This window comes from Pseudovibrio sp. W64 (genome assembly GCF_001623145.1).
Classification (GTDB): Bacteria; Pseudomonadota; Alphaproteobacteria; order Rhizobiales; family Stappiaceae; genus Pseudovibrio.
Genome location: NZ_LMCI01000031.1, coordinates 10,904 through 126,246, shown reverse-complemented (window position 1 = coordinate 126,246; position 115,343 = coordinate 10,904). Strand labels below are relative to the sequence as shown.

The window sequence follows — 115,343 nt, the reverse complement described above, 5'->3', positions numbered from 1 at the left end:
GAAACTGAAGAAAATTTCTCAGGCCTTCGTGATTGCAGTTGGCGCAATTGGGCTAACTGCGTGCATGAGTCAAATTAATAGAAAGCCAAGTACCTGGTATACTCAGATGGGTGGCATCGAAAACAAAGGTGACACACTGTACATCTGTCATGGTTTCGGCTGCGAATATCGCACGGCTGTGACGTTTAGCCAGAAAGACAAACAGCGATTACGCACGATTTTGAAGCGAGGGCATCGAAGCCCTGAGGCAGAACGCGCTGCAATTTCCAAAGCGGTGCAGTGGCAAGAAAATCGTGTTGGGCCTGTGGTTGGGTCATCCAATGATATTGGTGGGCTGGATATGGGTAATGGCAACGTTAAAGGGCAGATGGATTGCATTGACGAGGCGACCAACACGACAAGCCTGCTGGTTTATGCGGGTTCTCAGGGTTGGCTCAAATACCACCGTGCGGCGCGGCCTGCCTCTCGTGGTTTCTTCCTTGATGGTAAGTATCCGCATGCTTCAGCTGTTGTGGTGGATACAACGACTGAAATTCCATGGGTGGTAGACAGCTGGCGCCTGAGTAATGGCAAGCCGCCGGATATTCTGCATATGACTAAGTGGCTGAATATGACCAGCGCTGATTTGGAAAACCCATCAGGCAGGTGATCTGGTGATGAGAGTTGCGCAGTGATGTGCGTAAAGCAGTGATGATTTGGAGAGCGTATCAGCGAGGCTGGTGCGCTTTTCTTTTGTGTGATTGCTTTACTGAGGACGATAGGCAGTTTTGAGGAAAATAGGCCCTTAAAACAGCTAACGCCCGTCGATGGGAGGAACGACGGGCGAAGCTAGTAAACAGAGAACTGGGAGGAAATCTCTGTTTAGAACCATCAAGCAGCTTGGGAGGAGGTGCTGCCTGAGGATTGTATGTTAGGCTGCCGAGGTTTAATTGGGAGGAGTTCCTCAGCGGCCTTGAGTTGGTTTATACAAAAGACTTTCCAATTGTGCATCACATCATTTCGCATGTCCGATATGCTAAAAATGCATGGCATTATGGCAAATGATGGCGCTACCATTCTTCAAAACGACATAAATGCTAAAATTAACGATTGTGCAGTGCGGTAATTTTGTGATTTGCGGCACAAATCTGCATACCTGAAGGGCTGGGAGTGCTGTTTTTAGGCAGTTGGTGCTGAAAACTTAATCATATCTCAATGTGTCGCCGGCTTTGGGTGGGGTTTGCAGAGGCTCGGCGCCAGTTGGTATTTTGTGTTGTTTTCGCGGAAAGAGACTGTTGGGGTGGTGGTCTTTGCAAAAAAATGACCGGGACAGAGCCCGGTCATTTGGTTTTTATTCTGCGGCGTCCAGCTTGTTGGCGCTTCGCCTTTCAAACAATTCCTTGAGGAAGTGTCCCGTATAGCTCTCTGGTACCTCTGCCACATCCTCTGGGCGGCCGGTTGCGACGATGGTTCCGCCGCCGTCCCCGCCTTCAGGGCCAAGGTCAAGGATCCAGTCTGCGGTTCTGATCACTTCCAGATTGTGTTCGATCACGAGGACTGTGTTGCCCTGATCGACCAGCTCATGAAGGACATCGAGCAGCTTGGCGACATCGTGGAAATGGAGACCGGTTGTTGGTTCGTCCAGAATATAGAGCGTACGGCCAGTTGAGCGTTTGGAAAGTTCCTTTGCCAGTTTCACACGTTGTGCTTCACCGCCGGACAATGTGGTCGCCTGCTGGCCGACCTTGATGTAGCCGAGGCCCACACGGGCGAGGGTTTCCATTTTGTCGCGGATGGATGGCACGGCAGAGAAGAAGCTTGCTGCTTCTTCAACGGTCATGTCCAGTACATCTGCAATGGATTTGCCCTTGAACTGAACTTCCAGTGTCTCGCGATTGTAGCGCTTGCCCTTACAAACATCACAGGTGACATACACATCAGGTAGGAAGTGCATCTCGATCTTGATAACACCGTCACCCTGACAGGCTTCGCAGCGTCCGCCTTTTACGTTGAAGGAGAAGCGGCCTGGCGCGTAGCCGCGCGTTTTCGCTTCCGGCATGCCTGCAAACCACTCCCGGATTGGAGTGAAGGCGCCTGTGTAGGTTGCCGGGTTGGAACGCGGCGTTCTGCCAATAGGGGACTGATCAATGTCGATGACTTTGTCCAGACGCTCCAGGCCTTCAATCCGGTCATGCGGAGCAGGGTTGTCGCGTGCGCCATTGAGGCGACGAGCGGTTGCCTTGTAGACAGTATCGATCAGGAATGTGGATTTGCCGCCACCAGATACGCCGGTTACGCAGGTAAATGTGCCAAGCGGGATGGTTGCATTCACGTCTTTGAGGTTGTTGCCGCGTGCGCCGAACACCTTGATCTGACGGTTCTTGTCAATCTTGCGCGGCTCATCTGGTTGCGGAATGCTCATTTTGCCGGAAAGATACTTGCCGGTGAGGGAGGCCGGATTGGCCATCACTTCATCTGGAGTGCCTTTGGCAACAACCTGTCCGCCGTGGATGCCTGCGCCCGGACCCACATCTACCACGTAATCCGCGGTGAGGACGGCATCTTCGTCGTGTTCTACCACAATGACTGTGTTGCCCAGGTTGCGCAGGTGTTTCAGGGTTTCCAGAAGGCGGGCATTGTCGCGCTGATGCAGGCCGATTGATGGTTCATCCAGAACGTAAAGCACACCGGTCAGGCCGGAACCGATCTGGGAGGCCAGGCGAATACGTTGGCTCTCACCACCAGACAAGGTTCCGGAAGAGCGGTCCATGGAAAGGTATTCCAGACCAACATCGTTGAGGAACTTCAAGCGCTCACGGATTTCCTTGAGGATGCGATATGCGATTTCGTTTTGTTTATCGGAGAGCTTTTCATCAATGCTGGAGAACCAGTCATGTGCGGTTTTGATGGAAAGGGCTGTGATCTCGCCTATATGGCGATCTGCTATTTTGACGCAAAGAGCCTCAGGCTTGAGGCGGTAGCCTTTACAAGCATCGCAAGCATGGTCGGATTGGTAGCGTGAGAGCTCATCGCGCACCATCTGAGAATCTGTTTCACGCCAGCGCCGCTCGATGTTGCCGACAACGCCTTCGAATGGCTTTTCGGTTTTGTAAGAGCGGGTGCCGTCATCATAAACAAACTGCACTTTTGTGTTGCCGGTTCCGAATAGCACCGCATTGCGGAAGTCTTCCGGAAGGTCTTTCCAGGCTTTGGTCATTGGCTGCTTATGATGCTTGGCCAATGCTTCCAGTGTTTGCGTGTAATAAGGAGAGGTTGAGCCGGTTTTTGACCATGGCAGGATCGCGCCGCCTCGAAGGGACAGGGTTTGGTCCGGTACAACGAGTTCGGCTTCAAACGCCAGTTTTGTGCCGAGACCATCGCAAGTCGGGCATGCGCCAAACGGGTTGTTGAACGAGAACAGACGCGGTTCAATCTCCGGGATGGTGAAGCCGGAGACCGGGCAAGCGAACTTTTCAGAGAAAATGAGCTGCTTTGCTTTGCCTTTTTCATCCTGCTGATCTGCAAACTCAACAGTAGCGAGGCCTTCAGCCAGCTCTAGTGCGGTTTCCAGAGAATCTGCCAGGCGGCCAGCCATATCTTCGCGCACAACGATACGGTCAACAACGACATCAATATCGTGTTTGAACTTCTTATCCAGAGCGGGCGCATCGGCGATTTCATAATACTCGCCGTCAACTTTTACGCGCTGGAAGCCCTTTTTCATGAGCTCAGCGAGTTCTTTTCTATACTCACCTTTGCGGCCACGCACGATTGGTGCCAGCAGGTAAAGGCGGGTTCCTTCTTCTAATGTCAGAATACGGTCTACCATTTGGGAGACGGTCTGACTTTCAATTGGAAGGCCCGTTGCCGGAGAGTATGGAATGCCTACGCGCGCGAACAGAAGGCGCATGTAGTCATAGATTTCTGTGACTGTGCCGACTGTGGAACGTGGGTTTTTGGAGGTTGTTTTCTGTTCAATGGAGATTGCAGGTGACAGGCCGTCGATCTGATCTACGTCCGGTTTCTGCATCATTTCAAGGAACTGGCGGGCGTAAGCGCTCAGGCTTTCAACGTAGCGGCGCTGCCCTTCAGCGTAAATCGTATCGAAGGCAAGAGAGGATTTGCCTGAGCCGGACAGGCCTGTCATGACGATCAGGCTGTCTCGTGGAAGATCCAGGTCCACATTCTTCAAGTTATGTTCGCGAGCGCCACGTACAGTGATCTGCTTCATAAGGTCTGCGCGCGCGGGAGTATTTTGTGTGTCATGTGTTGGCGACTTCGCCATGGAACTGTCCTTTATCACGGATACCGAGTTCGCATATAAAAAGCAAAACAGGTCTGGGCGCGATCCTCAAAATGCAGGAGAATGAGCGCTGGAAATCAGGTGGAACATAAACGGAACAATTTTAAGGAGCAAGCCTTTTTGAGTTTGCTCTCGTAAATTTGTCTTTTAGAAAAATTGAGAGTTGAACTTGGCAGTTTTGCAAGGCATTGTATCGGAACAAAAATAGAACGAGCAGAGAGCCTTGCTTGCGGGCGCCTGATATTCCGACTGAAAGCCTAGGAAATGTGGACAACCACCGCGGGTTTGAGAAAGTCTGTTTGAATTGTAGAGCGCGGAGCATAGGTTACTTGCCAACTTAACTCGCTTAAACTTTGGGTGGGTTCAGACTTAGGAGTAATTCAATGGCCGGTAGCGTCAATAAAGTCATTTTGGTTGGAAATTTGGGCGCAGATCCGGAAATTCGCCGTACGCAGGACGGTCGTCCGATCGTCAACTTGCGTATCGCTACTTCGGAGAGCTGGCGTGACCGTAACAGCGGCGAGCGCCGTGAGCGGACCGAATGGCACCGTGTTGTTGTGTTTAATGAAGGTCTTGCAAAGGTTGCCGAGCAATTCCTGCGCAAAGGCTCCAAGGTTTACATCGAAGGTCAGTTGCAAACTCGCAAATGGCAGGACCAGAGCGGCCAGGATAAATACTCCACCGAGATTGTTCTGCAGGGCTTCAACTCTACGCTGACTATGCTTGATGGTCGCGGCGAAGGCGGTGGTGCAGGCGGCCAGGGTGGCCAGTCCGGAGGCTTCGGCGGCAGCGGCGGCGGTGGCGGCGGATACGACCAGGGCGGTGGCTTTGGTGGTGGTGGCTCCAGCAATCAGGGCGGCGGCTTCGGCGGTGGCGGCGGTGGTGGCCAAGCACCATCTGGCGGCTTCGGCGGTGGAATGGACGACGAAATTCCGTTCTAAGCCAAGCATGTAATTCAAGATGGCCCGGAGTGAGCGCAGGTTCACGACCGGGCTTTTTTGTGTTCCGGCGTGAGGTCCTGATCAGAGGGTGATGCGGGTAAGGGTCTTACCTTGCGACTTTACTCGGGCTTAAATGGATTGGTTGCAGCTATGGGGATTGGAGAGCTTGTTTGCAGAGATGTGTCGTCAGTGCTTGCTCTCAAAATAATAGAGAAACAGCGCATAAAGATGCGATGCTAGCAAAACAAATAAATTAAAGGAGAGAATTGGTACGCCCAAGGGGAATCGAACCCCTGTTTCCGCCGTGAAAGGGCGGCGTCCTAACCGCTAGACGATGGGCGCACACTACAGCATTTGCGCAATGTGGCGCGCTGTGAGGTGGCTTATAAGTTTTCAGTAGGATATTGTCTAGTGCTTAAAATTTTATAATTCAAACAATCCACAAATATGGATTTGGTCTATTCTTTTCTTAATTATTGTTAGATTTCAGCGCCTCAATTGAAATTGAGGCGCTGAAATACTTGTGCTGAAATTACCAGCTGCCGGTGTTGCCCATGGAGAGCCATGGCTCAGCTGGTTCAAGGCTTTCACCTTTTTGCAAAAGCTCAATGGAAATTCCATCTGGAGAAACAATGAATGCCATACGGCCGTCGCGTGGTGGTCGGTTGATTGTGATCCCAGAGGCTTGAAGCTTTTCGCAGGTCTCATAGATATTGTCGACTTCATAAGCGAGGTGGCCGAAGTTGCGACCTCCGGCGTACTCTTCCGGATCCCAGTTGTATGTTAGCTCGAGTGCTGGTGCGGAAGATGCGCTGAAGCTTTCTTTGTCTTCAGGCGCAGCCAGGAAGACAAGCGTGAAGCGGCCAGCTTCGCTTTCGTGACGGCGAACTTCTTCCAGCCCAAAGATACTGCAATAAAACTTCAGGGATTCATCAAGATCTTTAACGCGGACCATGGTGTGTAGATAACGCATGTCGAACTCTTTCTTTTATGGGATTGGCTCTATGAAGTGGGAACCAGCAGAGGTTGAAGTTGGCCGAAGCTAGCGCGAAAAAAGCTAGGAGGGAAGGGTGCCTAGTATTTCTGAATTCTGAATATGCAAGGTATGCTCCGCAATAGTGTGTATCTGATGACAAGCGGAGACTTTGAAAGTAACGCGGGGATTCATGGGATAAAATCTTCAGTAGTGTTAGCTATACCCCCTCCAAACTTCAGGTAAATGGTGTTGATAGGACAACACTAACCAAATCAATGGGGGATCATTTAGCTCTTTGTTAATTTTTTACCTTTTTGCCGTCGGGCGTAATGATATTCTTTTTGTGGAATCAAGTGGTGTTCGGTTTTGATCGAGCGTTACATTTCAGATGCGGCAAATTTCGGGGCATTCATCATGGTGGTAAAAACGGCGCCTCAGTTAGGCTCTGTCGAGGACCTGGTTGACGATACAGCCTTAGATGTTCTTCAAGTGGCAGGAACAATCAAGTGGTTTGATATTGGTAAAGGCTATGGTTTTGTAGAGCCGGAAGACGATCTGCCTGACGTCTTGTTGCATGTTACATGCTTGCGCAGGGACGGCTATCAGACGGCGTATGAAGGCGCGCGTGTTGTTTGCGAGGTGCTTAATCGTCCGCGCGGATTGCAGGCGATGCGCATTCTTTCCATGGATGAGAGTTATGCGGTTCATCCTTCTCAGCTGCCACCGTCTCGGACGCACGTGCAGGTGACGCCAGAGGGTAGCTTTATCGACGCGGAAGTAAAATGGTTTAACCGGGTCAAGGGCTTTGGTTTCCTGACGCGCGGCGAAGGCACGGAAGATATCTTCATTCATATGGAAACGCTACGTCGTTTCGGTATTACTGAGTTGCGGCCTGGGCAAAAGGTGCAGGTGCGCTTTGGTGATGGGCCGAAAGGCAAGATGGCTGCGGAAGTTCGGCCTGTCGGGAGTGGTACTCACATTCCGGCATCGCACTGACGAGAGTCTTACCATTTTCAGATCACATTCCTGAGATTTGCTAGTTTTAAGCCCTTGGTGACTTGCCAAGGGTTTTTCTTTGGCTCAAAGCTAAAGAAAACGAGGTTTAGGGCTATATGACGGTTCTTCGAATTGCTTTCATTTTTGTTTTGCTGGGTATGACATCGACGGTTGCTGCGGGTATGAGAACTGAAATTCTTGAAGTGCGTAGTGTCAATGGAACGCATGAGTTCCAAGTTCAGGTCGCTGAAACGCCTGATGACAGGGCTCAAGGCTTGATGGGCCGAACGGATCTGACAGCTGATCAGGGGATGCTGTTCATTTTCCCGCAGTCGGGTCTTCAGTACTTTTGGATGAAGAATACGCCGACTTCGCTCGATATCATTTTCATCGGGTCTGATTATAAAGTTAAAAGTATTGCTGCGAACACAGTGCCGTACTCGGAGGAGATTATCCCTTCCGGTTTGCCTGCTCAATATGTTTTAGAGGTGGTGGCTGGGCGCGCGGCTGAATTGGGTATTCAGCCCGGAGATCGTGTTATCCGTATCCCATAGATGAAGCGTTTAGTGCTTCGCAGAAAAGTGTGCCGACTGAGGAGTTCAGCCGGCGCAATAGCGTCTAAAGACTGTTTTTGAATTGGAGCTTTTTCTCCCAATCCAGCGCATGCTTTACGATTGTTGGCAGATCATCAAAGCGAGGCTTCCATTCCAGATTGCTCATGATTCTGAAGTTGTCTGCGACAACTTTTGGAGAGTCGCCAGCACGGCGCGGCTCTTTTTTCACCTCAAAATTAACGTCTGATACGGCTTTCACAGCGTCGATGACCTGAAGGACTGAGTAGCCGTCACCGTAGCCTGCGTTCATGATAATGCTATCTCCGCCATCGCGCAGGCGTTTTAGGGCGAGGTAATGTGCGCTTGCGAGGTCGGAAACGTGGATGTAATCGCGCACTCCAGTCCCATCTGGTGTGTCGAAATCATCGCCAAAAATGCCGAGATGGGTACGCTTACCGAGGGCAGCTTCGCAGGCCACTTTGATCAGATGTGTCGCATTCTTGGTGGACTGGCCAGTGCGACCTTCCGGATCAGCGCCTGCCACATTAAAATAGCGTAGAGCCGTGTATTTGAACTCGTGGGCGGCGGCCGTATCGCGCAGCATAAGTTCTGTCATCAACTTTGAGGTGCCGTAAGGGCTTAAGGGGGTTAGAGGGGTGTCTTCAGAAACTGGAATAACTTCTGGATCACCATAAACCGCTGCGGTTGATGAGAAGATGAAATGCTTGATGCCACTCTTCACACAGGCTTCAATTAATGCGCGTGAGGCTGCTGTGTTATTCTCATAATATTTCAATGGGTTAGAGACGGATTCTGGGACGATAATTGAGCCCGCGAAGTGAATGACCGCAGAGATGTCGTGGTTGCGGAAGATTGTCTGGAGCAGATTAAGGTCTGTGATTTCGCCTTCGTAAAGCTTGGTGCTTTGCGGGATGGCCCAATCGAAGCCCGTGGACAGGTTGTCTATGACGACAAAATCCTCTCCTGCGTCGTGAAGACACCACGTCATGTGGCTTCCAATATATCCGCAGCCGCCTGTTACAAGTATGGTCATTGTCTGCTCCAAAATTCTTAGTATGTAAGCTTCTTAAGGGGCTAATCTGTGTGTCACTAGGCGGATAAACTACTCGCCCTCAAGAATCTGATGATCGCGTGCAGCCTGAACTTCAAGGAATACGCGTCCGATCAGTGGCTGCGCCCGTTTGATTGTGTCTTCCAGCGAGAAGATGACTTCTTCAACTGCGCCTGCTGTCAGGGCGTCTTCGAAATCCAATGAGGCTGCGAGAAGGACATCATTTGGACCCAGGTGTAGCGTGCGAATCTCATTCACGCCTTTGACGGCTGCTGGTGCTTGTAGAATTTCTCGTACGGAGGCAACAAGTTCGTCAGAAGCGCTTTCGCCGATGAGGAGGCCTTTCGTCTCCAGCGCCAGTACAAATGCTGTGCCTGCGAGGATGAGGCCAATTACGACAGAGGCTGCTCCGTCCAGCCATGCAATGCCCAAAGCTTGAGCGCCGTAGATGCCGGCAAATGCTACGAGCAGGCCAAGCATTGCGGCTGTATCTTCGAAAAGTACAGTGAAAACTGTTGGGTCTTTGCTGTCGCGCACAGCGGCAAGGAAAGGGCGCTTGCCTTTGGTTTTTTTGAACTCTTTGTAGGCGACCATCCAGGCCCAGCCTTCAAAAATGATTGCGAGTCCAAGGACGATGTAAGCGATCAGGGCAGATTCAATCGGGTGAGGATTGAGAATTTTCTGAATGCCTTCGTAGAGCGAAATCCCTGCACCAACGGCGAAAATCATGATGGCGACGACAAATGCCCAGAAGTAAATTTCTGAGCCGTATCCGAACGGGTGTTTTTCATCTGCAGGTTTTTCAGCGCGCTTCATGCCAAGCAGCAGGAGGCCCTGGTTTCCTGTGTCAACGAGCGAGTGAATGCCTTCGGATAGCATTGCGGCAGACCCGGTATAGGCTGCGGCAGCAAATTTGGTGATTGAAATGAGTGTGTTGCCAGCAAGGGCGGCGAAAATCACTTTTTTTGAGCCGTGGGCAGCCATTCGAATCCTCCGTAAAATACAAGGTGACTTTACGAAGGGGATTTGGGACTGCAAGCTTTAACTCATTTGGAGAGAAGAGCGCCCACAAGAGGTATGGGCGCTCACCTGAATTATGAATGCATCTCGATTAACGAGAAGATGCCGTCTGCAACGAACTGAACGGACAGCGCTGCGAGGATCACACCAAAAAGACGGGTGATGATGAGCTGGACTGTTGAGCCGAGCAGTTTATCGATGCGTGCTGCCAGCAGAAACACGAAGAAGCTGAGTGCGAGCACAGACAGAAGGACTGCGATCAGGCTCATCTGGCCAGCAAAGCCTGGTGCCTGACCGGCGAGCAGGATGATTGCAGAGATAGTTGCCGGACCTGCAATGAGCGGAATTGCCAGCGGGAACACTGCTGTCTGGGACAGGTCTTCCTGTTCGACAACCTTTTCCGCACTTTCAGCTTTACGCTTTTGGCGATGTTCGAACACCATCTCAGTTGCAATGATGAAGAGCAGAAGGCCGCCTGCAACCTTAAATGCAGCTTGAGAGATGCCGAGAACTTCCAGAAGCTGGCGTCCGGCAAAGAAAAATGCCAGGAGCGTGATGCCAGAAATGACTATGGCTTTAATCGCGATCTGACGGCGCTCAACACTGCTTGCCCCGGCGGTTACGGCCAGAAAAATTGGTGCCAGACCAATCGGGTCGATGGTGACAAACAGCATGGCAAATGCATTGATGAGGAACTCAATGAGCATTGCGCTTTACCTTGTATGTGGTTTAGCCCATCGTTGGGCGCTTTTACCCGCATTTCTGCGGTTCTTGAGAGGGCGCTACCAGACAATGTTGTATTTGGCAAGAGTTTGATAGGATTTTGCACTGCCTGCGTATAGCTTAGTATTTTTATGAGGAAGAGCGATGCTTTTGAGCAACGAAACTGTGTAGAAAGGCCTAGTAACCAGTGGTCGATGAGGCCGTGGGGTAAGGTAGTTGTTATTAGGTGTCTTTTCAGGGCTTGTGGCGTTTGGTTCTGCGGTTTGAATCGGCTATAAAGGCTAAGAATTCTGACTTAAAATTGATGAGAATAATCCTTGGCAGATCAGGACTTAAGTACACCACCAGGTGGCCTACCCAGCGACATTCGGCCCGTCTCTATCACAGATGAAATGAAGCGCAGCTATCTCGATTACGCAATGAGCGTGATTGTGAGCCGTGCGCTTCCCGATGTTCGTGATGGTTTGAAGCCGGTTCACCGCCGTATTCTGTATTCTATGCATGAAAACGGATATGAGTGGAACAAGCCCTATCGTAAATCCGCCCGCGTCGTTGGTGACGTTATGGGTAAATATCACCCACATGGTGATAGTGCGATTTATGATGCTCTTGTTCGTATGGCGCAGAATTTTTCCATGCGCCTGCCACTCATTAATGGGCAGGGCAACTTTGGCTCGGTTGATGGTGACCGTGCTGCAGCGATGCGTTACACAGAGTGTCGCCTCGAAAAAGTTGCTCAGACACAGCTTTCCGATATCGACAAAGATACGGTGAACTTCAATGAGAACTACGATGGCTCCGAGACGGAACCTGAAGTTCTCCCAGCACGCTATCCGAACCTACTGGTAAACGGTGCTGGCGGTATTGCTGTTGGTATGGCGACCAATATTCCGCCGCATAACATGGGTGAAGTGATTGATGGCACGATCGCAATGATCGAGCGCCCTGAAATCACTCTGCCAGAGCTGATGGAGATTATCCCGGGTCCGGACTTCCCGACCGGTGGTATTATTCTTGGCCGTGCTGGCATCAAATCAGCCTATGAGACCGGACGTGGTTCCGTTCTTATGCGCAGCCGAGTTGAGACGGAAGAAATTCGCTCAGGCCGTATGGCATTGATTGTCACTGAAATCCCTTATCAGGTGAACAAATCCTCTATGATCGAAAAGATCGCAGAGCTTGTTCGTGAAAAGCGGATTGAGGGCATCTCTGACATTCGCGACGAATCAGATCGTCGTGGCATGCGCGTTGTTATTGAGCTGAAGCGTGATGCGGTTCCTGATGTTATCCTGAACCAGCTCTATCGTTACTCTCAGCTTCAACAGAGCTTTGGCTGTAACGTGGTGGCTCTTAATGGTGGCCGTCCTGAGCAGCTTGCACTGCAGGATATGCTGAAAGCGTTTATTGCTTTCCGTGAAGAGGTTATTGGTCGCCGGACCCGGTTCCTTCTGAACAAAGCGCGTGATCGTGCTCATGTTCTCGTCGGTTTGGCTGTTGCGACTGCCAACATTGATGATGTTATTCATCTTATTCGCACAGCACCTGATCCTGCGACTGCGCGCCGTCAGCTGATGGAGCGTAACTGGCCAGCGAAAGACATCGAGCCGCTGATCCAGCTGATTGATGATCCACGCTACGCTATTCAGGAAGATGGTACGTTCAAGCTTTCTGAAGATCAGGCTCGCGCCATTCTGGATCTGCGCTTGCAGCGTCTGACTGCTCTTGGCCGTGACGAGATTGGCGATGAACTCGACAAACTGGCGACGGAGATCAAGGATTATCTTGATATTCTGCGTAGCCGTGAGCGTATTCTTCACATCGTTCGTACCGAGCTTGAAGAAGTACGTGATGAGTTTGCGACACCGCGCCGGACAGAAATTACCGATGGTGGTGGAGATCTGGATGATGAAGATCTGATCCAGCGTGAAGATATGGTCGTGACCGTATCTCATACCGGCTACATCAAACGCGTTCCTCTGGACACCTACCGTGCGCAGCGTCGTGGCGGTAAGGGTAGGTCTGGCATGCGGACGAAAGACGAAGACTTTGTAACCCGTCTGTTCGTTGCCAATACTCATACGCCGGTTCTGTTCTTCTCTTCACGCGGTATCGCTTACAAGATGAAAGTCTGGCGCTTGCCTCTGGCCAGCCCTCAGGCACGTGGTAATGCTTTGGTCAATATGCTTCCTTTAGAGCAGGGTGAACGCATCACATCTATTTTGCCGCTTCCTGAGAACGAGGAAACGTGGGCAGAGCTGGACGTGATGTTTGCGACCAAGCGTGGAACCATCCGCCGGAACAAGCTTTCAGACTTCGCTCAGATCAACAAAAACGGCAAGATCGCCATGAAGTTGGAAGAGGGCGATGGCATCGTCAACGTTATGACTTCAACGGAAGATGATGATGTTCTGCTGACGACCTCGTCGGGTATGTGTATTCGCTTCCCGGCAACAGATGTTCGTGTGTTCTCTGGCCGTAACTCCGTTGGTGTTCGTGGGATCAACCTTGCTGAGAGTGATCACGTCATCTCTATGACGATCCTTGGTCACTTTGAGTGCGATTCCGAAGAGCGGACGGCTTATCTGAAGCTTTCCCGTGCTATGCGCGGTGAGGAAGCAGAAGATAATGTGTCCTTTGAGGACGCGGGCATCTCCGAAGAACGCTTTAAAGAGATGGACGAGAGTGAAGAAGTCATTCTTACTGTTTCTGAAAAGGGTTATGGCAAGCGCACCAGCTCGTACGAGTACCGTACCACCGGTCGTGGCGGTAAGGGGATCGCGGCGATGACGGTGAATGATCGTAATGGCCGCCTGGTTGCGTCTTTCCGTAGTGAGGACAGCGACGAGATTATGCTGGTGACCGATGGTGGACAGCTGATCCGTTGCCCGGTTAACGGCATCCGCATTGCAGGTCGTTCGACACAAGGTGTGACCGTGTTCAATACCTCTGCTGAAGAGCAAGTTGTTGCAGTGGAGCGCATTAGCGAAGCTGATGATGACGAGAATGCTGAAGCTGACGACGTCGTTGAGGCTGGTGCTGAGACTGGCGAAGCTTCGGCACCTGAGGGTGACGGCGGTGAAACGCCAAGCGCTGAGTAAGTGCTGTAGATTTTAGAAAAAGGCGGGGCATGTGCTCCGCCTTTTTCGTAAGTTAACTAGAGATTTTGTATTTAGAACGACAGACGAAGTCAGCTTGGCTGGCTTTGGGAAGGACTTCAATGGATCACTATGATGTATTATGTAAATGGTGGGCGGACCCAGAAGTTCTCATCATACCAGCTGATGAAACAGATCAGATTATTGAGTGGCTCGGGCATCAAACTCCTGACACTTGGCACCAGGTTGTAATGAACTGGAATTGGGATGCCGGTAATGAGGTCTTGTCATGGATTTTGGCTCAGGATAACTGTGACAAAGGTACAGCAGCTTATATTTTCTTGGTTGAAGGGGTAGGACATTGGCTCTGGGGTGCACTTGCTGATGCAGATAAGGCGCATGATACAAAACATATTTGCCGAATAGTTTTAGACAATTGGCACCGCTATATTACTGGTGAACTTAAGCATGAGTACGATGATGACATACCTGATCAGCTCATTGAGATGTTGAGGGAAAAGGGCGATGAACATCAGCTTGCGGATACTCCATTAAAAGAGATTATGCATTACGAGGGCACGCGTGGTGCTGTGTCGAAATACGCATCCGAAGATGGCAAAATCGTTATTGCTCTCGATTACTGGATGAAGACCAAAAGCCTCGAAATTACTTCATAATAAACTAGACAAAAATACTATAAGAAATCGGATTAAACTTGAAACTCAACATTTTTCCCGTTTCAATCGCGCTAGCGCCTGAAAGGTAAGTGTCATTTATGATGCTTATGGGGAGAGGTATTTGTGACGCGAGAGATTATATGAAGCGCATTGCACTTTATCCGGGGTCTTTTGATCCTATGACACATGGCCATCTGGACATTCTGGAACAATCATTGGTTTTAGCTGATGAGGTGATTGTAGCCATTGGTATTCAGGCTTCCAAGGCCCCGTTGTTTTCCTTTGAAGAACGCGTAGAGTTGATCCGCCTTGCGTGTGAAGAACAGTTTGGAGCAGAGAATGCTGCTCGTATTCGCACTGTCTCCTTTACGGGGCTTGTCGTGGACGCCGCGCGGGAGCATGGCTCCAACATTCTGGTGCGCGGACTTAGAGATTCAACCGATCTCAACTATGAAATGCAAATGGCTGGAATGAACGGGGCTATGGCTCCTGACATCAAGACCGTATTTTTTCCAAGCTCACCTGTGATGCGCCCCATTACGGCTACACTGGTGCGCCAGATTGCAAAGATGGGGGGAGATTACAGTTCGTTTGTCCCCAAGTGTGTTGAGGCTGCGCTCAAAAAGCGCTTTGAGATTGCTTAAAAACAACGCAACAGAAAAGACTGCCTATTTGATAGGGTTAGACTTTTTTAGCGCGTCGCGTTTATGTGCAATCACGTAACACCCGCTAAATTTTGTTTTGAATGCGTATCTCTTTTCGAAAGCCAATTGGGAGTTTGGGAGGTACGCCTTGACTAAGACAAGGACAGAAATCTTGCTACGTATCCTGACAGCATGTGCGATGGTTCTGGGCGCATTTATGATGCCTTTTACCGCCAGCGCCAAAGATCTTGAAAACACGATTTATCTGGACCTGAAAGACGGGCGCGTTGAAATTGCGCTGCGTCCTGATCTTGCTCCTGAGCATGTGAAGCGTATTAAACAGCTTACGCGTGAAGGTTTTTATGATGGCATCGTATTCCATCGTGTGATTGACGGCTTCATGGCGCAGACTGGTGACCCAACCGGCACTGGCATGGGTGGCTCTGAAATGCCTGACCTGAAAGCTGAGTTCTCCAAGGCTCCGTTCAAGCGCGGTACTCTTGGCATGGCGCGTTCCCGCAGCCCGAACAGTGCGAACTCTCAGTTCTTTATCATGTTCAATGATGGGTCCTGGCTTGATGGTCAGTATACCGTATTTGGTGACGTGGTTTCCGGAATGGACGCTGTAGACAAGATCAAACGCGGTGAACCTGTTCGTAACCCTGATAAGATCATTAAAATGCAGGTTGCGGCAGACGCCAAGTAGAGGCTATGTCTGCACTCAGACTTATTCTAAGATAAAGGACAGTCCCGTGGCTGATATCAAAGATCCAGAAAACACACTGCTGCTGGAAACCACTCAGGGTAACGTTGTTATTGAACTGCGTCCTGATCTGGCACCTAACCATGTTGCTCGTATTAAAGAGCTCGCACGTGAAGGCTTTTACGACGGCATCGTGTTCCACCGTGTGATTGACGGCTTCATGGCTCAGACCGGCTGCCCACAGGGCACAGGTACTGGTGGCTCCGGCAAGAAGCTGAAAGCTGAGTTCAACGATGCGAAACACGTTCGCGGCACTTGCTCCATGGCTCGCTCTATGGATCCAAACTCCGGTGACAGCCAGTTCTTCATCTGCTTCGGCGATGCATCCTGGCTCGACGGCCAGTACACCGCTTGGGGTCAGGTTGTCGAAGGTATGGACAACGTTGACAAGATCAAACGTGGTGAACCTGTTTCCAACCCAGATAAGATCGTATCTTTGAAGGTTGCTGCAGACGCTTAATAGCGAACGCACTGCGAATTATAAAAGGCTCGGCATTTTGCCGGGCCTTTTTGTTGGGGCCATGCAAATGGACGCAGCGCTCTTCTAAACAGGTTGACCTAAATCGCGTCAGGGGGTATCTCCCTCTGGCTTCAATCGTTTGACTGCGGGACAGGTGACAGCAAGGCCTGCAGAATACAAACGGATTTGGCAATAATTCCAATAAGACAGCACGGAGATGGCGACCACATACTGTGCGGCGCTGATTTGCTGTTTTGTAAAACTGGATACCCTATGCTGGTTGATGATTTTGATTTTGATCTGCCATCGGAAAACATTGCGCTCCGCCCGGCAGTTCCGCGTGATAGTTCACGGATGTTGGTGGTGCGCCCTGATGGTGAGCAACTGCTGACAGATGATCAGGTGCTGTCTCTGCCTGACCTTTTAGAGCCGGGTGATGCGCTCGTCTTTAATGATACAAAAGTTATTCCGGCACAGCTACTTGGCTTCCGCTCGCGTGATGGTGTTACGGCAAAAGTTGGTGTGACATTGCACCAGCGTGCCAGCGCGAAGGAATGGCGTGCCTTTGTTCGTCCAGCTAAGAAACTGAAAGTTGGCGATACTGTTCGTTTTGCTTTTGATGAGGAAAGTAAAGATACTGCAGAGCTTTCTGCTGTTGTGACTGAGAAGTCTGAGGCTGGTGACATTCTGTTTGAGTTTGACCGTTCTGCCGGTGAGTTGGATGCTGCGATTGCACAGGTGGGACACATTCCGCTGCCGCCATACATTGCAGCCAAACGTGCAGAAGACGATCAGGATCGCAAAGATTATCAAACCATCTACGCAAAATATGAAGGTGCTGTTGCTGCACCCACTGCTGGCTTGCATTTTACAGATCAATTGTTTGCTGCCCTTGAAGAGCGCGGTGTTGAGAAGCACTTTGTGACGCTTCATGTGGGCGCTGGCACGTTTTTGCCAGTCAAGGCCGACAAGACTGAAGACCATAAAATGCACTTCGAATATGGCGAGATAAGCGGTGAGACAGCTGCAGCGCTCAATGCTGTTCGTGCCCGTGGCAACAAGATTGTTTCTGTTGGTACAACTTCACTGCGCATTCTTGAGAGCTCAGTTTCTGAAGATGGCGTGATTAACCCGATTTCTCAGAGCACCGATATTTTTATTACGCCGGGCTATCAGTTCAAAGCTATTGATGCGCTGATGACCAACTTCCATTTACCGCGCTCAACGCTGTTTATGCTTGTGAGTGCGCTGAGTGGTATGGACGAAATGCGCGCTGCTTATGAGCATGCGATCAGCACTGGCTATCGTTTTTACAGTTATGGAGACAGCTCGCTGCTGTTCAAGAAGGCTTCCAAATGACCGAAACATCTCGTGAAACACAGCAGAGCACCAAGCCGTTTTCCTTCAAGCTGCTGAAAACAGATGGCATGGCGCGCCGCGGTGAAATCATAACGCCACACGGCAAGGTTCGTACACCTGCGTTTATGCCGGTTGGTACACAGGCGACTGTAAAGACTATGTATCCGCAGCAGGTGCGTGATCTGGGGGCGGATGTTGTTCTCGGTAACACATACCATTTGATGCTGCGCCCGACTGCTGAACGGATTGCCAAACTTGGTGGCCTGCACAAGTTTATGGGATGGGACCACACCATTTTGACCGATTCTGGTGGGTTTCAGGTGATGTCTCTGTCTGGTCTTCGCAAGATGACAGAAGAAGGCGTAACCTTCTCGTCTCATCATGATGGGTCAAAGCATTTCATGAGCCCAGAGCGTTCTGTTGAAATTCAGGGCCTGCTTGGTTCAGATATCCAGATGCAGCTTGATGAGTGTATTGCTCTTCCAGCTGAGCGGGATGAAGTTGAGCGCGCCATGCAATTGTCTTTGCGTTGGGCTGAACGCTCCCGTGCTCAGTTTGAGAAGATGGGCGGCCCAGAAAAAGGGCAGGGCCTTTACGGTATTGTTCAGGGCGGGGATGTGCCGGATCTGCGCGTTGAATCTGCTCAGCGGCTTGGTGAGCTTCCGATGGAAGGTTATTCCGTTGGTGGTCTGGCCGTTGGTGAGCCTCAGATTGTCATGCTGAAGATGCTGGAGATCACGACGCCAGCAATGCCAAAGGACAAGCCGCGTTATCTGATGGGTGTTGGCACACCAGAAGATATTCTGGAAAGTGTCGCGCGTGGTATTGATCAGTTTGACTGTGTGATGCCAACCCGTGCTGGCCGTCATGGATTGGCCTATACCCGATTTGGTAAGGTAAACCTGAAGAATGCGCGCCATTCTGAAGACCCGCGCCCGTTGGATGAGCAATCCAATTGTGAAGCAACTTCCAAATACTCCCGCGCTTACCTACACCATCTGGTGCGTGTGAATGAAGGTCTGGCTGCGATGCTGTTGACCTGGAACAACCTTGCTTACTACCAGTACCTGATGCAGGGCATCCGTGATGCGATTGATGAAGGTCGGTTTGAAGAATTCCGCCAGCAGACCAAAGACGACTGGGCGCGTGGCGACATGGAACCTTATGTTTGGTCATAAGGTTCAGCAAGTATAAAAACTACGAAGGCTTGGGTGTGAGAATGCCCAAGCCTTTTCTATAGGCGCCATAGAAGCACATGCTCTGGTGTCTTCTCCCTTTCCAAAAGACCATGAAGATCGGCTACAAAGACTTTTTCTGCACTTAAGTACCGCTCCATCACATGCCAAGGTTCTTCGTTTTCGAAGAATGCATGATGGGGAACTGCCAGAATAACTGCATCACAGTCACCCGGTGGAGTTTCCTGGTAGAGTTCGACGCCAAAGTGCTCTTTCGTGTGTTCCGGATCGGCTAAAGGGTCGACAGCGAAGATATGGGCACCGAAGCGTTCCAACTCTCTAATCAGGTCGATTACTTTGGAATTTCGCGTGTCAGGCACGTCTGCCTTGTATGTGATGCCTAAAATGGCAATGCGAGGTGGCATGGGGCGTGCAAGTTTTACGCAGCCTTGAATGACTTCTGTTGCAATGAACTTGCTCATACTTTCATTGGTTCCTCGTCCTGCAAGGATGACCTGAGGGGAGAAACCAAGCTGGTGTGCTTTATCTGTCAGGTAGTAAGGGTCAACGCCGATACAGTGTCCGCCGACCAAACCGGGATGAAATGGCAGGAAGTTCCATTTGGTTGAAGCTCCTTCCAGAACATCGCGTGTATCGATATCCATGGCATGGAATAGCATGGAGAGCTCATTCATGAGGGCTATGTTCAAGTCACGCTGTGTATTCTCAATGACCTTGGCCGCCTCTGCGACTTTGATGGATGAGGCTTTGTAAACACCTGCTTTGACGATCTTTCCATAAAGCTCCGCCAGTGTTTCAAGTGCATCTTCTGAACTGGCTGCAACGATTTTGAGCAGGTTGGAAAGTGTGTGTTTTTTGTCGCCGGGATTGATCCGCTCGGGTGAGTATCCAATCTGGAAATCCTTCTGAAATCGCAAGCCGGACTCTCGTTGCAAAAGGGGGATTGCGATCTCTTCGGTGGCGCCGGGATAAACTGTAGATTCGAACACTACGATGTCGTTGGGCTTCATGAAGGCCCCAACGATTTTTGAGGCTTTTTTGATTGGGCCGAGATCAGGGCGTTTGGAGATGTTTATTGGAGTGGGAACTGCAACGATGTGGATCCGCGCCTGTCTGATATCAGGCGCGGAATACGTGAGCGTTAGGTTTTTGGAAGAAAGAGCCGTCTTGCTGACAGATGCAGTTCTGTCATTTCCCTCGAGAAGCTCTTGGACCCGGTGACGATCTATGTCGTAACCAATGGTTTTGATACCTGCATGCGCCAACGCACAAGCAACAGGCAAGCCTACATAGCCAAGCCCGACAACTGAGACGATTTCTTCCATAAAATGGCACCTTGGGATGTCCTACACATTGTAGTAATCCCGATACCATTTGACGAAGTTTGCAACCCCTGCCTTTACGGAGGTTTGCGGTTTGAAGCCCGTTGTCTCAATCAGATCTGTAACATCAGCAAAGGTGGCTGCAACGTCTCCAGGCTGGAATGGTAAGAACTCTTTCTTTGCGGTCATGCCCAGCGCGTCTTCGATAGCGGCAAGATAGTCCATCAGCTGAACCGGATCGCTGTTGCCGATGTTGAAGACCTGATACGGTGCGCTGGAGGTCGCCGGATCAGCTGCTTTTCCATCCCAATTATCCGTACGTTTTGGGGGGAGGTTGGAAACCCGCACAATACCTTCCACAATATCATCCACGTATGTGAAATCACGGATCATATTGCCGTGGTTGAACAGCGGGACAGGTTTACCCTCTAATATGGCCTTGGTGAATTTGAACAAAGCCATATCCGGACGTCCCCAAGGACCGTAAACGGTGAAGAACCGTAGGCCTGTGCAAGGGATGTCAAAGAGGTGGGCGTAGGAATGGGCCATGGCCTCGTTGGCTTTTTTGGTTGCAGCATAAAATGAAACCGGATGATTGCCGCCGCGATGTGTCGACAACGGCATTGTTTCATCTAGCCCGTAGACTGAGCTGGTGGAAGCATAGACCAGATGCTTTACATCATGCGCGCGAGCGCCTTCCAGTATAGATAGAAAGCCAGTGACGTTTGCATCGACGTAAGACTGAGGACTTTCCAGCGAGTAGCGCACGCCTGCCTGAGCTGCGAGGTGAATGACCTTTGAGGGTGCATGTTGCTTGAAAATGCGCATAACAGCCTCTGCATCTTCAAGCCTGATCCGTTCCTCTGTGAAATGGTTAGAGGATGTGAGGCGTTTCAATCGCTCTTCCTTCAGCGTCACATCATAGTAGTCTGTGACACAATCCAGGCCGATGACATGATAGCCATCTTGTAACAGACGGAGGGCTACAGCGTTGCCGATAAAGCCGGCAGTGCCTGTTACAAGTACTTTTTCCATTTCACGTTTCCCGATACTCAGCTGGTTTTTACAAGAAGCTTATCCAACATTGGGCGTAGCTGAGCAGCCAGCTCCGAATCATCCAATGCATAAGCGACATTTGCCGACAAGAACCCTGAGCGAGAACCACAGTCGTATGTTTCTCCACGGAATTCGACGCCGTGGAAGTCCTGCCGGCCCATCAGTGTGAGCATGGCATCGGTGAGCTGGATTTCACCACCGGCACCGGTGCTCTGGTTTTCGAGAAGTCCGAAAATCTCTGGCTGCAGGATATAACGGCCATTGATGTAGAGATTAGATGGTGCAGTCCCTTCTGCTGGCTTTTCAACCATACCAGTGATGGAGAACGTGTCGTCAGCGCGTGGAGCATCCCGCTCGACAATGCCGTATTTGTGTGTTTGATCCCACGGCACTTCCTCAACTGAGATGATGTTGCCGCCATGGTTCTCATAGGCCTCTACCATTTGTGAGAGGCAGCCTTTCGGTGCTTTCATCAACATGTCTGGCAGCAGAATAGCGAAAGGTTCATTGCCGATGATGTCGCGTGCACACCAGATCGCATGCCCCAGGCCGAGAGGTTCCTGCTGACGGGTAAAACTGGTTGTACCTGCGGAAGGGCGGATCTTTTCAAGAAGTTCCAACGCATGGTCTTTGTTTCTGCGACGCAGAGTTTCTTCCAGCTCGTAAGCAATATCGAAGTGATCTTCGATCACCTGCTTGTTTCTGCCTGTTACAAATACGATGTGCTCAATCCCGGCAGCGCGAGCTTCATCAACCACGTATTGGATGATAGGCCGATCCAGAATGGTCAGCATTTCTTTTGGAACGGCTTTTGTTGCAGGAAGGAAGCGGGTGCCCAGACCTGCAACCGGGAGAACAGCTTTTCGTATCGCACGTGTCATATATTTGAATTCCTTAGGTCAAGGAGATCGAAACAGTCATTTTCTTAGCACTTATCTGCAGCGAATTAGGCTCGTCAATGGTACCAAATGAATTTGTCCTAGGACATAATGCTTCGATTGCCCGAAATTTGAATTACTCATTCTTTAGAGATGTTCATTCGCAGTCAATTATCGCGAAATTGTGAAGCTCTCTTGTTTCTCCAGAACATGCTGTTCTAAAAGTTACTTCCGAATGAACAAGATGCAATCAGAGGTATAATTGTGATTGAAGGTTTTAAACTTGCGGCATTGGAAGCCGGACAACGAATTCTGGGGATTTATGGAGAGGACGTTCAGTCTAAAAAAAAGGGAGACGGGTCACCGGTCACGGTTGCTGATCAGCTGGCGGAGGAGATAATTCTGAAACATCTAGCTGTTTTGTGTCCTCATGTACCAGTCATCGCTGAAGAATCTATGGAGGCCGGGGTCATGCCTGAAACTGGTTCTTTTTTCATTCTTGTTGACCCACTTGATGGCACGAAGGAATTCATCAACAGGAACGGAGAGTTCACTGTCAATATTGCTTTGATTGAGAACGGCAAACCGACAAAAGGAGTTATTTATGCCCCTGCAACTGGTGAGTTATTTTGGGGAGAAGATAACAAAGGTGCCTTTCGTGCTGATGCAAAAGGTCTTGAGTGGGGTGATGAATCTCAAATGAGTTGTAAGGCGGTTTCTGAGGAACTGTTAGTTCTGGCAAGTCGTTCGCATCGCTGTGAGAAAACCAATACCCTCATTTCAAAGCTAGAGAACTCTTCAATTATAGCCGCGGGTTCTTCTTTGAAATTTTGTCGTCTTGCGGAGGGAAAGGCAGATTTCTATCCACGCATGGGGCCAACGATGGAGTGGGACACAGCTGCTGGACAGGCAATTCTGTGTGCAGCTGGGGGAAGCGTTATAGTGGAAGGCGGAGAGCCACTTGAATATGGCAAGCTGGAAACGCCTCAAGGCAAGCCTTTCGCAAATCCTTGCTTCCTTGCGGTCGCAGACGAAAAAATTATTTCCCATTATGGCTTAAGGTCGGGTTGGTAAGCTTCGGCGCATCAATGCTCAACCGTTAAACTCTGGATCAAGACTTAACGACACGTCCTTTGGAGACCGTGATGGGCATTGATAGCCAGTCGCATTTGCGACGACTAGAAAACGAGAGCATTCATATTATTCGCGAGGTAGCGGCAGAGTTTGACAACCCTGTGATGCTTTATTCCATTGGTAAAGACAGCGCGGTGATGCTGCACCTTGCTCTTAAAGCCTTCTATCCTTCCAAGCCCCCATTTCCTCTACTGCACGTGGATACTACGTGGAAGTTTCAGGAGATGATTACTTTCCGTGATTACACGGTAGATAAGTATGGACTGGATCTGATCGTTCACACGAACGAAGAGGGCGTCAAAAACAACATCAATCCATTTGATCACGGCAGCTCCAATTATACGCACATCATGAAAACGCAAGCGCTGAAAGAAGCGCTTACGCAATACAAGTTTGATGCAGCTTTCGGTGGTGCGCGGCGTGATGAAGAAAAATCGCGCGCGAAAGAACGCGTTTTTTCGTTCCGTTCTGCGAGCCATGGTTGGGATCCTAAGAACCAGCGCCCGGAACTGTGGTCACTTTATAACGGTCGGATTGCCAAAGGTGAATCTATTCGCGCATTCCCGCTCTCCAATTGGACTGAGCTGGACATCTGGCAGTACATTCTGGCTGAAGGCATCGAAATTGTACCTCTCTACTTCTCTGCCAAGCGACCCGTGGTTGAGCGGGATGGCACTTTGTTGATGTTGGATGATGATCGCTTTCGTCTGGAACCAGGTGAGAAAGTTGAGCAACGGGATGTTCGTTTCAGAACTCTTGGATGTTATCCGCTGACAGGGGCTGTGGAATCCACAGCTGATACTCTTGAAGATATTGTGAGTGAGATGCTCATTGCCCGGACTTCTGAACGTAGTGGTCGCCTGATTGATCATGACAGCTCCGGCTCAATGGAAAAGAAGAAGCGTGAGGGGTATTTCTAAATGAACAAGATCGCGCCAGTGGCAGAAGCATTTGATCTGTCCACCTATATCAACTCACAAGAGTCCAAAAGTTTCCTGCGGTTTTTGACTTGCGGCAGTGTCGATGATGGAAAGTCCACGCTTATTGGTCGCTTGCTCTACGACACCAAGCTGATTTTTGAGGATCAGCTGGCAGCGCTTGAGAAAGATAGCCGCAAGCACGGAACTGTTGCAGACGAAATTGATCTTGCGTTGCTCGTGGATGGCCTTGAAGCTGAGCGAGAGCAGGGGATCACGATTGATGTTGCTTACCGCTTTTTCTCGACTGAAAAACGGAAGTTTATTGTTGCTGATACACCTGGGCATGAACAGTATACGCGGAACATGGCGACCGGGGCGTCAACGGCAGATCTTGCAATTTTGTTGGTTGATGCGCGCAATGGACTGCTAACGCAGACACGTCGCCATGCGTTTATTGCGTCTTTGTTGGGCGTGCGTCATGTGGTTCTGGCGGTCAACAAGATTGACCTCGTTGACTATGACCAAAAGCGGTTTGAAGAAATCAAGGCGGATTTTGAGAGCTTCTCATCTGGGTTTGATTTTGACAGTAGCGAAGTCATTCCGCTTTCAGCGCGTTTTGGTGACAATGTGACCACCAATAGCGAGAAACTCAGTTGGTTTACTGGTCCGACTTTGCTTGAACACCTTGAAAATGTTGAACTTGGTGAAGAGCACAGTGAAGCAGCGTTCCGTTTTCCAGTTCAGTGGGTGAACCGTCCAAATCTGGATTTTCGCGGATATAGCGGCACTGTTCGTGGCGGATCTGTTAATGTGGGTGATGAAGTTGTCGTTGCCCAGTCTGGCAAAACCAGTCGCGTTGAAAAGATTGTCACCATGGATGGTGATCAGCTGCGAGCTGATGACGGTCAATCGGTTACTCTGACATTGGCTGATGAGATCGATATTTCTCGTGGCGATGTTCTGGCGCCAGCGCACTCACGACCTGATGTAAGTGACCAGTTTGCCGCTCATCTGATCTGGATGTCTGAAAATGCAATGTTGCCGGGGCGTCCATACCTTTTGAAGTGTGGTACTAAAACCATCGGGGCAAGTGTTACTGAGATCAAACACAAGGTAGATGTGAACACGTTTGATCATCATGCGGCAAAGCAGCTGGCTCTTAATGAAATCGCGTTCTGTAATTTGGCGCTTTCTGAAGCAATTGCGTTCGACCCGTATGAAGCAAACCGGGATACTGGCAGCTTTATTCTCATCGACAGAATGACGAATGAGACTGTTGCTGCTGGTCTGATCTGGTTTGGATTGCGACGGGCAACTAATGTTCATCGTCAAGCCCTGGATGTGAACAAGAAAGCGCGTGGCGGCCTTAAAGGGCAGAAGCCTGCAGTTCTCTGGTTTACAGGGCTTTCAGGTTCCGGGAAGTCGACCATCGCGAATGCGGTGGAACAGAAGCTCCTGAGCCTAGGACGGCATACATATTTGCTTGATGGTGATAATGTTCGCCACGGTCTGAATAAAGATCTTGGATTTACCGATGCTGATCGCGTTGAAAACATCCGCCGAGTTGCTGATACATCGAGACTCTTTGTGGACGCAGGGTTGATCACACTGGTTTCCTTTATCTCGCCATTTAAGGCTGAACGTCAGCTTGCTCGTGATTTGCTGGATACGGACGAGTTCTTTGAAATCTTTGTCGATACAACTCTAGAAGAGTGTGAAACACGTGACCCTAAGGGACTTTATGCCAAGGCCCGGAAAGGTGAGATTTCCAACTTTACTGGGATAGATAGTGCTTATGAAGCCCCTGAGGCTCCGGAATTGCACCTGAAAACTGCAGGGCGCACTGTTGAGGCTCTGGCTGATGAGATCGTCGACCGCTTGCTTAAAGATGGCTATATTGGCTCGGACAATACCTGGGTCATCTAAAACACCAGTAAGTTTTTGGAATTTGAAGCCGGGGACGAGAGTTCCCGGTTTTTCAGTTTCAAGTGAGTGTTTTATCAGGCATGGTTTATGCCAATCTTTCCGAATTGCTCTAAGATTTTTTTACCAAGGTGAGACCTCGTAATTTTTCGCAGGGTCGATATCAGGTAGTTTCTCGCTGCGTTTGTGCTGTCATGGCAAAACAGTTGGAGGAATAAATGCCAAAGGCTCTCAAAAAATATAAGAATGTCAAAGAGTTCTTGAGTGGTGTGTCTGCTTTCCAGAAAGAAATGGAAAAGAAACATAAACTCCCGGCTAAAGATGTCGCTAAATACGGCAAGTTGACGAATGATAAAGCGGCTGTCGAAAAGGCCTATATGAAACTCGTCGAAGATGAACCGAAGCTAAAGAAAATTTCTGCTGATATTGAAACAGGTCAGAAAGCCCTCAAATCTCTTGCGAAAGCGCAGGACGACTATATCAAGGCACATAATTTGGTGGAGCAAATCACCAAGGGAATGAAAACTTTGGAAGCTGAAGCTGGGGGAGACAAGAAAAAGCTCATTGGCGTTGAAAAGTATCAAAAACTTCGCCAGCATTTAGATACTGCGAACAAAGGTTATGATGCCGCTGAGAAGAAGATTGCTCAGGTGACCGCGCTCCAAAAGCAAGTTGAGCGGTTTCAGGATACCTATGAAAAAGAGCGAGACAAAATAGCAAAGAGTTATGGAGTTACCTTAACAACAGATGCGAAGAGTTTGATTGTTCTTATGGGGAAGACTGCCGAGATGTCTATGGTTATTGGATGACGCTGTTTTAGCCTAGTGGATATTTCGCTTGGCTACACAGTTTCTGATGGTTCGCTTTTGTGTTGGCGCTGTTATGTTTCATTTAAGCTCAGTGTGGGTGGCAACGTATAAATTGGCCGGTTGCTTCAATATGCTCATCAAAGAATGTGTTTTGAACCACAGGCTTTGGCTAGTGAAAAGGTAGCCATCCAAGTTGAGGCGTTGCACTCATCTACTCACAGATGAGATGCATTCTATGCAGTGCGTGCTGTTGTTAGAAATGCATTGGACCAAGCAAGGTGATGACTGCAGTTATCCCATGAACCTCAAGCTTTTTAGCGTTCACAGATTTGGAGGACTGGCTGTAAGATCTGCGTATGTCAAAGGTCTCTGTGGAACGCATCGCATCGTTCCTGCTCTTGTAATTTGGAGCCAAAGCGCCTAATCAGCTTTTGGATTATTTTCACGCCTTTAAGGAGATCTCTTCGTGTCTCAACCAAATTCAGAAGTTTCAGTTGGAAACGCTGTCTTTTCAAATGATAAGCCGTTTTCTCTTATTGCTGGACCATGCCAGATGGAGAGCCGCGCACACGCCATGGAAATGGCTCAGGCTGTCAAAGAAATTGCAGAAGAACTGAATATAGGTTTGGTTTTTAAAGCGAGCTACGACAAGGCAAACCGGACTAGTCTGTCTGCCAGCCGCGGTATGGGCATGGCCAAAGGTCTGGAGGTTTTTGCCGAAATCAAAGAAACCTACGGCTTGCCGGTGATTACCGATGTGCATGAGCCAAACCATTGTGCGCCAGTTAGTGAAGTATGCGATATTTTGCAGATTCCAGCTTATCTGTGCCGCCAAACTGACCTTCTTGTTGCTGCTGCTAAAACCGGCAGAGCGCTGAATGTGAAGAAGGGGCAGTTTCTCGCGCCCTGGGACATGAAAAACGTCATGACCAAAGTGGTTGAGAGTGGCAACTCCAATGTGATGCTGTGCGAGCGTGGCGCAACATTTGGCTACAACACACTTGTTTCAGACATGCGCGCTCTGCCGATTATGGCGGACATGGGTGCTCCGGTGGTGTTTGATGCAACTCACTCTGTACAGCAGCCTGGCGGCCTTGGTGGCACATCTGGTGGACAGCGCGAGTTTGTTGCAACACTGGCACGTGCTGCTGTTGCCGTTGGCATCGCAGGTCTGTTTGTGGAGACGCACGACGATCCTGACAACACCACGTCATCTGATGGTCCGAATATGATTCCTCTAAACCGACTCAAAGACTTGCTGCTGTGGCTGCAAGAGTTTGACCGGATCGCGAAAAACGGAAGTTTTACGCTTTAGATATTTCACGGCACCTAAGGAAAGTGACAAAATACTGCGTTTTTACGTAGAGGTGCGACAAAATACATTCGTTTATTCCCAAGGATTTACAGAAGGGTACGGTCTCTTCTCTTCCTTGGGGGCAGTACCTCGGGTAAAAGCTCTTAGAGCCAAAATTCCACACTCTACAAGTACATTGGAGTACTCTTAGATGACTGCTATCATCGACATTATTGGTCGCGAAATCCTTGACAGCCGCGGCAACCCAACTGTTGAAGTTGATGTGCTTTTGGAAGACGGCTCCTTCGGTCGGGCTGCAGTTCCGTCCGGCGCCTCCACTGGCGCATTTGAAGCTGTTGAACGCCGCGATGGCGGTGAGCGTTACCTTGGCAAGGGTGTTGAGGACGCTGTAGAAGCTGTAAACGGTGAGATCTTTGATGCTGTCGGCGGTATGGACGCTGAAGACCAGATCAAAGTTGACCGTGCTATGATCGAACTTGATGGTACCGAAAACAAAGGCCGTCTTGGTGCAAACGCTATTTTGGGCGTTTCTCTTGCTGTTGCGAAAGCTGCTGCAGAAGCGGCTGCGATGCCACTTTATCGCTATGTGGGCGGTTTTGGTGCACGCACGCTGCCAGTTCCGATGATGAACATCATCAACGGTGGTGAGCATGCTGACAATCCAATCGATTTCCAGGAATTCATGATCATGCCAGTGGGCGCAAGCTCTCTGCGTGAATCTGTTCGCATGGGTTGTGAAATCTTCCATACGCTCAAAAAAGGTCTTTCCGCTGCTGGCCACAACACCAATGTGGGTGATGAAGGCGGTTTTGCTCCTGGTATCGGTTCTACTGATGAAGCGATCGGTTTCGTGCTGAACGCTATTGAGAAAGCTGGTTACACTCCTGGTGACGATGTGATGCTTGCATTTGATGCAGCTTCCACTGAGTTCTACAAGGATGGCAAGTATAACCTGAAGGGCGAAGGCAAGATCCTTGGTTCTGATGAAATGGTTCGCTACCTTGAAGATCTGGTGAGCAAGTACCCAGTATTCTCCATCGAAGACGGTATGGCTGAAGAAGATTGGGATGGCTGGAAGTCTTTGACCCAAGCGATCGGCAACAAGTGTCAGCTGGTAGGTGACGATCTGTTCGTGACCAACTCCGAGCGTCTTGCTCGCGGCATCAAAAACGACACTGCAAACTCCATCCTCGTGAAAGTGAACCAGATCGGTTCTCTGACTGAGACCATGGAAGCTGTCGATATGGCGCACCGTGCAAGCTACACTTCTGTCATGTCTCACCGTTCAGGTGAAACCGAAGACAACACCATTGCTGACCTGGCAGTTGCATTCAACTGTGGCCAGATCAAAACTGGTTCGTTGTCCCGTTCTGACCGTATGGCTAAGTACAATCAGCTTATCCGTATCGAAGAAGAACTGGGCCTCCAGGGCGTGTTTGCTGGTCGTTCTATCCTGCGCGGATAAGAAGATCTTCAGCATTTGCTTGAAATTAAGAAAGCCGGTCCATTTGGGCCGGCTTTTTTGCTTTCTACATCCTGATGAAAATGCCGTACAAAAAGGTTCCGACTTTGAATATGAACCACCCTGCAAATAGATAACCCCACATATACGGGACGGCTAGGAACCCCCATGCCGCCATCAGACCGAGATCATACAAAGAGTGCCCAATATCAATCCCATAAATGATGCAGGAGATTATACCTTTCGATGAAAATGAACAGTCAGTGCTCGAACTAATCACGAAGAGCGCTGCAATACTTGCAAGCCAAATGGCAATGGGAGTTAGTAGCAGCGCGATGAAAGTCCTAAGGCTCATGCATGCAAGGTTATACCTGCAAGCAAAACAGAGCCACTATTGAAATCCAGCAGTTGAATATGTGGCTTTGTTGTTGCGCTTGGAATTTATCTTCAGAAGTTCGTTGAGCGCATAAAGACGCGGCTACTTCTTTTAATCGCCAGTTTTTGTTTCCTCGGCGTGGCGGATTGCTGCTGCGAGTGTTTCGGGATTTTCTGCTCCTGCCACTGCAAAGCGGCCATCTATGATGAAGAAGGGAACGCCTGTTACGCCAATTTCATGAGCACGGACCACATCTGCTTCAACTTCTTTTACGTCCTGATCCGTGTTCAATAGATCAGAAACGAGCTTGCTGTTGAGGCCTGCGCGTTCGGCGGCGTTGGTCAGGACTTGTTTATCGGTCAGGTCAGCGCCTTCTGTGAAGTAAAGCTTGAACAGCTCTTCGACTATCGCGTCCTGCATGCCTTCAGAACGGGCCCAGCGGATCAACCGGTGGCTGTCGATTGTGTTGGGGGATTTCGTGATTGCCTCGAACTTGAAGTCAATTTCTTCTGCTGCACCGGCATTGCTTACCTGAGCGTAGATCTCTTTTGCCCGTTCAGCTCCGCCAAACTTGTCTTCCAGATAATTTTTGCGATCCTTGCCTTCTTTTGGGAGGGTCGCATCAAGTTGGTAGGGGTGCCATTGAACTTTTACGGTGCTGTCCGGCAGCATCATTAAGGCTTTCTCCAGTCGGCGTTTGCCGATGAAGCACCATGGGCACATGACATCGGAGATAACATCAATGACAATCGGGGCAGTAGTAGACATCAGTATTCTCAGTTATGGGTTTGTCGCGTTAGCTCTACAATCTATCAGGAATATCCGATAGTTTCCCATGAAAACTCTCACAGTTTCGTGAGGAGGTGGAAGAGCTTATCCGTTGCCCAAGCCTGTGGTGCGTACCATGACGAGCACGCGGTTGGAGAGCTGTTCCATGCCTTTTTTGCTGCGTAGAACGGCAACAGGTCCACGGCCTTCAATGTTAGCAACGAAGTCTTCATCACGGCAAACGGCCATTGCTATGGAAAGGACAGTTCCGCTCCAGTACATTTGATGCTGTGCAAATGCTTGAGGATTGCTGCCAGTGAAACGTTCTATGAGTTCAAGAAGATTGAGTTCGTAGATGGACTCACCACGCCGTTTTGTAGATTCTTCTAGAAGTTTCAGGTAGTTGAGATATTTTTGCTCGGAAAGGAAATCATCATTATCCTGACGTGCAAGCCATTGGCTGGAAACAGTCAGGATTGCATCGGTCAAACGCTGGCGTCTGCCCGCGCGCAAGGCGCTAATGATATGACCCGTGAGCGCTTTATCTGAGACCTCACCGAGCAGGACATCAGTTGCACCTGCTGAATAGAGGAGGTGTGCGGATTCTTCGTCAACGCTATGTGCAAGTATGGGCAGGTTGAAATAGCGCGGATCAGCTCGCAGGCGCTCAATCTCTTCGCAAGCTTGCCATGCGGGCATGTCGATCAAGACTGCTTCAAATCGGCGCGCTGTCAGATAATCCTCTGTCATATCGGAGGAAAAACCGCTGACGATTTCTACAGGCATATCCAACAGAGCTTGTGTGCGTCCAAAGTGCTTGCCAAACCCAGCAACGAGTAGTCCCGCAGATTTTAGCGGGCCGAATTCGATCTTATACTCTGGCAATGGGCCAAATAGGCCACGGCGCAGGCGCGCTTCCTCAGCTCTGTTGGCAAGACGTCTCAAACCGGCAATGCGTGGCAGCAGTACATCTGGTGGTATTGCATCACTCACACTTGCGCTTGGTTTTAAATCCAGCGGAACAGGCGCACTGCCACTTGTAATAATAAGAAGCGGAACTTCGACACCGGGGCCTTTTCGGAATTGCCTAATGGTTTGCGTGAGTTCATCAAGCTCAGGAGGATTATCTTCCTGCCAGGGCAAAAGAATGCATATGGGAAGAACGTTTGCACCCTGTAGCTCGTCGATGAGCTGCGCGCTGGTTCGAACTGCGACCAGACGATCGGATAGCACGGTCAAAGGCTCCAACATATCAAAGACATGATTTTGCACCGGTGCGATCAACAGGATTTTGCCCCAACTGGAATCGTGCGTTTCAGTCTCTAATGGTTGGCTATGATCGGCCATTCATCCTCTCAGGCAACCGCTTCCACCGATTTTGGCTGGGAGCGTCTGGTCAATTTCTGTCGGTCTACAGTGCCATCTTCTGTCATTGGTAATGCGCGGAGTGACAGAATTCTATGTGGCATCATTGTCAGGCTGACGCGTGATGCGTCGAGGTAGGCGTAAAAGGCTTCCACATCAACGAGAAGACCTTCTGACGGTACCACCGCGACCATAAGGCGTGCACCCATTAATTCATCTTCTACCAGAAAAGCAGCCGCTTCTTTTACCCCCGAGAATTCACTGTATATTTCGTCGAGGCGTTCCAGCTCCAGCAAACCGGGCGCTTTTTGACCGGGCGTTCCAAAGCCATGAATTGCTCCAGTAACGTCATGTACGCCAACAGGGATTTGAGTAATCAGCCCATGCTCATTTTGCTCGTTGCTGAAGAATGTCAGATGAGATTCGTTGGTCGGCCAATCTGCATCCGGGACCATCGCACCCTTGAGTTTGAGGTGGTATCCGGGCGCTGTTGTCGAAACTTCCTGTGAATATTCCTCATTTATTTCAACGGGATCAATATTAATAAGGCACGGGCCGTGGGTGGATGTGCTTGGGGCAAACTGGTTGCCCGGAATGAGCGGGACAGGCTCCTCAGAGGTTCCTCGCAAATGTGCCACCAGTGCATATTCATCCAACACATGGAGGTCTGTTACGATGCCTTTGGCTTTGTATTTGGCAGGCGTTGGAGAGGTGATTGCCCATGTGGCAACGGTGTTTGTTTTCCAGCCTTCCAAGGCCCCATCGATGTGAGAAGCAAGCGGTCCGGGGGTCAAAATATAATTTGCCTCAATGGAGCGTGCGTGATCCGTTAATGTGGATAAAGCATGTGGATGGTGGAGATGCAGCGTCCCTTCGCTCAGTAGCCACGGGACCAAACCGGCGCCAATTCCGGTAATTCCGCACAAAATATACGGCAGCAAAATCCGTGCACCAGGCTCTAGTCTTGTCTCAAGAAACGGCATGAGGCCTGTGGAGACCCAGTGGTTATGGCTGCGTGGGATTGGGCTGATTTCAGATCCAGAGTGAACCCAGGTGAGTGTGGCAACATGATTGGCAGGTGCGCCGTCCCGTTCTACCACCGGCTCCGGGAAGGAATCCCCACTTTCAGCCAGCATGGGTGCCATATCGATGAGGCCGTCGGGAATGTCGCTGCCGAGGCCAAAAACGAAACGCAGAGAGAAAAAGTCAGCGGCAGCGTCGCGCGCTTCTTCGCCGAGCATGCGGGTTTCAACGCGATCTGCTGTGATCAGTGCTTTGGCATCTACTGTGCTGAGTGCGCGTAAAATCTCAGAGTGGCGCCAGTGCAGCGGGAAGGGGGAAACAATCAGGCCAGCGCGCAGTGCTCCAAGAATGCAAAGAACATTATCGACTGTATTGGGAGATTGGAGGCCCAAAATGTGGTCGGGTTCCATCCCTACAGCTGCGAAGAAGCCAGCAATTCTGCTGATTTCCTGCTCTGCTTCGGCATAGGTCAGGTGGCGTGGCTTGCCGCCGGTCCATGTTTCTCTGTCGGGTGCATCGACCAATGCCAAGCGGTTTGGATGTTTTTGCGCAGCACGCCGGAACAGCATATCAAGAGTGATATTGCCCCAAACTCCAGTTGTGCTGTGGTTTGCAATGGCATCGGTATTTGACAGTATCATTTAAGGTAAGTCCGCTAAGCGACTGAGAAATTAGAGATTCGACAAATTGGTTAATAGACACTTTTGTTGAGTAGGCTGCCTTCATCAAGAACGCAGCCTAATTTTTATGTGTTTATCTACTCTTTAGGTGCATCCCACCAATTGTCGAACTGCATGCCGTAAAGCGGTGATTTGGCTGGATGCTCAACGGTTGTCCATCGTGCAACCCACTCAGCAGGGGCGTGATAGAGTGGAATTGCGTAAAAGCCCGAGATCAGAACACGGTCAAATGCGCGGACTGCGGCTACAAACTCCTCACGGGTACGGGCCGCGACCATGGCATCGATCAATGCATCGATTACAGGTTCTTTTGCGCCAACGATGTTTCTGGAGCTCTTGGTGTCTGCTGCCTGCGATGACCAGCGTGCATATTGCTCACCGCCGGGAGAAAGGGAAGCAAACCAAGTGTTGAAGAGGGCATCAAACCCAAAAGATGCGCGGCGTTCTTCGAACTGGGCGGCGTCGACGGTTCTTACTGAGATTTCGATACCCAGAAGTTTGGCTGTGCGCTGCAATGCAAGCGCGACTTTCTCTTCGTCCTGAACGCGAACAAGAATTTCAAAGCTGAGCTGCTCGCCGGATTTTGCGTTGATCAGTTTGCCTTGATCAAGTTTGTAGCCAGCCTGTTTGAAGAGGCTCAGTGCGTCGCGTAGTACCTTTCGGTCACGTCCTGACCCATCAGCCTCGGATGGACGCCATGTTCCTGCCAGAACCTCGTCTGTGACCACATTCGGGTATGGTTCAAGAAGATTCTTTTCCAACTCGTTCGCCGGGCGCCCAATGGAGGACAGTTCAGAGTTGTCCCAATATCCGTCTGTACGTTTGTACAGTCCGTTGAAGAGGGTTCTGTTGATCCATTGGAAGTCCAGCAGCATGCCAAGAGCTTGGCGGACGCGTTTGTCAGAGAACTGGGGGTGACGGGTGTTGAACGCAATGCCGGTCATGCTCGGTGGCGTGCCACGTTCAAATACGTCTTTGACAACCTTGCCTTCTTCAAATGCAGGAAAGTCACCCGCATTCTCCCAAAGGCTTGGATTGCCATAAATGAGCGCTTCTGTGTCACCTTTGCGGAATGCTTCCTGCAAGGCGTTATAATCGCGGAAATAATCAACGGTCACTTCATTGAAGTTATCGAAGCCGATTTTCTGTGGCAGATCTTTTGCCCAATAATCGTCGCGGCGTGTGTAGGTGGTGCGTCTACCGGGGTCGATTTCAGATAAAGTGTAAGGGCCGGTTCCGATTGGCGGTGTCAGCGTGGTGTTGCCGAACGTTTCGGGATCAGTTGTGCGGCTGTTGAAAATAGGGGCCAGAGCAATGAGCAGTGGAAGCTCGCGGTCGCTGCCATCTTTAAAATGCAGTTTTACGGAATGTGCCCCCGTCTTTTCGAACTTGACAACTTTACCATACCAACGCGCATAAGGCGGGCGGCCATGATCGCGGATGGTTTCAAGAGAAAAGATAATATCTTCAACGGTTAACGGGTCACCGTTTGAGAATTTTGCTGCAGGGTTCAGGCGAAATTCGATCCAGTTTCGCTCGTCCGGCATGCGCACAGCTTCAGCAAGGTGTGCATATAATGTGAATGCTTCGTCATTGGTGCGAAGAAGGAGGCTCTCCAGAATGAAGGAGCCCATCTGACGTTCCTTCATGCCGCGTGCGGATGTCCATGCCCCTTTGAGGGCAAAGGAATTGAGACTATCAAATGTACCTTGAACGCCGAGAGAAAGACGACCGCCTTTAGGAGCTTCCGGGTTTGCATAGGGCAGGTGAGTATAATCTGCTGGCAGCGCAGGTTTCCCATGCATTGCAATGCCATGGCTCCAAGGAACGGTATCCTGAGCCAGTGCAGTTGAACAAGCTAATGTTGCCATACCGGAAATGACAACAAGCCCTTTCGTAAAATTGTTTATTCCATTCACATAGGATCGGAATTTAGTCATTAGAATTTCTCCTAGGGCGTCCGCAGAAACTAGCAATAATACGATTCTGAGGAAATTTCAGCCTACGAGGCTTTGGAAAAGGACAGTAACCACCCCAATCTATAGGTGGAAAAATGGTTCCGAGGCGTTTAAAGAGTACATAAGTAGCATTTAACAGAAGCGTTGCCTTTTTTTCAGCTCTGTTCTGAGTATGCTTGGCGCCGAACAAGCAGTCAAAACACTGTTGAACTTAAAAAATGGTTGCTGCGTAATTGCCGGAGGCATCGTTTTGCACCGGATCAAACTTTGAGGAAATTTGGGATGGCCGTTAATTTTAAGGGCGTTCTGACTGGTGGGATTATTGCAGCAATGGCCGCTGTTGGCTTTGCAGGCACCAGTGTTGCACAGAATGCACAGGCAGACGATGCTTGGGTGAAAGTTTGTAACACTGATCCTAAATCCAAGAAAGAATTTTGCCTTATCACACAAGAACTGCGCACGGACACAGGCCAGTTTCTAGCTCAAGCTGTTGTGCGTGAAGTGACCGGCGAAAGCCGCAAGCTGCTGCATCTTGCTGTTCCTCCAGGAATGCTAATTCAGCCTGGTCTTCGTGTACAGGTTGATGGTGGCAAACAGTCTGAAGCTAAATATACAATTTGTTTTCCAAACGCTTGTATTGCCGAGATGGTTATTGATGACACCTTCATCGGTGGCCTGAAAAAAGGTGGCAAGCTGATCATTACTACGTTGAACCAGCAGGGTAAGGCACGTCCATTCGACCTTACTTTGAAAGGGTTCACCCGTATTTATGATGGTGAAGCTATTAAGCCTGAAGAACTCCAGGCAAAGCAGGAGCGCCTGCAGTCTGAACTTCAGAAACGTGCTGAAGCCGCTCGTCAGAAGCTGATTGAGCAGCAACGTCAAGCAAACCAGTAATTTGGTTTTCGCTTTAAGAATTAAAAAACCCGAAGGAATTTTCCTTCGGGTTTTTTATTGATCTGATGACTTTGAAAAGATGCGATTTCCATGAAGAGAATTCAGGAGCCGTCTTTAATGAATTTCCACATCCTTGACGATGTAGTCTCCATCGGTGGTCTCATCAAAAAACTCATCGACCTGCGGGTGTCTCACAGGTTCACCACTGTCGTCTTTTTCCAGATTCTGCTCCGAGACATAAGCAATGTATTCACTCTCAGCGTTTTCAGCGAGAAGGTGATAAAAAGGCTGGTCCTTGCTTGGGCGTGCATCTTCGGGAATTGACTCCCACCACTCTTCTGTATTGTCGAATGTGGGATCAACGTCGAAGACTATGCCACGGAACGGGTACAGGCGGTGACGTACGACCTGTCCAATTCTGAATTTCGCGGTTCTAATTGTCTCCATAATCCACCAAGCTTTCGAAGATACTGTATCTTGTCAGGGCGCCTTAAAGGTCATGCCATGCGCTTATTGTCAAGCTATATAGCGCAGCAAAGAGGCGAGAGGCAGCACAAACCGATCAAAATGTGACGTTTGGGGATGAATAGCTCCTCACATTTCATTGATATGCACATCCGCATGGTTGAAGAGTGGCGCCGACCACTCTTCAGGATTGATTATTGGAAAGATTCTGCCAAATCCGGGTCTTTTGAGATGACCAGATCAGCCAGATCACAGATCACCTTCGCCTGTTTCCAGGTCGCGTCATCCTGCATTTTCCCGTCCAACATGACTGCACCGGTTCCATCCGGCATTGCTTCCAGAATCCTGCGAGCAAATTTCACTTCATCTGGCTCTGGTGAGAAGACTGATTTTGCAATGCCAATCTGGCTTGGGTGCAATGTCCAGGTTCCAAGACAGCCCATGAGGAATGAGTTGCGGAACTGGGCTTCACATGCGGCTGGGTCGCTGAAATCTCCGAAAGGTCCGTAGAAGGGTTTAATGCCTGCAGCAAGGCATGCATCTACCATTTTGGCTACAGTGTAGTGCCATAAGTCTTGCTGGTAGCGTGTACGCGGTGCGTCGCCGTCGGCATCTGCGAGCACCTGATAGTCAGGATGGCCACCGCCAACGCGAGTTGTCTTCATACCGCGGGAGGCCGCGAGATCTGCTGGGCCGAGGCTTATGCCATGCATGCGCGGGCTGGCTGTGGCGATGGCTTCTACGTTGTTGACGCCTTCAGCCGTTTCCAAAATGGCGTGGATCTGGATCGGCTTTTTCACACCTGCCTTAGCTTCCAGTTGAGCGAGCAGCTGATCCAGATAGTGAATGTCCCATGGGCCGTTCACTTTTGGCAGCATAATCACATCAAGCTTGTCACCGCAGCGGGTCACGATTTCGGTAATATCATCTAGAATCCATGGGCTTTCCAACGAGTTGATACGCGTCCAGAGCTTTGTGGTGCCAAAGTCATTGTCATTGGCCATCTGGATGAAGCCTTCGCGGGCATTGAGCTTTTCGTCGGCTGGGATCGCATCTTCCAGATTGCCGAGAATTACGTCCACTTGAGAGATCATCTGCGGGATCTTTGCACGCATTTTTTCGATATGCGGGGGCACGAAGTGGATCATGCGCTCCAGTGCGACAGGCGGCTCAGCAAACGGTGTTGGGGCACCAATGGCCAGAGGCTTATAATAGGAACGATAGGTTTTCATCTGGCTAGCTCCCTCCCGAGCCGATATTGAAATTCAGAGGGGAGTATACAGAATATTGTGCGGTGCAAAATCAGCTCTTTGGGCTAAGTCCTGAAGCGGTCAGTCTTTAGTTAGAACTGACTGTAGGGCTTTAGCTTTTGCCTGAGTGTATCTTAAATCAAAACCAGCTCTGGCATTTGTGAGATACACCGTGGGGAGCTGGCTAAATCCACTTCTTCATGATCCACATCCACTGGGAGGGCTCTTCGCGGATCCATTCTTCGAACTGGTCGTGTACTGCCTGCGTTGTGGTGATCGCATCCTGTACACGGTCCTTGGTGCGAGCAACTGGGATTTCTTTGGCAATGATATCGAAGCGGGAGCCTTTTTTGCGGCGAGCTACTACAGCGATGAGGCGCTTGTTCATGGTGCGGGCAAGCGCGGCTGGAATGTGCGTTGCTGCTGACGGTTGCTTGAAGAACTCAACTTTGACACCGCGATGGTCGCGTACGTCTGCGACGAAGGCAACAGAACCCTTTTTACGCAGGATTGAAATGATCTTTGTGCCGGTGTCGTGGCCTTTGCAAAACAGGCCAAGCTTATAGAGGAAATTGCGTTTTTCGACCAAATACCCTTCAGAGTAAGGGTTTTTCAGTTTTTGATAGACACCAGCGAGCGGGAGACCAAGTTCCTCGGCTTTGTCGGAGACAACCTCCCAGTTGCCGGAGTGCATGGTTACAAGAACGGCGCCTTCACCAACCGAGGGTTCAAAGACCTCTGGATTTACGTAGGTGACGCGGCTCGGATCCTTGTGGATTTTGGAAAGTAAAACGGTTTCAGCAGAGACTCGACCAAGGTTTTCCCACATATCCCGGATAATTTTATCCGCTTCATTGAGCGTCATTTCCGGATAGGCGGCCATGATGTGCGCTTTGGCACGGGCATGCCTATGGGTCATGGGGGCGATCAGACGCCACATGTTTCCCATGAAAGCGGAGGACCAATCCAGCGGCATAGAGCGCAGAATTCCGCCGATAAATCTTAGAGCCAGGCATTCAGCTCGAAAGCTGAGCTTCTCGCGACGTGTCAGTGGGCGACGGGATTTTTTAGCTTTCATATTGGCCTTTGGGCGGATGGAGCTTTCCAGTTCCGTTTACTCGCATACTATAGTGTCGTAGTTGCCGGTATGCCAACCTCTGTAGAATGGCTATATACGCTCAACTCGGACATGGTGATTAGCCAATCAGCATTTCAAAAGCAACTCATTCTCCAGTTGGATGCGGAGAACACTAAAAAATTGCATGGGGAAATGGTTTAGATGCTCAATGTTGTTAATTTGGCAATGCCATTTTTCTTGCTCATCTTCCTGGGATTTGTTTCTGGTCGCGGTGCGAAACTCTCACGAGAGGGTTTGTCATGGATGAACTTTTTCGTGATCTATCTGGCTCTGCCTGCGCTGTTCTTTCAGTTGCTCTCTGAAACGCCGCTGGAAGAACTTGCCACTTTTGACTTTGTCGCAGCGACCACATTTTCCACCTTCGCCATGTTTGTGCTGGCTTATGCTTTTGCGCGCTTCATATTGCGCGGCAGTATCGGTGAGGCGACTGTGCAGGCACTGGTCGGTTCCTATTCCAACATTGGTTACATGGGACCGGGCGTTACGCTTGCTGTTCTTGGGGCAGGGGCGGCGGTGCCGACGGCTTTGATCCTGTGTTTTGATACAATCTTGTTGTTCATTCTCGTTCCCATGATGATGTCGATTGGCGGGGCGCGTAACATTAAGTTTGGGCCTTTGGCCTTTGAGATTTTCAAGAAGATCATCACTCACCCGTTTATTCTTGCGGTGTTTGCGGGAATTTTGGCTGCGGCGATTGAGTTCAAGCCACCTGTTGCACTCGACCAGACCATCTCGTTTTTGCGACAAGCTGCGGCACCTTGTGCATTGTTTGCTATGGGGGTGACGATTGCCTTGCAGCCAAGCCGGAGAACGGCGAAGGAACTGCCGATCCTCTTGCTTATCAAACTGGTGGTGCACCCAATCCTTGTATTTGTGCTGCTGGAGTGGATTGGAGGCTTTGACAGTCTGTGGGTCTCAACAGCTGTTTTGATGGCGGCATTGCCGCCGGCTGCGAATGTTTATGTGCTAGCTCAGCACTACTCGAGCTATGTCGAGCGTGCGTCTACAGCCGTGCTTTATGGAACGTTGGCCTCTGTTATTACGTTGCCAACGCTCATTTATCTCATTCAATCTGGAATACTGGTGCCTTAATCGTTTTGCGCGCGCATCAATGTTGGCAGGCTCCAGGATGGAGCGATGCCTTCACGCATCAGCAGACGACGTACGAGTGGGATTCTGGAGGCTGTGTAGAGCCCCAGAGAACGCAGCATCTGAACAGGTAAGGCATCCGTCAGTAAAGATCTGTTGAGCAGGTCTACGGCCGTTGTGCGGCTGATCACGTCTGCCTTGCGGCTGCGGTCATACTTCTGCAGCAACTCAGCAGACCCCATATCTGCCTTGGTGTGCTTTGCGTTGGCCAGCAGTTCTGTCGCAACGGCTACATCGCGCAGAGACAGATTGAGACCCTGGGCTCCGATTGGCGGAAAGGCGTGCGCTGCTTCGCCCATAAGCAGTGAGCGATTGCCACTCATGTGAACGGCTGTCAGGCCGGAGAGTGGGTAGACCTGCCTTGGGCTTGCCAGTTTGAGCGAGCCCAGAACGAACTTGCTGAGCTTTTCCAATTCGGCTTCGAGAGCTTCGTCCTTATAGTTGTTCAGCTCTTCGGCGCGTTCTGGTGTTTCTACATAAACAAGGGAAGAGGTTTTACCCGGCAGCGGGACCATGGTGAAGGGGCCGGTGTTGCGGTGGAACTCGGTAGAGATGTTGTAATGCGGCAGATCGTGTTTGAGATTGAGAACGAGTGCCGCTTGTGGGTACTTCCAGTTCTTTGTCTCAATGCCAGCGGAGCGGCGAACCACAGAATTTCGTCCATCTGCGCCGATGACGACATGGCAGCTGATGTCTGGCGTATTGCTTAGTTCAATGGTGGCTTTGTGGTCATTACTGGCGACATTTTTGATTGTGTCTTCGACAAGCTCAATGAGCTCATTGTTGTTCACAAGATCAAACAGCACCCGGTTCAAGTCCTTGTTGAGGATGTTGTAACCGAAGGCAGGCAGGTCCAGTTCTGAGGCGGAGAATGTGGTTTCAGGTGCGCGTAAAAGGCGATCAGTGCCGTCGATCAGGCGCATCTTTTCCAGCGGTGTAAACGCTGAACGTAAGTCTTTCCAGATGCCGATATTATCGAGAAACTGGCGGGAGGCATCCATCAGGGCGGTGGTGCGGGCGTCATTGAGGTTGACTGGTGGGCCGATCAGCACAGTTTCCAGTCCATTGCTGGCAAGGGCAAGGGCGGCGATCATGCCAACCGGGCCAGTGCCGATTACAGCGCAATCGTAGCTCTTTTCCTGCGACGGCGTGAGGTCGTTGTTTTTGCCTTTGGTGCTGTCTGCTGCAAGATTGGCTGCCATTTTTTCGTTCCGCATTTTGTTTGCGTTCTATTACCCAAGTATCTAGGGGATAAAACCTATCGGTTTCAAGGTGCCGCACGCGGATAGTCCCCTAGTGAAAGCGGAGAGGTCTCGTTGCGCCAGCTTCATCATGTCGCAGGTTCCAGTTTAGATTTGAACTAAATCAATGTCGCATTGGGACTATTACTGGTCTATTAGAGAAGCTGCATAAATTGCGCCGGTTCCGGAACCGCAGAGTTTCGGCCCGTCCTGATTGATTTTGAGGTTGGTTATGTCAGTTACCAGTCCGAAGACGGATTTACAGTTGTCCTATCGGCTCCCGTACATTGTGCTGGGTGGTGCCGTGGTGTTGGGCTGGGTTTATCTGGCGGCCATGGTTATTGACATGATCTCTCGCATGGATATGGGCGAGATGGGTCCAGGCATGGAGCTGTTCAATCAGTTCAACATGTTCCAGGGCCTGCCGGAACATGTGCGTGTTCAGCTTGCCTCGCTGTGTTTGCCATTAGCTCAGGAAGCGTTTGGGATGCCAGCGCTGGTGAATATGGGCCTTTACGACTATTTTCTGCTGTTTGTGATGTGGTTCATGATGGTGCTCGCCATGATGTTGCCGACGGCTATGCCGATGCTGCAGACCTATCATGAAGCGCGTGGTGGCAAGGCTATTTATGTGGTGGCTGGCGGGTATCTGGCTATCTGGGTTGCGTTTTCCGTTGTCGCGACCGTTGCTCAGGGCGTGCTGCATGAGCTGGGTGTGATGAGCCCGATGATGTTGCCGGTGTTTTCAACACTGACGATTACAACTGTCATTGCAGCCGCGATCTATCAATTTACGCCTGCCAAGCAGGCTTGTCTTGACCGGTGCCGGACGCCCAATGTTGCATTGGCCCTGCATTCCGGTGAGCAAAAGCAAAGTGCCTTCCAGTTTGGAATTGAGCAAGGTTTGTACTGTTTGGGGTGCTGTTGGGCACTCATGGTGCTTATGTTTGCAGTGGGAATCATGAATATTATTTGGATCGCGCTGCTTGGTCTCATAATGACACTTGAAAAAAAGAGCAAAACACCGTTTACAAGCTATGGAATAGGTATCGCACTTCTGCTATGGGGCGGTGCAAACATCTATTTCGCTCGGGCGGACTTACCTCTTATTGAAGTTTTGGGCGATAGATTGTTCTAAGTGGTACCTTCACTTAAAGAATAACAAAGGACCCAAAGTTGACCGGTCAGACCAACTCCCGGCTGTTCCTCATTCACATCCTCACCGCATTGGGGGCCCCCATTGCGTTGCTTGCGCTTGTCGCTGGAGCGAACGGCAATCTGCCTATGATGTTTTTCTGGCTCTGGGTGGCACTTGTTGTCGACGGGCTGGATGGTCCTTTAGCACGTAAATATGACATTCAGAATCGCTTGCCGCGCTGGAGCGGCGTTATTCTGGATTTAGTGATTGATTACGCGACCTACGTTTTCCTGCCTGCTTTCGCGCTATACCAAAGCGGCCTTCTCTCAGAGTTCTGGGGACTTTTGTCTGGTGCTGTCATTGTGTTTACCGGCGCGATCTACTTCGCTGACGGCAACATGAAGACTGAAAGCGGTGGCTTTCTTGGATTCCCTGGTGTCTGGAATATGGTGATTGTTGTGCTGGTTGCACTGCAGTCTCCACCATGGATCATCATTGGCATGGTGGTGCTGTGTTCTGTGCTGACGTTTGCTCCTGTCGAGTTCGTCCACCCGGTGCGCACCGTCAAGTGGCGGCCGCTGACCCTGGGCATTCTCATTGTGTGGAGTGCTGCACTTGCGGTTGCACTTTATCAGGATTTTATTATCGATAACTGGTTGTTTGCGCTGATCACGGCAACGAGCCTTTATCTGTTTTGCGTTGGGGCTGTTCATCAGCTGTTTCGTAAGATGTGATTCTCGATAAGTGAGTTTTTTAAAAGCCCGGCCAATTGGTCGGGCTTTTTGCTTTGATGCTTGCATTTCTCAGAGTGGAGCATGGTTTTCCCAAAGGTGCTTGCAAGTTAGCGGCATTCTGTCCAAACTCCGCCTCCAGCTTTTGTAAGGGAAAATCCATATGGTCTTTGCTGTTCGCGTTGAAAAAACTGGTGATCCGTCCGTTCTGACACACGTGGATGTGGACCTGCCTGATCCGGGGCATGGAGAAGTTCGGATCAGGCACACTGCGATCGGGCTCAACTTTATTGATACCTATTTTCGCTCTGGCCTTTATCCGGCACCAAATGGTGTCCCGTTTATTCCTGGCAATGAGGGGGCAGGGATTGTTGTTGCGCTTGGGCAAGGCGTGACCGGGCTCGCTCTTGGGGACCGTGTGGCATATGCAGGACCGCTGGGGGCTTACAGTGAAGAGCGTAATATTCCCGCCAGCGTGCTTGTGAAGATCCCCGAAGGTGTGAGTGATGAGCAAGCGGCGGCTTTAATGTTGAAAGGCATGACCGCACGCTACCTGCTGCGCGAGACCTACAACGTGGGAGCGGATACGACTTTGCTTTACCACGCAGCGGCAGGCGGTGTAGGGCTTATCGTTGGTCAATGGGCGTCGGCCCTTGGTGCAAGGGTGATCGGGACAGTCAGCTCGGAAGAAAAAGCGCGGCTGGCTCAGGCCAATGGTTATGAGTATGTGATCAATTACAAGAGTGAGGACTGGGTAGCGCGGGTGCGTCAGATCACTGATGGGCGTGGCTGTGATGTGGTTTATGACAGTGTGGGCAAGGATACTTATCCTGCATCGCTGGATTGCCTTCGTCCACGTGGGCTTTGGTGCTCTTTTGGACAATCGTCCGGGCCGCTCCCTGAGTTCAACATGGCCATCTTGTCTCAGAAAGGCTCATTGTTTGCGACGCGGCCGACGCTGTTCAATTACATTGCGGAGCGCTGGGAGCTGGAAGAGACGGCTGGGGACCTGTTTGCTGCTGTGGCTGACGGGACAATTAATATTCAGATCAACCAGCGTTACAGCCTGAAGGACATTGCGCAGGCGCACTGCGATCTGGAGGGGCGTAAAACCACCGGTGCAACAGTGATTATCCCCTAAATACGTTTGAGGGATTGGGAGGATTGATGGATCGGTCGCGGTATCTTTACGGCCCAGCGCTTCGCTATTTCGCAGCGGCTGCGGAAGAGAACTCCATTCGGGCGGCGGCGCGCAAACTCAATGTGGCGTCCTCTGCGGTGAACCGGCAAATTCTTACGCTGGAAAAGCAGCTTGGAATGGAGCTGTTTGAGCGCGTGGGGCGCACGATCCGTCTGTCTTCAGCAGGTGAAATTCTACTGGCACATATTCGGCGGACTCTGTCTGATCTGGAAGCGACCGGTGCGGAACTGGATGCGCTTAAGGGTCTTCGTCGTGGTGTGGTTTCCATTGCAACAGTTGAAAGTGTGACCGAGGCGCTGTTGCCTGAGGTGATTGCGCAGTTCCACAAGGATTACAGCGGCATTCATGTGGATGTGCAGGTGATGGGGGCTGAGCGGGTTGCGCAGGCCGTTGAGAAGGCTGAAGTGGATGTAGGGTTCACATTTGAACCACCGGATACCGATGCGCTTAACATCACCTACAAGAAGGCATTGGAGATTGGGGCGATCATGGCTCCGACGCATCCGCTTGCTGACGAAGAAAAGTTGAGCCTTGCACAGTGCTTTGAGTATCCGGTTGCCATGCCAGCGCGCGGGATCTCTATTCGTGCCCGGCTGGACGTGGCGCTCTCTCACAGTTCCATTGGTGGGCAAAGTAGTGTGGAAGCGAACTCTCTGCGGTTTATGAAGCACTTGGTGCGCTCAGGTGAAATGGTGGCGTTTCAGACGGTCATTGGGTTGGAGGAGGAGCTGGCGAGCAAGCGGCTGCTTTTCAAGCCCCTTATTGATGAGCAGCTGACACGCGGCCATTTTTGCGTCATCACCTCGTCTTTGCGTGGGCTTGCACTGGCGCCAGCAATATTTCTTGAGCAAGCGGAGGCAAGATTGGAGAAGATTCTGCCTAAAGTTGATGCCTAAATGGCATCATGTATGACACTTTTTTGTTCTTTTGTTATCATAAATAGTCGTGCACTCTGTAGTTTCACTTAGATTCTGGCATCTATTGCAGTTGCCATTTGAAAGACGAGGCAACTATGGGGCGATTGACCACCCACGTTTTGGACAGTGCTCAAGGAAAACCTGCAGCAGGGCTACGGGTTGAGCTGGTTCGTGTCGATGGGGACAGCTTCTCCAAAATCGGTGTATTCTCGACCAACAATGACGGGCGTGTGGATGGGCCGTTGCTGGAAGGTGAGAGCCTGACCGCAGGCACCTACGAACTGCAGTTCCATGCTGGTGACTATTTGCGAGCTGAGGGTATTTCTCTTCCAGAACCTGCGTTTCTTGATGTGGTGCCGATCCGCTTTGGTATTGCGGATGTGAGCAGCCACTATCATGTGCCGCTGCTGCTTTCTCCCTTTGGTTACACCACCTACAGGGGGAGCTGATTTGATGCGCACGGCAATCCGCTTCCTTCGTAAAGGCCAGATCGTCGAATTGGATCGTTTTGAGCCGACAACCACTTTGCTGGACTATCTGCGTCTGAGTGAACGCTCAACGGGCACCAAAGAAGGTTGTGGTGAAGGGGATTGCGGTGCCTGCACCATTGCGCTTGGGCGTTTGCGTGACGGTAAACTCATTTATGAGCCCGTGAACAGCTGTATTCTATTGCTCGGCCAGATTGATGGCTGTGAGCTTGTGACGGTTGAAGATCTGGAAGGGCCTGACGGATTACACCCTGTCCAAAAAGCGCTTGTAGAGCTTCATGGATCGCAATGCGGTTTCTGTACGCCCGGTTTCGTGATGAACCTGTTTACACTTTATCATGCGAATACGCCGGGTCTGACACGGCAGGATGTGAACACCTGGATAGCGGGCAATCTGTGCCGCTGTACCGGATACCGACCAATTGTTGACGCAGCTCTGGAAGCGTGTCGCGATGGCATGAATGACGTTTTTGCTGCGCGTGCAATGGAGACAGAGAGTAAACTCGCTGCTCTTCAGGATGCGCAGGATATTCATGTGGGCGATGACGAACGGTTCTTCTTTGCACCGAGCAGCTTTCAGCGCTTGCTGGAGACCTATGGTGAGCACCCGGACGCCACGCTTATTTCTGGCTCTACAGATGTTGGGCTTTGGGTCACTAAGCATCTGCGCGACCTGCCGAAGGTTATTTTTCTTGGGCGTGTGAATGGATTGAGCACTTGCTATGAGGATGAACAGGGTATCCGACTTGGGGCGGGTGCGTCTTATGCGGTTGCTGAGCAGTTCCTGAAGTCTATTGATCCTGATCTAGAGGTGGTGATCAGCCGGATTGGCTCAAAGCAGGTTCGGGCATCGGGGACCGTTGGCGGAAACATCGCAAACGGATCGCCTATCGGGGATATGCCGCCGATGCTGATTGCTCTTGGGGCGGAAATTGAGCTGCAGAGCAATCGTGGGCGGCGTACCTTGCCGCTTGAGAGTTTCTTCATTGACTATGGCAAGCAGGATATTGCTGAGAACGAAGTGCTGACGTCGATCAGTGTGCCGCGTTTGAGCGCAAATGAGCAATTCCGGGCCTACAAGATCACCAAGCGCTTTGATCAGGATATCTCTGCAGTGATGGCTGCGTTCTGTCTGAAGGTGAAAGACGGTGTTGTAGAGCGTGCATGCATGGCATTTGGTGGTGTTGCGGGCATTCCAAAACGTGCAAGTGGCGCTGAAGATGCCCTGGTTGGTGCGTCCTTGGAAGATCCAGGCAGTTGGCAGGATGCGTTGAATGCTATTGAGAGTGAATTCGTTCCACTGACTGACATGAGGGCCTCCAGCACCTATCGGCGTGATATTGTGCGAGGGCTTTTAGAAAAAGCCTTGCTGGAGATATCTGCTTCATCCTCGCAAAAAATGCGTGTCCACGGGCAACGTGAACTGGTTGAGGGAGGCGCTCATGTCAGCTGATCTTCTTGAAAAGACAGAGGCAAGCACCTCGACCTCTCAGGTCGTGGGAAAATCCTACAAACATGACAGTGCAGAAAAGCATGTGTCTGGAACTGCTACATATATCGATGACATGATTGAGCCGTACGGCACGCTTCATGTGGCGCCGGGGTATGCGCTTCATGAAGCGTGTGGCCGTCTGACGATAATCGATCTGAGTGCTGTCAGAGCAGCCCCCGGTGTTGTTGCGGTACTGGAAGCTGCGGATATTCCCGGTGTGAATGATTGCTCTCCTGCGATGGGAGATGATCCGGTCTTTGTATCAGATCGCATCGCATTTCATGGGCAGCTGGTGTTTCTTGTGGTGGCTGAGAGCCGTTTACAGGCGCGCAAGGCTGTTCAACTGGCACGAATTGAGGTTGAGGCTGAAACGCCGTTGGTGAGCGTCGCTGATGCTCTGAAGGCCGAGCAGAAGGTTTTGCCGGACTATGAGTTTCGCCGTGGGGCACCGGAAGCCACTATGGAACGGTCTGCGCACACGGTGAAGAGCAGTTTTGCGCTGGGTGGGCAGGAGCACTTCTATCTTGAAGGGCAGATGGCCTTTGCTGTTCCCGGTGAAGATGGCGATATGCTTGTGCATTCCTCCACGCAGCATCCAACTGAGGTTCAGCATACCGTTGCTAAAGTGCTGGGTGTTGATGAGGCGGCGGTGACCGTTGAAGTGCGTCGGATGGGTGGTGCATTTGGTGGTAAGGAATCTCAGGCCAACCAATGGGCCGCACTGGCGGCTTTGGCTGCAAACGCTACTGGTCGTCCATGCAAATGTCGGCTGGACCGTGATGACGATATGATCCTGACCGGGAAACGTCATGATTTTCTGGTTGATGTGGAAGCGGGATGTGATGCATCCGGCAAGATTGAAGCAGTTCAAATCAATCTGAATTCGCGCTGCGGACACTCTGCGGATCTGTCGCTTGGTATCAATGATCGCGCGATGTTCCATGCGGATAACAGTTATTTCTATCCAGATGTTCTCATAGCTTCCAAGAGGCTGAAAACAAATACGGTTTCTAATACAGCCTTCCGTGGTTTCGGTGGCCCGCAAGGGATGTTTGCGGCGGAGCGGTTGATGGATGCGATTGCGATCAAGATGGGGCAAGACCCACTTGATGTACGCAAGGCGAACTTCTATCGCGAGGGTGAGAATACCACGCCTTATGGGCAGTCGGTTGATGAACACGACGTGCTGGCCGCGCTGGTGGATGAGCTGGAGGAAAGCTCCGAGTATCGTGTGCGCCGTAAAGCTGTAGACGCGTTTAATGCTGAGAACACGATCCTGAAGAAAGGGATCGCGTTGACGCCGGTGAAGTTTGGTATTTCGTTCACGCTGACCCATCTCAACCAAGCGGGTGCACTGGTGCATCTTTATCGGGATGGTTCTGTGCACCTGAACCATGGCGGTACAGAAATGGGGCAGGGCCTCTATCAGAAGGTTGCGCAGATTGCAGCGACTGAGATGGGGGTTCGCCTTGAGAAGGTAAAGATTACCGCGACCAACACTTCCAAGGTGGCAAACACGTCGCCAACAGCCGCCTCGTCCGGTACGGATTTAAACGGTATGGCAGCGGCGATTGCTTGTCGTGAGATTGTTGGACGTCTGAAAACCTTTGTAGCGCAGCATTTCGAGGTGTCTGAGGAAGACATCGAGCTGGTTGATGACCAGATGTTGATCAGCGGGAAGCCGAAGCTTTCCATCAAGCAGTTGGCTCAACTTGCTTACGAACACCGCATTCATTTGTCTTCTTCAGGGTTTTACAAAACGCCGAAGATCATCTGGGATCGCGAGCAGGTAAAGGGACGTCCATTCCTTTATTTCTCCTATGGGGCCTCCTGTTCTGAAGTGGTGATTGATACATTGACCGGAGAGATGAAAGTTGAACGGGTTGATGTGCTTCATGATGTAGGCAAGTCGCTCAATCCAGCGTTGGATATCGGTCAGATCGAAGGTGGCTTTGTGCAGGGTATGGGTTGGTTGACCACGGAAGAGCTGTGGTTTGATGATGCGGGCCGACTGCGGACACATGCTCCGTCTACCTACAAGATTCCGACGGCCACGGATGTGCCTGAGATTTTTAATGTGGCGCTTTATGAGAGTGACGGGAACCCTGAGCCAACGATCTATCGTTCCAAGGCAGTTGGGGAACCGCCTTTGATGCTGCCGATCTCGGTTTTCTGCGCGATCAATGATGCGGTTGCGAGCCTGAACAAGGGTGTTTTGCCGACACTGGATGCACCTGCAACGCCTGAAGCGATTTTGAAAGCTGTTAAAGCGATCAAGGTCGGAGAGGAGGGCTGATGCGGGTTTGGGGTGAAGTTTTGTCTGCTCTTGATGCTGCTGGCCAATGCGTGCTGGTGAGCATTTTGGATGTTGCTGGATCATCCCCCCGCGAGGTCGGCGCACGCATGGTGGTGCGACCGGATATGTCGTTTAAGGGAACCATCGGTGGTGGCCGTCTTGAGTACGATGTTTTGCATGAAGCTGTTTCATTGATGGGAAATGGTGGGTCGGCCTTCCAGACGCGCTCATACGCGCTTGGTCCAGACCTTGGGCAGTGCTGCGGCGGGCGGGTTGAAATCGCATTTGAGCAATTTCACCTCAATTATCGCGGTCGTGCACAAGATTTTTCCACACAAGAAGGGGTGGGAATTTTTTCAACGACTGCAAATACTTGCAGCTCCGGCCCCCTTGAAAGGCACGTACTACCCCCTGCAATGTGCAGTGCAGATTCCGCAGAAATTGTTTTAAATCAAGGCAAACTGACCGAGAGGTTCGGGGAGGATAGGCCTCACCTGTATCTGTTTGGTGCAGGGCATGTTGGTAAGGCTTTGATGCTTGCGATGGCCCCTTTGGGCTTTCAGATCAATTGGATTGATGAACGGCGTGAAATTTTTCCTAAATATGTACCTTCCAATATCCGCTGCATTCATCTAAATGAGCCTCAAGTCGTCGTAAAGAACCTTGAGCCGGGAAACTATGTCATCGTAATGACCCATGATCACAAGCGTGATCATGCTATAGTAGATGCTGCTGTTCGTAGAACCGATCTGGCATTTATTGGATTGATAGGCAGTGCAACAAAACGCGCGCGAACACTTAAACGGTTCAAAGACTCCGGAATATCGGAGGCGCAAAGCAAACAGCTTGTTTGTCCGGTCGGAATTACTGAGATTAAAAGCAAAAAACCGTCTGATATTGCAATTTCCATTGCTGCTCAACTTCTAGTGGTGAAAGAGCAGCAAATGAGCAATGCTCAGGGAGGTTTTCGTTTTGCTTCTTAGGTTCAGGGAGAACATCTTGATCTAATTTTGCTTGGGGGAACGGGTAACACGATGGAAAACGAGCAGAGGTCTGACCCGGTGACAGGGGGCGAGGATCTCATAGAAGCCAAGGGTATTACCAAGCGATTTGGTGACATTCTAGCGAACGACAATGTCGATCTCGTCATTAAGCAGGGTGAAATTCATGCTTTGCTGGGCGAAAACGGAGCGGGTAAGTCCACGCTCGTAAAAATTCTCTACGGCGCTCTTGAACCGGGTGCGGGAGAGATCCTCTGGAAGGGAAAACGGGTTTCAATCTCGAACCCTGCGGCTGCCCGCAAACTGGGCGTTGGCATGGTGTTCCAGCACTTCTCCTTGTTTGAAGCGCTAAGTGTGGTTGAAAACATCGCGCTGGCCTTGCCTAAAGGCGAAAAAATAGAGGCACTTTCCAGACGTATTACTGAGGTTTCCCAAAAGTATGGCCTGCCTCTGGATCCTGCAGCACTGGTTGCGGATCTGCCGGTTGGCATCCGTCAGCGTATCGAAATCGTGCGTTGCCTTTTGCAGAACCCCAGTCTCATCATCATGGATGAGCCTACGTCTGTATTGACCCCGCAAGAAGCGGATCAGCTTTTCATCACCTTACAGCGCCTCGCCTCCGAAGGTTGTGCGATCCTTTACATCTCTCATCGTCTGGAAGAAGTGAAGAAGATCTGCCACAACGCCACGATCATGCGTCATGGCCGTGTGGTGGGTGGGTGTGACCCTGCTGAGGAAACACCGGCCAGCCTTGCCCGTATGATGGTCGGCGGCGATGTACATGATATCTCTGCTGGTGCGATTGAGGCTCAGCCGGGTGATGTGATGCTCAAGCTGCGCAATCTGTCTATTCCATCGGATGGTGCGTTTGGCATTGAGCTGAAGGACGTCAATCTGGACTTGCGCGGCGGCGAGATTGTTGCTGTTGCCGGGATTGCAGCGAACGGCCAGAGCGAGTTGTTTGATGCGATCTCTGGCGAGACGCAGGTCAAAGATGCTTATGCGGTTGAAATTTGCGGTGTGCCGGTTGGCAAGCGCAAGATCAATGACCGGCGTTTGCTGGGCTCTGCCTTTGTGCCTGAAGAGCGCTTGGGTCATGGTGCGGTGCCGGGCTTTGTGCTTTCTGACAATATTTTACTGACGCGCTATAAAACTGAGCCGTCATTGATCAAGCACGGCACGCTTAACCAGAAGCTTGCAACTGAAATGGAAAAGCGCATCACCGTTTCCTACGATGTGCGCATGTCTCATGATAATCCTGAGGCTCGTTCTCTTTCTGGCGGTAACCTGCAGAAGTTTGTGGTTGGCCGTGAGCTGGACCGTGTTCCGAAAGTGCTGGTGATTAATCAACCGACATGGGGTGTTGATGCAGGTGCTGCGGCTTTGATCCGTCAGGCGATCATTGATCTGGCCCGAGGTGGTTCTGCTGTTTTGGTGATTTCCCAGGATCTTGATGAGATCTACGAGCTTTCTGACCGGATTGCGGTGATCTCTCGTGGTGAGCTTTCTGTCGCCGAACCAGCTTCTGAAATGACGCGTGAGAAGATCGGTCTTTTGATGGCGGGTATGGGTGAGGGCAAGTCTGCTTCCCCTGCAGCAAAAGCGGGAGAGACCCATGCGCATTGAACTTGAAAAACGGGCTGAGCATTCTCAGCTGATGACTGTTGTTTCGCCGCTGATTGCGATTGGGCTTACGCTTGTGTGTGGCTCTATTTTGTTTGTCAGCATGGGTTACAACCCGATTGATGCGCTTTATGCCTATTTCATCGAGCCTCTGACAACCAGCTGGTCTATTGAAGAGCTGCTGGTGAAAGCAGGTCCGCTGGTGCTGATCGCGGTTGGGCTATCTGTCTGCTTCCTGTCCAACTCGTGGAACATTGGTGCCGAAGGTCAGTTCACCATGGGCGCGCTGGCTGGGTCTATCATTCCGGTACTGTTTTACGACTTTACCAGCCCGCTGGCCCTGCCATTGATGGTGCTGATGGGCATTTTGGGCGGTATGGCGTGGGCGTCTATTCCGGCGTTCCTGAAGGTGCGGTTTGGGACCAATGAGATTCTGACCAGCCTGATGCTGGTTTACATCGCGCAGTACATTCTTGATTTTCTTGTCCGTGGTCCATGGCGTGATCCGGAAGGTTTCAACTTCCCGGAAAGCCGGATTTTTGATGCGGCACACGTGCTGCCGAAAATCGGTGAAGGACGTCTGCATATTGGCATGATATTCGCCATTCTGGCCGTTCTGGTGGTTTGGTGGATGCTGTCTCGCACGCTCAAAGGTTTTGAGATCAAAGTGATGGGTGAGACACCGCGTGCTGGCCGTTTTGCTGGGTTTTCCAGCAATGGGGTTGTCTGGTTTGGTTTCCTCGTTTCCGGTGGTTTGGCTGGTCTGGCTGGTATGGCGGAAGTCTCCGGTTCTATTGAACAGCTGACGCCTGTTATTTCTCCTGGCTATGGGTTTACCGCGATTATCGTAGCGTTCCTTGGTCGTTTGAATCCTGTTGGAATTCTGTTTGCCGGGTTGTTGCTTGGGCTTTCCTACATCGGCGGCGAGTCTGCTCAGGTCAGCCTTGGTTTGACTGATAAGGTGACGCGTGTGTTTCAGGGCATGCTGCTGTTCTTTGTGCTCGCCTGTGACACGCTCATTCTTTACAGATTCAAGATTGCTTCCAGTGTGAAAAACATGAAGGAGGCAGGCAATGTCTGATCTTTCCATGATTGAGGCTGTACTTCTGACCATCATCACCGCGTCTACGCCGCTGTTGCTTGCTGCTATTGGTGAGCTTGTGGTGGAGCGTTCAGGTGTGCTCAACCTTGGTGTTGAGGGGATGATGATTGTCGGCGCTGTGATGGGTTTTGCAGCGACACAGGCGACTGGCTCTCCTTACATCGGCATTGTGGCGGCCATGTTCTCCGGCGTTGCCATGAGCCTGTTGTTTGGCTTCCTGACGCTTAATTTGATGGCTAATCAGGTGGCGACAGGCCTTGCACTGACTATACTGGGGCTTGGCCTTTCCGGTATGGTTGGAGAAGCTTTCATCGGTCAACCGGGTATCAGCCTGAAACCGATTGCTATTCCAGTGTTGTCGGGCATTCCATTTATTGGGCCGCTGCTCTTTAATCAGGACGTTCTGGTTTACGCTTCTTATGGTCTTGTGATTGCGGTTTACTTTGTGTTGTTCAGGTCCCGTACGGGGCTGATCATCCGTGCGGTTGGTGACAATCACGGCTCAGCGCATTCGCTTGGATACTCCGTCATTCAGGTGCGTTATCTGGCTGTGATGTTTGGCGGGGCGTGTTCTGGCCTTGCTGGCGCTTACCTGTCACTCATTTACACCCCGCAGTGGGTTGAGGGCATGACAGCGGGCCGCGGCTGGATCGCGCTGGCTCTGGTGGTGTTTGCAAGCTGGCGTCCAGCACGTGTGCTGATTGGGGCTTATCTGTTTGGCGCTGTTTCTATTTTGCAGTTCCATGCGCAGGCCGCAGGCATTGGCTTGCCGACGCAGTTGATGTCTGCGCTGCCGTATCTGGCAACCATCATTGTGCTGATTATGATCTCGCGTAATAAGACACTTGCCAAGGTGAATACACCTGCATGTCTTGGTAAGCCCTTTGTGCCTGATCGCTAATAAGAACCTGATTTGACCGACGCGCTCATAGTAGACGTTGGTCAAATTGTAAATATTTCGACCTTCGTATACATGGTGGGTCGGAGATATAGATAACAGAGATTTAAATCTCTGAGTGAATATGAACCTATTCACGGCTGCATGACTTGCGGATTTCTGCACGCGCACGAATAAACGATCGCAAATATTTGCGAGCGAAAACAAAGCAGAAAAACAACTTGTGGGCGCACAAATGCGCAGAACGGCCTTCGGGTTTGTTCCTATCGTGTTTGCTTGGCGCCGTCGTTCATCTGGTTCTCAATGGTGTGTTCCGCCGCGCTTATTAGGGTGTTGCGTGGCAGGAATGCAGGTTAACCTATAAAGGGGAGCGCACAATGCGCACTATCTTCAAGCTGGCAGCAACTGCTGCAGTTGCACTTGGTCTTTCCGCAGGGGCTTCAAATGCTGCTGATCCACTGAAAGTGGGTTTCATCTATGTTGGTCCAGTTTCTGACCATGGCTGGTCTTACCAGCACGATCAGGGCCGTCAGGCGATTGAAAAGCACTTTGGCGACAAAGTTGAAACCACTTACATTGAAAGCGTGCCAGAAGGTGCGGATGCTGAGCGCGCGATTGAGCGTCTGGCTCGCTCCGGTCACGAGCTGATCTTTACAACGTCCTTTGGTTACATGAACCCAACCTTGAAGGTTGCGCGTAAGTTTCCGAAAGTGAAGTTTGAGCATGCAACTGGCTACAAGCAGGCGAAGAACGTTTCTTCTTACGGCGCTCGCTTCTATGAAGGTCGTTATGTGCTTGGTCAGATCGCTGCAAAGGTCTCCAAATCCGGCACTGCTGGCTACATCGGTTCTTTCCCGATCCCAGAAGTTGTGCGTGGCATCAACTCCTTCATGCTGGGTGCACAGTCTGTGAACCCGGACTTCAAGATCAAGACCATCTGGGTGAACTCCTGGTACGATCCGGGCCGTGAAGCTGATGCTGCAAAAGCGCTGATCGATCAGGGCGTTGACATTATGGTTCAGCACACTGACTCCCCAGCGCCTCTGCAGGTTGCTGAAGAGCGTGGTATCATGGGCTTTGGTCAGGCATCTGACATGATTAAGTTTGCGCCTAAGGCACAAGCAACTGCGATCATCGACGACTGGTCCGCTTACTACATTGCCCGTGTACAGGCAGTGATGGACGGCAACTGGAAGGGCCAGGACACCTGGGGCGGTCTGGATGTCGACATGGTTCACATGGCGCCGTTCACCAACATCCCGCAGGATGTTGCAGAAGAAGCTGCCAAAACTCTTGCTGCGATCAAGTCTGGTGAACTGAAGCCATTTACCGGCCCAATCACCAAACAGGACGGCTCTGAGTTCCTGAAAGCTGGTGTAAGCGCTGAAGATGGCGCACTGCTTTCCATGAACTTCTACGTTAAAGGCATCGACGACCAGCTGCCTGAATAAGCTCCAAGCTTGTTTTCGGAGAGCGCCACATTTTTTCACGGTGCTCTCCGCTGATTTCAGCAGTGGGGGATTTCTCCCGCTGCCCACTCATTTCAATTGAACTTAAAAGAACAAGACAATGACAGCCACTTTCCTTAGTGAATGGCTCAATCTGCTTTTCCGCTGGTTTCACTTGATTGTGGGCGTGGGCTGGATTGGGACCTCTTTTTATTTCATCGCTCTCGACCTTTCCTTGCGCAAACGGGAAGGGCAGGCAGAGGGCATTTTTGGCAGCGCCTGGGAAGTCCACGGCGGCGGTTTCTACCATGTTGAGAAATTCATGGTGGCACCGAAAGAGTTGCCGAAAGACCTGATGTGGTACAAGTGGGATGCTTATCTCACCTGGGTATCCGGCTTTGCTCTTTTGAGCGTTCAGTACTACTTCAATGCAACAGTTTATCTCATTGACCCAGAGGTCATGAAGCTTTTGCCTGTTGAGGCTGTTGCGATTTCCATCGCGTCCCTTGGGCTGGGCTGGATCATCTATGATCGCCTGTGCCGCTCCGCCATTGGCAAGAACACACCTTTACTGGCTGCGTGCCTTCTGGTGATCATTCTGGGTGCGACCTATGGGTATTCGCAGGTCTTTTCAGGCCGTGGGGTTCTCATTCACGTTGGCGCGCTGATTGGCACGTTCATGGCCTTCAACGTGTTTATGGTGATTATCCCGAACCAGAAAAAGATTACCGCAGACCTGCTGGCGGGACGTAAACCTGATGCCGCGCTTGGCCTGATTGGCAAGCAGCGCTCGGTTCACAACAACTATCTGACATTGCCGGTTCTTTTGATGATGGTGTCCAACCACTATCCATTGCTGACGGGGCATAGCCAACCTGTGCTGGTTGTTGCGCTTATCCTGGTGATGGGTGGTATGGTGCGCCACTTCATCAATCGTCATGATGCGCATGACAACTTTGCCAATTTCTGGTGGGCCTTGCCTACGGCAGCCGTCAGTCTGTTTGTAGCTCTCATTGTGACACAGCCTGCCAAGATTGGTGGTGGACATGGTCCGATCCCAGACAGTGATGTGCTGGTGATTGCGCAGACCCATTGTGCGGCCTGCCATAGTGCGACGCCAACCAATGAGGCTTTTAGCGAAGCGCCTAAAAACATTGAGCTGGACAGCATTGCTGATCTGCAACGCTATGACAGCCTGATCATGGCGCAGGCGGTGCGGTCCTCTGCCATGCCACTTGGCAATGAGACAGGCATGACCAAAGAAGAGCGTGAAATTCTTGGCGCCTGGTTGCAGGGGCATTGAGGCCATGGTGACTTATTCTCTGGATGAGGTGAACCGGTTTTCGCTGGACACCTTTGTCGAGGTGTTTGGCGGGGTTGCGGAGCACACTTCCTGGGTTGCGGCTGTTGCCCAGCGAGATGCACCTTTTGCCTCTCGTGATGCGCTGATTGAGGCGTTTGCTAACGCTCTGCAACATGCGGATGAAGACGCGCAGCTGGCGTTAATCCGTGCACACCCTGACCTTGCAGGCAAAGCGGCGCGTGCCGGTGAAATGGCTGATGCCTCTGTGAATGAACAGTCCGGCGCTGGACTGGATCAGCTGAGTGATGCGGAATATGAGCAGTTCACCCAGCTTAACGGTGCTTACAAATCCAACTATGGCTTCCCCTTCATCTTTGCGGTGAAAGGGGCAACCAAGCATCAGATTCTGGAGGCTTTCCAGCTTCGTTTGCAGAATTCTGCAAAGGATGAGTTTGCGGAGGCATTGCGTCAAATCTGCCGGATCTTCAGCTTTCGGCTGGAGGATCTGGTGGCAGACGAACAGAGTGCTTGCAGTCCCTGACCCCTGCCGGAAAGTGCTTGCTACAGTTACGTAATGGGCAATAATCCACTGGAACATGGGGGGCTGCGTTATAAGATGCTTGCAACCATCACCGTTATCTATTGGATTACTGCTACTGTAAAATTCAAGGGGAGCATTCATGAAGGCCGCGATTGAAAACCGGTTTGCGGAGCAGGTCGACTTCCTGCGCGAATTGGTCAAGGTGCCAAGCGACAACCCGCCAGGGGATACAGAGCACCACGCGTTGCGGACTGCTGAGCTGCTTGAAGGCCTTGGCTTTACCGTTGAAAAGCACCCTGTTCCAGAACCATTTGTGCGCCAGAACGGCATGGTCTCTGTGACCAATTTGATCATTCGTGAAACGTTTGGCGACGGGTTTGGTCCAGTGATTGCTCTAAATGCACACGGTGATGTGGTGCCTCCGGGGGAAGGCTGGACTAAAGACCCTTATGGCGCCGAGATTGACGATGGTGCTTTGTATGGGCGCGGGGCTGCGGTTTCCAAAGGAGATTTTGCCACCTACGCTTTTGCGTTGCTGGCGCTGCGTGAGCACGCGGATGAGCTGGAAGGTTCCGTTGAGCTGCATCTGACCTATGATGAAGAAGCTGGTGGGTTTGTTGGGCCGAAGTGGTTGTTGGAACAAGAACTGACCAAGCCAGATTATGCGATCTCAGCAGGGTTTTCCTATGCTGCGACAACGTCTCACAACGGCTGTTTGCATATGGAAGTGATCTTCCGTGGCCGTCAGGCACATGCTGCGATGCCAGAAAGTGGTGCCGACGCCCTGCAAGCTGCAACGCCGGTTCTCACAGCGCTTTATGTGGAACGCGAAAGGCTTAAGTCTATTCAGAGTGAACAGGAAGGCATTGGATCACCTCAGATCACTGTGGGCCTGATCTCAGGTGGCATCAACACCAATGTGGTGCCAGAGCGTGTCTCACTGCGCGTTGACCGGCGTTTGATTCCCGAAGAAAACGGGGAACAGGTGGAAGAGCAGCTGATTGAGCTGATTGAAGCTTTGGTACCAGAAGATTGCGGTGTTGAGGTGGAGTGTCGGCGCATTATGATTGCTGAGCCGCTGCGCGAGTTGCCGGGTGCAAAAAAGCTGGTGGAAGCGTTGAAATGGCCTGCCAAAGAGGTTTTGGGCATTGAGCTAAAAAGCACGGGCGCTCCGCTTTACACCGATGCCCGCCATTATGCTGAGGCCGGTATTCCAACAGTGCTTTATGGTGCAGGACCGCGGTCCATTCTGGAAGCCAATGCCCATGGGGCGGATGAGCATCTGCAACTGTCGGACCTCAAGGCAGCTACGATTATCGTGGCGGATGCCTTGAAAACACTTCTTCGATAGATTGTGAAAAGCCCGGATCTTCCGGGCTTTTTTGTTAACTCACGCGGCCAGACAAGGCGGTGAAAATACCGGCGCCCAGAAGGCCAGTGCCGCCGACCTTATTGAGGCGCTTGAGTGTGCTTGGTCCGTTGACGACTTTGCGCAGTCCGCCCGCCATGGATACCCAGAACACTGTGTTTATGCCACCAAGCGTAACAAAAGTGAGGCCCAGAATGAAGAATTGGGTCAGCACGGGCTGGGTGTGGTCAACGAACTGAGGCAGGAATGCCACGAAAAATAGCATGCCCTTTGGGTTGAAGGTGGTGACCAGCAGGGTGTCTCTGAAGATCTGCAGTGCCGGAACCTGTGGCATCTCAACTTGTGTGGATGGGCCGGAATTGCTGCGCCACATCTTAATGCCAATGTAAATCAGATAGGCTGCGCCGATGTATTTCATGATCTGGAAAAGCATGGCGGAGGTTGCCAGCAGGGCTCCAAGGCCAGCAAGAGCTGCTGTAATTGCAAACAGGTCCCCCAACATCACCCCGGTGACAGAGGCAACTGCAGCGCGTTTGCCCTGACTAAGGCTGTAACTGACGACCATCAGGACGGTTGGGCCAGGTATGATCAACAGTAGGATACTTGCCGCGGCAAGCGCGATCCATGTTTAAAATGCCATGGTGTTCTCCGAAAAGGCCTGATCGATCATGAACAGGTGATGAGTTGAAAGGCTTTGAGCTGATATCTCAAAGTGTGCAGCAGATGAGAAGCTTACCCATGTAGATGCTGTTTGGGTAGAGGTCAGCCTTTGAGAAATACTGGTGAGACTTTGAGTTCTTGCCCCTGTCTATGAGTTTTATGGAAACTTTCCTGACAGCGCGATGAATAGCCCGGCACTCAGCAGACCGGTGCCTCCGATCCTGTTGAGACGTTTTGCGCATTTGCCTCCGGTGAGCATGGCACTGCAACTGCCTGCCATGGAGGTCCAGAACATGGTGTTGATGCCACCGAGGACCACGAAGGTTGTTCCCAGCAATATAAACTGCGGAATGACTGGAATCGTGTCCTCTACAAATTGCGGGAGAAAGGCGACGAAGAACAGCATGTCTTTGGGGTTGAAGGCTGAGACCAGAAACGTATCTCTGAATATTTGCAGGCGGGTCGTTGCCACAATCTCCATTTGGTCTTTGAGGACAGATTTCCTGCGCCACATGCTGACGCCCAGATAAATGAGGTAGGTCGCGCCCGCATACTGCAGGATGTCATAGAGCAGCGCGGAGGTTGAGATGACGGCGCCAAGTCCGGCCAATGCGACCGAGATCAGTAAGATACTCCCCAAACTAACGCCAAGGGCTGAGGCGACAACCGCCCGCAGGCCCTGGCTGATGCCATAACTGGAGACCATAAGGACCGTTGGTCCGGGGATGATGAGTAAGATGGTGCAGGCAAGGACGTAAGTCAGCCAAACCTCGATGGCCATGGCTTTTCTCCTGAAACGATGTGTTGCACAGGAGAGGTAGGGGCGAATTGTGACCAAAATTCTGCGGGTGTGATGACGAAATACAACAATGGAAACAATTATTTACGCCTCACATTTTGTTGCAGGAGGCAATGGTGTTTGATGAAAGTTTGAGCGATTGCATGCTGTTGCTCGCATGAGAGCTCAGCTTGGTGAGAATTGTTTGACCCAGACCGTCAGGTTTCCGGAAGTTTCAAAGCCCGTTTGTATGGCGCTGTGCAGAGTTTCACCTCGTGCATAGCCGACTATAGGTGCTGATGGTTGCCATGCCTGCAACAGGCACGCCATTTGCTGGAGGTCTTGTGGGGACAGTGTGCCTGCAAAGATGTTGGAAAGGCCGATTGAGCTGCCAGACCAGTTGCTGATGAAGCCCTTGGTGTACTTTCCCGCTTCAGCATAGCCCCAAAAGGCAATGTTGGGGATCGTGAGAAGTGCAGGTGGAAACATGTTGCGGTCTGTCTGATTGCCGCTTGTCTTCCATGCTGCCTGCCAGTGCTCCAGTTGCCGGGCCGTCTTTATCTGCTCCCAGACTGCCGTGTCTGCTTTGACGATTTCAGTCAGATAAAACCAGCTGGCATCGAACAGTTTTTTGAAACCAGATTGCTCCAGTGGAAGGTCGGCAAGACTGTCTTTGACATAAAAATCAAATGTTGCTGTGCGCGTGAGGTCATTGATGAGTTCAGGTTTTATTGCCGGGAGGCTGGTCACGATGCTGGAGTAAAACGGAAGGGGCGGCACAGTGATGTGAAACAGCTCCTTAGAGCGCTCATAGGGAATGCCATGGGCTTCAAACATATGCCCATATAGATCCGCATTGTTTTCAGCGGCTTCTAACTGCCATGCAGCTTTGCTCATGATCGCTGATTTCACGTGTCACCCATCTTCTACACAAGAGAGCATCATAGGAGAATGGGGTGTGGGATCAATAGCCAGCGGCTACATATGGACCGCCACCCTGACGATAGACGAGCAGGGTGCGGGTGTAGGAGAGGGCCTCGGTGCCGGTTTGATCATGGGCGACGGTTTTTACGGTCAAAATGCCTTGGTCTGGTCTGGAACGGCTTTCCCGCTTTGACAAGACTTCGCTTGCCACTTTAAAACGGTCATCTGCATAGAAATGACGAGACAATTTTGTATCGGTCCACCCCAGATTGGCAACCACACGCCCAAAGGTGGTTGTGGTGGCGGCGGTGACCAGCGAGAGGACGTGCAGTTCTGTTGCTGGCAGGCGGTCTCTGCCGTAGACCTCCCGCGCGAACTCATGATCACGGTAAAGTGGGTGCCATTGCATGGTCTGGACGGCGTGGCGGAGCATGGAGGAGGAGTGGAGTGTGATGTCCGGGCTGTGCTCGAAGACCTGACCTGCTGCGAACCCCTCAAAGTAGATGCCTGTTGTTTCCTGTAGGGACCCATCCTCACGTTGATAATAGGCCAAAAACCAAGGATTACTGCTGGAGTTGGGAAGGTTGCCCCAAACCGGATGCTTGCCTTTTTTGAAGATGCTAACGGTGTATATGAGGTTGGCGACCTCAACGCCTTCCTGGTTGGTGCAGGAGGCTTTTACGGTGACGTTGCCGGTTTTATCTTCGCTCTCATCCACTGCGATGATTTGGCTACAGCAGTAGAGCGTGTCGCCGCCGAAGATGGGCGCAGTCATGGAGATGTTCTTAAACGCTGTGATGCGGTCTTTTCTGGCAAAGGTCTTCCAGCTCATGCCGAAGATCTTTTGCAGTGTCAGCGTGGAGACGACGAGAGGTTTCCTGAACTCTGTCTGCGCTGCGTAATGGGCATCATAATGCAGCATTGCGGCATTGAAGGTGTCCAACGCTTCCTCTGCATTTTCCTGCTGAGAAACCGTCATGCCGGGACGATGGTGAAAGATCTGGCCCATGGAGAACTCTTCGAAGTTGAGGCCGTAAATCTCCAGAAAGCGATTTTCTGAAATTTGAGCATAGGCTGAATACATGATGGGCTCCTTTCAGCCTAGTAGATGGTCAGGTTTTTGGCTTCTTCGCGCAGCTCATCGCGAAATTGCGGGGCGGCGAGCTCAATGAGGGCGTGGGCGCGCTCTGAGGTGGACATGCCAAACAGGTTGGTGCAGCCGTACTCTGTAGCCACATAACTGACGTCATTGCGCGGGGTAGTGACGATGTTCTGCAGGCGCGGGACAATCTTGGAGATACTGCCGTTTTTAGCGGTGGAATGGGCAGCGAGCACGGCAATGCCTTCTTTGGAGCGGAATGCACCGCGGACGAAGTCCAGCTGCCCACCGCTGCCGGAAATCTGACGCCAGTTGATGGATTCTGAGGCGACTTGGCCGAACAGATCAATCTCCACGAAGGAGTTTACGGAGACCATCCGGTCATTTTGAGCAATGATGTGTGGATTGTTGACGTAGTGCGCTGGATGACAGGCCATGGTGGGGTTGTTGTCGAGATAGGCGTAGTAGTCGGGATTGGAGAACAGCGCGATGTTAAAAACGGTGTGCCCGACATTGAGCTGTTTATACCGGTTGGATACGTTACCGGCTTGTATCAACTCGAACAGCGTATCACCCAGCATTTCTGTGTGAATGCCAAGATCAGATTTTGTCTTCAGGCGTTTGCCAACTTCATTCGGGACGCCGCCAATACCGAGCTGAATGCAAGCGTGATCTGGTACAAGTTCAGCAACAAACTCACCAATCTTATGGTCCTCAAGACTTGTCGGTTTCTTCGGCAGGACCATGAGGTCGCTGTTGTGCTCAATAAGGGCTGAGACCTGAGAGATATGTACGAGCCCAGACCCAAAGGTGCGCGGCATATTTTGATTGACTTCAACGATAATCTGGCCAGCTTCAAACGCCAGGGGGATGGACATGCTACCATCTACACCAAAGCTGAAATAGCCGTGCTCGTCCATGGGAGAGACCTGAAACAAGTGCACATTGGGCTTGCCATGACGAGAGAAAACACCTTGGGCATACAGGCTAAAATGCTCTGGGAGATAATGCGGAATGATCAGATCCGGATGGGTCTGTCTTAACTCCTTGGCGTGATCAGCAAGTTGACGAAAACTTCCTCCTAAAAAGGGGCAGAGCAGCTTGATTTGTTTGAGTACTTCGACATTTGAAAACTGATCGACAATCTCTTTGCGCGAGCGGAGCAGGTAAACATCTGGTGTGCTGCTGAAGTATCCGGCAGCAGCAGCCTCGCAAAAGGCACGGGTAAGGCGAGGAGGGGTTCCGCAATAACACCCGAAGGTGATCAGCTTTGTATCTCTTGCAAGCGTTTTTATCGCCTCATCTGCGCTTATCAGTTTTTGTTGATACAGCTGATCAAAGTGGTCTGCAGGCATGCGGTTATGTCCGGGGTCCATCGTCAAAGAGATCAGCTTGATCCTATCCATTTTCAGGAAATTAATTGTTACTGATCTACATTCTGCCTCAACGGCATCAATGGATTAAGTTGGAGTTCCGGTGTGAAGAGCCTGTTATTCTTACCTGCAGATAAAGCCCATCTTTTCCTGAAGGCGACAGCATCGGGAGCAGGGTGTGTGGTGCTTGACCTTGAAGACGGTGTTTCTGAAAAGCAAAAGCCAGCCGCTAGAGATCTGCTGCGCGGCCTTCAAGATGAAATCCGCGAGCATGAGGCCTGTGAAATCGGTATTCGCATCTCATCGATGAGCACGCCGGATGGACTGGAAGATGTGCTGTGCCTGCTGGACCTGGCGCACCTGCCAGACTGGATATTTCTGCCCAAATGTGAAAGCCCGCGCGATCTGGAGCAACTGGACCATCTGCTGCAGGGACATCCTGGCAAGGAGATGGTGCGGGTGTGCGCGTTGTTGGAAACGCCAGCGGGACTGTCTAACGCAGAAGCGATTGCCTCAACTCATGCACCGCTTCATGCACTGGCCTTTGGGTATGCAGACTATACGGCAGAGACAGGCGGCACTATGGGCTGGAACAGTCTTGTGTGGCCACGCGGACAGCTGCTGAATGCAGCCGTTCAGAACCATCTTTGGGCGATTGATGGCGTGTATTTAGACTTCAATGACCCTGAAGGACTTGAAGATGAAGCCCGCAATGTGCGAGATATGGGATATAACGGCAAGTTCGCCATTCATCCTTCTCAAGTCAGCGTTGTCAATTCGTGCTTTGAACCAAGTGATGAGGAAGTTCAGTGGGCCTTGAATGTGCTTGAAAAGCAAAAGGATACAGCAGGACAAGGCGCGTTTGTTGTTGATGGCAAGATGGTCGATGTACCTGTGATCTTACGTGCAAGACGTTTGCTTGGCCTGAGTGATGGTGATGATCATCCATAGTATGAACTAGTTGTTAGATGCTTAAGTATTTAAATGATACAATACTTATAATTGCTATATTTAGATCGAATAATAGTAAGTAATTCCATAATCTACCTTATGCATACATTTGATTTATACTTGGTATTGTTAGGTGGAGGCAAGTGTTTTGTGGTGTTGCATGGAGTAGGGGGAGAGTGGCTAGTCTCCGCTCGACTCATGACGATGAAATGATCTCAGGTGAAATCGCCTAAAAGCTACGTAGTTAGCCTAAGTTGATGAATTTGTTTCACTTTACGGAAATGTATGTCCTTGAATACACCTGATTGTCGTCCGCGGGTTTTGTATTAAAGAACAAGCCTTTTTAACTTTGAGTGACTGGCGAGAAACGTTGTTAACCGCGCTTGCATCCTTGAAATATCATCTCTTTTATACTTGGCTGGAGGTTTGTTAGGCTCGGGTTGAATGCTGGTGCTGCATACCTGTATTTGCAAAATTTAGCTTTCCCTGTATGCATCTGGGCCGCTGCGGCCCGAACAGGTCAAGGAGCCCGTCATGTCTATGATGAGAGCGGCCGTTGTGCGCGAGTTTGGTGCACCGTTGGACGTGTGTGAAGTTGAAAAGCCTACAGTAAATGATGACAGTGTTCTGGTGAAAATTGAGGCCACTGGCGTGTGCCACACCGACCTTCACGCTGTTGAAGGTGACTGGCCAGTCAAGCCGACACCAGCCTTTATTCCGGGCCATGAAGGTGTGGGCATTGTGGTTGAGAAAGGCCGGAATGTCACTTCGGTGAAAGAGGGGGATCGCGTTGGAATTCCCTGGCTTCACACCGCTTGCCGCTGCTGTCGTCACTGTGTTGATGGCTGGGAAACTTTATGCGAAAGCCAGCAAAACACGGGTTACAGCGTCAATGGCAGCTTTGCAGAATATGCTTTGGCAGACCCGAATTTCGTCGCTCATTTGCCGAAGGAACTTGAATTTGCACCAGCAGCACCAATCCTGTGCGCAGGTGTAACCGTTTACAAGGGGCTGAAGGAAACGGAGACAAAACCGGGACAAACGGTTGTGATTTCCGGTATTGGCGGTTTGGGGCATCTGGCTGTTCAGTACGCCAAGGCTATGGGCTTGCATGTGATTGCGGTTGATATTGCAGAGGACAAACTGGAGCTTGCAAGATCACTTGGCGCGGATATGACGCTCAATGCCTTCAAGTGCGATCCGGTGGCTGAAGTGCAAGCTGGCGGCGGTGCTGAGGGCGTGTTGGTGACGGCAGTGGCTGGCAAGAGCTTCCAGCAAGGTGTTGGCATGCTGGCACGTGGCGGCACTATGAGCCTTGTTGGTTTGCCTCCTGAGGACTTTCCACTCAACATCTTTGATATGGTGCTCAACCGCAAAACATTACGTGGTTCCATTGTGGGTACGCGAAATGATCTGCGGGAGTCATTAGAGTTTGCTGGTGAAGGCCAGGTGGCTGCGCATTACACCACAGAGCCGCTCGACAACGTCAATGACATCTTCGATCGTATGCGTAACGGCAAGATTGATGGTCGTATTGTGATGGACTTTTAAGGTCTGAGAAGACGAATGAATGCCGCAGATGCCAAATCTGGTTCTGCGGCATTTGCTTGTCTAAGCGCATCTGATAAGAACGCTAGCTCCTCGCTCATAACAGGTCGGGATGCGCACCAAGCATCTCCAGCAGGCGGGTCATCTGGGCGCATTCTTCTTCAGAATACACTTTGCTCAAAAGCGGATAGGCGACGTTCGCCATGGCACTGAGAGCGGTTGCGAGTTTGCTTTCGCCTTCCTCTGTGATGTTGATCAGGATAACCCGTTTATCCTCTTGCGAGCGATGCCGCGTGACGAGGCCTTGCTTCTCCAGCCGGCCGATGATCTTTGTTGCGCCACCTTCGGTGAACATCAGAGCACTGGAAATATCACTCATCCGCACTTCACCTCCTGATTGCTGGACGCGTCCAAGAAGCTCTTTTTCTGACAAGGTCAGATCACACGCCTCAGTCACTGCCGTTTGTAGCTTCTGTCGAAGGCGAGCGGCTTGCTGCAACAGCAGATGCGCTGTCTGAATGGTTGCCTTTTGGGATTCTGGGGCGAAATCAAACTGAGTCATCACGTATCCGAGGTGTTACAGATAATACTTGACTAGATTATTAATCTAGTCAAGTATTATGGTCAATCAATCTTGACCGACTGTAAACAAGGATAAAAAAGTGTCCATAGACCTCACCCCATATAGGCCCTCCAAAACCTCTGTTTTGCGCCTTTTACGGTGTATGTTTCGTCAGGGGACGAGAACGCGTATGTGTCCTCCTGGACCACGACTTGACGGGAAAACTGCTCTGATAACAGGTGGATCAGCGGGTGTCGGCGAGTATGTTTCCCGCGGATTGATTGCACGAGGCGCCAAGGTTGTGTCTTTGTCCCGCGGCATCTCTCAGGGGAAGAGAGGGGGCTGTGACCTCCAGCAAGTTAAGTGTGATCTGTCATGCTTGCAGTCTGTGGCGGATGCAGTTGGTAAAGTGGGGGACCAGAAAATTGATATATTGATCTGCAACTCGGGTGTTATATTGAGTGATCACAAAATGGCTTCGGACGATATTGAAATGACCTTTGCAGTCAATGTCTTAGGTCATCATTTGTTGTATCGACTCCTGATGGAGCAAGGCAAGTTTGCGGAGGATGCACGTATTGTGATGACATCGGGAGACGCCTATATCATGGCCCAAACTTGTGATGTGAACCCGCTAAACTACTCAAGCAACAGGGTTTATGGTGGCAGCAAACTAGGTAATTTATGGCAGATGCGGGAGCTCGCGAAACGCTATCCGGCTCTCAAGAGCTATGCTGTTCATCCCGGGGTTATTTTGAGTGGTTTTGGTGGGTTTGCTGAGCAAGGCGGGCTTAGAAGCTGGTTGGCCAAAAGACTGCTGATATCGGAAGAACTCGGGGCGCAGGCTGCTCTTATTGCAGCTACGCAAGATGTTCCCAGCGGAACTTATTGGCACAACGTCTGGGGCCTTATGGATTTGCCTGATGGAGATGCCAGTATGGATTATCAAAAATCAGCGGCTCTTTGGGATCAACTCGAACAGCTCACTGAAGCTTACTTTTGATTGCCTAATGGTCATATGCCATGCCTGAGAACTGCATCATGACAATATCGCAGACATGGTGGGCTGACATTTTAGAGGTGCGAAGGATAAAGATACCTTCGCACGGGCCGTATATATAAAATACGCATAAGGTAGATTATGGAACTTAAACAGTAAAGGCTAGAGTGAAGCTAGTCTGCTGAGTTTATGTGGCTTTCTACGGCCGTCGCTATGCGCTGTGATGCATGGCCATCGCCGAACGGGTTTTGGCGGTCGATCTTTGTGTGTTTGCATTTCAAGATGTGCGCGGCTTCATCCGTGATGGTTTGCTCACATGTGCCGACAAGTTTTGCAAGACCGCTGGTCAATGCTTCTGGTCGCTCTGTGGTCTTGCGCAGGATCAGCAGCGGTGTTCCGAACTCCGGTGCTTCTTCCTGTATGCCACCGCTGTCGGTCAGGATCAGGTCGGCGTCACGTTCCAGTGCGATGAGTGCTTCATAAGACAATGGCGTGACCAGATGGATGCGCGGTATATTTTTGAGCTCGGACTCGATCATGTCTTTGACGACCGGATTTGGGTGGACAGGCAAAATGACTTGCAGGTCCTCATGGGCTTTTGTGATGCGTTTTATGGCCTGGCAGATGCGGCGCATGGGATCGCCCCAATTTTCGCGTCTATGTGTGGTCACCAGCACCAATCGCTTTTGCGGCCCCAGAACATCTTTCAGTTCGTCGAGCTCGCGTGCCGGTTTGATTTTCTGTGCCAGATGTCGAACGGCGTCGACCACCGTGTTTCCTGTGGTGAGGATTTTCTCGTTGCTCAGGCCTTCACGCAACAAGTTGTCTTTGGCGATGGATGTTGGAGCGAACAGCCTATGACACAGTTGGTCCGCCAATCGTCGGTTGGCTTCTTCGGGAAATGGATCCTGCAGCTCACCACTGCGCAGTCCGGCTTCCACGTGGCCGACTGGAATGGCGCTGTAAAAACTGGCCAGTGCGCCGACAAAGCCTGTTGTGGTGTCGCCGTGGACCAATGCGTATTTGGGATGATGCACAGCAATGTATGCGTTTATGCCTTTGAGCAGTTCGCCGGCCTGATCGGCCAGCCTGTGGCTGGTGCTGGATACGTCGAGCCAGTTGATCTGGTGAATGTCGAAGGATACAAGTGCATTGGATGCAATGTCGCGGTGCTGGCCTGTCATTAGAACATGGGCGTGTAGGTTTGGGCAGTTTGCGATTGCAGAGATGACCGGCGCCATTTTTATAGCTTCTGGACGGGTGCCTATGATGCACAGCACTTTGTTAGGGCCCGCTCCGATGATCTCTGGTTCTTTCATCTTTTGCGCTACGGTCCTTGTGATTATTCGGCAGCTTCTACATCAGCCAATGCGTTTGCAATGCAGACATGAGCGTTCTCAGTAAGAAACTCTTTGATCTCGCGACTGTGTTTGTTGTTGAACTTCAGGATATGACTGGACAACGAGAACAAGGCCAAAGGCTGCGTGGCCGAAAATCTTGCGTTCTTCAAACGGCTTTTCATGGTGCCGAGCGAGGTTGGGATTGTGCTGAAATCTGCTGTTCTTGGATCAATCTCGAAGATTTCCACCACTGGAATAACCGTATGATCTTGTGTGCTGAAGGCGGCGCTGATGGCGCGTTGCAGGTTGCGGCTGGAATAAGGTTCCATAAGCTTGGCCCCTAGCCCATCCTGCAGCAACAGAATGTCCATGGATGATTTTGCCATGAGCTTGTTCCATTGTGTGGCCAGTTTTCGCGGAATGGTCTTCAAATCGGTGTATCCAGAGATGGCAACAGGCCCCGGGAGGATGCGGTTCAAGATTGCGCGGGTTTGTGTGGTGTATCCGGTGACGAGCTTTCTGAGCTTGCTATCCAACAGCAGATTGCCATCAATTTCATCTGGTATATACCAGCCCGCAAAAACCTCAGTGGGATGAGCGGTGTAGCTGATCTGCGCCCTTATCGCGGTGGCGAGTTTTTCGGTTTCCGCTAAGCGATTGTCCAGATAGGCTTGGCCATCTTTTTGCAGCTTCTCCATGAATGTTGGATCATACCGCAGGCCGAACCAGAGTTTGGCTCCGGCCTCATCTGCGCCCATGATTGCAGCTTCGAGCCAGAGTGGTAGCTTGATTTCATCCTGAAGATCGCTGCCCCACATGGTCCACTGCAGGATGACCTCTTCAATGCCAAGTCTTTGATGTGAAAGGAGTTCGCTGCGCCATAATCTAGGGTTAGGAAAATATTCATCGCCCCAGGGTTGTATGAAGCTCATGCGTATAGGAATACATTCCTTAGCACCGGAATCTTGCCGCGCATAGGCTTTAAAGATCATCATGAATGCGATGAGAGCGAGGCAGAACACTCCAAGAACGAAGAGTTTAGAAGTTTGCTTGAAGTCCAAGAAGCACTCGGCTGGTCTCACTGTCATCTGTGTTTAATACTTCGTGTCCTACACGCCCGAACACTTCCAGCTGAAGCAGGTCACCATAGGCTTCGGTGTACCACCCTCTCCACTTCAAAGATGCTCCCAGCCCTGCTTCAATTGCCACAGCGCTGGTTTGGGAGTTCCAGTTTCCGCTCCCTATGGAATACGCAAAGGGCGACAAAATCAGGTTAGGATCGAGCCTAAAAGTGTAACCAAGTCGGCCATCTCCATAGAACAAAATGGTTTTTTCCTTTTCAAAGAAACGACCACCTTCCAGATAGAGGCTGATGTAGGGTTCTTTGTCGATAGGCTCACCGGAGTAAAAATCGTAGAGCGGGAGGAAGTCGTTTCCGCGGGTGAAGGACCAAAGCACCCTCCCCAGCCAGTTGTCTTCCGTGACGCTGCCACCTTTGAAGAACCGCTCCAGACCGATTTTCAGGTTTTGCGTCATAAACGGCTTGAAGCGCAGGCCGACGATGGTCTGGTATGTGTCAGGATCCGGGCGGAAGCTGTAGCGTTGGTTGAGCCACTGGGCACGGGCGATGATCTCGAAGACGCGGCCATTCTGGTAACCGATGACGGGCGGACGCCATGCCACTTCGAATGTACCGAACGGACTGCTGGACGGGATACCCAGGATCGCGCCTGTTATCTCTTCTTCATTCTGCCGTGAGGGGCTGATGCCGTCAAAGAACAGGAAGCTGATCGGGATTTCCAGAATGCGGAGCTGCCGTTGGAAGCGCTCCAGCTTGTCCTGTTCATAGATGTCGCGCTGATGCTGGTGCAGCACATCAATCCGCTTGCGAAACAGTTCAGCGGCCTTCTTGTTTTCAAAGGCTGCCAGATAGGTATAGGCCAGATCTTCCTGCAGGTTCGCCTGATCTGGTTTTTCCTCCAGCGAGGTTTCAAAGCGGGTGACTGCCAGATCATTGTCACCCTGAGCACGGGCAAGGTATCCTCCCAAAGCGAGTGTTGCCGGGTTTTTAAGGTCGGCTGGCGGCAGTTTTTCATATTCAGCCTCTGCTTCCTCTAGTTGATCCAACTGGAACAGAACCTGAACTACGGAAAAGCGAATGTCCGGTGTCGAGGCGATGGACCGTGCCTTGCGCAGGTCCACCAGAGCGCTTGCCAGCGCTTCGGGTGATTGATTGCCCTGATGGAGCGTGAGCTGGGCCCGGGCGGCGTAATAGCCGGCCATTTGCTCTTGAGAGAGCTTGGAGACATCCAGTTTGGCAAGGAGGTGTGCTGCCTCATCATAGTCCATCTGGCGCAGGTTGAGGTAGAGCAGTGCCATACCAGCGCTCTGATCGTCATGCTCTTCAAAAGATTCCAGAAACCAGTCCTCCGCGACCTCATACTCTCCCAGCTCCTGATAGAGGAAGCCGAGCTGGCTTGCTGTGGCGAGGTTTGGGCTGAGTTCATACGCTTGCTGTAGTTCCTCTCTGGCTTTCTCTTTGTCTCCCAGTCGCAGATAGAGGCTGGCCAGTGTCAGGTGCTTGTCGGCATTCATGGGCTGAGCCTGAAGCTCCTGTTGCGCGCATGTCAGGGCCTCAAGATTGCGGTCAAGCACGCGGTAGGCCTCGCACCTGATCGCCAAGATCGCATCTGTGTTTTTGGTCTGGTCCAGTTGTTGCAGCAACATCAGAGCTCTTTTGGGGTGATTGAGCTCCAGTGCAAGATAAGCAGCTTCCAAACGGGTTTCAGCGGTTGGGGCCAGTCGCAGTGACTGGCGGTACATTTTCACGGCTTCCTGAAGCTGCCCTTCTGTTTTCAAGAGGCGCGCCAGTGAGAGGAAAGCCATGGCAAACATGTCTTTGCTTTCCTCTGACAGGTTTGCCGTGTTGGTGTAGCTGAAAACGTAGTTCAGCCACATGCGTGCTGTGATACCTTCTGCGGTGCTTTCCTTGAGCATGAGATATGCTGGCAGAACCAGTGTCGGGTCCGGTTGCAGCTTCCAGTCCGCGATCAGATAGTCAAGCGTGCTGGTCCAGTCTTCATTGGTTGCAGAGACGGCTGCCAGATCAAACAGAAGACGTGCATAGGCTTTCTTGTCGTTTTCATTGAAGGCGCCGTCAGCACGGGCTCTTTGGGCTCGTGCAAGAGCATCCTGAAGAACAGCGGAGGCGATGCGGTGATGGTTGGAGAGCAGGGCGACCTGCCCTCTTTTTGCTGTGATGCGCCAGTTGGGCATCAACGTTTCAGCTTCTTTGAGAACCTGATTGGCGAGATCCAGATCCCCTGCCCGCCGCGCCAGATCTGAAAGGGTTTGCAACAGCTCTACCCAGGCTTCCGGAGATTTCTGCTGGTCTGTGAACTGGGTGATGGCGCGCAGTTCCACCAGCGCGTTGATGGCTTGTGTTTCCCAGCCATTGTTAAGAGCGAGCATGCTGAGTTGCAGGCCGTATTCCGGGCTGCGGGTAAGCTTGATCAGCAGTCGGCCTGCGGTGACCGCTCTGGTATCATCTCCTGCGCGAATGGCGATGTCTGCCAGTGCCAGATAATAGTTGGCGGCTTCTTCCGGACCGGAGGCTTTGGTGTCGAGGATCCTGCCATCCGCTGTCAGAAGCGCCATTTCTGCCTCGGCGCTGGAGCCTTTTTTCACCAGAGCGTAGGCCAGCTGAACGCGCGTGGACAGTCCCAGTTGATCAACGCGTCCGGGGTTGAGGAAGGTCAGCAACTCATCCAGATGACCAGAATTGAGCGCGCTGGCGGCCAGAGCTCTGGCGAATGTGCGCTGTTCCAGAGCGGAGGATTGGCGGCCCGTAAACAGTCCATTCATTTCACCGCGCAGCAGCAAGCGGTAGGCTTCTTCGTCTTTGCCTTGCGCAAGAAAGAGGAAGGCTTCGTTCAAAATTGCTGTACGCTGGGTTCTTGGTGCATTGTCCAGCTTGGAAAGCTCGTCCCATTCGCTACGGGCTTCTTCCAGCTGATTGAAGTTGCGCAAAAGATCCGCTCTGATGAGCCTTTGTCTTGGGGTGGCAGCGCCCAGCTCTCGCAAAATGTTCAGTGCATGGAGAGCTTCCTTGGTTTTGCCAAGCTTGATGGCTGCTTCTGCTGCGCCTGCAAGGGCTTCTTCCCGGTTGCTCGGCAGTAATTTGCCAGTCTCTATCGCCAGCCGGAAATCATCAAAGGCTTCCGCATACTCGCCCGTGAGCATTTGCAGGTGGCCGAGCGAAAGATAGCCGCGGCTGAAAGCGGGGGCTTGAGATTGGAGGATCTCTAATTGGTCAATTGCTGCGATCGGGCGATTGAGGCCGATGAGCAGCTGGATTTTTTGCCAGCGGGCCACAAGATGATCAGGGTCTTGTTTCAGCAGCTCATCCAGTTCTTTCAGCGCATCTTCACTTCGCCCCTCTGCCAGCAGGCGGTAGGCAAGGTCCAGCAAGGGATAGGAGCGGTAGCCGCGCCACGTGCTTTGCAATAGGGATTGGCTGTCCTGTCGGTCCTTCAGCAAGCTGATGTAGTACTCGTCTTTTTGCTGGAGAGTGTAAGGCGCAGGGCTGACTCTCTGTGAAGGCGGCGCTGGATTTTGCGATTGTGTTGGGATGGATAAGCCAAGCGCAAACATGATGACCCACAGCAGATAGAATGCCGAGTTTCGGTTGGCATCCGTACGTGTGTTGTGGGGCGTTTGGGGCCGGGTCATGTTTGTGCTTCCTGCTCTACAGGAATTGCAAGCTCCAGACTTTCTTCCTCCGGATAGTCATGAGCGGTCTTGTCCCAACCGATGACTTCGCCGGTGCCCAGATGCCGGATCCATGTTTTGATGGCACGCATCATGGCGATGTAGTTGATGATGATGGATACGAAGTAGCGCAAGGTCACGGGAGCCAATGCACGCAGACCATAATGGTAGCCTGTCCAGATATGGCGCTGGATAAGGCGGTGGGCGAGCAGGAGCACGTTGAACCAGATTACATACCAAAATGGGCTGTCTTCTGGCAGAAGTGGCGGCAAATGGTAGGCATCCGGTGCCAGATGCTCATAGAGGCGAAGGCCCCAGTAGAAGAAAAGCGAGATGTACCCGATGATGATGGCGTGGCTGAAGAACACCATCTTCCTGTCGCGCCAATAAAAGTATTTATCAGCGAGCCCTCCTTTCCATCCCAGCTGTGCCCAGCCCTGAAACGCGATGCCGATGGTCCAGCGGGTTTTCTGGCGTACGCTTTGCCAGAAGCCGGAGGGAAACAGCTCCTGCGTGACTGCAAAGTCCGTGTGATCGCTTTTCTTTGCCGGGTGGACCCAGAGCAGGTGGTGGGTGAGCCCCTTCCCTGTGAGCCGCATGGCGAGGTCGTAATCTTCCGTCAAGGAGCCGATGTTGAAGACTTCCGGTATGCCGTTCTCATCTGTGCCGGAAATGGATTTGGCTGTCTCGATGGTTTTCTTGGAGTAGCAGGTGCCAACACCAGCGCCCGGAACTGTTCCGGTCAAGAAGCCCCTGACGAGAACTTCCTTGGAATGGAACTCGGCAAACTCGTCCATGTAGTGGCCGGCTGTCAGGTTCCGGCGTCTACGGGGTAAGGAGAGGACGGGCAGTTGCACCACATCGGCAAGTTCAAGGCTGGCGTTGAAGACGTGCAGAGCGTTTGGGTTGAGGATGTCTTCTGCGTCCTGCATGACGATGCCGGCAAAGGAGATGTTCTGTTCCTGTTCGAACCTCTCTATTTCGGCAATGATGGTGTTGACGCAGTCGGCTTTGCAGGTTGGGCCGTCATTGTTGGTGGTAACGACGCGCAGATTGTCGTGTTCGGCTGCCAGACGATTTGCAGCCTTCTGCGTGGCTGCGTCATTGGGGTAGACGCCAATGAAGATCCAATAGGATGGATAGTCCAGTCTGCGCATGATGCCTGTAACGGCGGGATAGAGGATTGAGGCTTCATCCCATGCGGGTAGCATGATGGCCAGCGGTCTTGGCGGGACGTGCCCAGTTTCTTCAAACAAGCGTTCTTCGGTTCTGCCCGCTAATGGGCCGCGATACCAGGCGATAAAGGTGTAATAGAGGGTGTCAACGAACAGGTCATCTGCGCCAGATACAGCAAAGACGTATGAGGCGACGAGAAAGAGGCCCTGCGTAACAAGAAACAATAATACAAATGCATCTGTTACCAGCATACTCTGGTGCACTCCTTCGCAGTAACCTGATTAAAGTTACCCTAGGAGATTCGAGAGGATGTCCTCAGTCATGGGATGTGCTCAGAGGATTGGGCTGAGGCAGTTATGACGTGGGAGGGAGTGCTGAGGCCCCCTCCGTTTACAGTTTGTTTCGCATCGTTAATTGTCGCAGATTCAGGCCAAAGTTTTGCTCTTTTGCATATCAACGATATCCGCTTCAGAGAAACCAAGCTGCTGTAAAACCTGTGCAGTATCGTCTCCGGTTCTTCCTGCTGGTTCAGGTGTTTGCGGAACTGTGCGGCTGAAGCGCGGTGCGGGTGCTGCCTGGGTGACGCCGTTGAGGCGGATGCGGTTGCCGCGCTCGGTGTTGAGAGAGGCTGCGTTTGCCTCCTCAATGGAGAGCACAGGGGCAACGCAAGCGTCGGTTCCTGCAAAGACGCCGGTCCAGTGGTCCAGCGTATTCGCCTTGATGGCAGTGCCGATTTGTTCTTCCAGCTGAGGCCACTCTTTCATGTTCATCTGGATCTTGGAAAGCTCTTGCGGGAGGTCCAGCCCTTGTAGCAGCAAAGCGAAGAACTGGGGCTCCAGAGAACCGACGGACAGATAGCGCCCATCTGAAGTTTCATAGCAGCGATAGAACGGAGCGCCGCCATCCAACAGGTTCGTTTGGCGTTTGTCCTGCCAAAGCCCGCGGCCCAGCAAGGAGTAGATCAGACCCATCATGGCTGGCACGCCGTCGACCATGGCTGCATCGATCACCTGTCCTTTGCCGCTTCTAGTGCGCTCAAACAGCGCTGACAGCACACCCAGCAGCAGGAACATGGACCCGCCGCCGTAGTCCGCCGCCATGTTGAGCGGTGGGACTGGTGGGCGGCCTTCCTCGCCGATGGCGTTGAGCATGCCGGTCATAGCGAGGTAATTGAGGTCGTGGCCGGCGGCATGAGCCAGTGGCCCGTCCTGCCCCCAGCCGGTCATGCGGCCATAGATCAGGCCCGGGTTCTTGGCGAGGCATTCGTCCGGCCCAAGGCCAAGGCGCTCCATTACGCCGGGGCGGAAGCCTTCGATCAGGATGTCGGCTTTCTCAACGAGGGAGAAGAAGACTTTGACGGCCTCTTCGCTCTTCATGTTCAAAGCGATGGACTTCTTGCCTCTGCGGTTGACGTCCTTGTCGATCCGCTCGCCGGTGCGGCGGTCGACGACGATGACATCGGCTCCCAGATCTGCAAGCAATTGTCCGGCCATGGGCGCTGGGCCAAGGCCTGCCATCTCCACCACCTGAAGTCCTGAAAGTGGTCCCGCTTTTTCTGCTGTCACATATGCCTCCCCAGTCAGCCAAGTCCTGCGCATACGAGCATCTTGGAAAGTGCCCGTTTCCAGAGTTGATGCCTTACAGAGCTGGCTTGTCAGATGAGTGTACCTGCAAGCCGCGCTGGGCGGATAACTCCGGTTCGCGTTGTTGGGTCAACCTTAGAGCGGCTGATGGTAGTTCCACAACTCTCCATTTGGTGAATAGGCTATCCAATAGGTTAAGACGAATGGAGTGTGTGAGGAGGTTTTTCAGTCTGACGCGCTGGGCTGCTTCGGTTGCTGTGCCAGACACTTTCGGATGAAATGAATTCATCAACGCAGCCACATAGCAACTTAAAGTAACGCATGAATCACTTAAACCACGCAAAATTACACATAGGAACGCAAAGTTGCGTGGTTTTTATAATGTCTATATATTTCAGTATGTTATCGTTATGTATTCAACATAGTTGTGAGGAGGAGGCTGTTGGGCTGCTCCAGTGCCTCTACTACGGTAAAGTGGTTTTTGCCCGGATCCTCATAGGCGGTGATGTGTGTTTCGAAACCGCCCCACATTGCGCAGTGGGTTGCATTTTGCCGCCGAAACTCTGCCAGCTCCTCAGCGCCAACCCAGCCTGTAAAGCGAAGATTATCAAGAGGTTCGTGCAGCACCGGACTTTCTGCCAGCGCCTCGGCTTCGTCGATATGCAGGGTGTCGTTCATTGCTGTCCTGCGGATCGGGCGTAGATCGTAGACCCCACTGATGCCGAGGATGTGCTTGATCCGCCTAGTGATACTATCTGGTATCATTCGGTTTTTGCAGCCCAACCTCGCTACCAAGTGACCACCAGCAGAATGACCGGTCAAGTGAATCGATCCTTCAACTTGTTCAGCCGCAATTTCAAGAGATCGCTGTATCTGATTGGTAATACTGGTTATTTTCACTTTTGGGCAAAGGTCGTAAGAAGGCACGGCAACGGTGTACCCCATCTCGACGGCCCCCTTCGCCAAGTGGCTGAAGGCGGATTTATCGAAGGCCTTCCAGTACCCGCCATGAACGATCATGACGAGCCCTTTGGACGCCTCAGCGCCTTGCGGGAAGAACAGGTCGAGCTTCTCTCTCTCCCCGCTTCCGTAAGCTACGTCCAGTTGGTTTTTTGAGGTCTCGCGAAACGCTTTGGAGCGCTCAACCCATTGATTAAACAGCTCTTGTGCGTTTGGTACTGCACCGGAGTTATGATAGGCCGCGTCCCAATCCCGCATCACGTTATTCCGCTCTTGGCAGTACTGCCGTTGCTTCAATTTCCACTTTGGCCTGATCTTCCACCAAATCAGCCACCTGGATCATGGTCATGGATGGAAAATGACGGCCAAACACAGAGCGATACGCCTCGCCAACTTCGCGCAGGCGAGCGGTGTAGTCTTTCTTGTCGACCACATACCACGTCAGGCGCACCACATGCTCTGGCTTCGCGCCAGCTGTGGCTAGAATTTCGCGAATGTTCTCAAGCGTTTGCTTGATCTGGTCAATGAGATCATCGCTCTCGAAGACCTGCTGGCCGTTCCAGCCGATTTGACCTCCCAGAAAGATGGGTGTGCCTTCTGCCATAATGCCATTGGCGTATCCAGAAGCAGGCTTCCAACCTTCCGGCTGGAGAAATTTGAACAGTGCTTGTTGTGTTGTCATGAAGGTCCCTCTTCCTTCAGGAGAAATTCCATTTGTTTCTTAATGGCTTGCGGCCAACTCGCTGGCTTCTTGTCCTCGCCTTTGACGTAGACAATGACCGAGCGGCTTGTGAGACGAAGCTCGTCCTCGCATGTCACCGTAAACTCCAGATGGACGCTGGAGCGTCCCAGCTTTGTGACCTGGAGCGTGAATAAGAGTTCGTCACCAAGCTTGCTCGGCTTTTTGAACTCTGTTTCGATCTTGGCTGTGGGGACTGCATCCCCTTGATTTATATGAATTTCTACGAACGACGTGCCGAGCGATTGCTCGAACCACTCTTCGGTGACTTGATTGATCATCTCGAAGTAGCGGGGATAAAAGACAATTCCAGCTGGATCGCAGTGCTGGAAAATCACTTTGATCGTGCGTTCAAAGACCAAGGTATCTGTCCTTCATTTCCTCGGTGAGTGTATCCGGGCGGCCTGCCCAGACTGACTCGCCTTTTTCCAGAATGACGGCCTGATCAGCCAGCGGAAGGAGCTCCTTGAGCGTCTTGTCGACGATGAGAATGGACAGTCCTTCCTTCTTCAGCCTGGCGATCGCCTGCCAGATTTCCCCGCGCACCACAGGTGCCAGACCTTCCGTTGCTTCGTCAAGGATCAACAATTTCGGGTTTGTCATCAAGGCTCTGGAGATGGCGAGCATTTGCTGCTCTCCGCCAGACAGCGTGTTTGCGCTCTGGCTTTTCCTCTCCTGAAGGCGTGGAAACAAGTCATAGACACGGTTCAGCGTCCATGCGCCTTTGCGGGCGGCTGCGCTGAGATTTTCCAGAACAGATAGGTTCGGGAAACAGCGTCGACCTTCCGGGACCAGTCCCAGACCAAGGCGTGCGGCTTTGTGGCTGGACAGGCGGTTCAGGCTTTGACCGCGAAACTCAATGGTGCCTTTGGTTGGCGTAACCATCTGACAAATAGAGCTGATTGTGGTTGATTTGCCCATGCCATTGCGGCCAAGCATCGCGACCATTTCGCCTTCATTGACGGAGAGGTTCACACCGAAGAGCGCTTGTGCAGCGCCGTAATGGGCTTCCAAGCCTTTGACTTCTAAGAGCATCAGGCTTCCTCCCCAAGATAGGCTTCTCTGACAAGCGCACTGGCGCGGATATCATCGACCGAGCCTGACAGAATGGCTGCACCGCCCACCAGAACTGTGATGCGATCTGCCAGACGGAACACGGCATCCATGTCGTGCTCAATGAGCAGGATTGGGATTTCCGGGCGAATTTCCTCAAGGAATTCAGTGAGCTGAACAGAGCCTGTCGGGCCAAGGCCTGCCATGGGTTCGTCCAATAGCAGTGCTTTGGGCTTGAGAGCCAGAGCGCAGGCGACTTCCACCTGACGGCGCTCACCGTGAGAGAGTTCCGAGACCGCGATATCTTCGCGACCACCGAGACCGACTTTTCTGAGCCAGTTTCCAGCGGTTTCGCGCAGTTCTTCGTCGGACTTGGTTTGCTTCCAGAAGCGGAAGCTGGAGCCCTGACTGGCTTGTACGGAGAGCATGACATTGCGACGGGCGCTGACGTCCATGGCCAGCGAAGAGACCTGGAAACTGCGGCCCAGTCCCTCACGGGACCGGCTGGCGACTGTCTCTGAGGTCACGTCTTCGCCATCCAGAATGATGTTGCCGCTGTCGGGTGTGATCCAGCCCGCAATTTGACCGATGAGCGTTGATTTGCCAGCCCCGTTTGGTCCGATAAGAGCATGAATCTCATTAGGTTTCAGATCCAGAGATACGTTTTTTGTCGCCTGCAAAGCACCAAAGGATTTGTGCAAGCTTTTGACTTCAAGAACCGGTTTAGTCATGGCGTGCTCTCCCTGCAATCATGCCCATGACGCCACCTCGGGCGAACAGAACGACCCCGAGCAAGGCCAGACCAAGCAGCAGTTGCCAGTGCTCTGTCCATTCGCCGATATAGGTTTCGAGCAGTACGAACAGGGCGGCGCCGATAACAGGGCCATAGAGACGCCCGACGCCGCCAAGGATGACGAACACCATAATCTCTCCGGAACGGTGCCAGGAGAGCATTGAAGGGCCTACAAAGCCGTTTAGCTCGGCAAACAGCGCTCCTGCAAGGCCGGTGATCATCGCGGAGATAACAAAGCCTGTGAGCTTGATCGGGAATGGATCAATGCCAGAGGTTGCCAGCCGTGTCTCATTCATACGGGCGGTGCCAAGCGCTGCGCCAAAACGGGAGCCAGACAAGCGTGCTGAGACGAAGATGGAACCGAGCAGCAGGACAAAACAGACAAGGAAGAACGTCAGAGCGCTTTCTGCATCTACCATTGGAAGTTCGTTGCGCAGGTAAATTGAAAGGCCATCTTCACCGCCGTATGTCGGCCAGGAAATGGCGAAGTAGTAGATCATCTGGGCAAATGCCAGTGTGATCATGATGAAGTAGACGCCTTCGGTTCTCAGCGAGATTGCGCCAATTGCTAAGGCTGCGATGCCGCAAATGACCATTGCGACAATCCAGATAATAAGCATCTGGTTGGTGCCGGAGATCGCAAAAGGCATGGCCATGAAGAGGGTTTCTTCAAAACTGTGAAAGGCTGCAATACCAGTGGTGTAGCCGCCAATACCGAAGAAGGCTGCATGGCCGAAACTGACCATTCCGCCCTGTCCGATGGCAAAGTTGAGGCCAACGCCAGCAATGGCGAAGATGGTGATCAGGCTTGCCAGATTGACGTAGTAGTCTTCTCCGATAGAAGACGCCCAGAGCGGCAGAGCCAGCAGGATTGCCATAACTGCGATGTTGACGACGGTCTCGCGGCTCAGCTTTGGCATGTTGATGGATTTTGGAGCTGTATCAGTTCGTTGCATTGAAAAGCCCCTTTGGTTTGACTGCCAGAATGCCTGCCATCATCAGATAGATAAGCATGGATGACAGAGCTGCCCCGATGCTGTTTGCACTGGCATTTTCCATGAAGAACTTCAGGATAACGGGCAGGAAAATACGTCCCAGAGTATCTACGAGGCCAATCAGGATGGAGCCGATGAGAGCGCCTTTGATTGAGCCAATGCCGCCAATCACAATGACCACGAAGGCCAGAATGAGCACTGGTTCTCCCATGCCGACCTGTACGGAGCGCAATGCGCCGACCAGAGCACCCGACAGACCTGCGATCGCAGCGCCCAATGCGAAAACGATGGTGTAAAGCGTTTTGATATCAACACCTAAGGCAGCGATCATCTCGCGGTCACTTTCACCGGCGCGGATCCGCATGCCAAGGCGCGTTTTGGAAATAAGCAGGTAGAGAAGCAGGGCAACAGCCAGTGCTGCCAGAATGATAAACAGGCGATAGACCGGATAAGCTTCTACGCCGGGCAACGCCATGGTGCCCCCCAGAGCTGCCGGAATGTTGAGGTAAAGTGGCATGGAACCGAAGACCATGCGGGTGCCTTCAGAAAAGATCAGAATAAGAGCAAAGGTTGCCAGTACCTGATCAAGGTGATCGCGGTCATAAAGCCTGCGAATGACAAGCATTTCGATGAGTGCACCAGCTGCCGCCGCTCCAAGGACACCACCACCAAGACCAAGCCAGAAAGAGCCGGTCTGCTGAGTGATCCAAGCGCAACAAAAGGCACCGACCATGTAAAGCGAGCCATGAGCGAGGTTGATCAGACCCATAACGCCGAAGACCAGCGTGAGGCCAGCTGCCATCAGAAACAAAGTGAGACCGAATTGCAGCCCGTTCAATACCTGCTCAAAAATCAAAGCTGCCGTCATTTATGATATTCCCGAGGCTTCTTTTTCATTGTGACATCAGTATAGGGGATCAGCGGAGAAGGATTAGGGTTTCCCCGCTGATTAACTTTTTACTTCAATGCGTTGGCTTATTTCATCCGGCATTTGGATGCGTATGCATCCTGATGGCCTTTGATTGCGATACCGACGATTTTGTTGGTGATCTGGCCGTCTTCTTTCACCACTTCGCGAACATAAATGTCCTGAATTGGGTGGTTGTTGTTGCCAAATTTGAAGTCGCCGCGCACAGAAGCAAAATCAGCTTCTTTCAGTGCTGCACGGAAGTCGTCCTTGTTACTGACATCTGCCTTTTCCATTGCGGAAAGGATCAGATTTGCGGCGTCATAGCCCTGAGATGCGTACAGGGAAGGCAGGCGGCCATAAGCTTCTTTGAAGCCTTTGACGAACTTTGCGTTCACCTCGCTCTCAATGTCCTTACCCCACTGTGAGGAGTTTGCCACGCCGAGTGCAGCGTCACCAATCGCAGGCAGAATATCCTGTGAGAAGGAGAAGGCCGGACCCATGACAGGCACATCAACGCCGGACTGCGCGTACTGCTTCATGAACGCAATACCCATGCCACCTGGCAGGAAGAAGAACACGCTGTCAGCGCCAGAAGCACGGATTTGTGCGATTTCTGCAGCGTAGTCATCCTGACCGAGCTTGGTGAAGAGTTCACCTGTCAGCTCGCCTTGGTACATCCGCTTGAAGCCTTTCAGAGCGTCGGTACCAGCTGGGTAGTTTGGCGCCAGAATGAAGGTCTTCTTGTAGCCTGCTTTGTTGGCGTGAGATCCCATTGCCTCATGCAGGTTGTCGTTCTGCCAGGCCACGTTGAAGTAATTTTCGTGACAGGCTTTACCAGCCAGCGCAGATGGGCCTGCATTTGGGCTGATGTAGAGCGTGCCTTTGCGGGTTGCCGCAGGAACCACAGCCATTGCCAGGTTGGACCAGATGATACCTGTGAGGATATCAACCTTGTCTTTTTGAATGAATTTGTCTGCCAGTTTTTTAGCGACGTCCGGCTTGCGGGCGTCATCCTCAACCAGCAGCTTTACATCGGATGCGCCTGCCTGTTTGAGTGCGAGCTCAAAACCATCGCGGACGTCGATGCCGAGGGTGGAGCCACCGCCTGACAAGGTGGTGATCATACCAATTTTAACTTCGGCTTGCGCCACGCCAGCTGTACAACACAGAAGCGCGGCTACTCCGGCTGAAACGAGTTTTTTCATATAAGTTCCCCTGATTTATCCTCGACCAGCTGTTCCTTCAGGCGGAATCTTTGAATTTTACCGGTCGCGGTTTTTGGTAGAGAATCTACCAGTTTAAGTGAACGAGGGTATTTATAAGGTGCTATAGTAGATTTTACATAGTCCTGAAGACGTTTGATTACATCTGCATCTTGTGGGTGGTCCTCCACCAGCACCACATGAGCTTCAACAATCTGTCCCCGGTCCTCATCTGGCACGCCTATAACCGCACACTCGGACACTTCCGGACTGCTTAGCAGAGCAGCCTCAACTTCAGGCCCGGCGACGTTGTAGCCGGACGTGATGATCATATCGTCTGCACGGGCTGCGAAGTGGAAATACCCTTTTTCATCCTGATAAAAGGCATCACCTGTCAAATTCCAGCCGTCACGAACATATTTCTGCTGCCGGTCATCTTGCATATACCGACAACCGGTTGGTCCTCTTACGGCAAGTTTGCCAACTGTGCCGCGTGGAACCTCCTGCATGTTTTCATCAACCACTTTTGCGGAGTATCCTTTGATCTCCCGGCCAGTGGTTGCTGGCATGGCATCTTCCAAATGGTTGGAAATAAAGATGTGCAACATTTCCGTTGCGCCAATCCCATCCAGCATCGGAATCCCGGTTTTTGCTTTCCATTGCTCAAACACTGGTGCTGGCAATGTTTCTCCCGCTGAGACTGCAATGCGCAGTGAGGACAGGTCTGCCCCCTCTTCCATTGCCGCCATCATGGCACGGTAAGCCGTTGGTGCTGTGAATGAGATCGTTGCCTTGTAAGTCTCAATGATCTCAATAAGCTGCTTGGGTCCTGCCGTTTCCAGCAGAGTAGCGGTTGCGCCGAAACGAAGCGGGAAAATTGCCAAGCCGCCGAGGCCAAATGTAAAGGCCAGTGGCGGACTGCCAACAAACACGTCCGATGGCTGGATGTTGAGCACTTCCTTTGCATAGGCATCTGCGATGATCAGCAGATCGCGGTGGAAGTGCATGGTTGCCTTCGGCTGTCCGGTGGTGCCAGATGTGAAACCCAGCAGGCAGACATCATCTCTGCCCGTTTGAACGGCTTCAAACTGGACGGGCTTTGACAGTGCGACCTTATCCATCTCACCGGCAAAGTTGGCCGTGCCATCGAAGCTCACGATTTTGCTCAGATGATCGTTCTGCTCAAGGCAACGCTCCATCTCTTCCATGAGGCGAAGATCGCACATGGCCAGTTTGATTTCGGCCTTGTCGACAATCTGGCTTAACTCGCCAGCCCGCAGCATTGGCATGGTGTTGACCACCACAGCACCTGCTTTTGTAGCAGCCAGCCAGCAGGCGACCATAGCCGGGTTGTTTGCTGAGCGGATAAGAATGCGGTCGCCCGGTTCTACTCCGTAATCCTCCTGCAGAGCTCGAGCGATGCGGTTCGTCCAGTCCGCAAGCTCCTTGTAAGTGCGTTTTCTGCCATTGCCGATGAGAGCAATGTTGTCACCAAAACCGCGTTCAACCATCTTGTCGGTCAACTCTACTGCGGCGTTGATGTAATCTGGGTACTCAAACCCCTCCAGCTGGAAAACTGGCTGCTGATCAATTGGTGGCAGCCTGTCCCTTGTGAAGGTGTCCTTGTGCGCGCTTGGTCCCAGCATTTCTCCCCTCCTGAGAAAGCAATTGCCTTGCTACTATTATTTTCTGAACATCGGATGCGCCTTCGTAGATGCGAAGAGCTCTGATTTCACGGTAAAGTTTTTCGACAGTATTGCCTGAACGGACGCCCTCACCCCCGTGGATTTGTACCGCCTTATCAATGATTTGTTGGGCCTGATCGGTTGCGAATTGCTTTGCCATGGCAGCCTCGCGAGATACTCGTGCTGCCCCCATGTCTTTCGTCCATGCAGCGCGGTAGATCAGGAGTGCAGAGGCATCAATGTCGATTGCCATTTCCGCCAGATGGCCCTGCACCATCTGCATATCGGCCAGCACGCCATCCCCCAGTTTGCGGGTTGTTGCGCGTACTACGGCTTCTTCCAATGCACGGCGGGCAAAGCCTAAAGCAGCAGCACCGACGGTGCAGCGGAAGACATCCAGAACCGACATTGAGATCTTGAAGCCTTCTCCGGCTCCCCCAATGCGATTTGCTGCTGGAATGCGCAGTTGTTTAAAACCCAACCGTGCCAGAGGATGAGGTGCCATCACATCCAGCCGTTCTTCAACGGTTAAGCCCGGTGTATCCGCCGGTACTATGAAGGCGCTGATGCCTTTGGCACCCGGTGCTTCGCCCGTCCTTGCGAAGACAACGTAAAGGCCTGCAATGCCGCCGTTGGAGATCCAGGTCTTTTCGCCATTGAGCACATAGTCATCGCCGTCGCGGATAGCGGAAAGTTCTATATTTGCGACATCTGAACCGGAGTCTGGTTCTGTTAGCGCAAACGCAGAGAGTGTCTGGCCTGCTCTGGTTTTATTGAGCCACAGCTGTTGTTCTGGCGTGCCAAACAGGCTGATGGCGCCTGTTCCCAGACCCTGCATGGCGAAGGCGAAGTCCCCCAGACCGTCGTGACGGGCCAGTGTTTCGCGCATGATGCACAGGCTTCGGACATCCAGCGGTTTGGGATCAGCCGGATCAACAGCAGTGAGCTTCAGGAAACCAGCAGAACCAAGATCATTAACGAGCTTGATACAGGCAGCATCCGTGTCAGAGTGGTCAGCTGGAAGGTTTTCGCAGCACCAGTTTTCTATGGCTTCGGCCAGCTCTCGGTGTTTTTCTTCAAAGAACGGCCATGTGAGGAAGGTGGTGTCAGCCATTTATGCCCCCTCAAAGACCGGTTTTTCTTTTGCAACAAAAGCTTTGTAGGCGGTTTCGAAGTCTTTGGTCTGCATGCAAATGGCCTGCGCCTGTGCTTCAGCTTCAATCGCCTGATCCAGACCCATGTTCCATTCCTGATTGAGCTGGGTCTTGGTGATGCCGTGCGCGAAATTTGGCCCTGCCGTGATGCGCTGCGCCATGCGAATAGCATCGGCCTCTAGTGCTTCTGTGGTGGACATGGAGTTGAAGTAGCCCCAAGTGTAGCCCTCTTCAGCGCTCATGGACCGACCTGTGTAGAGCAGCTCTGCAGCACGTCCCTGGCCGATAATGCGCGGAAGAATGGCACACGCGCCCATGTCACAGCCTGCAAGACCGACGCGGGTGAACAGGAAGGCTGTTTTGGCGTCTGGTGTACCAATGCGCAGGTCTGATGCCATGGCCATGATTGCCCCAGCACCAACGCTGATACCGTCTACAGCTGAAATGATCGGCTTGGTGCAGTTGATCATGGCTTTGACCAGATCACCCGTCATACGCGTGAACTTCAGCAGGTCTTTCATGTCCATTGCAACTAGCGGACCGATGATGTCGTGGACGTCTCCACCTGAACAGTAGTTGCCTTCATTGGAGGCGATTACAACGCCATTAACGTCGTCTGCATAGACGAGATCACGGAATGTATCGCGCAGCTCGGCATAGCTTTCAAAGGTCAGCGGGTTCTTACGGTCCGGGCGGTCCAGTTGGATGACTGCGACATCACCTTCCATGCGCCAAATGAAGTGCTTTGGCTGCAAATTCGCCATTTTGTAGGTTGTCAGCATTATCGGGCCTCCCCCTCCCAATCGCTTGCAAATACCTTCAGTGTTTCAGCAAGGGTTTCTGCTTCATCGGGAGAAAAGTGAGAGAGCAACTCATTGATCCACTCGCGGTGGCTTGCTGCCATTTGCTCAAAATTCTCGCGGCCTTCTTTGGTGAGCAGAACCACAGAGGTTCTCCGGTCTCCGTCTCTCAAGGTGCGATGAACCAGTCCGTCCGTGGTCAGGCGATCAATGAGGCCGGTGACGTTGCCGTTGGATACCATCAGGTATTTGGAGAGCTGGGACATGAGCATGCCCTCTGGCTCCCGGTAAAGTGCCGCCATCACGTCAAAGCGTGGCAAGGTCACATTGTAGGTTGTCCGCAGCCGCTCTCTCAGTTCGCCTTCAATCGCACGAGAGGCGCGGAGCAATCTCAACCAGAGGCGAACGCGGGACTTGTCGTCGGTTGCTCTGTCAGCCTTGAGCATTTCCTGTGAGGCAGTCATTGGGTTTCGCCTCCTGATACTGAAATAGCTTGCCCTGTCACTGAGCGAGCGCCATCTCCGATGAGCCATGCCACTGTGGCGGCGACTTCGTCCGGCTGGATGAAGCGTTGCTGTGGGTTGTCCTTGTAAAGAGCGGCCCGTGCCTGCTCTTCGTTCATTCCGGTTTTTTGCATGATGTTTTCGATCGAGCGTTGCAGCATTGGGGTCTCTGTGAATCCTGGACACACAGCATTGACCGTAAATGGCTTGCTGGCAAGTTCGAGTGCCAGTGATCTAACCATGCCGATGACACCATGTTTGGCTGCAGCGTAGTGTGAGACATAGGAATAGCCGCGCAAACCTGCTGTAGATGCAATTGCGATCAAACGCCCATACTCTTGCCCTTTCAGGCAATCCAGTCCTTTTTGGAAGGTCAGGAATGTACCTGTCAGGTTGATGTCGAGCATGCGCTGGAAGTCTTCCCGTTCGATCTTTCCAAAAGGTGCCGATTCTGCGGCACCTGCATTGGCAATCACGATGTTGACTGGTCCGCTTGCTTCAGCCGCCTTTTCAAACATCTGCCCAACGGACACTTCATCGGTAATGTCTGCTGTCACAGCGCTGATGCGGCTGTTGGCGCTTGCGACTAGGTCAAGCGGCTCGCGTCTGCGCCCTGCAATGGTGACGTTGATGCCAGCCCCCGCGAGGTGGCGGGCTATTTCAGCCCCAACGCCTGTCCCGCCACCTGTTATGAGTGCATGCTTTTCCAAACCGTTCTTCCTCACACGCGAACTTTCATGGTCTCGGCGCGCTCTGCCAGACGGTACAGCTGGTCACGGCCCGCATGGTATGGCTCTGGCCAGTACACACCTTTGTCGCCCAGTTCAGCAGCTGCGTGCAGTGTCCAGTACGGATCAGACAGATGCGGACGAGCAAGACATACAAGATCTGCGCGACCAGCCATCAAAATGGAGTTTACGTGATCAGGCTCGTAGATGTTGCCAACGGCCATGGTTTTCATACCGGCGTCGTTGCGGATACGGTCTGAGAACGGCACCTGGAACATACGGCCATAAACCGGTTGCGCGCGAGTGCTGGTCTGACCTGCGGAGACATCGCAGATATCAACGTCAGCTGCGTCCAGCATGCGAGCGATCTCAACGGCTTCTTCTGGCGTGAGGCCCTTGTCTTCCACCCAGTCCGTTGCTGAGATACGCACGGACATTGGTTTGTCCTGGGGCCATGCTTCGCGTACTGCTTTGATGACTTCCAGCGGGTATCTCATGCGGTTTTCAAGGGATCCACCATACTCGTCTTCACGCTTGTTGGTGAGTGGAGAGATGAAGGAGGACAGAAGATAACCGTGGGCGCAGTGGACTTCGACCATGTCAAAACCAGATGCGTCTGCCATCTTGGCTGCATTCACGAACTCTGCCTTGACGCGGTCCATGTCTGCCCGGTCCATTTGCTTTGGCGTCTGGTTGCGTTCAGACCAAGCGATTGGAGAAGCGGCAAGAAGCGACCAATTGCCGTCGTTCAACGGCGCGTCCATCTCTTCCCAGCCAAGCTGCGTTGAGCCTTTTGGACCGGCATGGCCAAGCTGGCAGCAGATCTTTGCGTTGCTGTGTTCATGTACAAAATTAGTGATGCGCTTCCATGCCGTTTGATGTTCTGGTGCGTAAAGACCCGGGCAGCCTGGTGTGATGCGGCCATCTGCGCTGACACAGGTCATCTCAACAACAACCATCCCTGCTCCACCTTTGGCGCGTTCGCCATAGTGGGCCAGATGCCAGTCGGAGACTGTTCCATCTTCTGCTTTGTACTGGGCCATAGGAGAGACAACCACGCGGTTGTTCAGCTCCATCTCGCGAAGTTTGAACGGTGCGAACATTGGCGGGCGTGGAGCATTGTCGGTGTCCGACACTCCGGCTTGATTTTGGAACCAGCCTTCTGCAGTTCCCAGCCACTCAGCATCGCGCTCACGCAGGTTCTCATGGGAGATGCGCTGGGAGCGTGTCAGGAGTGAATAATTGAACTGAACTGGATCGAGATGCAGGTAGCGCTCGACATTCTCAAACCATTCCAGTGAGTTACGGGCAGCGGACTGGAGCTTCAGAACTTCCAAACGGCGCTCGTCCTCATATTTCTGGAAGGCGCTTTGAATGGAGTTTTCGCTGTGCAGGTAATCTGCCAGTGCAATGGCGCTTTCCATGGCAAGTTTGGAGCCTGATCCGATAGAAAAGTGTGCGGTTGCAGAGGCATCGCCCATGAGAACGAGGTTTTCGTGGGACCATTTCTCGCAGAGCACGCGTGGGAAGTTGATCCATGCAGAACCACGGACGTGGTTTGCGTTGGTCATCAGCTCATTGCCGCCAAGATGCTTTGCGAAGATCTTCTCACAAGTCCGGCAAGACTCGGCCTGGCTCATATCGCCAAAGCCAAATGCTTCGTATGTCTCTTCCGTACATTCCACGATGAAAGTCGCGGTGTCATCATCGAACTGGTAAGCGTGCGCCCAGATCCAGCCATGCTCTGTTTCTTCGAATATGAAGGTGAAGGCGTCATCGAATTTCTGGTGGGTACCGAGCCAGACGAACTTGCATTTGCGGGTGTCGATGTCTGGCTTGAAATACTCGGCAAACTCGGTGCGGCTGGTGGAGTTCAGGCCATCTGCAGCAACAACGAGGTCGTAATCACCCATGAACTCTTTAGCGCTGGTGTAATTGCGCTCAAATTCCATGTTTACGCCAAGCTCTTTAGCCCGGTCTTGTAGCAGCAGAAGCAACTGCTTGCGGCCAATACCGCAGAAGCCGTGACCGCTGGAGACGTGGCAGGTATCTCGGTAGTGAACCGCGATGTCATCCCAGTAAGCAAAATGCGCGCGGATGGCTTCAGCGCTTTTCTCGTCGTTGACCTTGAAATTGTCCAGTGTCTCATCTGAAAGAACAACACCCCAACCGAAGGTGTCGTCAAACTTATTTCGCTCGATGACCGTGACCTCATGCTGAGGATCTCGCAGCTTCATGCTGATTGCGAAATAAAGACCTGCCGGGCCGCCTCCAAGACATGCGACTTTCATTGCTCTCTCCCCCTTAGGCTGCAAGTGCCTAATTCCAACTTGAGATAAGCGTGACAGGTTTTTTAAATTATTTCAAACATAAAATATCTAAGTATAAAATATACAAAAAGCGTCCTATTATCAGTCTAACATGCTGTATTTTATATACTTATTTTTGGTTTGTAGCGAGCTGCCTTATATCGGCAGGGAAATATATTTATCTCGCACGCGTCACTGATATATCTATATCAGCATGAAACGTGGAGGTCTGGCAAGCAATGATTCTGTGTAGGTATCATAAAAAATGCGACGGCTTCAGACCGTCGCATGTGCTGGAAATTTGATTTCCTGACCATCAAAGGCAGGTGAAACACCCTCTGGAAGGTCTGTCCGCAAGCGCTGATAATCCAGATCGCAATGCAAATTGGTGAGGATGCTCTTGGCAGGTTTCATCCTCTCAATCCACGCCAATGCATCATTTACGCAGAAGTGGCTTTGATGTGGCTTCTGACGCAGTGCGTCCACAATCCATGTATCCAGCCCCTTCAATGCATGAAAGCTGCTTTGCGGGATGTCGTTGACGTCTGGCGTGTATGCCAGATCTTGAAAGCGAAAGCCCAGTGCATCAATGTCGCCATGATGGACAAGAAATGGTAGCGCAGTGATCGGTCCCCCTGCACCATCGATGGTGACCGGAGTGCCATTCGTCAGGCGGTTTTCGCTCAGGATTGGCGGATAGCCGGAACCTGGCGGCGTAACAAAGCAGTAGTCGAAGGCAGACCGGACGCGCTTTGAGGTGAACTCATCCATGAAAACGGGCACTTTGGCACGCTGCATGAGTGCGAAGAAGCGCAAGTCGTCTATGCCATGCAAGTGATCTGCGTGGGCATGGGTATAAAGTACTGCGTCCACATGTGTGACACCGGCTGCCAACATCTGCTCACGCAAGTCCGGGCCGGTATCCACAATTATGGTCGTCGTGCCATTTTCAGAGAACCGCTGAACCAGCAGAGCACATCTACGGCGGCGGTTTTTAGGTTCATTGGGATCACATTCGCCCCAATCTCCGCCAATCCTTGGTACGCCGGTAGATGAGCCGCAGCCCAGAATAGTGACCTTAAAATTGCTGGTCATCGGTCCTCTCAAAATACAATGGCAACACGATCCGCGTCAGTTTAGTCAATCAAGCAGGCTGTGGCACCTTGGAAAACAAGCGCAGAAAATTCTGTGTGGTGGCCTTGGCCATTACATCTTCTGAGACGCCCAGTGCTTCAGCTAGAACTTTGTTGGTGTGCGCTACATAGGCAGGCTCGTTGCGCTTGCCTCGCCATGGCTGCGGCGCAAGATACGGGGCATCTGTTTCAACAAGAAGGCGATCCATTGGAAGTTCTGCTGCGATCTCGCGCAGTTCGGTGGAGCGTTTAAAGGTCAAAATGCCGGAGAAGGAGATATAAAGGCCGAGTTCCAAACCCTTCATTGCCAACTCTTTGCCAGAGGAAAAGCAATGAAGAAGTGCTGGGAAGCAGCCAGCCTTCATCTCTTCTTCCAAAATGCGCATCATGTCTTCATCGGCATCGCGGCTATGTATCACCAGCGGCAGCTGGGTTTCGCGCGCTGCTGCAATATGCGTGCGCAGGACTTTTTCCTGATCTTCTGGAGATGCATTGTCGTAAAAATAATCTAGTCCTGCTTCTCCGATTGCCACCACTTTGGGATGCTTAGCAATCTCCACCAGTTCTTCCGTGGTGACGTCGGTTTCCTCACCCGCTTGGTGCGGATGGGTTCCGACGGAGCAATATACGCTGTCATAGGCCTCAGCGATTTCTTTAATCTGCTCGAACTTGCGGACGCGAGTACAGATGGTGACCATCAGCTTGACGCCAGACTCGTGGGCGCGCTCGATGATCTGGTCGCGTTCTTCTGCGAAATCCGGAAAATCCAGATGACAATGACTATCAACTAACATGGTCACAGCAAAAGCGCCTCCAGCGCGATTCTGTCAATAGGTCCGGTAGACCTCTTGTTTTATCTCAGCAGAAAATGCGAGTGCATTTCCCTCATAAAAAAGGGAGGCATACGCGCCTCCCCTTTAAGCTACATAATCTCTTGCGCTTTATTCTGCAGTTTCCGGCTCAACATAGCGTGGGAACACGCCTTGTGGCTTCGGCAGATCACGACCACCTTGCAAGCGACCAGCTTCACCTAGCAGTGCGAAGGAGCGCTCGTCTTCATTCAGCACCAGTAGGTCCAGCAGTTTAGATGCAGAGCCTGGCATCACTGGTTGTGCGAGAATGCCAACCTGACGGATGATCTCTGCGGTGGTATAAAGAACTGTGCTCATGCGCTCGGGGTCTGTCTTCTTCAACGCCCAAGGCTCCTGAGAGGCAAAGTAGCGGTTTGCTTCACCAACGGTTGACCAGATGCACGCCAGTGCATGGTGGATTTCCTGCTTTGCCATGAAGCCGCGGCATTTTTCCAGCATCTCATCAGCTTGTTGCAAGATCGCCTTGTCGTCAGCAGAGAATTCGCCTGGAACCGGCAGTTTGCCTTCGCAGTTCTTGAAGATCATGGAGAGCGAGCGCTGAGCCAGGTTGCCGATGTCATTGGCAAGGTCAGCGTTGATGCGGTTTACCATTGCTTCGTGGTTGTAGTTGCCATCCTGACCGAATGGCACTTCACGCAGGAAGAAGTAGCGAATTTGGTCGAGGCCGTAGGTTTCTACCAGATCACGCGGAGCGATAACGTTGCCCAGAGACTTGGACATCTTCTCACCAGAGTTGAACAGGAAACCATGGGCAAACACGCGCTCTGGCAGTGGAACACCAGCGGACATGAGGAATGCAGGCCAGTACACCGCGTGGAAGCGGATGATGTCTTTGCCGATGATATGTGCGTTGGCAGGCCAGAACTTGGCCATGTCGCCGTCCATATCAGGATAACCAAGCGCAGTGATGTAGTTGGTCAGAGCGTCGACCCAAACGTACATAACGTGCTTTTCATCGCCCGGGACCGGGATGCCCCAGTCAAAGGTGGTGCGGGAGATGGACAGGTCTTTCAGGCCACCCTTTACGAAGCTCATGACTTCGTTACGGCGTGCATTTGGACCAATAAAGTCAGGGTTCTTCTCATACAGCTCGATCAGCTTGTCTTCATAAGCTGAGAGACGGAAGAAGTAGCTTTCTTCTTCGACCCACTCGACAGGCGTGCCTTGAGGACCATAACGAACACCGTCTTCGCGAACTTCGGTCTCGCCTTCCTGATAGTAGGCTTCGTCGCGTACAGAGTACCAACCGGCGTAGCTGTCTTTGTAGATATCGCCAGCATCTGCCATTTTCTGCCAGATTGCCTGACAGGATTTATAGTGACGCTCTTCGTTGGTCTGAATGAAATCGTCATTAGAGCAGCCCAGCATCTCCACCATTTCGCGGAAAAGCTTGGAGTTCTTATCTGCAAGATCTGAAGGTGACATGCCTTCCTTGACGGCGGTCTGAAGCATCTTCTGACCGTGTACGTCGGTACCCGTCAGGAAGTGTACTTCTCGGCCATCCAGTTTCTGGAAGCGGGCCAGCACGTCAGTTGCAATTGCCTCGTAGGCATGGCCGATATGCGGCTCACCATTTGGGTAGGAAATTGCTGTTGTAATATAGAAAGGCGATTTTTCTGTCATATCCTAAAGCGATCTTTTGATCCGGGATCTAAATCTGGAAAGTTCTTTGGGTTTGTGGCCCAAAAAGACGTAGGTCAGCTCGTGCTTGCTTTCCGCAGGTCAACGAGGAAAGACAACACAACTTGCTTGCGATCAAGGTTTAAAGCTTCTGCTGTTGAGGCAGCGCGGCCCACCTTTTCCCACAAGTCAGCCCACCTGACAAGCGCATCCGGCTTTGTGCTTGCATCTTTACGCAGTTGATTGCTCAAGAACGTGCGGGTCAGCTCCAAAAATGTGTTCCACGCGTCTTCTGCACCACGTCCCGAAACTTTATCTGCAAAGCTGTGCGCACGGATCATATCCAGATTGGCGATTGTCTCAACCAAGCCGGTAAACTCCTGCGCGATTTGCAACGCTCCGCCGTTTGCTGCCAATGCGGCCTGACGCAGGCTGCCATCAGCGAGTGTGTGCAGAGCCTGTGTGTTGCCGGATGGAGCGCAGCCCATGTCAGTCAGCGCTTGCTCAATCGTCTGCTCTTCCAGTTTGCGCATGGACAGTTTGCGGCATCTGGAGCGAATTGTTGGCAAAAGACGTCCGGGATTGTGTGAAAGCAGGATAAAGAGCGACTGCTTTGGTGGTTCTTCAAGAATCTTAAGCAGAGCGTTGGCTGCGGACTGGTTCATGTCGTCAGCAGAATCAACAAGGCATATGCGCCAGTTTCCGCCTGCGGCCGTTGATCCAAAGAAGCCTGTGGTCTTACGAACTTCATCAACAGGAAGGTCCCGCTTGAAACGCTTTCCTTTCAAGTCCCATGGGCGCCGCAGATGCAGGAGGTCTGCATGAGAACCTGCGGCAATCATTTGAGAGCTATGGCTTTCTGGTGGAACGTATAGGCTGTTTGCAGCCATCACCGGCGTAGAAAAGCGGTCCGGGTGCTCCAGTATGAAGCGTGCGAAACGAAATGCCAGTGTGGCTTTGCCGATGCCTTTCGGACCGCCAAGGATCCATGCATGATGAAACCGCTGCGATCTGTAGGCATCAAGCAGTTCGGTTTCTGCAAGTTCGTGGCCGTATAGGTTGGATTGCTCGCGTGGAAGCGGAAGGCCTTCGACCTCGTCGAACTCAGGGACTTCTTCGATTATGGAAGCTTTCGCCATACTCACTTTTCCCTGATTGCTTACGGACGGGCCGTATCTTGTTTGATCTGCTCTTCAAAACGGCTTTGGACAGCTTGCCAGATATCTTCAGTCACTTTGTCCTGAGACTGGTCACCATCAATCACAGTGATGCGGTCCGGCTCTTTTCGGGCCATCTCCAGAAACATTTCTTGTCTGCGACGGTGCGTTTCCAAGGTATCTGTTTCAAAGCGATCCGGGCCATCAAATTCGACAGGAGCGGTACGCTTTGAGACGCGGGCCAAGCCGACTTCAGGCGTCACGTTGATCAGCAAGGTCATGTCTGGATTATGACCTGCGATTGCGACCTGTTGCAAGGCTTCTACGGTTTGCGGAGGAACACCGGATTCGCCCTGATAGACGCGTGAGGAATCGGCAAACCGGTCGCACAGGACCCATTTATCGTCATCTAATGCCGGTTTGATCAGTGTGTCGATATGGTCTGCTCGGGCAGCTGCAAAAAGAACTGCCTCAGCCGTTACACCATAATCTTTTGCAGCGCCGGACAGCAGGACTTCGCGAACGAGTTCAGCGCCTTGAGAGCCGCCCGGTTCACGTGTGGTGATTGCTTCAATGCCTCTGGCCGCGAGTTTGTCGCGTAAGCGCTGAATTTGAGTAGACTTACCGGCGCCTTCGCCGCCCTCAAAACTGATAAAAATACCCGACAACGTCGAACAGGCCTCCAAGACCTACGGAGTTCAATAGTTCTGAAATCCGGTGCTAGAACAACTGGTAGAAGAACTCGCCTAGCGCGTCCCAAGCACGGCCTTGCAGGTCTCCCATGGCTACATCCTCTCCTGTAACCAGTGTTGCCCGATAAATCACGTCATTTTTGGAAAGAACCTGCAGTTCTCCAACTTCCATTCCCTCTTTAATCGGTGCGGGTATGGGGCCATTGTAAACAACGCGCAGTTGGTATTTGTCTTTTTCGTTGGGATTGATAAGCGTTGCGACGGCATCATTTGTCTTCAGGGAGACTGTTGTTCTTTTGCCGCCATACACTTGTGCATCGCTGACAAGATCGCCTTTGCGGTAAAACTGTTCGAGCTTAAGGCCGGAAAAAGATGGCAGCAATAGAGTTTTCATGTCCTGAACACGGTCTTGCATTGTCGGTGAGGCTGCAATAGCGGCTACATAGCGACGACCGTTGCTGTCGAGTGTTCCAAGTGCTGCAAAACCTTCTCTCTCAGAGAAGCCAGCTCCGAACCCGTCCAGTCCTTCAATATCCCGAATGAGGGGGTTTTTATTGCGCTGTGTGATCTTGTTCCACGTAAAGCGGTCCATGGAAAACACAGAATGTAGTTCAGGCTCATGTTCCAAGACATACGCCGCTAAGATTGTCAGGTCTTCCAGTGTCGTTTTGTGGCTCTCCTCAGGGAAGCCGGTCGGATTGGTGAAATTAGAATTTTCCATTCCAATGGACTTGGCGAGCTTGTTCATCTCCCGCGCAAAGTTGGCTTCACTGCCGGCCAGGCCTTCTGCCAGAATGATTGCGGCATCGTTCGCGCTTTGAACGATGAGGCCATACATTAGATCATTCACGGGGACAGAGGAGTTCAGGCGTGCAAACATGGTGGTAACGCGTGCGGGTGCTCCGCCTGTCCGCCATGCATGTTCACTGACCTTGAATGTGGTTTGCGGTGTGATGTCACCGGCATGCAGTGCCTGCTGCACTGTTACAGCGGTCATGAGCTTGGTCAGGTTAGCTGGCGCAAGCAGAACCTGAGAGTTTTTAGAGAAGATCAATGACTTGTTGGAGAAGTCGTAAAGCGTCGCAGCTTTGGCTTTTATCTCAACAGCATGAGCTGTTGGAGATGCGACTAGAGCGCAGAGCACCATTGCCGCTATCGCTGAAAATCTCCAGCAATCAGGAGATAGCCAGCGCTTAAAGTTGCTTCGAGATTTATGCTGTTTGCACTTCTGCCACCCAACCTGCACGCCTGCGTCTCCCTGAATGTTTTTAGAGAGGCTATGCTACGCCCCATCCCCTAAAACAAACACTAACGCAGGTCAGCAGACTGGGTAAAGCCGTTTAAAACTAAATGACTTAGTGTTTTTGGCCAGTACGAGATTGCAGTAAGTTCTTCAAACCAGTTCCACCTGAAAATGATTTAAATGCTTCATGCGCACTGTTGAGCCTTTGCTGTGACGTATAGGAGGAAACTGCATTTCCGCTCTGGAACGTTGGCGCACTGCCACTTGTTGGTGTTTTGTAAACACCTGAACTTGGTGGTGGAAGGAGTGAGCTGCCAAAGGACGTTGAAACTGGCTGTGCGGCAATCGCAGGTTTGGGCGCATTCGGGTTTGCGTTTGTCGCAAGGGCGCTGTTGATGCGGTTCTTGAAGCTGGATATGGATGCGACTTGTGTCGTGCTCAAGTTACGTTCGTAGACCACAGCAGGATCGAGCTGGCTGGAATTGAACGCCAACACATTTTGTGCCGCATAAATTGGAGTGTCGTATGGCCTGCTTTTTGGCATTGGAGCCGGGCCGGAAATGCGTTTCACAGGATTTGCAAAGGCAAACATGGTCTGAGGTGCAGAGTTCCCGCCGTTCCAGTTTCCGCCATTGCCAGAATAAGATGCCAGTAGCTTCTTCTCATCCTGTCCGTGAAGAGGTGCGCGGCTAACGTATTCAACACGAACCTTTGCAACGCCGCTGGATTTGGTGCCCAACATTCCAGCAACGCGCTCAGACAGATCAATCACGCGATTATCGTGGAATGGTCCACGGTCATTCACGCGCACAATCATGGAGCGACCATTTTGCAGGTTTGTCACCTTAGCATAGCTTGGTAGAGGCATTGTTGGATGCGCTGCTGTCAGTGCATTACGATCAAAGATTTCGCCGTTTGCTGTTTTGCGACCATGGAAGGTTGGACCATACCATGATGCCTTACCGGTTTTCTTGTAGTTATCGTCCCTTTTGGGATAATACCACTTGCCAGCCACTTTATACGGTTTGCCGACAACAGCGCGCCCGCCTCCTTTAGGAACTGGCTTAGTGCCTTTCACCACACGAGGACTTGCAGCCACGCCGTACTTCTTTTCACTGAACTTCACTTTGTCTGTGCCGCCGCCACAGGCTGCAATACCTGCGCACAAGGCAACTACAGATATGCTAGTCGCTACACGTTTGATCGTTTCGGGAGCTGGTGCTTTCACCGAATAGCCCCAATTCAGTAAAGAAGTCATACCGTTGTTACTCACTACATGTTCGGCACTGACGGATTTCAGTCTGGTTGAGCAAAAACACCCGAGCTCACTACAAACTGAACCAATATTAAAAAGATAGCCGATAAACCTTAACTGAATCCGATCAAAATGTCTCCACAAGAAAGAGAGATTCTTACCAAGGCTAACTTCCTTAGGGGAAATAGCGGTTTTGGTGGGACTGTTTGATTCCGCTGTGAAAAAAGTAAATTCAGGCTGTGGAACAAGTTTTTCGCCGGCTTGACTTTGGAGGCCGCATGAACCAAATAGAGCCCACACCACACAGCCGGAGAGGTGGCAGAGTGGTTGAATGCACTGGTCTTGAAAACCAGCGGGCGTGGAAGCGTCTCGTGGGTTCGAATCCCACCCTCTCCGCCATCTATCTTTATGATAGATAAGCAAAAAGAGCCCATCTTTATGGTGGGTTTTTTGTTGTCCGGAATCTGAAAATTAACTTCCAGATTAGACTGTTTCCCATAAAACCTGCCTGATTTCACGCTCCATACGGCCTGTTGCAGGTTGCGCTTACATTCTGAATGGCTAAAGAACACCTCCGCGAGATCTGCTGAATGGACAGCTGAATACAGCGACGCCAGACTGTTATTTTCTCTATGGGGATTTTTACATGAAGCGATTGATTTTAGCTGGTGCCTTCACCTGCTTGTTTGTGTTGCCTGTTGCTGCGCAGACGGCTGAGGAGAGGATCAAAGAAATTTTTCTCGTCGATACTATGGATAATTTTTGTGATATCGGCATCAATCACCAGCGGACACTGGATTACATTCGAGACAATAAGCTCAAAGCGACACCGCATTATATTGTGCTGGTTCAGGAAAGTATTCGACTTGCTGGAGAAGTGCAGCACACTCTGGAAGATGCAGAGGAAGATGCGAACGGGGTTGTATGTATCCAACTGAGTGAGCGAGCAAAAGAGCTGGGCCTGGTGGCCAAGTGATCTGGAACCCCCATGTATAATTTCATAAAAAAAGAGCTGCAATTTTGTAATCGCAGCTCTTTGTGTATTTTGAGTAAGCTGTATTTTTAGCCCTGGTGGATCAAGGCTGCAGCCATCAAGCGATAGGTGATCTGAGCTGCTGTGAAGTCCCATGCAGCATTTCCATCTGGTGCCAGCTCAACCACGTCAAGGCCAACGCATTTTCGGCCCTTTAGTGCATGCTCTACCAGATGCAGGGATTGGTAATATCCAAGACCTCCGGGCACGGGCGTGCCTGTTGCTGGCATCTGGGAGGGGTCGAGACCGTCCACATCGAAGGAGATGTAGATGTGCTCTGGAAAATCCTCAGGTAGATCGACGGCATGCAATCCTTTGGTGACCAACTCTTCCGCATCAACAAAGAAAACTTTGTTGTCTTTCCGGCTGTCTATTTCTTGCTGGCAGAGTGCGCGTACGCCGAATTGTGCGAGGGAATTCCCCTCTTCTACCAGGAGGTTCATGACAGAAGCGTGGGAGTGTTTTTCGCCTTGATAGGCGATGCGCAGGTCTGCGTGAGCGTCCACCTGCACAATGCCAACCGGTTTGCCGAGCGCACGGGCAACGCCTGAGACCGCGCCGTAAGACAGCGAGTGTTCGCCGCCCAGTGTGACTGGAATTTTACCGGCTTTGACGGCGTCTTCCGTACGCTGAGCGAGGCGCTCCATGACGTCTGGCAGAGGTCCATCGCAGTCGACTGATGCTTGCGTTGCAATGCCGGAGGCGCATGGCTCAACGCCATTACAGCCACGTTCCAATTCATTACTTGCCTCAATGATAGCTTCGGGGCCTTTGATAGTACCTGAGCCGTAAGAGACGGTGCGTTCCAGTGGGGCCGGAATAATTGTAAAGAGAGCGTCTTCTGCTTTGCGTTCTGCTTCAGTCAGCTCACTGTCAAGAAAAACAGACATTTCGTACCTTTAGGAAAGACGGTTCAGGAAGTCGTTGTAGGAGAACTCGCGAATGATTTTAAGATCATCGCTTTCAGAGTTCCAGAGCGCGATTGCTGGCAGGGGAACACCGTTGAAGGTGTTGGTTTTCACCATGGAATAGTGAGCCTGATCGAGGAATGCAAAGCGATCACCAATATTCAGCGGCGCTGTTCGGGTGTAATCGCCGATCACGTCACCTGCGAGGCAGGATGGGCCGCCAAGGCGGTATGTGTGCCCCTCCTCCACTTCATCCAGCATGGCCGGGCGATAGGGAGCTTCAATCACATCCGGCATATGGCAGGTTGCTGAAATGTCGACAATTGCCAGATTCATGGTGTTCTGGGGCAGATCCAGCACTTCACCCACCAGAATGCCAGCATCCAGAGCAACTGCTTCGCCCGGTTCCAGATAAACTTCCAGCCCGGTTGTTGCCCGCACATCCTTAACGAAGGCAATCAGCGCTTCGCGGTCGTAGTCTTCACGGGTGATGTGGTGACCACCGCCGAAGTTGATCCACTTCAGCTGATTAAAATATGGCGCAAGCTTGTCTTTTACTGCTTCCCATGTGCGCTGGAGTGGCTCAAACTCCTGTTCACACAGCGTGTGCATGTGAATGCCATCGACGCCGTCCAATACCTCTGCATTTAACTGCGAGATGGGAAAGCCCAGGCGAGAGCATGGGGCGCATGGGTCGTATTTTGCAACCTCGCCTTCAGAGTGCTCAGGATTGATGCGCAGACCCACATCGACTTTGTGTCTGGCAGCGCGGACGTTTGGCAGAAAACGGTCTTTTTGAGCAGGAGAGTTGAAGATCATATGGTCGGTGTAGCCAATGATTTCATCAATCTCGCTTGCTTTATAACCAGCGCAAAATGTTGCAACTTCTCCGCCGTATTGTTCGCGGGCAAGGCGTGCTTCATAAAGGCCTGAGGCGCAGGTGCCTTCCAGATATTCGCGCACCACAGGGGCCAGTGCGAACATGGAAAAGGCCTTCAGCGCGGAAAGAACGTGCGCGCCAGAGCGATCAGCCACGTCTTTAAGCACAGAAAGGTTGCGGCGGACCGCAACCTCATCAACGACGAAACAGGGACTTGGGACCCGGGAGAGATCAAATGTCCTGAACGCTCCCGCATCGCCAGCCTGCGTCTGCATCATGTCAGCCATCAGCTTAGAACTGAACCGGGCCGTCGAGCTCATGCACCTGCCAGGGCAGGCCGTGCTCGTTCAGCATGTCCATGAAGTTATCCGGATCCAGCTGCTCCATGTTCCAAACACCCGGCTCGTTCCAGTTCCCTTTCAGGATCTGTGCTGCACCAATCATTGCCGGAACACCAGTGGTGTAGGAAACAGCCTGCGAGCCAACCTCTGCATAACACTCTTCGTGGTCACAGATGTTGTAGATGTAATAGGTTTTCTCGCCGGAGCCGTCTTTCGCCTGACCGGTTGCAATGTCGCCAATGCAGGTTTTGCCTTTTGTCAGCTCGCCCAGATCGCTTGGGTCCGGCAGAACTGATTTCAGGAATTGCAGCGGGATAATTTCCTTGCCGTCATGCATGACTGGCTCAATTGAGGTCATGCCAATGCCTTCAAGCACGCGGACGTGGTTGATGTAAGCATCGCCGAACGTCATCCAGAAACGCGCCCGTTCAATCTCGGAAAAGTGCGTTTTCATGCTTTCCAGTTCCTCATGGTACATGAGGTACATGTTTTTCTCGCCAACACCCGGGAAGTCGAAAGCAACTTTGTGGGTCATCGCAGGTGAACTGACCCAGTCGCCTTGTTCCCAATGGCGTGCATCTGCTGTTACTTCACGGATGTTGATTTCCGGGTTGAAGTTGGTTGCAAATGCCTTGCCGTTGTCGCCGCCGTTACAATCAAGAACGTCAATCTGGCGGATGGTGTCAAGCTTGTGCTTTTTCAGCCATGTTGCAAAAACGGAAGTAACCCCCGGATCGAAACCAGAGCCGAGGATCGCAGTTAGGCCAGCCTCTTTGAAGCGCTCCAGATAGGCCCACTGCCAGTGGTATTCGAACTTTGCTTCGTCTTCCGGCTCGTAGTTTGCGGTGTCCAGATAGTTGATGCCAGCTTCCAGACAGGCATCCATCAGCTTCAGGTCCTGATACGGCAGTGCCAGGTTCACCAGCAGCTCTGCGCCGCTCTCTTTGATGAGGGCAACAACTGCTGCAACGTCCATCGCGTCAACTTCAGCTGTCTTGATGGTAACGCCGGTCTTTGCCTTCACGCTTGTTGCAATGTCATCGCATTTAAACTTGCGACGAGATGCCAGCGTGACCTCAGAAAAGATATCCGAATTCATTGCCATTTTGTGTACGGCTGCGGAGGAAACACCGCCTGCGCCGATTACCAGAGTCTTACTCATGCCTATTCCCCGGTCCTTGGATTATTCGTAGTAAGTGTAGCCGTTGATGCTGTCGCGGTAAGCGGCAACCAACGTGCGTCGATCAGCGTTCTTCAGTGTGCCAGCGGAGACCGCCTCATCGATAAGCTTGCGGAAAGCGTCTACGCAATCGCGTGGATCATATTCCACATAGGAAAGAACCTGCGAGATTGTATCACCTTCAACTTCCTGAAGCAGATCAAATCCGCCATCAGCGCGCAGGTCAATGGTTGCCACATTGGTATCGCCAAACAGGTTGTGCAGATCACCCAGCGTTTCCTGATAAGCACCAACAAAGAAAACGCCAAGATAGTATGGCTTGCCTTCTTCGAGCGTATGGACCGGCAAAGATGGTGAGATGCCGTCCGCCAAAATGAACTTGTCTACTTTACCATCACTGTCACAGGTGATGTCAGAAAGAACAGCACGGCGATCCGGTGCTTCATTCAGGCGTTGTAGTGGCACAATCGGATGAAGCTGATCGATGGCCCAAACGTCTGGCAGGGACTGGAACAAAGAGAAGTTGCAGTGGTAGATATCCGCCACCTTCTCAAGCTGCTCGTCGATCTCGGGAGCAACGCCTGTCGGCGGCGCCAGCTCTTTAATCTTGGACATCAAATGCAGGTAAATGCGCTCGGAACGACCCATCTGGCGCAGGTCGATATACCCCCGGCGGAAGAGCGCACGCAGCTCATTGCGGTAGAATGAGGCGTCGTTCAAACATTCCTGAAGCCGTTCTGCGCTAAGATACCCCTCAACAGCTGCAAGATCAGCAACCATGTGGTGATCGTCTTTTTTAGGCTCAGGTGCAGTAGGCGCATCAAACAGCGTTGCTTCAAGGACATTGAAGAGCAGCATTGAAGAGGTCGCGACAACGGCACGACCACTTTCAGTGATCAATGTGGGGTGCGTGAGTTCTGCCTCATCCATTGCATAAGCAACGGTCTCCACCACATTGGCGCAGTATTCCTCAACCGAGTAGTTGGTCGAGTTTTCAATCGCCTTCTTCTCACCGGTGTAATCAACCCCAAGGCCACCACCGAGATCAAGATGGGTGAGCTCGGCCCCTTCCCTTGTCAGCTCGACAAAGTAACGACAGGCTTCACCAACTGCACGGCGTACGTCATTAACATCAGGAACCTGCGAGCCAAGATGAGAGTGCTGCAACTTCAGGCAGTGCAAGAGTTTCGCATCGCGCAGTTTGTCAATCACTGAGACCAGCTGATCAGTGTTCATGCCAAATGTGGAGCGATCGCCAGAGCTTTCTTCCCACTTGCCGCCAATCTGGTTCGTCAGTTTAACGCGCACACCGAGCAAAGGCTCCTCACCCAGCTCCTCAACCACACTGATAACGGTATCGAGTTCTTTCGGGCTTTCCAGCACGATGATAGTGTTGAAACCCAGTTTGCGGGAAAGAATTGCAAGACGAATGAACTCTTCGTCTTTAACACCGTTACAAACAATGAGAGCTTCTTTAGGCAAGCGGTGCGCAAGCGCAATAACAAGCTCAGGCTTGGAGCCTGCTTCAAGACCGTAGGAGTATGGACGGCCAAATTCAACGATACGATCGATAACCTGCGCCTGCTGGTTGACCTTGATCGGGAAAACACCGCGATATTTGCCTTTATAGCCGACGCGATTGATTGCATCTGCCATGGAATTGTTGATGTGAGCGATTTCGTTTTGCAGGAACGAACTTACGCGCAGCAAAAGTGGAGAATGGATACCACGTTGTTCAAGGTCGTGAACGATCTCCGGCAGACTCACCTTGGGAGCGTCCGGCATCAAAGGATTACTAAGTGCTATATCGCCGTTTGGCAGCACAGAGAGAAGATCTTTACCCCAGCGTCCCATACCATAGACGGCATGGGCAGTACCTTGATTATTTGGCAACCATTTATCCCCTTCCAGAATTAATTTCGCCCCATTTACTCATGGTCTACCCATCTGACAAGCCCAATATTGGTGTTCTAAACATCAGAGGTGGGAGAACAGGTGCACAAGTCACTTTTTGCTGAAACTAAAACTACAATCTAAAATTTTGGTGGGAGTGCTGTTTCAGCAATTTTAAAGAGGAGGAAGATTGGCTAAAGACAATGCAGTAGGCAGCTCCCCTAATTTCTTGCGGATATCTCATTTGCTTATTTATTTGCGACCAATCTAGTCATAGATTAATTGCACTAACTGGAATACTTCTCCACGGGACTATGTTTTTAGCGACTGCAGAGCAACCATGACTTGGCAACAGCGGCTTCAAAAACTAAGAAAACAGAATGATCTGACGGTCAAAGATTTAGCTCGACGTGCAAACGTTGGTTATGACAATCTTTATAAGATCGAAAAAGGTTTAATAGATAATCCGCGTGGTGATACTCTGGGGAAATTGGCACTAGCACTCGGTGTCAACGAACAGTTTCTTCGTTTCGGAATTCACGGTGTTAATGATGTCGACTTTATAGAAGACACTGAGATTCTAAGTGAGATGGAAGGGCATGTGAAGCAGACTGATCTGGATTTAATCGATCAGGCGTGGACCCAGGCATTAGAAATCGAAGCACAGGTGTATGGCTCGGGTAGCAAAGGACCTATGAATTTCGTTTCCATGATGTTTGCTCGTATTTATCACGAGATGCTGAAACGAAATGAGCAATAAGACGCATTTACTTGCGGCCTTGCCGACACTTTGGCGCTGTTGTTAGAAGTTCAAAGTCTTTTTCCAAACAACTTGTTATATCACGCTCTAAATTGAATATCGTGTCAATCTCTTTTCGACAATGTCGTTTCGAGTTCACTTCCTTCAGTTTAATCTTCTCAGTGAATGTGAGTGCTTCACAGTTATTGTTGGGGGAATTTACCTAATTTCTATCTGCCGACATGAAGTTATTCTATCCAATTTTTGACCTAGTGAATTTGACTTAATAATTGTGCATACGTCATGAATGTGTCTTTTCGATCTCATGTATTATTTAATTAAAGTGTTGTATCTTAAAGGTTAAATTGCTTTTTTTTCGTACCTCTGTTTTTCGTCTTTTTAATGTGCATTGCTCAGGTTATTTAAAACTTGAGTTTATTTACCTTTCCAGCTGTTGAAATCTACGATATGGATTTATTATCCAATTCAACTCTAATTTGTGCTCCTTTCCTGATTATGTGAAAGGCGCATAAGGATTGGACATAATCAGATGTTTGTCTGAACTGGTATTTTTACATTTGCTTTTAGTTCTCTAGTTGAAAGAACTCTTATGCCCATCGACTTAAATCGCGCTGAACATTCAAACGAAGTAGATAGTCAACATTCGACTGCGCGGCATGATATTTTTGAGGATCTCTTGAAAACGGCGAGTAAGCATGCTGCAGATGGGAATCCTGAAGTTGATTTTTTGAACTTGCTGACTGCGGATATGTCTTTTGGGGAGCCTGAACTTGGTTCAATCGTTAAGCATAGAAGCACTGAAGAAGTTGGGTTTATTTGCGGTGAAACCACACTCATTTGCGGGCATCGTGCACTCAAATTCAGACCTTTTGACAGCTCCCCAACGGAAAGTGTGACGTGTGATCCTGATGAGCTGATTGTGGTTGGAGATCCGGATCTGAGGGTTGGCTATCCGCAGCGTTGCAAGTACTGAAACAACTTGCCATTCAGTGAAACTGGTTTAGACGCAAAAAACGCTCCATTTCTGGAGCGTTTTGTATTTTCAGATTTTATAGTCTGGGCTAGTTGCTCGACGCATCACTGAGTTCGAACTCAACTGGTTTGAGCACGTACTCATCAGGAATTTCTGTCAGCTTCACAACCTTACCGCCGTTTTCAGAGGAAAACTTCTCAGCACCTGCTTGTGTGCCAAATGGAATTGCCTCTGGTGCCCCCATGCCACCGTTCTGCGTGCTTTCTATAACGAAGTATGCTGCATCGGCATCAACCCAGTTGTTGTTGCCTGGTTGCTCCCAGCTAACTGCGTTGTCCATATCGTTCACATAGATCGCGACGTAATCTTTGGACTCTTCAGGCAACCGTGTGAAGGCGACTGCATCGCGTACCTGCGAGAACCACAGTGGAAACGGGCTACCTGCCAAGTGAATTTGAGCTTTTGGTCCTTCGTGATCCAAAACAGTCATCTGGCAGTAGAAGCCCGCAGCTTCGACGCTAAGTTCCATGGCGACTGGCTTGATGACTTCTTCTTTCTCCTGACACGCTGCCAGAAGCAATGTGACACCAACGACTGCGAACAGTTTCTTCATCATGGGGAAACCCTCTTAAGCAGCAGGATTGCACCAGACATTGCAGCACCTGCAAACACAAAGATGGATGCAAGAGCAACGACTGGCGGGAATGGAAGGCTTTCAGCGACACCTGCCATACCGCCGACCATAGCGTTGGCATCAAGTGCTGAAAGGTTGAACAAGCGGAAGGCATCCGCTGGATTTGCCAGCAGAGCAAATGGGAACACACTGGAAGCAAAGAAGCCTTCGCTATCAGCGACCAGTGCACCTAACAATGCCAGATCGTAAAGCACGATCAGTACCAGCCAAATTCCGATCGCCATTGCAGCTGCTGTCGTCACCTGGCGCACGAGTGCACTAACGATGTACCCGAGAGACAGGAATGCAAAGCCGAGGATGGCTGAGGTTGCGATCAGTCGCGCAAAGTCAATGAAACCACTGGTGTCGCCGCCGCCGGTTGCTGCCAGCATCAATGCGGTTGATCCGTAGCCGAGTGTGAGAGCCAGCATTAGAACGCAGATATGTCCAACAGCCTTGCCAATGAGGAACTCGCTTCGCGTCATTGGTGAAGAGAAGATCAGCAGCAAGGTCCCGCGTTCGATTTCACCTGCAACAGCATCAAAAGCGAGCAGCAGTGCGATCAGCGGAACCAGATAGACTGACAGGCTGGACAGAGAAGCTACAGTGATAGTCATGCGGCTTACATCAAGCGTGCCCGCAGGAGCTGAGCCGAGCAAGGCCAGTGCCATGGAGAACGCGCTCAGGATAACAACAGAAAGTAGGATCCAGCGATTTCGTAAGCCGATCCGGAATTCTTGATGAGCTACAGTGAGGATACGTTGTAACATACCTTTATGCCTCCCCTGCACTATCTTCGAGATCTGCTTTTTCAGAGAAGTGCTTATACACATCATCCAGAGTTGGCAGATGGACATCGATGTCTTCAATCATTGCGCCAAGGCTGGTGACCGCAGCAATTCTTGCGATCTTGTCTTCGTGCGCGCACATGATTTCTACTGAGCGACAATTAACCGGAGTACCACCCAAGCGGTTTGCCAGTTGCTCTGCCGGCTCTTCTTTCGACTTCACCTTGAGGCGGATCGGTAATCTTGCTGCAGTCCGCAAATGGTCGAGCGTATCGTTTGCTACCAATTTGCCTTTGGACATGATCAAGATGCGATCAGTACGTGCTTCCATTTCCGTCAGGGCGTGAGACGACAGCAGTACTGTTGCTCCATTTCCTGAAATCTCAGTCACCAGATCGTAAAAGTTCTGCCGAGAAATAGGGTCAAGGCCACTTGTTGGCTCGTCAAGCAGGACAAGCTTTGGTGTCCCGATCAATGCTTGTGCCAGACCCAAGCGTTGACGCATGCCTTTTGAGTATGTCCCAACGCGGCGGCGTCCTGCTTCTGCAAGACCAACCCGTTCGAGCAAACCAATGGCTTTCTTTGCATTTTCGCCTTTTAGTTTTGCGTAATATTTGAGAACTTCGACACCTGTCAATGTTCTTTGAAAGGCAACAGATTCAGGCAGGAACGCAGTGGATGCGCGTGCTTTGTCACTGCCGGGCTCTGCACCCAAAACTTCAATCCGTCCATCCGTTGGGGTTAGAAAACCAAGTGACATCTTAAAGAATGTCGTTTTTCCTGCCCCATTGTGTCCGAGGAGCGCAACCCTCTCTGCGCTTCCCAGTTCAAAGGAAAGATCTTTTACAGCATCCCGTCCATCGAAGGTCATGCGGACGTTTTCAGCTCGAAGAACTGTATTATTCATCTTCTTGCTCCTACCTTCGGCTTTGCTAACTCTGGTGCATGCATCAGTGGTTTTGTGTCCACGATTCCACCTGGCAAAAGCGCCGGGAACTGAGACTGCGTCCAACTGAGGAGTTGAACCGCAGGACTTCCGGTAAGCAGTTTTGCCGCGGGTTGCGTCCAGAGGATTTGATCGACCATGTCGTTTGGCCGGTAGGCGGTGTCGGCTACTCCGTCTCCGTTCATGTCAAAGGCTGAATGATCGCTCCAGAAGTTTCCACGACCTTCATAGGTCCACTCAAGATGACGTGTGCCCACATATTTGACCTGAGTTTTATTTCCGATGAAAGCATTGTTGGAAAACTTGTTTTTAGCGGAACCTGCCGTGAAATGAACTCCAATCTCACAACGCTCGAACGTGTTCCCGTCGACTTTGTTTTTATTGGCGTTGTACATAAACAAACATTTCTCAGGCGATGCTTTCACATGATTTCCGGTGATTACGGCATTGTTTGCATAGTTCAGCATCAAGCCGTGGTCGCGGTCCCCATCAGAGATGTTGTTTGTGATGGTGAGCTTGTCGGAAAACATAAGAGCGTAGCCAATGTGATTGTCTACTGAGACGTTGTTGGAGATAGTCCCTTTGTTGCCATACATATAATGCACAGCAAAGCGTGTGTTTTCGAAATAATTATTTCTCAGAGTATCGTTTGGACTGGTGTTTACGAAAATACCGTCACGGCCATATTTGATGGTGTTGAACTCCACGACAAGTCGTGGTGAGTTCCAGACATATATGCCGTTTCCGCGCTCGTTGGGGCGCAGATCGCGACGTCCTTCAATCAGGTTATCGGCAACGTAAGCATCATCTGGGCCGTGCGCATCCACACCCACCAGATTGTTGAGGAACTTATTGCCTGTAATTCGGGCACGATCTGCTTTTTTTGTCAGCTTCACGCCTGAATCGATTGTTTGGTTGGAAAGACCTGAACCGGTAATGACCAGTCCATCGACGACCACATCTGGTGCTTCGACAGTTATTACTGAGCCTTTGCCATTGCCTTTAAGCTCTGCGCCTGGCTCTCCTTTAAGCACCAAAGACCGATCGATGATGATCGGTCCCTGATGAATTCCAGCAGAAAGGCGCAAAACGTCTCCGTCCTGCGCCTTATCTAAGGCGCGGGCTAAGGCATCAGGCTGTGCAGGAACAGTGATTTCAGCGGCGTGAGCAGAAACGCTCACGCCAACCAAAGCCGTCGCTCCCAGCAATGTTTGCCAGAACAACCTTTTCATGCCCGCTGCTCCCTTATGCGTCGCGAGGCTCAACGAACATACGGCCGCGCATTTCCATGTGCAGTGCATGACAGAACCACTGGCAGTAGAACCAGTGAACACCTGGACGCTCAGCAATGAAGGTCACAGAAGCTGTTGCCTGAGGAGCAACTTCCATTGCTACACCGTAATTGGAAATACAGAAGCCATGTGTCAGATCGTCAATGTCATCAATGTTGGTGACGTAAACAGTGACTTCATCGCCCTGCTTCACGGTGAACTTCTCAAGAGAGAAGGTTGGAGCTGCAGAGTGCATGTAAACGCGAACTTTGTTGCCATCGCGAATTACGTGTTCTGCTTCTTCCAGATCAACACCGTCTGCTTTTGCCTGTGCAACTGCATCAGCGAATGTTGGGTCGTTACGATCCCAAACAGAAGCTGGATTCACGAGAGAACGGTGAACGATGATGACGTCATGTGGCTCAGCGAATGTTGGGCCGTCATGAACGATCTTCATTTCGTCGCCAGAAATATCGATCAGCTGCTCGTTTTCAGGCTTCAAAGGACCAACGTTCAAGAAGCGGTCTTTGGAGAACTTGTTCAGGGAAACAAGCCACTTACCGTCCGCGTCCAGAGTTTCACCCATGGAAGTGTGGTTGTGGCCTGGTTGATAAGCGACATCAATCTTGGAATGGATTGGGTCGATATCTTCACCAGCGTACTGACGGATCGCTTTGTCGATGTCCCACTTCACCATCTGGCTGTCGAGGAACAGTGTGGTGTATGCGAAACCGCGGTTATCGAATGCTGTGTGGAGAGGGCCAAGACCCAGCTCAGGTTCTGCAACAACTGCGGAACGTGGATCTGCACCGTCAAACACTGCATCCAGCTTGTCCACGTCGATAACGGAAACTGTTGGAGACAGTTTACCAGCGATCATAACGTGTTTTTTGTCTGGGCAAGTGTTGCAGCCGTGTGGGCTGTTCGGCACTGGAACGTATGCGGTGTACTTGGAGCCTTTACGGCCATCAAGAACAGGCACACCATTCAGCATTTCGTAGTCGCCGTTTTTGACGCCTTCTTCAATGCGCTTGATGTTGAAGACAACGCAGTGGTCCATTTCGGACGCAGTCATCTCGGCCAGATTGGTACCCATTTCTGAGTTGTAGCTGGTTGAGAATGCATATTTACCCTGATAGTCCGCATCGCAGTTATCAAGGTTACCGGATACAATCACCTGCCATGCCACTTCCATGGTATCGCCGTCAATCGCGGTAAAGATGCAGGTATATTCTTCAGGCTTATCAAGGATCTTACCATCGTTTACGAGTGGAGCTTCGTGCTCACCGTTTGCGAAGACATAACCTGTACGAGGCCATTTTTGAGGGCGTAGACCATGGATGTCGTGCGCGTTTGGCACTTCGATGATCTTGTCTGCTTTCATCACGTCAAGACGAATACGTGCAACACGAGTATTTGCTTTATCGTTCATGAACAGGTAGCGGCCATCATATTTGCCGTCAGTGAAGGACATATGTGGGTGGTGAAGGTCACCGTTGTCATATGTGTCCATATTATGAGCTGCAAGGAACTCTTTGGTTTCTGGCAGCAGGTTTTCTGTCAGAATTTTTTTGGATTCGTTGGTCTGGCCCCAACCGGTTGCGGAACAACGGTTGAACACAGGAACGCGCATCAGTTCACGCATGGATGGGATGCCCAGAATGCGCAGCTCGCCTGCCTGACCAGAAGACCAGAAGCCGTAGTATTCGTCCAGGTCGCCCGGAGCAACGTGGAAATCGTTACCTTCAGCTGCCTGTGCAGCAGTGATGCCACCAGTAGCGCCAGCAACTGCCACTGCGCCCAGACCCGCAACAGCGGCTGTTTTAGCAGTACCACCGAGCAATGCGCGGCGTGACAGACCTGTCTCTTTTCTATCAGTCATGAAAGTCTCCCTTGATACTTTCTAGTAGATTTGGCCTAAGCCGGTTGTTTGACGGAAGTGCCCTTTTCCGTCTTTGAAATACCCGTCTGCGCTTCGAACTTCTTGCGCTTGGCAAGCTTCTTGATGCAGACCGGACATTTGTCGTCGCTCTGATACAGAACCTGACAGTGCAGGCAGTTCAGGCATTCGTTTGGATTGATGTTGCCCTCTGGGTGGATCGCTCCAACCATGCAGTCCTTCTCGCAACGTGCGCATGGATTGCCGCACTCTTTGTAGCGCTTCAGCCAGTCGAACATGCGTAGGCGTGCTGGAATGGCGAGCGCTGCACCAAGTGGACAGAGGTAACGGCAGTAGAACCGCTCGATAAACAGACCCGCGGTCAAGAGTGCCACAGCGAACAGGACAAACGGCCATCCGCGCTGGAACTTCAAAATGATTGCGGTCTTGAATGGTTCAACCTCTGCATAATGCTCAGCAACTGCCAAGGAGTAGAGTGACAAGCCAAACAGAGCGAGGAAGATCATATACTTCACGGCCCAGAGGCGTTCATGCAATCCCCAAGGCAGTGAAATTTGAGGAACTTTGAAGAACTTAGCGATCCGATTGGTTAGCTCCTGAAGCGCGCCAAACGGGCAGAGCCAGCCGCAATATGCACCACGACCCCAGAAGATGAGTGCTGCTGCAACAGCAAACCACAGCAGGAACACAAGTGGATCCATCAGGAACGCAGTCCAGCTGAATTCTGTCGTCAGCGCTGAGAAGAGTGCCAGAACGTTCACAACAGAGAGCTGCGCATTTTCCATCCAGCCCAACCAGACCAAAACGAAGGTTAGGAAGCCAATACGGAACCAGAAGGTAAATTTCTCTGATTTAGCAACCTGCATCTGGAAGAAGAAAACGCCTGTCAGGATTGTAAGGGCAATGCCTAGTATTGCGATATCAACCTGACGATCATTCCAAATGCGCTGCCAAAGCTCTACGCGGCCTTCTTCTGCAGGAGCGGCAACTACGCCTTCTCTATTTCCTGCATCTGCTGCAGCAACCGGTGCATTCTCTACCTTCTTCAAGTATTGCTGCGGCAACTGATAGCCCAGATCAAATGTCAGGAAGGTTTTCTCAATCGCACCAATTGTACGGTGTACGAGAAGCTGCAGTCGGAATGGTTTACTTGGATCGAAACCGGAGTCTGCAGGAATGGTGAACATGTCCAGTTCTTTAAACGTTGGCGCAGCATCTGCAGCCACAACGCCGAGACGTTTGTGTTGACGGTCTCTGAAGCGGACTGAAATGTCATCCTGGATCAGCTGAATACGATCAAAGATGCCACCACGTACGTAGCCTGTGCCTTTGAAAGAATAACGACCACGACCAAGGACCACGATTGCGTGTTCACCTTCTTTAAGGCGATTTTTCAGATTGGCATACTCTGCGTCTCCCAGGATCGTACGACCTACAGTTGGGACGTCAGCAAGCGCCATAAACATATCGACGTAAGAGTCGGTTTCTGGTCCCTTCTCTGGACGTTTGATGGCTTTAGGATTGCCCTGCTCTACAAATGCGGCGTTGACTTGGCCCACATCCAGCGTCAGACGACGGATAGAACCATCACCAGTCATTGTCATCCAGTCAGAGACTTCTGCTTTGTCTAGATCTATGACAAATTTTGGACCAGTGTCAGCAGCAGCACCTTTCAGGCCACCAAGTCCGAGGGTGCGCGCCACTTTCAGGCTTGCTCTCACGACGGAGTCATCAATCACCATAATGGTGACGGTCGCGCCGGAGATGATATCCAGCTCGTGAGCAGACCCGCCCTGCTCTGCTTCTTTCTTGATATCGAGACCAGCATAATTCTCGGTGATCTTTTTGATCTCGCTATCAGGGATACCAATCAGAACGATTGGTTCTGCGTGCTTTACCAGCTGAACGCTCGTGAGCATCCCTTCAGGATTGATACCAACCAACGTATCAATAGGCTTGCCAGAATATCCTGTTGTGGAAACGAGATCGGTGGTTAGGAAGATCCAACCTAAAACGTCATCTCCGGCCATTGCTGGCAACACTGCGATGTCCTCGTGCAGCGCGCCATACCTGTCGGCCTTAGGAAAGAACTTTGTGACCTCAACTTTTTTGGCAAAGTCGAGAACACGGTTTGAAGAGTCCGACGCAGCTATCGCGTAGTTCGACGCACTGAGAAAGAACGTAAGTATTAGAAGGAAGACAGTGCGCAACCTGAGAGCTCGCATTTCCGAGAAACCTTATCTCGCATGAAAAATATACATTAAGTAGGTGCGCTTATTCGGAGGTGAGTTCTTTGCGGCAGATCAAAAAGCAAACTCCGCTAATCGATCAAAACACGCATCTCCACAGTATTTAGATATTTCACAACTTTTGATTGATTTTGCGCGTTGGCGCTCTGGGTTGCGGGATTTTTTATTGTCGTAACTTATTGCTTTTGTACGCATTTAATTGAATAGTCAGCATCGGTGGTGGACACTTAAAACTCATGAATTGGCGTGGAAATACGTAGTCTAATGAGCTTTAGGTTGTAGCTTTACGGAGAAAGCGAGACAATTTGCCCTATGAGGGAAAGTCTGATGATAACTCCCACTCTTAACTTTGAGCGCTCGTACGCGTGAGGCGCATTCTTTGCTGAAGGCACTTAAGTGTAGCCACCTTCTCCTCATGATTGTGAGAGGCGCAAGATGCACACTTGATTCAAATTCAATGCACTGTGTGGAAAATAAAAAAAAAGCGCTTGCGCTAAGCCCCTGCAATCCTTAGAAGACCCCTCACAGGCAGCGACCTAGCGGTCA

Annotated in this window: 98 protein-coding genes and 2 tRNA genes; 41 read left to right on the top strand and 59 right to left on the bottom strand. The window is 51.5% G+C overall.

Features of this window, described 5'->3' with window-relative positions; all coding sequences use genetic code 11:
- Positions 1–64 precede the first annotated feature (64 nt).
- Entirely contained in the window at positions 65–649 is a 585-nt protein-coding gene (locus PsW64_RS13970; protein ID WP_208980783.1) for a hypothetical protein, read from the top strand.
- Between the two features lie 681 nt (positions 650–1,330).
- Here PsW64_RS13970 and uvrA read toward each other — a convergent pair.
- Positions 1,331–4,264 (bottom strand): excinuclease ABC subunit UvrA, encoded by a 2,934-nt coding sequence (gene uvrA, locus PsW64_RS13960; protein ID WP_063304008.1) that lies wholly within the window; start codon positions 4,262–4,264, stop codon positions 1,331–1,333.
- A 401-nt stretch (positions 4,265–4,665) separates the two neighbouring features.
- On the opposite strand from uvrA, the gene PsW64_RS13955 reads away from it, so the two are divergent.
- Complete coding sequence (locus PsW64_RS13955; RefSeq protein ID WP_063304007.1) at positions 4,666–5,223, top strand: single-stranded DNA-binding protein; 558 nt, start codon at positions 4,666–4,668, stop codon at positions 5,221–5,223.
- A 267-nt stretch (positions 5,224–5,490) separates the two neighbouring features.
- Here PsW64_RS13955 and PsW64_RS13950 read toward each other — a convergent pair.
- A tRNA-Glu gene (locus tag PsW64_RS13950) sits at positions 5,491–5,565 on the bottom strand.
- Between the two features lie 190 nt (positions 5,566–5,755).
- Positions 5,756–6,196 (bottom strand): lactoylglutathione lyase, encoded by a 441-nt coding sequence (gene gloA, locus PsW64_RS13945; RefSeq protein ID WP_063304006.1) that lies wholly within the window; start codon positions 6,194–6,196, stop codon positions 5,756–5,758.
- A gap of 417 nt (positions 6,197–6,613) precedes the next feature.
- Between gloA and PsW64_RS13940 the strand changes: the two genes are divergently transcribed.
- On the top strand, positions 6,614–7,195 hold the full coding sequence (locus PsW64_RS13940) for a cold-shock protein (RefSeq protein ID WP_057466310.1): 582 nt from the start codon (positions 6,614–6,616) through the stop codon (positions 7,193–7,195).
- A 116-nt stretch (positions 7,196–7,311) separates the two neighbouring features.
- On the top strand, positions 7,312–7,749 hold the full coding sequence (locus tag PsW64_RS13935; RefSeq protein WP_208980782.1) for a DUF192 domain-containing protein: 438 nt from the start codon (positions 7,312–7,314) through the stop codon (positions 7,747–7,749).
- Positions 7,750–7,813: 64 nt separating this feature from the next.
- Here PsW64_RS13935 and galE read toward each other — a convergent pair whose 3' ends face one another.
- The 3 genes from galE to PsW64_RS13920 all read right to left on the bottom strand — a co-directional run bounded on the left by galE (position 7,814) and on the right by PsW64_RS13920 (position 10,548).
- On the bottom strand, positions 7,814–8,803 hold the full coding sequence (gene galE / locus PsW64_RS13930; RefSeq protein ID WP_082831115.1) for a UDP-glucose 4-epimerase GalE: 990 nt from the start codon (positions 8,801–8,803) through the stop codon (positions 7,814–7,816).
- Between the two features lie 69 nt (positions 8,804–8,872).
- Complete coding sequence (locus PsW64_RS13925; RefSeq protein ID WP_057466266.1) at positions 8,873–9,805, bottom strand: cation diffusion facilitator family transporter; 933 nt, start codon at positions 9,803–9,805, stop codon at positions 8,873–8,875.
- 110 nt (positions 9,806–9,915) lie between these two features.
- A complete protein-coding gene (locus PsW64_RS13920) occupies positions 9,916–10,548 on the bottom strand; it encodes a MarC family protein (protein ID WP_057466267.1) in 633 nt (210 codons plus the stop codon).
- 333 nt (positions 10,549–10,881) lie between these two features.
- Between PsW64_RS13920 and gyrA the strand changes: the two genes are divergently transcribed.
- The 7 genes from gyrA to tgt all read left to right on the top strand — a co-directional run bounded on the left by gyrA (position 10,882) and on the right by tgt (position 18,740).
- On the top strand, positions 10,882–13,662 hold the full coding sequence (gene gyrA, locus PsW64_RS13915; RefSeq protein ID WP_063304004.1) for a DNA gyrase subunit A: 2,781 nt from the start codon (positions 10,882–10,884) through the stop codon (positions 13,660–13,662).
- 119 nt (positions 13,663–13,781) lie between these two features.
- Entirely contained in the window at positions 13,782–14,336 is a 555-nt protein-coding gene (locus tag PsW64_RS13910; protein WP_063304003.1) for a DUF4274 domain-containing protein, read from the top strand.
- 140 nt (positions 14,337–14,476) lie between these two features.
- Positions 14,477–14,980 carry a pantetheine-phosphate adenylyltransferase gene (coaD, locus tag PsW64_RS13905; protein WP_063296938.1) on the top strand — a complete coding sequence of 168 codons (504 nt, stop codon included), beginning with the start codon at positions 14,477–14,479 and terminating at the stop codon, positions 14,978–14,980.
- 199 nt (positions 14,981–15,179) lie between these two features.
- On the top strand, positions 15,180–15,686 hold the full coding sequence (locus PsW64_RS13900; protein ID WP_063304002.1) for a peptidylprolyl isomerase: 507 nt from the start codon (positions 15,180–15,182) through the stop codon (positions 15,684–15,686).
- Positions 15,687–15,741: 55 nt separating this feature from the next.
- The gene (locus PsW64_RS13895; RefSeq protein WP_093521872.1) at positions 15,742–16,203 is read left to right on the top strand and encodes a peptidylprolyl isomerase; all 462 of its coding nucleotides are present in this window, start codon (positions 15,742–15,744) and stop codon (positions 16,201–16,203) included.
- A gap of 273 nt (positions 16,204–16,476) precedes the next feature.
- A complete protein-coding gene (gene queA, locus PsW64_RS13890) occupies positions 16,477–17,562 on the top strand; it encodes a tRNA preQ1(34) S-adenosylmethionine ribosyltransferase-isomerase QueA (protein WP_063304001.1) in 1,086 nt (361 codons plus the stop codon).
- Entirely contained in the window at positions 17,559–18,740 is a 1,182-nt protein-coding gene (tgt, locus tag PsW64_RS13885; protein ID WP_063304000.1) for a tRNA guanosine(34) transglycosylase Tgt, read from the top strand. The genes queA and tgt overlap by 4 nt, the downstream gene beginning before the upstream one ends.
- 56 nt (positions 18,741–18,796) lie before the next feature.
- Here tgt and PsW64_RS13880 read toward each other — a convergent pair whose 3' ends face one another.
- Genes PsW64_RS13880 through galU form a run of 3 tightly spaced genes read right to left on the bottom strand, consistent with a single transcriptional unit; the run spans position 18,797 to position 22,017 of the window.
- The gene (locus tag PsW64_RS13880; protein WP_063303999.1) at positions 18,797–20,083 is read right to left on the bottom strand and encodes a nucleotide sugar dehydrogenase; all 1,287 of its coding nucleotides are present in this window, start codon (positions 20,081–20,083) and stop codon (positions 18,797–18,799) included.
- A 21-nt stretch (positions 20,084–20,104) separates the two neighbouring features.
- Positions 20,105–21,115, bottom strand: coding sequence for an NAD-dependent epimerase (locus PsW64_RS13875; protein WP_063303998.1), 1,011 nt, complete (start codon positions 21,113–21,115; stop codon positions 20,105–20,107).
- Between the two features lie 17 nt (positions 21,116–21,132).
- Positions 21,133–22,017 (bottom strand): UTP--glucose-1-phosphate uridylyltransferase GalU, encoded by an 885-nt coding sequence (galU, locus tag PsW64_RS13870; RefSeq protein WP_063303997.1) that lies wholly within the window; start codon positions 22,015–22,017, stop codon positions 21,133–21,135.
- 261 nt (positions 22,018–22,278) lie between these two features.
- Between galU and cysQ the strand changes: the two genes are divergently transcribed.
- From cysQ to eno, 6 genes are all read left to right on the top strand, one after another.
- Positions 22,279–23,088 carry a 3'(2'),5'-bisphosphate nucleotidase CysQ gene (gene cysQ, locus PsW64_RS13865; protein WP_063303996.1) on the top strand — a complete coding sequence of 270 codons (810 nt, stop codon included), beginning with the start codon at positions 22,279–22,281 and terminating at the stop codon, positions 23,086–23,088.
- Between the two features lie 71 nt (positions 23,089–23,159).
- Positions 23,160–24,068: a sulfate adenylyltransferase subunit CysD gene (gene cysD / locus PsW64_RS13860; RefSeq protein ID WP_063303995.1), complete on the top strand. Its 909-nt coding sequence runs from the start codon at positions 23,160–23,162 to the stop codon at positions 24,066–24,068.
- Positions 24,069–25,994, top strand: coding sequence for a sulfate adenylyltransferase subunit CysN (cysN, locus tag PsW64_RS13855; RefSeq protein WP_063303994.1), 1,926 nt, complete (start codon positions 24,069–24,071; stop codon positions 25,992–25,994).
- 215 nt (positions 25,995–26,209) lie between these two features.
- On the top strand, positions 26,210–26,800 hold the full coding sequence (locus tag PsW64_RS13850; protein WP_063303993.1) for a hypothetical protein: 591 nt from the start codon (positions 26,210–26,212) through the stop codon (positions 26,798–26,800).
- Between the two features lie 466 nt (positions 26,801–27,266).
- Positions 27,267–28,115, top strand: a complete 849-nt coding sequence (gene kdsA, locus PsW64_RS13845) for a 3-deoxy-8-phosphooctulonate synthase (RefSeq protein WP_057466280.1) — start codon at positions 27,267–27,269, stop codon at positions 28,113–28,115.
- 190 nt (positions 28,116–28,305) lie between these two features.
- A complete protein-coding gene (gene eno, locus PsW64_RS13840; protein WP_057466281.1) occupies positions 28,306–29,580 on the top strand; it encodes a phosphopyruvate hydratase in 1,275 nt (424 codons plus the stop codon).
- A gap of 484 nt (positions 29,581–30,064) precedes the next feature.
- Here the strand turns inward: eno and PsW64_RS13830 are convergent, their stop codons facing one another.
- From PsW64_RS13830 to PsW64_RS13815, 4 genes are all read right to left on the bottom strand, one after another.
- Positions 30,065–30,721: a DsbA family oxidoreductase gene (locus PsW64_RS13830; protein ID WP_063303991.1), complete on the bottom strand. Its 657-nt coding sequence runs from the start codon at positions 30,719–30,721 to the stop codon at positions 30,065–30,067.
- Between the two features lie 105 nt (positions 30,722–30,826).
- Positions 30,827–32,068 (bottom strand): hypothetical protein, encoded by a 1,242-nt coding sequence (locus PsW64_RS13825; protein ID WP_063303990.1) that lies wholly within the window; start codon positions 32,066–32,068, stop codon positions 30,827–30,829.
- Between the two features lie 8 nt (positions 32,069–32,076).
- Positions 32,077–33,750 (bottom strand): class I adenylate-forming enzyme family protein, encoded by a 1,674-nt coding sequence (locus PsW64_RS13820; protein WP_063303989.1) that lies wholly within the window; start codon positions 33,748–33,750, stop codon positions 32,077–32,079.
- A gap of 116 nt (positions 33,751–33,866) precedes the next feature.
- Positions 33,867–35,729, bottom strand: coding sequence for an extracellular solute-binding protein (locus tag PsW64_RS13815; protein ID WP_063303988.1), 1,863 nt, complete (start codon positions 35,727–35,729; stop codon positions 33,867–33,869).
- A 300-nt stretch (positions 35,730–36,029) separates the two neighbouring features.
- Here PsW64_RS13815 and PsW64_RS13810 point away from each other — a divergent pair, with 300 nt between their 5' ends.
- Positions 36,030–36,644, top strand: a complete 615-nt coding sequence (locus PsW64_RS13810; RefSeq protein WP_057466286.1) for an invasion associated locus B family protein — start codon at positions 36,030–36,032, stop codon at positions 36,642–36,644.
- 114 nt (positions 36,645–36,758) lie between these two features.
- Here the strand turns inward: PsW64_RS13810 and hspQ are convergent, their stop codons facing one another.
- The 3 genes from hspQ to PsW64_RS13795 form a co-directional block, all read right to left on the bottom strand.
- Complete coding sequence (gene hspQ, locus PsW64_RS13805; protein ID WP_153042376.1) at positions 36,759–37,091, bottom strand: heat shock protein HspQ; 333 nt, start codon at positions 37,089–37,091, stop codon at positions 36,759–36,761.
- 212 nt (positions 37,092–37,303) lie between these two features.
- Positions 37,304–38,341, bottom strand: coding sequence for an HpcH/HpaI aldolase/citrate lyase family protein (locus PsW64_RS13800; protein WP_063303986.1), 1,038 nt, complete (start codon positions 38,339–38,341; stop codon positions 37,304–37,306).
- A 202-nt stretch (positions 38,342–38,543) separates the two neighbouring features.
- On the bottom strand, positions 38,544–39,437 hold the full coding sequence (locus PsW64_RS13795; RefSeq protein ID WP_063303985.1) for a lysophospholipid acyltransferase family protein: 894 nt from the start codon (positions 39,435–39,437) through the stop codon (positions 38,544–38,546).
- A gap of 201 nt (positions 39,438–39,638) precedes the next feature.
- Between PsW64_RS13795 and PsW64_RS13790 the strand changes: the two genes are divergently transcribed.
- On the top strand, positions 39,639–40,589 hold the full coding sequence (locus PsW64_RS13790; protein WP_063303984.1) for an AEC family transporter: 951 nt from the start codon (positions 39,639–39,641) through the stop codon (positions 40,587–40,589).
- Here PsW64_RS13790 and PsW64_RS13785 read toward each other — a convergent pair.
- Positions 40,586–41,848 carry a UbiH/UbiF family hydroxylase gene (locus PsW64_RS13785; RefSeq protein ID WP_063303983.1) on the bottom strand — a complete coding sequence of 421 codons (1,263 nt, stop codon included), beginning with the start codon at positions 41,846–41,848 and terminating at the stop codon, positions 40,586–40,588. The genes PsW64_RS13790 and PsW64_RS13785 overlap by 4 nt on opposite strands.
- A 271-nt stretch (positions 41,849–42,119) precedes the next feature.
- Between PsW64_RS13785 and PsW64_RS13780 the strand changes: the two genes are divergently transcribed.
- The 15 genes from PsW64_RS13780 to PsW64_RS13710 all read left to right on the top strand — a co-directional run bounded on the left by PsW64_RS13780 (position 42,120) and on the right by PsW64_RS13710 (position 59,417).
- The gene (locus PsW64_RS13780) at positions 42,120–43,025 is read left to right on the top strand and encodes a DUF2182 domain-containing protein (protein ID WP_063303982.1); all 906 of its coding nucleotides are present in this window, start codon (positions 42,120–42,122) and stop codon (positions 43,023–43,025) included.
- 38 nt (positions 43,026–43,063) lie between these two features.
- Positions 43,064–43,759 (top strand): CDP-alcohol phosphatidyltransferase family protein, encoded by a 696-nt coding sequence (locus PsW64_RS13775; RefSeq protein ID WP_063296918.1) that lies wholly within the window; start codon positions 43,064–43,066, stop codon positions 43,757–43,759.
- 160 nt (positions 43,760–43,919) lie between these two features.
- Positions 43,920–44,897, top strand: a complete 978-nt coding sequence (locus PsW64_RS13770) for a quinone oxidoreductase family protein (RefSeq protein WP_063303981.1) — start codon at positions 43,920–43,922, stop codon at positions 44,895–44,897.
- A 26-nt stretch (positions 44,898–44,923) separates the two neighbouring features.
- Positions 44,924–45,853 (top strand): LysR family transcriptional regulator, encoded by a 930-nt coding sequence (locus PsW64_RS13765; RefSeq protein WP_063303980.1) that lies wholly within the window; start codon positions 44,924–44,926, stop codon positions 45,851–45,853.
- Positions 45,854–45,969: 116 nt separating this feature from the next.
- Entirely contained in the window at positions 45,970–46,323 is a 354-nt protein-coding gene (gene uraH, locus PsW64_RS13760; RefSeq protein ID WP_063303979.1) for a hydroxyisourate hydrolase, read from the top strand.
- Between the two features lie 4 nt (positions 46,324–46,327).
- Positions 46,328–47,815, top strand: a complete 1,488-nt coding sequence (xdhA, locus tag PsW64_RS13755; protein ID WP_063303978.1) for a xanthine dehydrogenase small subunit — start codon at positions 46,328–46,330, stop codon at positions 47,813–47,815.
- A complete protein-coding gene (gene xdhB / locus PsW64_RS13750) occupies positions 47,805–50,150 on the top strand; it encodes a xanthine dehydrogenase molybdopterin binding subunit (RefSeq protein WP_063303977.1) in 2,346 nt (781 codons plus the stop codon). Before xdhA ends, xdhB begins: the two co-directional genes overlap by 11 nt.
- Positions 50,150–51,133, top strand: coding sequence for a xanthine dehydrogenase accessory protein XdhC (xdhC, locus tag PsW64_RS13745; protein WP_057466296.1), 984 nt, complete (start codon positions 50,150–50,152; stop codon positions 51,131–51,133). The genes xdhB and xdhC overlap by 1 nt, the downstream gene beginning before the upstream one ends.
- Positions 51,134–51,184: 51 nt before the next feature.
- Positions 51,185–52,777, top strand: a complete 1,593-nt coding sequence (locus PsW64_RS13740; RefSeq protein ID WP_208980781.1) for an ABC transporter ATP-binding protein — start codon at positions 51,185–51,187, stop codon at positions 52,775–52,777.
- Complete coding sequence (locus PsW64_RS13735) at positions 52,767–53,855, top strand: ABC transporter permease (RefSeq protein WP_057466297.1); 1,089 nt, start codon at positions 52,767–52,769, stop codon at positions 53,853–53,855. The genes PsW64_RS13740 and PsW64_RS13735 overlap by 11 nt, the downstream gene beginning before the upstream one ends.
- A complete protein-coding gene (locus tag PsW64_RS13730) occupies positions 53,848–54,777 on the top strand; it encodes an ABC transporter permease (RefSeq protein ID WP_082831113.1) in 930 nt (309 codons plus the stop codon). Before PsW64_RS13735 ends, PsW64_RS13730 begins: the two co-directional genes overlap by 8 nt.
- A 374-nt stretch (positions 54,778–55,151) precedes the next feature.
- Positions 55,152–56,225: a BMP family ABC transporter substrate-binding protein gene (locus PsW64_RS13725; protein ID WP_063303976.1), complete on the top strand. Its 1,074-nt coding sequence runs from the start codon at positions 55,152–55,154 to the stop codon at positions 56,223–56,225.
- 118 nt (positions 56,226–56,343) lie between these two features.
- Entirely contained in the window at positions 56,344–57,525 is a 1,182-nt protein-coding gene (locus PsW64_RS13720; protein ID WP_063303975.1) for a urate hydroxylase PuuD, read from the top strand.
- A gap of 4 nt (positions 57,526–57,529) precedes the next feature.
- Positions 57,530–58,066 carry a 2-oxo-4-hydroxy-4-carboxy-5-ureidoimidazoline decarboxylase gene (gene uraD, locus PsW64_RS13715; RefSeq protein ID WP_063303974.1) on the top strand — a complete coding sequence of 179 codons (537 nt, stop codon included), beginning with the start codon at positions 57,530–57,532 and terminating at the stop codon, positions 58,064–58,066.
- A 139-nt stretch (positions 58,067–58,205) separates the two neighbouring features.
- Complete coding sequence (locus PsW64_RS13710; protein WP_063303973.1) at positions 58,206–59,417, top strand: ArgE/DapE family deacylase; 1,212 nt, start codon at positions 58,206–58,208, stop codon at positions 59,415–59,417.
- Between the two features lie 34 nt (positions 59,418–59,451).
- Here PsW64_RS13710 and PsW64_RS13705 read toward each other — a convergent pair whose 3' ends face one another.
- The 5 genes from PsW64_RS13705 to PsW64_RS13685 form a co-directional block, all read right to left on the bottom strand.
- Positions 59,452–60,027 carry a LysE family translocator gene (locus PsW64_RS13705; RefSeq protein WP_208980780.1) on the bottom strand — a complete coding sequence of 192 codons (576 nt, stop codon included), beginning with the start codon at positions 60,025–60,027 and terminating at the stop codon, positions 59,452–59,454.
- Between the two features lie 225 nt (positions 60,028–60,252).
- Positions 60,253–60,876 carry a LysE family translocator gene (locus PsW64_RS13700; protein WP_063303972.1) on the bottom strand — a complete coding sequence of 208 codons (624 nt, stop codon included), beginning with the start codon at positions 60,874–60,876 and terminating at the stop codon, positions 60,253–60,255.
- A 183-nt stretch (positions 60,877–61,059) separates the two neighbouring features.
- Positions 61,060–61,785: a hypothetical protein gene (locus PsW64_RS13695; RefSeq protein ID WP_208980779.1), complete on the bottom strand. Its 726-nt coding sequence runs from the start codon at positions 61,783–61,785 to the stop codon at positions 61,060–61,062.
- Between the two features lie 52 nt (positions 61,786–61,837).
- Entirely contained in the window at positions 61,838–62,881 is a 1,044-nt protein-coding gene (locus tag PsW64_RS13690; protein ID WP_063303970.1) for a MaoC family dehydratase, read from the bottom strand.
- Between the two features lie 17 nt (positions 62,882–62,898).
- Entirely contained in the window at positions 62,899–64,302 is a 1,404-nt protein-coding gene (locus tag PsW64_RS13685) for an acetyl-CoA hydrolase/transferase family protein (protein WP_208980778.1), read from the bottom strand.
- A 72-nt stretch (positions 64,303–64,374) separates the two neighbouring features.
- Here PsW64_RS13685 and PsW64_RS13680 point away from each other — a divergent pair, with 72 nt between their 5' ends.
- Positions 64,375–65,220, top strand: a complete 846-nt coding sequence (locus PsW64_RS13680) for an HpcH/HpaI aldolase/citrate lyase family protein (protein WP_208980777.1) — start codon at positions 64,375–64,377, stop codon at positions 65,218–65,220.
- 534 nt (positions 65,221–65,754) lie between these two features.
- Complete coding sequence (locus PsW64_RS13675) at positions 65,755–66,771, top strand: zinc-dependent alcohol dehydrogenase (protein ID WP_057461165.1); 1,017 nt, start codon at positions 65,755–65,757, stop codon at positions 66,769–66,771.
- Between the two features lie 94 nt (positions 66,772–66,865).
- On the opposite strand, the gene PsW64_RS13670 is transcribed toward PsW64_RS13675, so the two are convergent.
- Complete coding sequence (locus PsW64_RS13670) at positions 66,866–67,330, bottom strand: MarR family winged helix-turn-helix transcriptional regulator (RefSeq protein ID WP_063303968.1); 465 nt, start codon at positions 67,328–67,330, stop codon at positions 66,866–66,868.
- 163 nt (positions 67,331–67,493) lie between these two features.
- Between PsW64_RS13670 and PsW64_RS13665 the strand changes: the two genes are divergently transcribed.
- Positions 67,494–68,333: an SDR family NAD(P)-dependent oxidoreductase gene (locus PsW64_RS13665; protein ID WP_082831112.1), complete on the top strand. Its 840-nt coding sequence runs from the start codon at positions 67,494–67,496 to the stop codon at positions 68,331–68,333.
- A 170-nt stretch (positions 68,334–68,503) separates the two neighbouring features.
- Here PsW64_RS13665 and wecB read toward each other — a convergent pair whose 3' ends face one another.
- The 26 genes from wecB to PsW64_RS13535 form a co-directional block, all read right to left on the bottom strand.
- Positions 68,504–69,649 carry a non-hydrolyzing UDP-N-acetylglucosamine 2-epimerase gene (gene wecB / locus PsW64_RS13660; RefSeq protein WP_063303966.1) on the bottom strand — a complete coding sequence of 382 codons (1,146 nt, stop codon included), beginning with the start codon at positions 69,647–69,649 and terminating at the stop codon, positions 68,504–68,506.
- A gap of 23 nt (positions 69,650–69,672) precedes the next feature.
- On the bottom strand, positions 69,673–70,731 hold the full coding sequence (locus PsW64_RS13655; protein ID WP_208980776.1) for a DUF4434 domain-containing protein: 1,059 nt from the start codon (positions 70,729–70,731) through the stop codon (positions 69,673–69,675).
- Positions 70,709–74,401: a tetratricopeptide repeat protein gene (locus tag PsW64_RS13650; protein WP_082831111.1), complete on the bottom strand. Its 3,693-nt coding sequence runs from the start codon at positions 74,399–74,401 to the stop codon at positions 70,709–70,711. Before PsW64_RS13650 ends, PsW64_RS13655 begins: the two co-directional genes overlap by 23 nt.
- Positions 74,398–75,867, bottom strand: coding sequence for a glycosyltransferase (locus PsW64_RS13645; protein ID WP_063303965.1), 1,470 nt, complete (start codon positions 75,865–75,867; stop codon positions 74,398–74,400). The genes PsW64_RS13650 and PsW64_RS13645 overlap by 4 nt, the downstream gene beginning before the upstream one ends.
- Positions 75,868–76,041: 174 nt before the next feature.
- Positions 76,042–77,181 carry a CaiB/BaiF CoA transferase family protein gene (locus tag PsW64_RS13640; protein ID WP_063304045.1) on the bottom strand — a complete coding sequence of 380 codons (1,140 nt, stop codon included), beginning with the start codon at positions 77,179–77,181 and terminating at the stop codon, positions 76,042–76,044.
- Positions 77,182–77,607: 426 nt separating this feature from the next.
- Positions 77,608–78,417, bottom strand: a complete 810-nt coding sequence (locus PsW64_RS13635) for an alpha/beta hydrolase (RefSeq protein WP_063303964.1) — start codon at positions 78,415–78,417, stop codon at positions 77,608–77,610.
- A 4-nt stretch (positions 78,418–78,421) separates the two neighbouring features.
- Positions 78,422–78,841 carry a RidA family protein gene (locus PsW64_RS13630; RefSeq protein WP_057463883.1) on the bottom strand — a complete coding sequence of 140 codons (420 nt, stop codon included), beginning with the start codon at positions 78,839–78,841 and terminating at the stop codon, positions 78,422–78,424.
- Positions 78,838–79,260, bottom strand: a complete 423-nt coding sequence (locus PsW64_RS13625; RefSeq protein WP_082831110.1) for an acyl-CoA thioesterase — start codon at positions 79,258–79,260, stop codon at positions 78,838–78,840. The genes PsW64_RS13630 and PsW64_RS13625 overlap by 4 nt, the downstream gene beginning before the upstream one ends.
- Positions 79,250–79,933 (bottom strand): ABC transporter ATP-binding protein, encoded by a 684-nt coding sequence (locus PsW64_RS13620; RefSeq protein WP_063288762.1) that lies wholly within the window; start codon positions 79,931–79,933, stop codon positions 79,250–79,252. Before PsW64_RS13620 ends, PsW64_RS13625 begins: the two co-directional genes overlap by 11 nt.
- Positions 79,933–80,682, bottom strand: a complete 750-nt coding sequence (locus tag PsW64_RS13615; protein WP_063303963.1) for an ABC transporter ATP-binding protein — start codon at positions 80,680–80,682, stop codon at positions 79,933–79,935. Before PsW64_RS13615 ends, PsW64_RS13620 begins: the two co-directional genes overlap by 1 nt.
- Positions 80,675–81,700, bottom strand: a complete 1,026-nt coding sequence (locus PsW64_RS13610) for a branched-chain amino acid ABC transporter permease (RefSeq protein ID WP_063303962.1) — start codon at positions 81,698–81,700, stop codon at positions 80,675–80,677. The genes PsW64_RS13615 and PsW64_RS13610 overlap by 8 nt, the downstream gene beginning before the upstream one ends.
- Positions 81,687–82,607: a branched-chain amino acid ABC transporter permease gene (locus PsW64_RS13605; protein WP_057463887.1), complete on the bottom strand. Its 921-nt coding sequence runs from the start codon at positions 82,605–82,607 to the stop codon at positions 81,687–81,689. Before PsW64_RS13605 ends, PsW64_RS13610 begins: the two co-directional genes overlap by 14 nt.
- A gap of 107 nt (positions 82,608–82,714) precedes the next feature.
- On the bottom strand, positions 82,715–83,854 hold the full coding sequence (locus PsW64_RS13600) for an ABC transporter substrate-binding protein (protein ID WP_063303961.1): 1,140 nt from the start codon (positions 83,852–83,854) through the stop codon (positions 82,715–82,717).
- Positions 83,851–85,497, bottom strand: a complete 1,647-nt coding sequence (locus PsW64_RS13595) for an AMP-binding protein (protein WP_193757806.1) — start codon at positions 85,495–85,497, stop codon at positions 83,851–83,853. Before PsW64_RS13595 ends, PsW64_RS13600 begins: the two co-directional genes overlap by 4 nt.
- Positions 85,439–86,650, bottom strand: coding sequence for an acyl-CoA dehydrogenase family protein (locus tag PsW64_RS13590; RefSeq protein ID WP_063292288.1), 1,212 nt, complete (start codon positions 86,648–86,650; stop codon positions 85,439–85,441). The genes PsW64_RS13595 and PsW64_RS13590 overlap by 59 nt, the downstream gene beginning before the upstream one ends.
- On the bottom strand, positions 86,651–87,472 hold the full coding sequence (locus PsW64_RS13585) for an enoyl-CoA hydratase family protein (protein ID WP_082827147.1): 822 nt from the start codon (positions 87,470–87,472) through the stop codon (positions 86,651–86,653). It lies immediately after the preceding gene.
- Positions 87,472–87,954, bottom strand: coding sequence for a MarR family winged helix-turn-helix transcriptional regulator (locus tag PsW64_RS13580; RefSeq protein WP_063288757.1), 483 nt, complete (start codon positions 87,952–87,954; stop codon positions 87,472–87,474). Before PsW64_RS13580 ends, PsW64_RS13585 begins: the two co-directional genes overlap by 1 nt.
- Positions 87,951–88,703, bottom strand: coding sequence for an SDR family NAD(P)-dependent oxidoreductase (locus tag PsW64_RS13575; RefSeq protein ID WP_063303960.1), 753 nt, complete (start codon positions 88,701–88,703; stop codon positions 87,951–87,953). The genes PsW64_RS13580 and PsW64_RS13575 overlap by 4 nt, the downstream gene beginning before the upstream one ends.
- 11 nt (positions 88,704–88,714) lie before the next feature.
- Entirely contained in the window at positions 88,715–91,012 is a 2,298-nt protein-coding gene (locus PsW64_RS13570; RefSeq protein WP_063303959.1) for a bifunctional salicylyl-CoA 5-hydroxylase/oxidoreductase, read from the bottom strand.
- A 294-nt stretch (positions 91,013–91,306) separates the two neighbouring features.
- Entirely contained in the window at positions 91,307–92,125 is an 819-nt protein-coding gene (locus PsW64_RS13565; protein ID WP_063303958.1) for an MBL fold metallo-hydrolase, read from the bottom strand.
- Between the two features lie 49 nt (positions 92,126–92,174).
- Positions 92,175–92,957: a TatD family hydrolase gene (locus PsW64_RS13560; RefSeq protein ID WP_063303957.1), complete on the bottom strand. Its 783-nt coding sequence runs from the start codon at positions 92,955–92,957 to the stop codon at positions 92,175–92,177.
- Between the two features lie 147 nt (positions 92,958–93,104).
- A complete protein-coding gene (gene metG / locus PsW64_RS13555; protein ID WP_063292283.1) occupies positions 93,105–94,658 on the bottom strand; it encodes a methionine--tRNA ligase in 1,554 nt (517 codons plus the stop codon).
- 74 nt (positions 94,659–94,732) lie between these two features.
- The gene (locus PsW64_RS13550) at positions 94,733–95,794 is read right to left on the bottom strand and encodes a DNA polymerase III subunit delta' (RefSeq protein WP_063302036.1); all 1,062 of its coding nucleotides are present in this window, start codon (positions 95,792–95,794) and stop codon (positions 94,733–94,735) included.
- Between the two features lie 20 nt (positions 95,795–95,814).
- The gene (tmk, locus tag PsW64_RS13545; RefSeq protein WP_063302037.1) at positions 95,815–96,480 is read right to left on the bottom strand and encodes a dTMP kinase; all 666 of its coding nucleotides are present in this window, start codon (positions 96,478–96,480) and stop codon (positions 95,815–95,817) included.
- Positions 96,481–96,532: 52 nt separating this feature from the next.
- Positions 96,533–97,651 (bottom strand): D-alanyl-D-alanine carboxypeptidase family protein, encoded by a 1,119-nt coding sequence (locus PsW64_RS13540; protein WP_063297040.1) that lies wholly within the window; start codon positions 97,649–97,651, stop codon positions 96,533–96,535.
- Positions 97,652–97,859: 208 nt separating this feature from the next.
- On the bottom strand, positions 97,860–99,005 hold the full coding sequence (locus tag PsW64_RS13535; protein ID WP_063288749.1) for a septal ring lytic transglycosylase RlpA family protein: 1,146 nt from the start codon (positions 99,003–99,005) through the stop codon (positions 97,860–97,862).
- A gap of 306 nt (positions 99,006–99,311) precedes the next feature.
- On the opposite strand from PsW64_RS13535, the gene PsW64_RS13530 reads away from it, so the two are divergent.
- Positions 99,312–99,401: transfer RNA gene (locus PsW64_RS13530), tRNA-Ser, on the top strand.
- A 247-nt stretch (positions 99,402–99,648) separates the two neighbouring features.
- Positions 99,649–99,978, top strand: a complete 330-nt coding sequence (locus PsW64_RS13525) for a hypothetical protein (protein ID WP_063303956.1) — start codon at positions 99,649–99,651, stop codon at positions 99,976–99,978.
- Positions 99,979–100,064: 86 nt separating this feature from the next.
- Here the strand turns inward: PsW64_RS13525 and speB are convergent, their stop codons facing one another.
- Genes speB through speA form a run of 4 tightly spaced genes read right to left on the bottom strand, consistent with a single transcriptional unit; the run spans position 100,065 to position 105,237 of the window.
- A complete protein-coding gene (gene speB / locus PsW64_RS13520; RefSeq protein ID WP_063303955.1) occupies positions 100,065–100,925 on the bottom strand; it encodes an agmatinase in 861 nt (286 codons plus the stop codon).
- A 9-nt stretch (positions 100,926–100,934) separates the two neighbouring features.
- The gene (gene nspC / locus PsW64_RS13515; RefSeq protein WP_208980773.1) at positions 100,935–102,143 is read right to left on the bottom strand and encodes a carboxynorspermidine decarboxylase; all 1,209 of its coding nucleotides are present in this window, start codon (positions 102,141–102,143) and stop codon (positions 100,935–100,937) included.
- Positions 102,115–103,326, bottom strand: coding sequence for a saccharopine dehydrogenase family protein (locus tag PsW64_RS13510; RefSeq protein WP_063303953.1), 1,212 nt, complete (start codon positions 103,324–103,326; stop codon positions 102,115–102,117). The genes nspC and PsW64_RS13510 overlap by 29 nt, the downstream gene beginning before the upstream one ends.
- Before the next feature lie 21 nt (positions 103,327–103,347).
- Positions 103,348–105,237, bottom strand: a complete 1,890-nt coding sequence (speA, locus tag PsW64_RS13505) for a biosynthetic arginine decarboxylase (RefSeq protein WP_082831109.1) — start codon at positions 105,235–105,237, stop codon at positions 103,348–103,350.
- 340 nt (positions 105,238–105,577) lie between these two features.
- Between speA and PsW64_RS13500 the strand changes: the two genes are divergently transcribed.
- Both PsW64_RS13500 and PsW64_RS13495 read left to right on the top strand, forming a co-directional pair.
- Positions 105,578–105,997: a helix-turn-helix domain-containing protein gene (locus PsW64_RS13500; RefSeq protein ID WP_063303951.1), complete on the top strand. Its 420-nt coding sequence runs from the start codon at positions 105,578–105,580 to the stop codon at positions 105,995–105,997.
- Between the two features lie 676 nt (positions 105,998–106,673).
- Complete coding sequence (locus tag PsW64_RS13495; RefSeq protein WP_153040001.1) at positions 106,674–106,970, top strand: hypothetical protein; 297 nt, start codon at positions 106,674–106,676, stop codon at positions 106,968–106,970.
- 88 nt (positions 106,971–107,058) lie between these two features.
- Here PsW64_RS13495 and PsW64_RS13490 read toward each other — a convergent pair whose 3' ends face one another.
- Genes PsW64_RS13490 through PsW64_RS13465 form a run of 6 tightly spaced genes read right to left on the bottom strand, consistent with a single transcriptional unit; the run spans position 107,059 to position 114,773 of the window.
- A complete protein-coding gene (locus PsW64_RS13490; RefSeq protein WP_063303949.1) occupies positions 107,059–107,586 on the bottom strand; it encodes a nitrous oxide reductase accessory protein NosL in 528 nt (175 codons plus the stop codon).
- Positions 107,583–108,413 carry an ABC transporter permease gene (locus PsW64_RS13485; protein WP_063303948.1) on the bottom strand — a complete coding sequence of 277 codons (831 nt, stop codon included), beginning with the start codon at positions 108,411–108,413 and terminating at the stop codon, positions 107,583–107,585. Before PsW64_RS13485 ends, PsW64_RS13490 begins: the two co-directional genes overlap by 4 nt.
- Positions 108,414–108,417: 4 nt before the next feature.
- Positions 108,418–109,338, bottom strand: coding sequence for an ABC transporter ATP-binding protein (locus PsW64_RS13480; RefSeq protein ID WP_063303947.1), 921 nt, complete (start codon positions 109,336–109,338; stop codon positions 108,418–108,420).
- Complete coding sequence (locus PsW64_RS13475) at positions 109,335–110,609, bottom strand: nitrous oxide reductase family maturation protein NosD (RefSeq protein ID WP_063303946.1); 1,275 nt, start codon at positions 110,607–110,609, stop codon at positions 109,335–109,337. Before PsW64_RS13475 ends, PsW64_RS13480 begins: the two co-directional genes overlap by 4 nt.
- A 13-nt stretch (positions 110,610–110,622) precedes the next feature.
- Positions 110,623–112,530 carry a TAT-dependent nitrous-oxide reductase gene (nosZ, locus tag PsW64_RS13470; RefSeq protein ID WP_057463908.1) on the bottom strand — a complete coding sequence of 636 codons (1,908 nt, stop codon included), beginning with the start codon at positions 112,528–112,530 and terminating at the stop codon, positions 110,623–110,625.
- A gap of 35 nt (positions 112,531–112,565) precedes the next feature.
- Entirely contained in the window at positions 112,566–114,773 is a 2,208-nt protein-coding gene (locus PsW64_RS13465; protein WP_063303945.1) for a NosR/NirI family protein, read from the bottom strand.
- Positions 114,774–115,343: the final 570 nt, after the last annotated feature.

What these genes read in the sequence shown, in the direction of transcription:
- PsW64_RS13970 (WP_208980783.1), top strand. Translation starts at nt 65, where the DNA reads ATGAGTCAAATTAATAGAAAGCCAAGTACCTGGTATACTCAGATGGGT.
- uvrA (WP_063304008.1), bottom strand. Translation starts at nt 4,264, where the DNA reads ATGGCGAAGTCGCCAACACATGACACACAAAATACTCCCGCGCGCGCA.
- PsW64_RS13955 (WP_063304007.1), top strand. Translation starts at nt 4,666, where the DNA reads ATGGCCGGTAGCGTCAATAAAGTCATTTTGGTTGGAAATTTGGGCGCA.
- gloA (WP_063304006.1), bottom strand. Translation starts at nt 6,196, where the DNA reads ATGCGTTATCTACACACCATGGTCCGCGTTAAAGATCTTGATGAATCC.
- PsW64_RS13940 (WP_057466310.1), top strand. Translation starts at nt 6,614, where the DNA reads ATGGTGGTAAAAACGGCGCCTCAGTTAGGCTCTGTCGAGGACCTGGTT.
- PsW64_RS13935 (WP_208980782.1), top strand. Translation starts at nt 7,312, where the DNA reads ATGACGGTTCTTCGAATTGCTTTCATTTTTGTTTTGCTGGGTATGACA.
- galE (WP_082831115.1), bottom strand. Translation starts at nt 8,803, where the DNA reads ATGACCATACTTGTAACAGGCGGCTGCGGATATATTGGAAGCCACATG.
- PsW64_RS13925 (WP_057466266.1), bottom strand. Translation starts at nt 9,805, where the DNA reads ATGGCTGCCCACGGCTCAAAAAAAGTGATTTTCGCCGCCCTTGCTGGC.
- PsW64_RS13920 (WP_057466267.1), bottom strand. Translation starts at nt 10,548, where the DNA reads ATGCTCATTGAGTTCCTCATCAATGCATTTGCCATGCTGTTTGTCACC.
- PsW64_RS13910 (WP_063304003.1), top strand. Translation starts at nt 13,782, where the DNA reads ATGGATCACTATGATGTATTATGTAAATGGTGGGCGGACCCAGAAGTT.
- coaD (WP_063296938.1), top strand. Translation starts at nt 14,477, where the DNA reads ATGAAGCGCATTGCACTTTATCCGGGGTCTTTTGATCCTATGACACAT.
- PsW64_RS13900 (WP_063304002.1), top strand. Translation starts at nt 15,180, where the DNA reads ATGGTTCTGGGCGCATTTATGATGCCTTTTACCGCCAGCGCCAAAGAT.
- queA (WP_063304001.1), top strand. Translation starts at nt 16,477, where the DNA reads ATGCTGGTTGATGATTTTGATTTTGATCTGCCATCGGAAAACATTGCG.
- tgt (WP_063304000.1), top strand. Translation starts at nt 17,559, where the DNA reads ATGACCGAAACATCTCGTGAAACACAGCAGAGCACCAAGCCGTTTTCC.
- PsW64_RS13880 (WP_063303999.1), bottom strand. Translation starts at nt 20,083, where the DNA reads ATGGAAGAAATCGTCTCAGTTGTCGGGCTTGGCTATGTAGGCTTGCCT.
- PsW64_RS13875 (WP_063303998.1), bottom strand. Translation starts at nt 21,115, where the DNA reads ATGGAAAAAGTACTTGTAACAGGCACTGCCGGCTTTATCGGCAACGCT.
- galU (WP_063303997.1), bottom strand. Translation starts at nt 22,017, where the DNA reads ATGACACGTGCGATACGAAAAGCTGTTCTCCCGGTTGCAGGTCTGGGC.
- cysD (WP_063303995.1), top strand. Translation starts at nt 23,160, where the DNA reads ATGGGCATTGATAGCCAGTCGCATTTGCGACGACTAGAAAACGAGAGC.
- cysN (WP_063303994.1), top strand. Translation starts at nt 24,069, where the DNA reads ATGAACAAGATCGCGCCAGTGGCAGAAGCATTTGATCTGTCCACCTAT.
- PsW64_RS13850 (WP_063303993.1), top strand. Translation starts at nt 26,210, where the DNA reads ATGCCAAAGGCTCTCAAAAAATATAAGAATGTCAAAGAGTTCTTGAGT.
- eno (WP_057466281.1), top strand. Translation starts at nt 28,306, where the DNA reads ATGACTGCTATCATCGACATTATTGGTCGCGAAATCCTTGACAGCCGC.
- PsW64_RS13830 (WP_063303991.1), bottom strand. Translation starts at nt 30,721, where the DNA reads ATGTCTACTACTGCCCCGATTGTCATTGATGTTATCTCCGATGTCATG.
- PsW64_RS13825 (WP_063303990.1), bottom strand. Translation starts at nt 32,068, where the DNA reads ATGGCCGATCATAGCCAACCATTAGAGACTGAAACGCACGATTCCAGT.
- PsW64_RS13820 (WP_063303989.1), bottom strand. Translation starts at nt 33,750, where the DNA reads ATGATACTGTCAAATACCGATGCCATTGCAAACCACAGCACAACTGGA.
- PsW64_RS13815 (WP_063303988.1), bottom strand. Translation starts at nt 35,729, where the DNA reads ATGACTAAATTCCGATCCTATGTGAATGGAATAAACAATTTTACGAAA.
- PsW64_RS13810 (WP_057466286.1), top strand. Translation starts at nt 36,030, where the DNA reads ATGGCCGTTAATTTTAAGGGCGTTCTGACTGGTGGGATTATTGCAGCA.
- hspQ (WP_153042376.1), bottom strand. Translation starts at nt 37,091, where the DNA reads ATGGAGACAATTAGAACCGCGAAATTCAGAATTGGACAGGTCGTACGT.
- PsW64_RS13800 (WP_063303986.1), bottom strand. Translation starts at nt 38,341, where the DNA reads ATGAAAACCTATCGTTCCTATTATAAGCCTCTGGCCATTGGTGCCCCA.
- PsW64_RS13795 (WP_063303985.1), bottom strand. Translation starts at nt 39,437, where the DNA reads ATGAAAGCTAAAAAATCCCGTCGCCCACTGACACGTCGCGAGAAGCTC.
- PsW64_RS13790 (WP_063303984.1), top strand. Translation starts at nt 39,639, where the DNA reads ATGCTCAATGTTGTTAATTTGGCAATGCCATTTTTCTTGCTCATCTTC.
- PsW64_RS13785 (WP_063303983.1), bottom strand. Translation starts at nt 41,848, where the DNA reads ATGGCAGCCAATCTTGCAGCAGACAGCACCAAAGGCAAAAACAACGAC.
- PsW64_RS13780 (WP_063303982.1), top strand. Translation starts at nt 42,120, where the DNA reads ATGTCAGTTACCAGTCCGAAGACGGATTTACAGTTGTCCTATCGGCTC.
- PsW64_RS13770 (WP_063303981.1), top strand. Translation starts at nt 43,920, where the DNA reads ATGGTCTTTGCTGTTCGCGTTGAAAAAACTGGTGATCCGTCCGTTCTG.
- PsW64_RS13765 (WP_063303980.1), top strand. Translation starts at nt 44,924, where the DNA reads ATGGATCGGTCGCGGTATCTTTACGGCCCAGCGCTTCGCTATTTCGCA.
- uraH (WP_063303979.1), top strand. Translation starts at nt 45,970, where the DNA reads ATGGGGCGATTGACCACCCACGTTTTGGACAGTGCTCAAGGAAAACCT.
- xdhA (WP_063303978.1), top strand. Translation starts at nt 46,328, where the DNA reads ATGCGCACGGCAATCCGCTTCCTTCGTAAAGGCCAGATCGTCGAATTG.
- xdhB (WP_063303977.1), top strand. Translation starts at nt 47,805, where the DNA reads ATGTCAGCTGATCTTCTTGAAAAGACAGAGGCAAGCACCTCGACCTCT.
- xdhC (WP_057466296.1), top strand. Translation starts at nt 50,150, where the DNA reads ATGCGGGTTTGGGGTGAAGTTTTGTCTGCTCTTGATGCTGCTGGCCAA.
- PsW64_RS13740 (WP_208980781.1), top strand. Translation starts at nt 51,185, where the DNA reads ATGGAAAACGAGCAGAGGTCTGACCCGGTGACAGGGGGCGAGGATCTC.
- PsW64_RS13735 (WP_057466297.1), top strand. Translation starts at nt 52,767, where the DNA reads ATGCGCATTGAACTTGAAAAACGGGCTGAGCATTCTCAGCTGATGACT.
- PsW64_RS13730 (WP_082831113.1), top strand. Translation starts at nt 53,848, where the DNA reads ATGTCTGATCTTTCCATGATTGAGGCTGTACTTCTGACCATCATCACC.
- PsW64_RS13725 (WP_063303976.1), top strand. Translation starts at nt 55,152, where the DNA reads ATGCGCACTATCTTCAAGCTGGCAGCAACTGCTGCAGTTGCACTTGGT.
- PsW64_RS13720 (WP_063303975.1), top strand. Translation starts at nt 56,344, where the DNA reads ATGACAGCCACTTTCCTTAGTGAATGGCTCAATCTGCTTTTCCGCTGG.
- uraD (WP_063303974.1), top strand. Translation starts at nt 57,530, where the DNA reads ATGGTGACTTATTCTCTGGATGAGGTGAACCGGTTTTCGCTGGACACC.
- PsW64_RS13710 (WP_063303973.1), top strand. Translation starts at nt 58,206, where the DNA reads ATGAAGGCCGCGATTGAAAACCGGTTTGCGGAGCAGGTCGACTTCCTG.
- PsW64_RS13700 (WP_063303972.1), bottom strand. Translation starts at nt 60,876, where the DNA reads ATGGCCATCGAGGTTTGGCTGACTTACGTCCTTGCCTGCACCATCTTA.
- PsW64_RS13690 (WP_063303970.1), bottom strand. Translation starts at nt 62,881, where the DNA reads ATGTATTCAGCCTATGCTCAAATTTCAGAAAATCGCTTTCTGGAGATT.
- PsW64_RS13685 (WP_208980778.1), bottom strand. Translation starts at nt 64,302, where the DNA reads ATGGATAGGATCAAGCTGATCTCTTTGACGATGGACCCCGGACATAAC.
- PsW64_RS13675 (WP_057461165.1), top strand. Translation starts at nt 65,755, where the DNA reads ATGTCTATGATGAGAGCGGCCGTTGTGCGCGAGTTTGGTGCACCGTTG.
- PsW64_RS13670 (WP_063303968.1), bottom strand. Translation starts at nt 67,330, where the DNA reads ATGACTCAGTTTGATTTCGCCCCAGAATCCCAAAAGGCAACCATTCAG.
- PsW64_RS13665 (WP_082831112.1), top strand. Translation starts at nt 67,494, where the DNA reads ATGTTTCGTCAGGGGACGAGAACGCGTATGTGTCCTCCTGGACCACGA.
- wecB (WP_063303966.1), bottom strand. Translation starts at nt 69,649, where the DNA reads ATGAAAGAACCAGAGATCATCGGAGCGGGCCCTAACAAAGTGCTGTGC.
- PsW64_RS13650 (WP_082831111.1), bottom strand. Translation starts at nt 74,401, where the DNA reads ATGACCCGGCCCCAAACGCCCCACAACACACGTACGGATGCCAACCGA.
- PsW64_RS13645 (WP_063303965.1), bottom strand. Translation starts at nt 75,867, where the DNA reads ATGCTGGTAACAGATGCATTTGTATTATTGTTTCTTGTTACGCAGGGC.
- PsW64_RS13635 (WP_063303964.1), bottom strand. Translation starts at nt 78,417, where the DNA reads ATGCGGGATTGGGACGCGGCCTATCATAACTCCGGTGCAGTACCAAAC.
- PsW64_RS13630 (WP_057463883.1), bottom strand. Translation starts at nt 78,841, where the DNA reads ATGACAACACAACAAGCACTGTTCAAATTTCTCCAGCCGGAAGGTTGG.
- PsW64_RS13620 (WP_063288762.1), bottom strand. Translation starts at nt 79,933, where the DNA reads ATGCTCTTAGAAGTCAAAGGCTTGGAAGCCCATTACGGCGCTGCACAA.
- PsW64_RS13615 (WP_063303963.1), bottom strand. Translation starts at nt 80,682, where the DNA reads ATGACTAAACCGGTTCTTGAAGTCAAAAGCTTGCACAAATCCTTTGGT.
- PsW64_RS13610 (WP_063303962.1), bottom strand. Translation starts at nt 81,700, where the DNA reads ATGCAACGAACTGATACAGCTCCAAAATCCATCAACATGCCAAAGCTG.
- PsW64_RS13605 (WP_057463887.1), bottom strand. Translation starts at nt 82,607, where the DNA reads ATGACGGCAGCTTTGATTTTTGAGCAGGTATTGAACGGGCTGCAATTC.
- PsW64_RS13600 (WP_063303961.1), bottom strand. Translation starts at nt 83,854, where the DNA reads ATGAAAAAACTCGTTTCAGCCGGAGTAGCCGCGCTTCTGTGTTGTACA.
- PsW64_RS13595 (WP_193757806.1), bottom strand. Translation starts at nt 85,497, where the DNA reads ATGCTGGGACCAAGCGCGCACAAGGACACCTTCACAAGGGACAGGCTG.
- PsW64_RS13590 (WP_063292288.1), bottom strand. Translation starts at nt 86,650, where the DNA reads ATGGCTGACACCACCTTCCTCACATGGCCGTTCTTTGAAGAAAAACAC.
- PsW64_RS13585 (WP_082827147.1), bottom strand. Translation starts at nt 87,472, where the DNA reads ATGCTGACAACCTACAAAATGGCGAATTTGCAGCCAAAGCACTTCATT.
- PsW64_RS13580 (WP_063288757.1), bottom strand. Translation starts at nt 87,954, where the DNA reads ATGACTGCCTCACAGGAAATGCTCAAGGCTGACAGAGCAACCGACGAC.
- PsW64_RS13570 (WP_063303959.1), bottom strand. Translation starts at nt 91,012, where the DNA reads ATGAAAGTCGCATGTCTTGGAGGCGGCCCGGCAGGTCTTTATTTCGCA.
- PsW64_RS13565 (WP_063303958.1), bottom strand. Translation starts at nt 92,125, where the DNA reads ATGACCAGCAATTTTAAGGTCACTATTCTGGGCTGCGGCTCATCTACC.
- PsW64_RS13560 (WP_063303957.1), bottom strand. Translation starts at nt 92,957, where the DNA reads ATGTTAGTTGATAGTCATTGTCATCTGGATTTTCCGGATTTCGCAGAA.
- metG (WP_063292283.1), bottom strand. Translation starts at nt 94,658, where the DNA reads ATGACAGAAAAATCGCCTTTCTATATTACAACAGCAATTTCCTACCCA.
- PsW64_RS13550 (WP_063302036.1), bottom strand. Translation starts at nt 95,794, where the DNA reads ATGGCGAAAGCTTCCATAATCGAAGAAGTCCCTGAGTTCGACGAGGTC.
- PsW64_RS13540 (WP_063297040.1), bottom strand. Translation starts at nt 97,651, where the DNA reads ATGGTGCTCTGCGCTCTAGTCGCATCTCCAACAGCTCATGCTGTTGAG.
- PsW64_RS13535 (WP_063288749.1), bottom strand. Translation starts at nt 99,005, where the DNA reads ATGACTTCTTTACTGAATTGGGGCTATTCGGTGAAAGCACCAGCTCCC.
- PsW64_RS13525 (WP_063303956.1), top strand. Translation starts at nt 99,649, where the DNA reads ATGAAGCGATTGATTTTAGCTGGTGCCTTCACCTGCTTGTTTGTGTTG.
- speB (WP_063303955.1), bottom strand. Translation starts at nt 100,925, where the DNA reads ATGTCTGTTTTTCTTGACAGTGAGCTGACTGAAGCAGAACGCAAAGCA.
- nspC (WP_208980773.1), bottom strand. Translation starts at nt 102,143, where the DNA reads ATGAGCTCGACGGCCCGGTTCAGTTCTAAGCTGATGGCTGACATGATG.
- PsW64_RS13510 (WP_063303953.1), bottom strand. Translation starts at nt 103,326, where the DNA reads ATGAGTAAGACTCTGGTAATCGGCGCAGGCGGTGTTTCCTCCGCAGCC.
- PsW64_RS13500 (WP_063303951.1), top strand. Translation starts at nt 105,578, where the DNA reads ATGACTTGGCAACAGCGGCTTCAAAAACTAAGAAAACAGAATGATCTG.
- PsW64_RS13490 (WP_063303949.1), bottom strand. Translation starts at nt 107,586, where the DNA reads ATGATGAAGAAACTGTTCGCAGTCGTTGGTGTCACATTGCTTCTGGCA.
- PsW64_RS13485 (WP_063303948.1), bottom strand. Translation starts at nt 108,413, where the DNA reads ATGTTACAACGTATCCTCACTGTAGCTCATCAAGAATTCCGGATCGGC.
- PsW64_RS13480 (WP_063303947.1), bottom strand. Translation starts at nt 109,338, where the DNA reads ATGAATAATACAGTTCTTCGAGCTGAAAACGTCCGCATGACCTTCGAT.
- PsW64_RS13475 (WP_063303946.1), bottom strand. Translation starts at nt 110,609, where the DNA reads ATGAAAAGGTTGTTCTGGCAAACATTGCTGGGAGCGACGGCTTTGGTT.
- nosZ (WP_057463908.1), bottom strand. Translation starts at nt 112,530, where the DNA reads ATGACTGATAGAAAAGAGACAGGTCTGTCACGCCGCGCATTGCTCGGT.
- PsW64_RS13465 (WP_063303945.1), bottom strand. Translation starts at nt 114,773, where the DNA reads ATGCGAGCTCTCAGGTTGCGCACTGTCTTCCTTCTAATACTTACGTTC.